This is a genomic window from Streptomyces sp. NPDC005181 (genome assembly GCF_040608395.1).
GTDB lineage: Bacteria > Actinomycetota > Actinomycetes > Streptomycetales > Streptomycetaceae > Streptomyces.
The window spans coordinates 170,709-283,337 of the sequence record NZ_JBEXID010000001.1 but is presented as its reverse complement, the minus strand read 5'-3'; the positions used below and the strand labels follow the sequence as shown (position 1 = coordinate 283,337).

Sequence of the window (112,629 nt, the reverse complement as noted above, 5' to 3'; positions counted from 1 at the left end):
GGTGCCGACCAGTCCGCCCAGGGTGCCCAGTGCACCCGACTCGGCGAGGAACTGGGCCGTGACATGACGCCCGCGCGCACCGAGCGCCCGGCGCAGCCCGATCTCACCGGTCCGCTCCAGCACCGCGACGAGCGTGGTGTTGGCGATTCCCACCGCGCCGATGACCAGACAGATCGCTGCGAGCAGCAGAAAGAGCTGGTCCAGGTCGGAGGTGACCGAGGACCGCAGGGCTCTGGGGTCCGGCGGCGGTACGGCCTTGAGGTACTCCGGATGGTCGGGGCGCAGCGCGGTGGGCACCTCCGACGCGATCTGCCGTGCGGCCCCCACATCGGTGGCGATCAGCATCTGCGCCCCCTCGGTGGGTGGACCCCACAGTCTGCGGGCCGCCGTGTCCGGGACGACCACGGACATCAGTACCTCGGGCTTGCGCCGCACATCATCGATGATGCCGATCACGGTGAACGGCTGGTCGTCGATGAACACGGCGGGCGCCGTCTCGAGGGTGCTGATGCCGAGCCGGGCGGCGATTCCCCTGCTGACGACGGCAACCTGCAGGCCGTCGGCCGCGTGGTACGTGTCGTACAGCCGTCCCTGGGCGAGCCGCGGTTCGGCCGCCTGTACGGCGCCGGGTGACGCGGCGACCACATCGATCTTCTGACCGGTGGAGTCCCCGACCGGTGAGGACCGGACGTCCGGGCTACCGCTGGTGGGACGTACCGGCCAGAACACGCCCGCGTGGCGTACGCCGCCGAGCTTCTCCACGCGGGGTCCCGCGTCGTCGGGGAAGGCCGGCCCGGCGAACTCGTCCTGCTCGCGGGCCACGTCCCCGACGGTCACCTCGGTCGCGGTGAGCAGGCTGAACCGGGAGTCGATCTGCGAGGAGGCGGTCGCCGTCAGCCCGAGTACGGCGACGAAGGTGCCCACCCCCAGAACGGTTCCGAGGGCGGTGAGCACCGAGCGGGCGGGCCGCTGGAGCACTCCGGCGAGAGCTTCGGAGAGCAGGTCGCGGGGAGAGAAGGAGGAAGGGGTGATGCGGGGAGTGCGGGTGCCTTTCCTGCGAAGGGCACTTCTGCGAGGGGTGCCCACGCGGCGGGCACCCGTGCGACGGTCACTCACGCGACGGTCACCTGCTCGCGGAGCACTCCGTCGCGGATGGAGACCGTGCGCAGACCGCGGGCGGCGACCTCCGCGTCATGGGTGATCAGCACGATCGTCATGCCTTCGGTGTGCAGCTCCTCCAGCAGCCGGAGCACGGTGCCGGCGTTGACCGAGTCGAGATTGCCGGTCGGCTCGTCGCACAGCAGCAGGGAGGGCCGGGCCACCAGGGCGCGAGCGATGGCGACGCGCTGGCACTCACCGCCGGACATCCGGCTGGGCAGCGCGTGCACCCGGTGGCCGAGGCCGACCCGCTGGAGTGCGGCGCGGGCCCGGTCGGGGCGTTCGGTGCGCGGGACGCCGCAGTAGACCATCGCCAGGATCACGTTCTCCAGGGCGCTTCGGTGCGGCAGCAGATGGAATGCCTGGAAGACGAAGCCGATGCGCCGGCCGCGCAACGCGGTCGGGTCGGCATCGCCGAGCGCCCCGGTCTCGATTCCGTCCAGCAGATAGGTGCCGGCGGTCGGGGCATCGAGCAGTCCCACGATGTTGAGGAACGTGGACTTGCCGGACCCGGACGGGCCGACGACCGTCATGAAGTCGCCCCGGTGGACGGTGAGGTCGCAGGGCCGGAACGCGTGCACCGGGGGCGGGCCGGGGTAAGTGAGCGCGACCTGGCGGAAATCGATCACCGGGGTGCCGGGGGTGCCGGCCTCCCCCTCGACACCGGTCATGAAGTGGCCCCCTCGCCGCCGCTGCCATCCGGCTCTTTGAGCCCGGTCAGGACGCGGTCGCCCTCGCGGAGGGTGCCGGGGGAGAGCGGGGCGACCTCGACGAAGCCGTCGCCGTTGGTTCCCGGGCGTACGGACACCCGGCGGCGTTCGCTCTCCTGGCCCTTGCCGGTGACCACCGTGACGACCGTCCTGCCGTCGGCCCCGGCGGACACCGCGCTCACCGGGACGACAAGGACTTCGCCCTCGGTCGCGCTGGACTCCACGGTCAGCCGTACATCCTGCCCGGGCAGCTCCGCGGGGAGTTTCCGGCCGGGCCTGACCATCATGAGGTACCCGGACCCGCCTCCTGTGGCAGGTGCCTGCGCGTCGGGCGAGATGCCAGTCCCCGCACATCAGCAGTGCGGTACGGAACATATGCGGGCCGGTGACGCGGGCGAACTCCTGGAACCCGTCCGTCCCACCGGTCACCTGCGTCACCCCTCAGCCGTCGGCCCCGCGAACTCCCTGCATAGGGAAGACGCCCGAGCCCGCGGCGCGCGTTACACAGACTTCCGGAAATTCTTCGGGGCCACGGCCGAACCGGCCCGGCCGACGCGGAACGGGCAGGCCCCGACGGAAGGGGCCGGCCCGGAAACGGACCGGCCCGGAAACGGACCGGCCCGGAAACGGACCGGCCCGGAAACGGACCGGCCCGGAAACCGGCCTGCTCAGCCCGCCAGGAAGGCGGCCAGCGCGTTCGCCAGCAGATACGGGTCGTCCGCGCCGCACAGCTCACGCGCACTGTGCATCGACAGGATCGCGACGCCGATGTCCACGGTCTGGATGCCGTGCCGGGCCGCGGTGATCGGGCCGATCGTCGTGCCGCACGGCATCGAGTTGTTGGAGACGAACGTCTGCCACGGCACGCCCGCCTTCTCGCACGCCGCCGCGAACACGGCCCGTCCGCTGCCGTCCGTCGCGTACCGCATGTTGACGTTGACCTTGAGGATCGGCCCGCCGTTCGCCACCGGGTGGTGCGTCGGGTCGTGGCGCTCCCCGTAGTTGGGGTGGATCGCGTGACCGGTGTCGGAGGAGAGACAGACGGTCCCCGCGAAGGCCCGGGCGCGGTCCTCGTACGTGCCGCCGCGGGCGAAGACCGAGCGCTCCAGCACCGTGCCGAGCAGCGGTCCGTCCGCGCCGGTGTCCGACTGCGAGCCGTTCTCCTCGTGGTCGAACGCGGCCAGCACCGGGATGTACGGAATCTCGTCGTCCGGCTGTCCGGCGACGGCGGCGAGCGCGGCCGTCGCCGCATGCACGGAGAGCAGGTTGTCCATCCGCGGCCCGGCCAGCAGCTCGCGGTCCCGGCCCAGATAGGCCGGCGGTTCCACGGCGTGCGGCATCAGGTCCCAGCCGGTCACGTCCTCGGCGTCGACGCCCGCTTCCTCGGCGACGAACCGGATCAGGCCGCCCTCCTCGACGTCCCCGAGCCCCCAGACCGGCTGCATGTGCTTCTGCCGGTCGAGCTTGAGACCGTCGGTGTTGGCCGACCGGTCCAGATGCACGGCCAGCTGAGGCACGCGCAGCAGCGGCCGGTCGATGTTGACCAGCCGCTGCGTGCCGTCGCGCAGGCTGATCCGGCCCGCGAGACCGAGGTCCCGGTCCAGCCAGGTGTTGAGCAGCGTGCCGCCGTACACCTCGACGGCGATCTGCCGCCAGCCGTACGAGCCCGTGTCGGGCAGCGGCTTCACCCGGAGGTTCGGCGAGTCGGTGTGCGCCCCGGTGATCCGGAACGGGGTGTGTGCCCCGGCGCCCTCCGGCACGTACCAGGCGACGATCGCCCCGCCGCGCAGCACGTACTTCCCACCGGTGGACGCGTCCCAGGCCGCGGTCTCCTCGACCTGCCGGAAGCCGGCCTTCTCCAGCCGCGCCGCGGCGGTGGCCACGGCGTGGTACGGGGAGGGGCCGGCCATGAGGAAGGCCATCAGGTCGTCGGTGTGACCGCGGTCGAAGCGGAGGGGAGAACTCATGTTCTTCACTGTAACGACGATGAGCCGGGAAGAATCCGCGTACCGCCACCCCGCTCTGTGGGCCGGGGGCTACAGCCCATGGGCGGGATTCTCGGCCGTGCACTCGGCGTACCCAGCTGATACGACGGCGCCGCCGCCCGAAAGTATTCGGGTGGCGGCGCCTCGTCGACCGACGCTGCGGGCCGAAAGCTAGAACGCGGCCTCGTCCAGCTCCATCAGCGAACCGTCGACCGCCTCGGCGAGCGCGCGCTCGGCCGAGACGCCCGGCAGGACGTTCGCGGCGAAGAACTTCGCTGCGGCGATCTTGCCCTGATAGAAGGCGACGTCCTTCGCGGAGGCGGTCGGCAGCTTCTCGGCCGCCACGGCCGCGCCCTTCAGCAGCAGGTAGCCGACGACGACATCGCCGGAGGCCAGCAGCAGGCGGGTGGTGTTCAGGCCGACCTTGTAGATGTTCTTGACGTCCTCGCCGGTCGCGGTGAGGTCGGTGATCATCGTGCCGACGATCGCCTCCAGGTCCACGGCCGCCTTGGCGAGCGAGTCCAGCGCACCGGACAGCTCCTCGTTGCCCTGGGCGCCGGCGAGGAACTTCTTGATCTCCTCGGACAGCGCGTTCAGCGAGGCACCCTGGTCACGGACGATCTTCCGGAAGAAGAAGTCCTGGCCCTGGATCGCCGTGGTGCCCTCGTAGAGGGTGTCGATCTTGGCGTCCCGGATGTACTGCTCGATCGGGTACTCCTGGAGGTACCCGGAGCCACCGAACGTCTGGAGCGACTGCGCCAGCTGCTCGTACGACTTCTCGGAGCCGTAGCCCTTCACGATCGGGAGCAGCAGGTCGTTGAGGCCGTGCAGCGCCTTCGCGTCCTCGCCCGCGGCCTCCTTCTCCTGGATCGCGTCCTGGACGGAGGCGGTGTACAGCACGAGGGAGCGCATGCCCTCCGCGTACGCCTTCTGCGTCATCAGCGAGCGGCGCACGTCGGGGTGGTGCGTGATGGTGACCTTGGGCGCGGCCTTGTCCATGAAGTTCGCCAGGTCGGTGCCCTGGACCCGCTCCTTGGCGTACTCCAGCGCGCTCAGGTACCCCGTCGAGAGGGTGGCGATGGCCTTCGTGCCGACCATCATGCGGGCGAACTCGATGATGCGGAACATCTGGCGGATGCCGTCGTGCTTGTCACCGATCAGCCAGCCCTTGGCGGGGTGCTGGTCGCCGAAGGTCATCTCGCACGTGTTGGACGCCTTGAGGCCCATCTTGTGCTCGACGTTCGTCGCGTACACGCCGTTGCGCTCGCCCAGCTCACCGGTGGTCCAGTCGAAGTGGAACTTCGGGACCATGAAGAGCGACAGACCCTTCGTGCCCGGACCTGCGCCCTCGGGGCGGGCCAGCACGTAGTGAATGATGTTCTCGGACATGTCGTGCTCGCCCGAGGTGATGAAGCGCTTCACGCCCTCGATGTGCCAGGAGCCGTCCTCCTGCTCGACGGCCTTCGTGCGGCCTGCGCCGACGTCCGAACCGGCGTCCGGCTCGGTCAGCACCATCGTCGAGCCCCACTGCTTCTCGACGGCGATCTCGGCGATCTTCTTCTGCGCCTCGTTGCCCTCGTCGAAGAGGATGCCGGCGAACGCCGGGCCCGAGGAGTACATCCAGACGGCCGGGTTCGAGCCGAGCACCAGCTCCGCGTAGGACCAGATCAGGGAGCGCGGGGAGGTCGTGCCGCCGATCTCCTCGGGCAGGCCCAGGCGCCAGTACTCGGAGTCCATGAACGCCTGGTACGACTTCTTGAACGTCTCCGGGACCGGTGCGGTGTTGGTCTCCGGGTCGAAGACCGGCGGGTTGCGGTCGGCGTCGGCGAAGGAGTCGGCCAGCTCGTTCTCCGCGAGGCGGGCGACCTCGTCGAGGATGCTCTTCGCCGTCTCGACGTCCATCTCGGCGAACGGGCCGGTGCCGTACAGCTTGTCGCGCCCGAGGACCTCGAAGAGGTTGAACTCGATGTCGCGGAGATTCGACTTGTAGTGCCCCATGGGAAGGCTCCGTAATCAATAGCAGTGACGCGCAGCGCCCCGGTCAAGGGGTGAGGGCCGGGCGGGCGACGGGCTGGCGGTAGGCATATCAGCTGACCTCACCGATGATGCTACCCGTCAGTAATAAGACGCAACCCCTCGAGGGGTTGATGTGTCCGATTACTCTTTGGGGCATGTACGGCTACGACCAGAACCAGGGCGCACAGCAGCAGATGGGTGGCGGCTACGGCGAGCAGCCGCTGTATCCCGAGCCTTCGCCGCCCTCCCTCGGTGACGCGGTACGGGCCTTCACCACCGGATCCCTGTCCGCCGAGGACTTCCAGCAGATCTTCGCGACCTCGAAGGTCTACTGTCCGCGCGGCGACAACCCCGGCTTCCTCGCCCTGCACAACACCCAGCAGCCGGTGATCCCCATGTTCACCACGCTCAAGGAGCTGCGGCTGTACGCGGGCAAGGAGTCCAAGTACTTCGTGATCACCGGCGCCGAGGTGATCGACCTGCTGCCGACCGGCTACGGCTTCGTCCTCGACATGGAGGGCGAGCACCGCATGGTCTTCGACGCCAAGGCCGTGGAGCAGATGGTCGACTTCGCGATGCGCCGCATGTACGGCTGACGCCGTTGCTTCGCAGGCGGCCAGGCGCCGTTGCGTCGCAGGCGGCTGATCGCCGAACTCCTCGGAAGGGGCCCGTACCGCTCAGGTCCGGGCCCCTTCCGCTGTGCGGGAATGCGGCCCCCCTTGCCAGATGTTCATCGTTCAACTAAATTGAATCCAGGACAATCCCGGAGGTGGCTCCCATGCCTGCAGTGACCGTCGAAAACCCACTGACCCTGCCCAAGGTCGCCGTCTCGGGCGACGCCACGGCCCGTCCCGTGCTCGCCGTCACCACGGCTCCGAGCGGATTCGAGGGCGAAGGCTTCCCGGTTCGCCGCGCGTTCGCCGGGATCAACTACAAGCACCTCGACCCGTTCATCATGATGGACCAGATGGGCGAGGTGGAGTACGCGCCGGGCGAGCCCAAGGGCACTCCCTGGCACCCCCACCGCGGCTTCGAGACCGTCACGTACATCATCGACGGCATCTTCATCCACCAGGACAGCAATGGTGGCGGCGGCACCATCCGCGACGGTGACACCCAGTGGATGACGGCCGGATCCGGCCTCCTCCACATCGAGGCCCCGCCGGAGTCCCTCGTCATGTCGGGCGGCCTCTTCCACGGCCTCCAGCTCTGGGTGAACCTGCCCAAGGCCGACAAGATGATGGCCCCCCGCTACCAGGACATCCGCGGCGGCCAGGTCCAGCTCCTCGCCTCCCCGGACGGCGGCGCGCTGCTCCGCGTCATCGCCGGTGAGCTCGACGGTCACGAGGGCCCGGGCGTCACCCACACCCCGATCACGATGGTCCACGCCACCGTGCGCCCCGGGGCCGAGGTGACCCTGCCGTGGCGCGAGGACTTCAACGGACTCGCGTACGTGCTGGCCGGCCGTGGCACGGTCGGCGAGGAGCGCCGCCCGGTCCACATGGGGCAGACCGCGGTCTTCGGCGCCGGGTCGTCGCTGACCGTCCGCGCGGACGAGAAGCAGGACGGCAACACTCCGGACCTGGAGGTCGTGCTGCTCGGCGGCCGTCCGATCCGGGAGCCGATGGCGCACTACGGGCCGTTCGTCATGAACAGCCAGGCCGAACTCAAGAAGGCGTTCGAGGACTTCCAGGCCGGCCGTCTCGGCACCGTGCCCGCGGTCCACGGCATGGGTGAGTGATCCTGCGGCAAGGGCCGCGCTGACGGTCCGTCACCCGTACGGCCGTTCAGGCGGGACATGACTGCCGCACCGTGATCGGGTGGGAGGGTGCATACCCGGAAGCCCCTCCTGCCCGACGCCGCGCGGCGGACAGCCGCCTGGTGCGCCGTACTTCTGCTGGTCACCGGTGTCGCCGCGGTGGCGATCTGGCTGTGCATCGCCCTCAAGACCGCGGTCACACCCGTCCTGCTCGCCCTGCTCGGCACCGCGCTGCTCGGCCCCGTCCACCGGTGGCTGGCCGACCACCGGGTGAACCGGTCGGTGGCCGCCGGGCTCACCTGCGCGCTGCTCGTCGCGGTGGGCGGCGGCGCCGGGTACATCGTCGTCACCGCGCTCATCGACACCGGCGGCCAGATCGTCCAGTCGCTGAAGGACGCCGGTCAGTGGGTCATCGACCACTTCGGGTTCGCGCGCGACATCAATGTGGACGACCTCGCCGCCAATGCGCAGAAGCTCGTCGAGAAGTTCGGCGCCAGCGCCGCGGGCGGACTGCTCACCGGGATCAGCCTGGTCGGCTCACTGATCGCGACCGGCGTCCTCGCCCTGCTGCTGACCTTCTTCTTCCTCCGCGACTCCGACCGGGCCGTGGACCTCGCCCACGCCATCGCCCCGCGCGGCACCGGTGAGCTGGTCGAGGCGATGGGGCGGCGGGCCTTCGAGGCCGTCGAGGGCTTCATGCGCGGCACCACGTTCATCGCGCTGATCGATGCCCTCTGCATCACGGTCGGCCTGCTGATCCTGCAGGTGCCGGGCGCGGTGGGACTCGGGGCGCTGGTTTTCGTCGGTGCGTACATCCCGTACCTCGGCGCGTTCCTCTCGGGCGCCGTCGCCGTCCTGGTCGCGCTCGCGGACCGGGGCCTCGTGATTGCGCTCTGGGCGCTCGGCGTGGTGCTCGCGGTCCAGGTGCTGGAGGGGCACGTGCTGCAGCCGGTGATCCAGAGCCGTACGGTCCAGATGCACCCGGCCATGATCATGATCGCGTTGACCGCGGGGGCGAGCGTGGCGGGCCTGCTGGGCATGCTGCTGGCGGTACCGGCGTGCGCGGCGGCCTTCGGTGTCCTCGGCGAGCTCCGCAAGAGCTACGGCCCCGACGCGAACCCACCGCCCCCCTCCACCCCACCCGACCCACCGACGCCGCCGGACACACCGCCCCCGCCCGGCACATCGAGCCCGTCCGGCGGTTGAGGACAAAGCGGCCACCGGGCGCACCCGGGCGCCCCCCCGTCCCTACGTCTCGTACAGCTCGAGCCAGATCGACTTCCCCGCCCCCCGCGGATCCACCCCCCACGCATCGGCCTGCGCGATGGTCATCGCGGCGCGGTCCGCGGCAGGGTGCCGGCCTCGCGACGCAGTACGAGCACCGCGATGTCGTCCTCGCGGCGGTCGGCCAGCGGGCCGGTCGTGTAGTGCGACGTCGGCCCGTGCACGGCCTGCACCAGCTCGTCGGCGAGCTTCTCCAGGTCATTGGTGGGCTGCTCCAGGACCGGCCGGAGCCGGTCCCAGCCGGTGGCCATGTCGTGGCCGCCGGTCTCGATCAGCCCGTCCGTGCACAGCATGATCGTGTCGCCGGTCTGCAGGACGACCCGGGTCGTCGGGTAGTCGGTGTCCGTCTCTACGCCGAGCGGCAGCCCGCCGCCGGTCTGGCGGATGACCGCCGTCCCGTCGCCGCTGATCACCACCGGGTCGGGGTGGCCGGCCCGCGCGATGTCCAGCGTCCCGGTCTCCGGGTCGGCCTCCGCGTACAGACATGTCGCGAACCGCGGACCGGTCTCCTCCCCGTCGTCGTACGCGTCGGTGAGCCCGGAGAGGAACCGGGAGGCGCGGGAGAGCACCGCGTCCGGGCTGTGCCCTTCGGAGGCGTACGCGCGCAGGGCGATCCGCAGCTGGCCCATCAGCCCGGCCGCCCGCACGTCATGGCCCTGGACGTCACCGATGACGAGGGCGATACGGCCGTTGGGGAGCGGGATCATGTCGTACCAGTCGCCGCCCACCTGGAGCCCGCCACCGGTCGGCACGTACCGGGCGGCGACCGTCATGCCGGGGATCTCGGGGCCCAGGGTCGGCATCATGGACCGCTGGAGCCCCTGGGACAGCTCCCGCTCGGTCTCGGCCTCCCCGGCCCGCGCCAGGGCCTGGGCGAGCATCCGGGCCACCGTCGTCAGCACGGAACGCTCGTCCGGCGAGAACGACACCGGGTGCCGGAACCCGGCCATCCAGGCGCCCATCGTGCGGCCCGACACGATCAGCGGAAGGAAGGCCCAGGAACGGCGCCCGAAGCGGCTGGCCAGCGGCCAGGTGGCCGGGAAGCGGCGGTGGTACTCCTCGGGCGACGGGAGGTAGATCGCCCGCCCGGTCCGTACGACCTGGGCGGCCGGGTAGTCGGTCTCCAGCGGCATGTCGTTGAAGGGGTCCTCGTCGCCCGTGTTGTGCCCGTGGTGGCCGATGATCGTCAGCCGTTCGCCCGCGACGCCGAAGACGGCGAGCCCGTCCGGTGAGAACCCGGGCATGGAGAGCGAGGCGGCGACCCGCAGCACCTCCGCCGTGGAACGGGCCTCGGCGAGCGCCCGCCCCGCGTCCAGCAGGAACGCCTCGCGCGACCGGCGCCAGTCCCCGGTGATGGGGCTGTGCGCCCCGGTGGTGCCCGGCTGCGGCTCGGCGACCTCCTGCAGGGTGCCGACCAGCGTGTAGCTCTCGCTGTCGGCCACCGCGTCCGGAAGCGGTTTGGAACGGCTGCGTACGGTACGCAGCACCCGGCCGCGCCTGTCCACGATCCGCAGCCGGGCCTCGGCCAGGGTGTCCTCGGCGAGTGCGAGGTTCACCACCCCGTAGATCTCGTTCCAGTCGACCGGGTGGAATCGCGCGCGCACCGCGGCTTCGCGAAAGACACCGGCCTCGGCGGGGAGCTCGAGCAGCCGGGCCGCCTCCGCATCGAGTGTGACCGAACCGGCTCCGTGGTCCCAGCGCCACAGGCCGGTCGCCGTCGCGGCCAGGACTTCCTCGGTGCGCATTGCCCCACTTTAAGAAGATGTGCTCGGCCCACGCCACCTAGGACGGCCGTCGGCGGGCGGTCCTGGACCCGTTGGATGATCTTGAAGTGGTTATGTCAATGAAGTGGTGGTGGCGCGGGCGGTAGCCTGGGGAGGCTGAATCCACCCCAACCGCGAAGACTGGATGAACGACGATGCATCGGTACAGGTCCCACACCTGCGGCGAGCTCCGCGCCTCTGACGTCGGCACCGACGTCCGGCTGAGCGGCTGGCTGCACAATCGTCGAGACCTGGGCGGCATCCTCTTCATCGATCTGCGCGACCACTACGGTCTCGTGCAGCTCGTCGCCCGCCCCGGCACTCCCGGCAACGAAGCCCTGTCGAAGCTCACCAAGGAGACCGTCGTCCGGATCGACGGCAAGGTCTCCGCACGTGGCGCCGACAACGTGAACCCGGAGCTCCCGACCGGCGAGATCGAGATCGAGGTCACCGAGGTCGAGGTACTGGGCGAGGCCGCCCCGCTGCCCTTCACGATCAACGCCGAGGACGGGGTCAACGAGGAGCGGCGCCTGGAGTACCGCTTCCTCGACCTGCGCCGCGAGCGCATGCACCGCAACATCATGCTGCGCTCCGCCGTCATCGCCTCGATCCGCTCGAAGATGGTGGCCCTCGGCTTCAACGAGATGGCGACCCCGATCCTCACCGCGACCTCCCCCGAGGGCGCCCGTGACTTCGTTGTCCCGTCCCGGCTGAACCCCGGCAAGTTCTACGCGCTGCCGCAGGCCCCGCAGCAGTTCAAGCAGCTGCTGATGATCTCGGGGTTCGACCGCTACTTCCAGATCGCGCCGTGCTTCCGTGACGAGGACGCCCGCGCCGACCGCTCGCCCGGCGAGTTCTACCAGCTCGACGTCGAGATGTCGTTCGTCGAGCAGGAGGACGTCTTCCAGCCGATCGAGAAGCTGATGACCGAGCTCTTCGAGGAGTTCGGCAACGGCCGCCACGTCACGTCGCCGTTCCCGCGGATCCCGTTCCGCGAGTCGATGCTGAAGTACGGCAACGACAAGCCCGACCTGCGCGCCAAGCTGGAGCTCGTCGACATCTCCGACGTCTTCGCCGGCTCGGAGTTCAAGGCGTTCGCCGGCAAGCACGTCCGCGCCCTTCCGGTGCCGGACACCGCGGGCCAGTCCCGTAAGTTCTTCGACGGCCTCGGTGAGTACGCCGTCGAGCACGGCGCCAAGGGCCTCGCCTGGGTCCGCGTCGGCGAGGACGGCACCCTCGCCGGTCCGATCGCCAAGTTCCTCACCGAGACGGACATCAAGACCCTCACCGAGCGTCTGTCGCTCGTCCCGGGCCACGCCGTCTTCTTCGGCGCCGGCGAGTTCGACGAGGTCTCCAAGATCATGTCGGCCGTCCGGGTCGAGGCCGCCAAGCGCGCCGGCCACTTCGAGGAAGGCGTCTTCCGGTTCTGCTGGGTCGTCGACTTCCCGATGTACGAGAAGGACGAGGAGACGGGCAAGATCGACTTCTCGCACAACCCGTTCTCCATGCCTCAGGGCGGCCTGGAGGACCTGGAGACGAAGGACCCGCTGGACATCCTTGCCTGGCAGTACGACATCGTCTGCAACGGCATCGAGCTGTCCTCCGGCGCCATCCGTAACCACGAGCCCGAGCTGATGCTCAAGGCATTCGAGATCGCCGGTTACGACCGCGAGACCGTCGAGCACGAGTTCGCGGGCATGCTCCGCGCATTCCGTCTCGGCGCCCCGCCGCACGGTGGCATCGCCCCCGGCGTCGACCGCATCGTGATGCTGCTGGCCGACGAGCCGAACATCCGCGAGACGATCGCCTTCCCGCTCAACGGCAACGCCCAGGACCTGATGATGGGCGCCCCGACCGTGCTGGACGAGGCGCGGCTGCGCGAGCTGAACATCCAGCTCCGCAAGCCCGCCGCGACGGCGAAGGAGAAGGCCGAGGCCAAGGACTCGGTAGCGAGGGACACCGGCGCGAAGTAAGCGTCAGCGGTTCCGCTTCTGTTCCACGTGAAACAGCCCCTGGCCGTCGGCCAGGGGCTGTTCCGCGTCGTGGCCGCCCTCCACAGCAACGCACAGCTGACACACACGCCCCTGCCAGCTCCCCTGCCTAGCCTCACTTCGCATGACAGAGACTCAAGGACCCGCACACAAGAAAGACATGACGCGTCGCCGGATGGTGTTCGCCGGTGGTGCGGCGATCGTGGCCGTCGGGATCGGGGCGGGCGTGGTTGCCGGTGCCTCGGCCGACGAGGTCACGAGCAGCGGCAGTGGGAAGAAGTCCGCCGCCGGGCAGGGCGAGGAGTGCTACCGGCTGACCTCGGAGACCACCGAGGGCCCGTACTACATCGACGCCGACAAGATCCGGAAGGACATCACCGAGGACAAGGAGGGCATCCCGATGACCCTCCGCCTCAAGGTGATCGACTCGGACACCTGCAAGCCCGTGAGCCAGGCGGCCGTCGACATCTGGCACTGCGATGCGCTGGGCATCTACTCCGGTTACGAGTCGATGAGCTCGGGCGGCCCCGGCGGTGGCGGCACTCCGCCGAGCGGTGCCCCGACGGATGCCCCGACCGGCACCCCCACCGACGCCCCGACGGGTACGCCCCCGTCCGGCGGGCCCGGTGGCGGCGGTGGTGGGCACTCGGAGCCCACCGACGACAAGCGCTATCTGCGCGGCACCCAGCTCACCGACAAGCACGGCTATGTGGAGTTCAGGACGATCTTCCCGGGCTGGTACCAGGGCCGCTGCGTGCACATCCACACCAAGGTGCACGTCGGCGGGAAGATGACCGAAGCCGGGTACGAGGGCGGACGCACCTGCCACACCGGTCAGTTCTTCTTCGCGGAGTCCGCGGTGCTCGACTCGGCGAAGATCGCGCCGTACTCGACCAGCACCACCACGCGTACGACCCTCACCGAGGACACCATCTACGACCAGAGCGGTGTCACGGGCGGGTTGATGAAGCTCTCGTACCGCAAGAACCACATGGCGCGTGGCGTCGTCGGGTCGATCACGATGGGCGTGGACCCGGACGAGACGCACGACGGCACGGACCTCTGACGCTCCGTTCCCCCGGGGAGGGGATGGGCCCGGAATCGCCACGACAGGGCGCGGTTCCGGGCCCTGTCCTTGCCTGGGCAGCCACAATCTCGCTGCAGGACACGCCGGAAATGACAGATCGCACCGGATCGGATGCGTCTGTATGGCCGCTTTGTCTGATTAATCGTCGGCCGGCTCGGCAAAGACTGGCTCGGGGACTTTGGCGCGGGGGCCTCTGCCCCGCCGCCCTCGACGCCGACTGCTAGGAGCCCCCGTGTCCGTTCCCGAACCCGTGCCTCGTCCCTGCGCGTCCAGACGTCCCCCGTACGCCGTCTGCGCCGCACTCTTCCTGCTCCTGACCGGGTGCGGTGCGGGCGGCACGGCGGCCGGCCCCACCGCCACACGCGCCGGCTCCCATGCGCCCGTCGCCACCGCCGGTGCAGCGGGCCCCGGGGTCGCTGCCGCACGCGGGCCGGCCGCCCCGACCGGCCCCCGCCAGATCCGGTTGCTGGGGCAGAAGGTGAGGGCCGCGATCCCGGCCGAGTCCCGGCAGGCGCTTGTCGTCACCGGAATCTCCCCCGACTCCAGCGAGGCCACGGCCGTCCTCTACACCCGCGACGACCCCACCGTGGGCTGGCAGCCGGCCACCGGCCCGTGGCCCGCCCACAACGCCCTGTACGGCTGGACCGACGAGCACTGGATGGATGACCTCCGGTCCCCGGTCGGCGTGTACGGGCTGACGGCTGCGGGCGGTCTGCTCGAGGCGCCGGACACCCAGTTGCCTTACGTGCAGAGTCCGGATTTCGCGGTGAGCGGCGAAGGGTTCGAAGGGGAGCCCCTGGAGGGGGCGTTCGACTACGTCATCGCCATCGATTACAACCGCGTCCCCGGCGCCTCCCCGCTGGACCCGACCCGTCCGCTCGGCGAGGAGCGGGGCGGCGGCATCTGGCTCCATGTCGACCACGGCGGGCCGACCCAGGGCTGTATCTCGCTTCCCGAGGACCGGATGGAGGAGCTGCTGCGCATCCTCGACCCGGCAAAGGTTCCGGTGATCGTGATGGGCGACGAGGCGGCACTGGCCCGCTGACCGGATGTCACGTATAGAGAGAGGTGCCCGTACGCACGCATACGAGAGAGGTGCCCGTACGCACGCATACGAGAGGGGCCCGGACCGTCACCGGTCCGGGCCCCTCATCTGCGTACCGAGCCCTGCGCGGGCCTCCGCGTACCGAGCCGTGGCCCTACGCGGGCTTCTCCTCCAGGCGCGGGAACAGCACCGCACCCTTCGTCACCGTCGCGCCCGCCGGCAGCTGTCCCCAGTTGCCCGCGTCCTGCACGCGCTGGTCGGGCAGCGCGCCCAGGGATTCCTCGGCGCCCAGCGACTCCCACAGCTTCTGCGAGGTCTCCGGCATCACTGCGTTCAGCAGGACCGCGACACCACGCAGCGCCTCGGCGGCCGTGTACAGGATCGTCGCGAGACGGGCCCGGCCCTCGGGCGACTCGTCCTTGGCGACCTTCCAGGGCTCCTGCTCAGTGATGTAGCCGTTGACCTGCTTCACGAACTCGAAGATCGCCAGGATGCCGGTCTGGAAGTCCAGCTCCTCGCCGATCTTCCGGTCGGCCGTGGCGACGGCCTTCGCGAGGCCCTCCTGGACCGCCTTCTCGGCCTCGCCGGCGGCCGCGGCCTCCGGGAGCGCCCCGCCGAAGTACTTGCCGACCATGGCGGCGACGCGTGAGGCGAGGTTGCCGTAGTCGTTGGCGAGCTCGGAGGTGTAGCGGGCGGCGAAGTCCTCCCAGGAGAACGAGCCGTCGTTGCCGTACGCGATGGCGCGCAGGAAGTACCAGCGGTACGCGTCCACGCCGAAGTGCGAGGTCAGGTCCTGCGGCTTGATACCGGTCAGGTTCGACTTCGACATCTTCTCGCCGCCGACCATCAGCCAGCCGTTGGCCACGACCTTGCCGGGCAGCGGCAGACCCTGCGCCATCAGCATCGCGGGCCAGATGACCGAGTGGAAGCGGAGGATGTCCTTGCCGATCAGGTGCACATCGGCCGGAAACGTCGCGTCGAACTTCTCCTGGTTGGCGCCGTAGCCGACCGCCGTCGCGTAGTTGAGCAGTGCGTCGACCCACACGTAGATGACGTGCTTCTCGTCCCACGGCACCGGGACGCCCCAGTCGAAGGTCGAGCGCGAGATCGACAGGTCCTGCAGGCCCTGCCGGACGAAGTTCACGACCTCGTTGCGGGCCGACTCGGGCTGGACGAAGCCGGGGTTGTTCGCGTAGAACTCCAGCAGCTTCGGGCCGTACTCGCTCAGCTTGAAGAAGTAGTTCTCCTCCTTGAGGATCTCCACCGGCTTCTTGTGGACCGCACAGAGCTTTGTGCCGTCCTCGGCCTCGATGAGATCGCCGGGGAGCTTGTACTCCTCGCAGCCCACGCAGTACGGGCCTTCGTACCCGCCCTTGTAGATCTCGCCCTTGTCGTACAGGTCCTGCACGAACTCCTGCACACGGTCCGTGTGCCGCTTCTCCGTCGTCCGGATGAAGTCGTCGTTCGCGATGTTCAGGTGCTCCCAGAGGGGCTTCCACGCCTCCTCGACGAGCTTGTCGCACCATTCCTGCGGGGTGACGTTGTTCGCCTCGGCAGTGCGCATGATCTTCTGACCGTGCTCGTCCGTGCCGGTGAGGTACCACACCTTCTCGCCGCGCTGGCGGTGCCAGCGGGTGAGCACGTCGCCTGCGACGGTCGTGTAGGCGTGGCCCAGGTGAGGAGCGTCGTTGACGTAGTAAATGGGGGTCGAGACGTAGTACGCCGTCGCCCCCTGCTTCTCGGATCCAGTGGCCGCCATGGTCGAAATCCTAACGGCCGTGGGTGATCCACTCACACCGATAAACGTGGGGCCGGGGCCGGGGCCGGGTCTTTCGATCGTATGTTCTATGGCGGTGGTGCGCGGCGGTACGGTCACGGCGGTGCCGGCCCCGAGGGCGGCCTCGCCGTGACCGTACGTCGGCCGGTCGACCTGCCTGGTCAGCCGTTGTCGGCGGCGGTCTCGCGGGCTGCGAGCCAGGCAGGGAGCGCGGCGAGGATCTCCCGGTAGAGCGTGGCGTCGGGCACCTCGCTCGGGGCGGGGCCGGCGTGGAAGAACGCGGCGTTCGGGGCGTCCAGCTTGCGCAGGAAGTCGAAGCCCTTCGCGTCCTCGTCGCCGAACGCGACGAACTGGAAGAACAGCGGCAGCCGTGCCGCCTCGGCGAGTGCCTGCTTGGCGGGCTGCTTGGCGTCCGGCGGGCCGTCCGTCTGGAAGATCACCAGGGCGGGGCCGGTGGCCTCCGACTTCTCGTAGTGAGCGACGACCTCCTCGACGGCGCGGTGGTAGCTCGTACGGCCCAGGCGGCCGAGGCCCGCGTGCAGCTCGTCGATCCGGCCCTCGTGGTCGGTGAGGCCGACGGTGCCGGTGCCGTCGATGTCGGTCGAGAAGAAGACGACGGGCACGGTGGCGTTCTCGTCGAGGTGCGCGGCGAGGGCGAGCGTGCGGTCGCCCAGGTGCTGGGCGCTGCCGTCCTTGTAGAACGGCCGCATCGAGCCGGAGCGGTCGAGCACCAGGTACACGGTGGCCCGCAGCCCGGTCAGCCCGTGCGCCTCCAGCCCTGCCTGGGCCGCCTTGTACGCGTCGACGAGCGCGGGTGCGCCGGACTCGACCCGGGCGAGGGTGAGGGCGGGTGCCTCGGTGACCTCTGCCGGTGCGGATGCCTCGGCGGCGGCTTCCGGGGCGGGTGCCTCGGTGATCTCTGCCGGTGCGGGCTCGGCATCCGGCTCGGGCAGCAGGGTGTCGGCGACCGGCGCGGCGTCGGCCGCAACAGCGACCGGCTCGGGCTCGGTGGCGGCCACGACGAGGACCGGCTCGGACTCGGCGGTGACCTCCGCCTCGGCGGCGGCCGGCTCCAGGACCTCGGCGACCTCGGCCTTGGGCTCGGCCTCGGGCTCGGCGGCCGGTGCGGCCTCGGCCTCCGGCTCGGCCACGGGGGTGACCGGTTCTGCCTCGGCTTCGGCGGCGACCGGTGCTGCCTCCACCTCGGCTTCGGCGGCGACCGGTGCTGCCTCCACCTCGGCTTCGGCGGCGACCGGTGCTGCCTCCACCTCGGCTTCGGCGGCAGCCGGTGCTGCCTCCACCTCGGCTTCGGCGGCAGCCGGTGCTGCCTCCACCTCGGCTTCGGCGGCGACCGGTGCTGCCTCCACCTCGGCTTCGGCGGCAGCCGGTGCTGCCTCCACCTCGGCTACGGCGGCAGCCGGTGCTGCCTCCACCTCGGCTACGGCGGCGACCGGTGCTGCCTCCACCTCGGCTTCGGCGGCGACCGGTGCTGCCTCCACCTCGGCTACGGCCGCAGCCGGTTCCGTCTTCGCCGCGGCCTCGGCCGCGACTCGCTTCGAGGACGAGCCCTGGGGCGGGACCGTGGGGGTGGGCTTCGGGCTGGGAGCGGATGCCTTGTCGAAGGCCTCCGCCACCAGGTCCGCCGCCAGGCCGCTGTCGTCCGAGAGGGTCCGGCGCGAGGCGGGGGCGGGTACCGAGACCTTCGCGGCCGACGCGGGTTCGACCGCCGGAGCGGATTCGGCCACCGGCTTGTCCACCGCGACCTGCTCCGACTCCGTGGGCCGGGTGCGCTCCGTCTGGGGCGGGACCGTGGCCGTCGTCGGCGCGTCCTGCTCCGTACGGTCGCGGCCGAACACCTTGCGCAGCAAGCTCCGAATGCCCATGGGCGAGGCCTTTCGCATGAGTTGAGTGCGATGAATGTCCGTACTGCGGGAATTGATCCCTGGCCAGGGCGGATACGTAAGGTTAGCGGCCGGATCCGGCCGTTCGGTGGCGCGGCCCGCCTCCGTGTCAATCGGACGGCGGTGGCCCGGACTTCACTTCGCATTCTTTCGGAGTACTGCGTACCGCGTGGCTGTGCACCTACCGTCACACGGGACACGGTGAACTCAGGCCGTTCCTGACCGTGCCGAGCGGCGCCTGGACCTGCGGTGCGCCCGGCCCAGGACCGCCGCGTGCTCGTCGCCGTCCGAGGCAGGAGCGGCCGCCGCATCGATGTCCGGATTCCACCCGCGCACAGCAGTTCACGCGGTGGCGACCTGGCGGCGCCACCGCGTGAACTGGGCCGCCGCATCCCCGGTGTACGACCACGGCACCCGCACCGCCCGGCCGTCCAGCAACCGGAACGCGTCCGCGGCCTCCGCCGGCCGCCCCGCGTAACACGCGGCGTGCGCCAGGTAGTTCAGCTCGCCGACCTCCTCCGCCTCAACCGGCCCCGCCTCACGCATCCCGAGCCACCGTTCCCAGGTGCGGCGCACCTCCGTGACGGCCAGTTCGTGGTCCCAGTGCTGCTGCCCGGTGAGCGGTGCGACGACGGGCCGTCCGTGTGTGGCGTCGGAGACGTACCGGTACTCCTCGACCCTGGCGATCTGCACCAGCACCGGCAGCGGCGAACCGGGCGGCGCCGCGCCCGCCGCGTCTCGCGCGAAGTCGTACATGGTGCCGTGGGTGCCGTGCCAGCGCGCCGAGTAGTACCGCAGCAGCTGGGTGTGCCCCTCCATGTGGTGCGGATCGCGGCGGAGCAGTTCGTCCCACCACTGCGTGACGCGTCGCCTGGCCCCGTCCTCGTACAGCCGGGCCGCCGTCAGCAGCGACGCCCAGGGCATCGGGTCGGGCGGGCAGATGTCGGCGGCCCGCAGACAGCAGTCGACGACCCGGTCCACCCGGTCCTGGTCGAGGCCGGTGCCACGTCCCGCCGCGACGGCCCGGGCGAACAGCCGGACCACTTCGGCTGCGGCGTTCAGCACCTGCGCGTCGGCGCTCTTCGGCTCGGCGGCCAGCCACGTCTCCACGGTGGTGCTGCCCGCGACGGCGTGGGCCAGGATCCGGATCCGGTGGGTGCGCAGGGCCCACCGGTTGCCGGTGGCGTGCAGCAGATCGCGTACGCCCTGCCAGCGGCCGATGACGATGTCCTGGCGGGCCGCGGTGAGCGGCCGGTCGCCGAGGTCCGGGTCGAAGCGCACGGGTGAGGGTGTACGGCGGTGTGCAGCCATCAGTAGTCGGTGACGATCGTGGTGGAGTGGGCGTAGCCGGACGGTTCCTCGGCCCGTACCGTTTGCGAGGCGTCGAGCTTCGCCGGCCGGTAGTACGAGCTGCCGCGCCGCCAGTACCAGAGCATCGGGACAGCTCCCACGGCGAGACTGCCGAGGCCGAGCGCGAGCGCCGTTCGGCTGAAACTGCCGAGCGCCTCGAAGAAGATCCAGAACATGAAGAGCGAGCCGGTCAGCGGCCAGAGTCCGCCGAGGACGAGGTCCGCGACCGAGCGGCACAGAAGTTTGCGGTACGCGACGACCGCGGCCAGGCCCGCGAGGCCGTAGTACACGGCGATCTGCAGCCCGATGGCCTCGACGGCCACGCCCAGGATGTGGTGGACCGGGCCGAGGGCGAGCGAGGCGAGGATGAGGGCGAGGGCGACGCCTCCGACGGCGGCGACCGCCACCCAGGGGGTGTTCCAGCTGCGGTGCACCCGGCCGAACGCGGCGGGCATCGTACGGTCGCGGCCCATCGCGAACAGTGAGCGTGTGACCTGGATGAGTGTGGTCTGCAGCGTGGCGACGGTCGACAGCATCACAGCCACCACCAGCAGTTTTCCGCCGACGCCGGGCCAGACCCGCTCGCCGAGCACGGTCAGTACGTTGGCGCTGTGCCGCTCGATGTCGTCGGCGGAGAGGATTACGTTCACCGCGATGGTGAACACCTCGACGAGCGCGAAGACGGTGAGCACGCCCACGATCCCGGCCAGGCCCGTGGTGCGGCGGCTGTTGCGGGTCTCCTCGCTGAGGTTGCCGGTGACGTCCCAGCCCCAGTAGTAGAAGGCGGCGATCAGCGCACCGGAGGCGAAGCCGGAGACGCCGTCGAAGTGCCCGAAGCCGAGCCAGGACCAGTCGAAGGCGTGTGCGACCCCGGATCCGGTGCCCGTGCCTTCACCCGGACCGGTCCCGCGGACGAGCGCGACGACCGCGAAGACCAGCAGGATCACCAGCTCGACCCCGGAGATCAGCAGCTGGGCGCGAGCGCTGAGCCGGGCTCCGCCGAGCACGACGAGCAGCATCACCAGGAACCAGCCGGCTCCGATGAGGGTGGCGAGCGTCGTGTCGTCGGCGAACCGGGAGTCGATGACGGTCAGCGTCATCGTCCCGGCGGGCAGCGATCCGGCGACCATGAACAGGGTCGCCGCGACGACCAGTGCCCAGCCGCTGAGGAAGCCGAGGAACGGGTGCAGGGTCCTGCCCACCCAGGAGTAGCCGGCGCCCGCGTTGACGTCGATCCGGCCGAGCTGCCGGTAGGCGAGGGCGATGCCGAGCATCGGTATCGCGCAGTACAGCAGGGCGGCGGGCCCGCCGAGACCGACCGTGCCGACGAGCACGGCACTGGTGGCGGCCAGCGAGTAGGCGGGGGCGCTGCCCGCCACGGCCATCACGATCGTGTGGAACGTGCCGAGGACATTGGGCTGGAGCCCACGGCCGGGCCGGTCGGGCATGCTGCGCATCGCTGTTCTCAACTGCTTCCGGAAGTGTGCCGTGCCCCGGCCGGAGTCCCGTACATCCTTCAGCGGCACGACATATGGCGGCATGTCAGAAACAGATCTTCGGAAATCCGAACGGTGGTGGTCAGTCCGTTCGTGAAGACCGTCCGCATCGTAGTCCCGCGGTTACAGCTGCGTGGACTTGGGAGCGACGAGCGTTACGCGACGTCCATACGGCGCCTGCGGCGTCTACAGTCGGAGACATGGTTTCGGGTGAGGCACCGCAGGCGGAGGGAAGCGTCCGCGTCGACAGTTGGATCTGGTCGGTACGGCTGACCAAGACCCGCTCGCAGGCAGCTGCCGCCTGCCGTGCCGGACACGTCAGGGTCAACGGCGACCGGGCCAAGCCCGCGCAGACCCTGCATGTGGGGGACGAGGTACGGCTCCGGCACGCCGGCCGGGACCGGATCGTCGTGGTGTCGCGCATCGTGAGGAAGCGGGTCGGCCCTCCGGTGGCGGCGGAGTGTTTCGTCGACAACAGCCCGCCCCCGCCGCCGCGCGAAGCGGTGATCCAGGTGCCGGTCCGCGACCGGGGCACGGGCCGCCCGACCAAGCGCGACCGCCGCGAGATGGAGCGCCTGCAGGGCCGTGGCCCCGGGGACCACCCGGCCTGAGCCGTTTGCTGTCCGCCTCGGCATCTGCCGGTGCGCTCCGCCTCCGGTGCCGGACGTTCAGTTCTGGTAACCCTCCACCTCGCCGGGCGGGCGCACCTTCGCCCCGGACGGATCCTCGCCGAACTCGCTGAGCGCGCGGCGCTGCCGCAACAGATCCCAGTACTGTTCGAGTTGGATCTCCACCGTACGCAGGCGTGACTTCTCGTCCGCGGAGAGTCCCATCTCCTGGGTGGAGCGGTCACGCAGTTCCCGCTCCTCGGAAACCAGACCGCCGATGTTGTCGATGATCTCCCGGTCGTCCATGACGCCTCCTTCGGCCTGGTTCGGATGTACTCGGGCGCCTTCTGCGAGCGGTTCTCCGGGGCGCGGGTCAGAGCGCGAACAGGGTCTTGCCGCGGGCGCCTCCCCTGCGGTTCCGGTCGAGGGTCTGCGGGGCTTTCTCCAGCGGGAGTTCGATGTCGATGGGCACCTTCAGCACGCCCTCCGCAGCGCCCGCCGCCAGGACGTCGAGCAGAACGGGTGTCGGTTCGAGCCGGAAGTCGATGGACCTGACGCCCTCTGGAACAGCGGCCCGGCCGGCGACACCCCGGGTGGTGACGGCGACACCGCCGTCCCGCACCAGCGCCGCCATGGCCGCGAACGCCTCCGGTGTGGTGGAGACCAGGTCGACGAGCGCGTCGACGCCGCCCGGAGCCACCTCCCGTACCGCCGCTTCGAGTGGACGAGCCGTCGTGTCGATGGTGACGGCGGCGCCGAGCGCCCCCATCCGCCACCGCTCGTCGCCACGCACCGCCGCGAGGACGCGCAGGTCCCGGGCGGACGCGAGCTGGGTCAGATAGCTGCCTACGCCGCCCGCCGCCCCGAGGACCAGCAGGCTCTCGTGGCCGCGGAGCGCCGCCGTCTCCAGAATCTGGGCGGCGGTCATTCCGGCGGACGGCAGCGCGGCGGCGGTCCGCAGGGGGAGACCGTCCGGGACGATGGCGATCGTGGAGTCCTGCGGGACGGACACGAAGTCGCAGTACGTGCCCACGCCGACCGGCGATCCGGTCACCCGTCCGAAGACCGGGTCGCCGACCCGGAAACGGTTGTCGCCGGTGCCGATCATGTCCACCCGGCCTGCGTAGTCCACGCCGATGACCAGGGGGAAGACATGCGGAGCCAGTCCTTCCAGGGCGCCGTCCGCCGTCTGCCAGTCGGACGGGTTGAGCGCGGCGTATTCGATCCGCACCCGTACGTCGCCTGCTTCGGGATTCGGCTTGGGCACCTCGACCAGGGTCGGATCGGCCCGGAACGCGCTGACGGCTACGGCTCGCATACGGATGACCTCTCAGTCGCCCCGACAGTGACGCAGTCTCGGGCTCCACTCTTCCCCGGCCCGTGCGTCGCCGCACGTCGAACCCGGCCGTCGGCCGGCGTGCTCGAAGCCGTTCGAAGGGAGGGAGCCTTCCGCGGTGACCGGCGCGGAAGGACGGAGCCTCTCCCGGATCAGGCCCGTACGGACATGCGCCGCCCCGCCCACATCCGCGCGAGCACCGCGCACAGTGCCACCGCCAGCCCGACGGCGAGAACGATCCACACCGTCGAACGGAGCGAACTCGTCAGCGCGTCGTACACCGCCGCCGCCCCGTCGCGGTCGCTGCCCGGCACCCCGGCCAGCACCCGGATACGGGCGATCGCGATCGCCCCGCGCAGCACCACCGCACCGATCGCGAAGCCCAGCCCGACGACTGCTGTGGCGGCCAGCGCGGCAAGGGCGGCGCCCCGTCGGCCGGGTCCGCCGCGCACCGCCGCCATGAGCACGGCGGCGACGGCGAACGCCGCCGTGCCGACGGCGGGCCAGATGCTGCCGGCCCGCAGCAGACGGAACGTCCGGCGCAGCTGGTCGGCGCGGTCGGCGGAGAGCAGGGTGATCTCGGTGTGCCGGACCGGGATCCCGTCGGCGAACGGCACCCCGCTGTCCAGCAGGTTCTGTTTGACCTGCGCCATCACCGGCGCCAGATCTATGCCCACGGCCTCGCCGCTCCCACCGTTCAGCGCGGCGGTGACGGTCTCGTGGGCGGTGCGGTTGGCGGCGACCCAGGCGGCACGGAAGGCATCCGTGGTGGTGAAGGACTCCACCGCCTCGTGCAGAAAGTCCCGCGAGGTGTCCTGGAGCAGCCCGGCGTCGATCTGCTTCGTCGCTTCGTCGGTGATCAGACCGGACACGACGGACTGCACGCCGGGGTCGGAGGCGAGCGGCTCCACCGCTGTGACGTACCGGTCCGTGTTGTCGATCTCCAGATCGACCCAGGCGGACAGCGCGCTCAGCGGGACGAGGACGGCGAGCAGCACCAGCACTACCGCCGACAGAGCCGATGAGATATATGTCCGCACCCCTCAAGGGAATCCCGTACGGCAACTCCGCGCCCGGGGCGGTGAGCCATTCGAGTTGCCGGGCGGTGCAACCGGGTGTGCCCTTGAGTGAACAGGGGGCCACGGAAGGAGTTCTCGGCCATGGCCACACACGCTTCGATGCCGGCGCGCGGCGCCGCACCGGCGCGCACCAAGCGCCCCAGCACACTCAGCTGGGCCATGCCCGTCACACTGGGCGTGATCCTGGGCTGGTGGGCGACGTCCATCGTGCGCGGCGGCGGTGTGCTCACCGGCACGCAGCTCGCCCTCGGTCTGATCTCCGGCGCCGTGCTGGCGGCGCTCTGCTATGCCCTCGGCCGGGCACAGAAGCGACTGCCGGTGGAGGCGAAGGCCGTCGCGTACGGCACGCTGTTCGGCGGTTCGGTCGGCTTCCTCTACAGCCTGTCCGACAAGAGCGTGCTCGCGGCCAGCGTCCTGGGCCTGGTCACCGGCGCCGCAATGCTGGTGTGCGCGTTCTATGCCTTCTACGTGACACAGGACTGAGCCCCCAGCCCTCCTCCTTCCTGGCACACGCGGGTGGCCCGGACAACGTGGCCTGCGTCGTCGTGGACGTGGTGGCGCTGTAGACGGACGGCCCCGCGCGCACATGCGCGCGGGGCCGTCCGTCTCACCGGATCGCTCAGGTCTGTCAGTCGCGGACGACCGTCACCGGGCACGGCGCGTGCTGGGTGACATGGAGGCTGACCGAGCCGAGCAGGGTCGCCTTGAACCCGCTGTACCCGCGCGCCCCGACGACCAGCAGGTTCGCGCCCTTCGCGCGGTCGAGCAGGGCCTCCGCCGGGTTGCCGATCACCACGATCTTGTTGACCGCGGCCGCACCCTCCGCGCCGAGGGCCTCCTCAAGCGCCTCGGTGAGCGACACGATCGCCACGGCCTGCGGATCGAAGTCCTCCGGCATGCCCGGCATCATGGACGCCCAGCTGGTCGAGGGGTACTCCCAACTGTTGACGGCCTCCACCGAGTCACCGGTCAGCTCGGCCTGGCGTACGGCCCAGTGCAGCGCCTTGATCGACGACTCGGAGCCGTCCACGCCCACCACGATCCTGCCCATCTCTGCCTCCAGCTCGGTTCAGCGCATATCTGCTGATACGCCTCGCAGCGCATTTTTGCGGATAACTGTAATCAAACCGGATGGAGGCTCGACTGTCGGTCCGGCTGCCGTCATTCGGGCGCCCGCGCGTCCCGGGCGTTCAGTCCAGTCGCAGGTCGGCGAACTGCTGCTCGAACGGCACCACCTCGTCGTCGAGCCCAAGGGCCCTCGACGCCCCGGAGACCGCCCGGCCGCCCGAGATCATCCCTGCGAGCTCGCCGCCCGCGCGCCGGATCCGGGACGGCAGCCCCTCGGTGTACTCGTCGCCGGACGAGCCCCAGTCCTCCGACGCCGCGTACACGGATGTCGGTACGACGGTGGCCCGCAGGTACGCGAAGAGCGGCCGCATCGCGTGCTCCAGGGCGAGCGAGTGCCGGGCGGTGCCACCGGTCGCCGCGATCAGGACGGGCTTGCCGGTCAGCGCCGTGTTGTCGATCAGGTCGAAGAACGACTTGAACAGGCCGCTGTACGAGGCGGTGAAGACCGGCGACACGGCTATCAGGCCGTCCGCCCCCGCCACCGCCTTGATCGCTTCGTCCAGCGCCTGCGGCGGGAAGCCCGTCACCAGGTGGTTCGCGATGTCGACGGCCAGATCGCGCAGCTCGATCACTTGGATCTCGACCGGCCGGTCCTGCTCGGTGGCCAGCCGCTCCCGGGCGGCGACCGCCAGCCGGTCGGCCAGCAGCCGGGTCGACGACGGCTGGCTCAGTCCGGCCGAGACGGCGACGATCTTCAGAACCCCGGTCTGCATGGTGGGTCAGATCTCCTTCGTGCGGGCGGCGACGGCCGGGTGGACGGGTGCGGAGTCCGGCACTCCGGCCGGCCGCAGGTTGGCGAACTCCTTGCGCAGCACCGGAACGACCTCCTCGCCGAGGATGTCGAGCTGCTCCAGGATCGTCTTCAGCGGGAGTCCCGCGTGGTCCATCAGGAACAGCTGGCGCTGGTAGTCGCCCACGGCGTCACGGAACGACAGGGTCCGTTCGATGACCTCCTGCGGGGAGCCGACGGTGAGCGGCGTCTGCTGCGAGAAGTCCTCCAGGGACGGGCCGTGTCCGTAGACCGGCGCGTTGTCGAAGTACGGGCGGAACTCCCGTACCGCGTCCTGCGAGTTCTTCCGCATGAACACCTGGCCGCCGAGGCCCACGATGGCCTGCTCGGCGGTGCCGTGCCCGTAGTGCGCGTACCGCTGGCGGTAGAGGTTCACCATCTTCTTGGTGTGCTCGATGGGCCAGAAGATGTTGTTGTGGAAGAAGCCGTCGCCGTAGTACGCGGCCTGCTCGGCGATCTCCGGGGAGCGGATCGAGCCGTGCCAGACGAACGGCGGGACGCCGTCCAGCGGGCGCGGGGTCGCGGTGAACGACTGCAGCGGCGTGCGGAACCTGCCCTCCCAGTCGACGACGTCCTCGCGCCACAGCTTGTGCAGCAGGGCGTAGTTCTCGATGGCGAGCGGGATGCCCTGGCGGATGTCCTTGCCGAACCACGGGTAGACCGGGCCGGTGTTGCCGCGGCCCATCATCAGGTCGACACGGCCGTCCGCGAGGTGCTGGAGCGTCGCGTAGTCCTCGGCGATCTTCACCGGGTCGTTGGTGGTGATGAGGGTGGTGGACGTGGACAGGATCAGGTTCTCGGTGCGGGCGGCGATGTAGCCGAGCGTGGTCGTCGGCGAGGACGGGACGAACGGCGGGTTGTGGTGCTCGCCGGTCGCGAAGACGTCCAGGCCCACTTCTTCGGCCTTCAGCGCGATCGCGAGTGTCGCCTTGATCCGCTCGTGCTCGGTCGGTGTTCTGCCGGTCGTGGGGTCGGTGGTGACGTCTCCGACGGTGAAGATCCCGAACTGCATGGCGTCCGCCTCCGTAAGCGTGAGTATTAATGATTGAACCTTGAACTAATTCGTTCACGGCTTATAACGGGGCACCGCCCCCTTCTATTCCGGCCCCCGAAGAGAGGCTCCGGCGGTGCGTAACCTGGACGAGAAGTTCCCGGGACACGCCGGGCATGCGGGACCGGGAGAGGCAGGGCCAGTGAGCGAGAGCGAGCGCTGGAAGGAGCGGGGCGTCGCGCTGCGCGTCTTCGTCTACGTCTTTGCCACGCATCTCTTTGCGGGCTTCGTCTACCTGCTGTTCTACGTGGGCGAGCACGCCCACAAGTGAGCCGGGAGGGCGGTGTTCGAGGGAGTCGTGGGGCGGCTCGCGAGCTGCACACCATGTCCCGACCCGATCCGGCCGGCCCGCGTTAGACTCGGGCCCATGACCTCCGTACCGTGCCGGAACTGGTGGCGCTCCCCTTAGGAGCGGCCGCCTCATCTGTACGGAACCAGGGCCGTTCGATATGGACGGCCCTTTTCACTGCCCTCGTACGGGTACGGATGCCGATCCCGGCGGGCCGTCCTCCACGCAACCAGCACCCGCGAGGAGACCCATGACCACCGTCGCCGCACCTGTCACCACCACCGCCACCCCCGCCCGGCGTCGCAGTGCCGAGCTGGAGCAGCAGATCCAGCAGGATCCCGGACGGTTCCGGGTGATGACCGGGGACCGGCCCACCGGGGCGCTGCACCTCGGGCACTACTTCGGGACGCTGCACAATCGCGTCCGGCTACAGGACCTCGGCGTGGACGTCTTCGTGATCATTGCCGACTACCAGGTGCTCACCGACCGGGACGTCGCCGAGCGGCTCGGCGAGCACATGGAGGGGATGCTGCTGGACTATCTGGCCATCGGTATCGACCCCGCCCGCACCACGATCTTCAACCACAGCGCCGTGCCCGCGCTGAACCAGCTGATGCTGCCGTTCCTCAGCCTCGTCTCCGTCGCCGAGCTGAACCGCAATCCCACGGTCAAGGACGAGATCGCGCACTCCCGGCAGTCCGCCGTCAGCGGGCTGATGTTCACGTATCCCGTGCATCAGGCCGCCGACATCCTGTTCTGCAAGGGCAACCTCGTCCCCGTCGGGCAGGACCAGCTGCCGCACCTCGAAGTGACCAGGACCGTCGCCCGCCGCTTCAACGAGCGGTACGGGACGGTCTTCCCGGAGCCGGACGCCCTGCTCTCCGCCGCACCCCTGCTGCTCGGCACCGACGGCACCAAGATGAGCAAGAGCCGTGCCAACTCCGTCGCGCTCGGTGCCTCCGCCGACGAGACGGCGCGGCTGATCCGCGGGGCGAAGACGGACGCCGACCGGCACATCACGTACGCACCGGAGACCCGGCCCGAAGTGTCGGGGCTCGTGCTGCTCGCCGCGCTCTGCCTCGACCGCGACCCGCACGTGGTCGGCGAGGAGATCGGTGACGGCGGCGGAGCCGTGCTCAAGCGGACCGTGACGGACGCCGTCAATGAGCGGCTGGCACCGGTGCGGGCACGGCGGGCCCAGTACGCGCAGGACATGGCGTACGTACGGTCGGTGCTGCGGGCCGGCAACGAGCGGGCCAACGCCGTGGCCGAGGCGACGCTGGCGGAGGTGCGGGGGGTGATGGGGGGAGTGCTGTAGCAGCCCGGGCAGCAGGGCAGGTCGGGCCGGGAGAGCCCTTCAGCGGTACGTCAACGAGCGCCTCCTGCGCAGCAGTTCCGCAAGTCCGCGCCGGGTCGCCGCGATCACCACGCGGTCCTCGGCGCGGAGTACGTACCCGGGGTGCAGGTCCCAGATCAGACCCGACGGCCGGTCCAGGGATGCGGCACCGGCCGTCGTCAGGTCCGGGTGCCGGTCCTCCGGCGGTGTGGCGTCAAGCGCCAGAACCCGCCAGGCCCCCGCCCGGAACGCCTGCTCGACCGTCCGGCCCTCCAGCTGCGGATGGCCCGCCACCTTGATCGCCGCGAACAGCATCACCTTCCGCTCGACCGGGATCGCGCCCAGGATCTGCCGCCCCATCATCGCGACGGCGAAGGACGGGGCGGCCAGGTGGGAGACGGACCGGGAGCGGGTCAGGGCCTGCGGGTGGGCGGTGCGCAGCGTGCGGTAGACGGCGGTGGCGAACTCGTCGTCGAAGAGGCGCAGCGCCACCCGCAGGTCCGGTTTGACCGAGCGGGCGTAGAGGGCGGCCTCCAGATTGGTGGTGTCGGAGCTGGTCAGGGCGAGCAGGGCACGGGAGCGCTGGATCTTCGCCGCTTCCAGGACGCCCTCCTGGGTGACGTCCCCGAGGACGACCGGTACGTGCAGCCGCCGGGCGACGGGGATGCCGCGCGCGTCCGGGTCGTCCTCCACGCACACCACGGGAATGTTGAGCTCGCGGAGCCGGACCAGCACCCTCGTACCGATCTTGCCGAGTCCGAGCAGCACCACATGACCGGAGAGTCCGCGCGGCGGGCGGCGCAGCGAAGATGCCGTGCGCAGGGAACCGAAGGCTTCGAGGACACCCGCCACCAGCAGCGGCAGCAGCATCAGCCCGGCGATGCCGGAGAGCAGCTGGATGACCTGCCGGGCGGCGGAGTCGCCGATCGCCGGGTCGCCCATTGCGAACAGGTCCAGGAGCGTCAGGTACACGGCGTGCAGCGGGTGTTCGCCCGTCGTCAACGTGGAGGCGACGGCGAGGCCCAGCACCGCCGAGGCGACGCCCAGCGCCGACCAGCGCAGCCGGCGCGAGAAGATCTGGCTCAGGGGTGCGCTTCTGCCGCCCATCCGCGGGGTCGGCCCGTCCGGTGCGGCCTCCCGGATGGCCTCGAGGACGACCGTGCCACGGCCGGTCGCGGCGGCCACCGACTGCTGGTCGGGCAGGAGTTGAGGGCCTTCGGCGCCGCTGCTCTCGGAACCTTCGGCGCCCGCCGGGTCATGGGTGGTGGAGGAGAGCAGGGCGAGCGTGCACAGGCCGGGGTCGGCGACCTCGCCCTGGCGGGGCGGGGTGCGTTCGACAGCACGCAGGAGCAGGCCCTCCGCCCGGACGACCTTGCTGGAGCCGGTCAGCGCTGTCGCGGCGAGTGCGGGCGCGGCGGTGTCGGCGTCGGAGAGGACGGTGGTGGAGGCGTCCAGCGCCGTCGGGTCGAGTCCGGGCACGGCGACGGCGGCGGCCTGGTCGAGGAGAGTCTCCAGATACTGGCCGAGCTTGCGGTTGTAGAGCCGGATGACCAGCCGGACCCGGGGGTTGATGCGGCGGGCGGTGAGCGCGGCACGGATGTTGCGCTCGTCGTCGTCGTAGACGAGCGCCAGCGCGGCGGCCGTGTCGACGCCCGCCTCCTCGAACGCCTCGTCGGACGGCTCCGCGGCCTCCAGGATGCGGACCGCCTCCACGCCGGCGTTGGTGTCGCTGTCGGAGCCCCCATTGGCTCCGGCGCCGCCGTTGCCCAGGTTGCGGTTCATCGCCGCCGACATCCGGCCGAACAGCGTGGCCGCCCGCCCGCGTTGGGTCAGCGGCAGCTCCGGGCGGCGCGGGTCGCGCCCCGGCGGGAGCAGCAGCGTGACCCGCTCCCCATAGACATAACGCAGCTCCACCGCCAGCCGCTGGGCGAGTGCGTCGTCGCCGCAGACGACCATGTGGCCGCTGACCGGGGAGCGTTGGGGCTGCTGGGGAAGTGTGGACACGGATCCCAGCATGCCTTGCCCACCTCCGGTGTTCGACTCATTCGGACCGGTCGGTGATCTTCGCGCGCTCCATCAGGCGGGCCCTGGACTTCCCTTACGGCGCGGTTTCACGGGGCATCGACGCATCGTCGTGCTGCTGTGACCGGCACCGCCACTTGATCACCAAGACTTCGAAACCCCTGGGCCCCGGGTCCAGGTCCACTGCCAGGGAAAGTGGTACGACTCCGTCATGCGGCAGTCGCCCTGCACAACGGCGGGAAGGGCGCCGCCACCGGCGCACCCGGCATCCGCACCCGGGTGCGCTCGTCGTACGTCAACGGTTCTTCAGGAGACAGCCTGAATTCCCGGACTCACGAGGCCTGGAAGCGCATCGCCGTTTCAGTTCCACTCGTGTCCGCATGAAACAGCGGCCGGCTCCGGGAACACGGAGTGCGGGCCGCTTCCATGCTGCTCAGTCGTCCATGGGCGCCGTACCCCACGTCGCGGACAGCAGGCAGAGTTGAAAGCGGGAGATGTCTCCGAACTTCGTCCGGATGTTGACGACGTGGTGCTTCACCGTCCGCTCAGTAATCCCGAGCCTCATGGCCAGGTCCCGTGTCGATGGTCCGTCGCGCAGCTGCCGGAACACCTCCGCCTCCCGTGCCGTCAGGCCGGCGGCCATACGGGAAATATCCGCAACAGTGAACCTCCCCCTACCGGAGCCCCCGTCCTGCCCCTCCAGGACGGTTCTGCGCCCGCGCCACTCCAGTTTGTCCATCGTTCCCCCTTCCGCGTCGGGCTCCTTCAGCCCCGAATGACGGTAACATGACGATAAGTAACTGAATTATGCAGAAGGGGAGTTGATGCTCACACGCCACTTTCCTCCACGCCCGGCGCCAGGGCCGCCGCAGTGCCTCGATCAGCCGCTGAGGGACGCTGCCAGCTTCAGTCGGTCGGAAAGCTGGCGCTTCGCCAGGTCCAAGACCTCGGCGTTCCGGTCGATACTCTGCTTCTGGTAGGCGGTTTCCACCCCGTACCAGACACCAACGAGGTTCACTTTCTCCTTGCAGGCGACATCGGCTTTCGCCGCGTTGATCGCCGCAGGGCTCGACAAGGCGTCATTCGCCAGCCCGATCTCCTGGGCCGGGTCCATCGGATTCGTCACCTTGTATCCGGCAGTTGCCATGCATTTCGACCATTTTTTATTGACTGCCAGGACCCGTGAGTCCTTCCGTGTCCGAGAATTCGCCTCGACCTTGAGGTTGAAGACGTAAAGAGCATCGACGCTCTGCGCGGTCGGTGCGTACAGCTCGAGGAAGGATTTACGGCCGCATCCACCGGCAGGAATCTGCTTTCCATTCACCATGGCCGTCTTCGTTTTCTTCTTCTTGGCTTCTTCCAGACTGCGGGGCAGCGTGTCGGGTTTCTGGTTCCGCGGACCACGCAGAACCATGGTCTCCGCTTCACTGAGATCGACTTGCTGCTTCTGCGGTTCACTGCCGGCCGCCACCGGCGCTTTGTATCCATACCGTGCAGCCGTCGCCATGTCCACCACCCCGTATATACGGGAATTCGGCGCCGACTTCGTGGCTTCGGGCGGCTCGGGAGCTTGGTACTTGAATCCAAATTCAGCCATGCACTGGGTTACCAGGATGTTCTGGGCACGCTTCAGGGTCACCTCCTCCTCATAGGTCGCCGCGTACCCGTCGAGCGGGTACGCGATTCCTGCCGTTTGCAGCAGGGCGGGAGTGGAAGTGACCTTGGGTTCACCGCCGGCCTCGCCGGATCCTGCCGCGGACGAACAGGCGGTGAGCCATAGAGCCACCGGCATGAGGAGGCAGGCTGCGAGATGGGGACGGAGAGCGGGAAGCACGGACTCGAATCCTCCGAAGAGATAAGGCTGTTACAGTGCGACGGCTGCCGTTCCGCCCGGTGCATGCGGGCGGAACGGCAGCCGTCAGGGCGAATCCCCGCTGTTCGTCACCTGGCCTTGTACCAGTAGGCCGAGGAGATCTCGTTCTTGAAGTTCGACGTGGCATTGCCGAAGTAGTCCGTGGGGACCGAACCCTCGACACCGCCCGCATTGGCGTCGGTGTACACCCACCAGGTGTATGTGTCGATATTCCAGTAGGAAGCGGTGTTGTCGTTGACGGTCTGGCCTTTTCCGGCGCAGGCCTCTCCCAAGTAACCCTTGAATACATCGCCACTGAAGTTCGTGTCGACGTACCTCAGGTCGAAGACACAGCCGGTCTGGCCCGAATTGTAGAACAGGCCGAATTCACCGGACCAAAGACCCCCGTCCTTCTCGCCCGTGTCAGCTGCGGCCTGGCCGGCCGTGCCGAGCGCGATCCCAGCAGCCGTTGCGACGGCCAGTGCGGCCCCGGCGAAACGCTTTCCAGCTCTGATTCCCACGGTTTGAACACCTTTCACTACGCAGGACATGGGAGCAACATTTCATCCGGGTGCATCGCACGCCGTCTACTGTCCTCCAGGACAGTAGACTTGATCGATCCACGCGCCTAAACTGCCCGGAGTCTAGCGGCTTGCGCCGTCGCAGCGTGCTCCCCGCGGCCGCATGTCCGTTTAGGGACATGCGTCGGCTTTATCGCTCGAAATCCCATGCCATTCGGTTTCACCGTTTCCATAAACCGATGCGGCAGTTTGCTGTCCCGGGATCCCGACCACCGGACGCACCGGGGGCAGGACACCGCTTCCGCCGGGCGCCTGCGCAACCCTCACTGCCGACACAACCGCACCCATGAGCAGCGCCAACCGCGCCCAGTACGGCCGACCGCCGTTTCCGTGGCCGGCCGACAGCCGGAACGGGGCCGGCCGTGCGGAAGCATTTCCGCGAGACGGCTGCCGTTCCGCCCGGTGCATGCGGGCGGAACGACAACCTTCAGGGCGAATCCCCGCTGTTCGTCACCTGGCCTTGTACCAGTAGGCCGAGGAGATCTCGTTCTTGAAGTTCGACGTGGCATTGCCGAAGTAGTCCGCGGGGACCGAACCCTCGATACCGCCCGCGTTGGCGTCGGTGTAGACCCACCAGGTGTACACGTCCTGGTTCCAGTAGGAAGCGGTGTTGTCGTTGACCGACTGACCCGATCCGGAACAGGACCCGCCCTTGAAGACGTCGCCGCTGAAGTTCGTGTCGACGTATGCCAAGTCGAAGACACAGCCCGACTGGCCCGAATTGTAGTAGAGGCCTATTTCACCGCTGTCGAGTACTCCGTTCTTCTCTGCGGCAAGGGCCTGGCCGGCCGTGCCGAGTGTGATTCCAGCAGCCGCCGCGATGGCCAGCGTGGCCCCGGCGAAACGCTTTCCAGCTCTGATTCCCACGGTCTGAACACCTTTCACCATCTGAAATACGGCAGAGGCATCTCATCCCTCACATCGCACGCCGTCTACTGTCCCTGGGGACAGTAGACTTGATCGATCCGCGCCCCTAAACTGCGCGGAGTCGGGCGGCTTGTACCCGTCGCAGCGTTGAATTTCACGCAGAGCCCATGTCCGTTTGCAGTCATGCGCCGTATTTATCGCCTGGAGTCCCGATGCCACCCCTTTCCACCGTGTCCAGAACTGCTGCGGCCATTGTCGTGTCGGTGTTCCTGGCCACTGGATGCTCCGGGCAGGACACCACCTCCGCCAAAGCTCCGGCGCAGCCCTCGGCCACCGGCACGATCGCACCGGTGAGCAGTGCCGACCGTGCCTACTACGGCTGCCTCGAGGATCAGGGCGTGGTCATGGAGAGTCGCGACGACGGACAGCTGCGCGTCGACAAGGACCGCAACAAGGACGAGGCCCTGGTCACCGCCGAGAAGCAGTGCGCATCGCTGGCGCCCGATCCGGAGCCCGTGGCCGCGGAAGACCTGGCCTCAGCCAAGAAGTTCAGCGCATGCATGCGGGAGAAGGGCATCAAGGACTACCCCGATCCGGATCCTGAGACCGGAGAATCCCGTTACGGGGCGGAAGCCGGTCACAAGGGCGACCCGGACTTCGTCGCGGCCGCACAGGCGTGCAACACCGGTTCCGGTCCGGTGGGTTCGGCAGTCGAGAACTGATCCCGTACGGCAGCAGGCACCCCGCGCGGCGCCCGGCCGACACAGACATGGATAGAGGGCACGAGCTACCAGTGACTGACGAGTTCCCGTCACTCCCCGTCATGGCATCACCCCCGCAGGACGGTCACACCGCCGAGCCGCCCGCACCCGCACCGCGCCGTGGACGGAAGCGTGCCGACGTGTCCGCGGAAGCGGAATCCCCGCGCGGCACACTCACACGGTCACGGCGCTGGGTGGCGATGGTCGCAGTCGCGGCCGTGGTCCTCGCCGGAGCGGGAGTGGCCGCGGCCGGCCTGATCAAGTCTCCGGCGCAGGCGGCCGCCGATGCCGGCGCCCCGGCGCAGGGCGCACTGACCGCCCCCGTCGACTACCGCGTGCTGACCTCCTCCGTGATTACTCGGGGCAAGGTGGTTGCGGACCAGTCCGTCGCGGTGACCCCCCGGGTGGCGGGCGGCGACGGCGCCGCCGCCGCGATGCTCACCAAGTTGTCGGTGGCGCCCGGGGATCGCCTCAAAGCCGGACAGGTCCTCATGGAGGTGTCGGGGCGTCCGGTCTTCGTCTGGAAAGGTCAGGTCGCGGGCTATCGCGATCTGCGACCGGGGGCGGTCGGGGACGATGTGCGCCAGCTGCAGCGCTCCCTGCGGGAACTCGGGCACGGAACGGGCGCCGACCGCGATGGCACTTTCGGCGCCGGCACCAAGACCGCACTCACCGCCTTTTACGGCTCCATCGGCTACGACCCCTTGCCCGCCCAGAGCGACAACGGGGACGCCGTGACGGCTGCCCGCGAGGGGGTCACCGGCGCCGAGCGCGCCCTGGAGGATGCGCGTGACGCGCTCGCCGCGGCCGGCTCCGACACCTCCGGCGACTCCGCCGCCGACACCTCCGGCGGCGGATCGGACACGGCGCAGCTCCAGAAGGCCGTCGACCGGGCCAACGAAGACCTCGGCGCGGCTCGGACCACTCTGGCCGAGGCGGAAGTCGCCGCCGGCCCCATGCTCCCCGTCTCCGAGGTGATCTATCTGCGCGACTTCCCCGCGCGGGTGGACTCGGTGCCGGCCAAGGTGGGCACCGAGATATCCGGCACTGCCATGACGCTGTCCGCCGGTCGTCTGGTCGTCCACGCGTATCTCCAGGAGAACCAGAAGGGCATGGTTCGTCAGGGGCAGAAAGTGGAGATCTACTCCGAGGTCCGGGGCATCACGGCGCATGCCAAGGTCACCTCGGTGGCCGCCGACCCGACAGTGCCTGTCCAGCAGGACCCCGACGGGGGTGGAAACACCACTGACGGCAGTAGCGACACCTCCGGCTATCTTCTGGAAGTCACCCCGGACAAGGCACTGGATCCACAGCTCACCGGCCAGGACGTGCGGCTGACCGTCCAGGCCGCCTCCACCGACGGGAAGGCCCTGGTCGTGCCCGTTACCGCGGTCAGCGCCGCCACCGACGGCCGCACGGTCGTCACCGTCGCCCCGAAGGGCGGCAGCACCCGGACCCGCGTCGAGGTACGTCTCGGAACGGCCGGTGACGGTTTTGTGGCGGTCACCCCGGTCAAGGCGGGGGCGCTGAGAACCGGTGATCTGGTCGTCACCGGCGTACGCCGGGGGAACGGCCAGTGACCCCTCCTGTCATCGAGTTCCGCGGGGTGGGCCTGACCTACCCCGGACCACCGCCCGTCGAGGCCTTCCGGCCGTGCGATCTGGCGGTGAATCGCGGCGAGTTCGTCACCGTCGTGGGCCCTTCCGGCTCGGGCAAGTCGACCTTCCTGAACATTGCCGGACTGCTCGACTCCCCCACCTCGGGCACGTACCTGCTGGATGGAATCGACACCGGATCCCTGCGGGACGCGGAGCGGACCGCGCTGCGCGGACGCCGGATCGGCTTCGTCTTCCAGTCCTTCCACCTGCTGCCGCACCGCAGCGCCCTGGAGAACGTGTCTCTCGCCATGGTGTACAACGGGGTTCCACGTCGTGAACGCCCCACCCGTGCCCGAGAGGCGCTGGACCGCGTCGGCCTCGGCCACCGCATGGAAGCCATACCGACCCGGCTCTCCGGCGGCGAGCGGCAGCGCGTCGCCATCGCTCGCGCCCTGGTCACCCGGCCGGCTCTGCTGCTGTGTGACGAGCCGACCGGCAATCTGGACACCGCGAACGCCGACGCCGTGCTGAACATGCTCGAGGAGCTGCATGCCGACGGCATGACGATTCTCGTCATCACCCACGATCCGGCGGTCGCGGCACGAGGCAGCCGCTCGGTGACCATCCGTGACGGGCTGCTGAGCGCGGCGGAAGGCGCCGTCGCATGAGCAGACGCGGAGTATTCCGCCGCGGCGCGCGCGATGGACGGCCCGAACGCTCCGTACCGGCCTCCGTGTTCGGCCTGCGCGACCTCGTCACCGAGTCCCTTGCGGGCATGCTGCAGCGCCCTGTCCGGTCGGCACTGACGTCCCTCGGCACGGTCCTGGGCGTCGGCACCTTCGTCGCCGTCCTCGGACTGACCGCAACGGCGTCCTCCCAGATCGACGCCCGCTTCAATGCCCTCACCGCCACCGAGGTGACCATCGAGGACATCGCCCGGGAACAGGACGAGTTCGCGGGCCCCGGTTTCCCCGACGATGCCGACCGGCGGATGCGCGCGCTCGCCGGCGTCCGGCACGCGGGCGTGTACTGGTCGGTTCGGTTCGACGGCAACGAGAGCGTACGCGCCGCACCGATCGGCGCGGCGGGGTCCGGTGACGGAGAGCGGATCGCCGTCCTCGCCGCCTCCCCCGGCGTCCTGGAGGCGGCCGCACCCACCCTCACGGAAGGCCGGATCTACGACGACTACGCCTCCCGGGCCGAGCAGCCGGTCGCCGTCATCGGTTCCGGCATCGCGGAGAGGCTCGGTATCACCACGCTGGAGACCAGCCCCGCCCTCTTCATCGGCGACCAGCCTTTCACCGTTGTCGGAATCATCGACGACGTCGAACGCAAGCCCGATCTGCTGCTCTCCGTAGTGGTGCCCACCACCGTCGCCGAAAGCTACTGGGGACCGCCCGACGAGGGAGCCAAGATGCTGGTCGCCACACAGCTCGGTGCTGCCCGACAGGTCGCCCGGCTGGCCCCGACGGCTCTGCGCCCCGACCATCCCGAATATCTGAGGGCTGTCCCCCCGCCGGACCCGCGGGCGCTGCGCGGCAATGTCTCCGCCGACCTCAACCAGCTGTTCCTGCTGCTCGCTGCCATCTGCCTGGTCATCGGTGCCGTCGGCATCGCCAACACCACCCTGGTCGCCGTCCTGGAACGCACCGGGGAGATCGGCCTGCGGCGCGCCCTCGGCGCCCGCGGCCGGCACGTGACCTTCCAATTCCTCACCGAATCCGGCGCCTTGGGCGCACTCGGCGGCCTGGTCGGCACCAGCATCGGCACCATCGCGGTGGTGACGGTCGCGGTGATCCGCGACTGGACCCCCGTGGTCCATCCCGGAACGGTGGCGTCGGCCCCGGCGCTCGGCCTGGTCACAGGTGTGCTCGCGGGCGTCTACCCGGCCTGGCGAGCAGCCCGTATCCAGCCCGTGGAGGCGCTCCGCCGCTGATGGCCTGATCACCGCGATGGTCGGTCCCGGCCACCGATTTCGGGTACCTCCGGCCCTGGGGCCGACGCCCGCGCGGTCGCCGCCTCGACCGCCGCGATCCGGTCGGAGAGCAGGTCCAACGCCGCCATCACGCGGGAGACGGTGTCTCCGTTGCTCGAAGGGAGCGGAGAATTCGGGGAAGAGGCGCTGTCCGGGCCGCCCATTGCCCGGGTGTGTACGTACGAGGCGGTGATCGCTGCCCACCGGTCGGCCTGTTCGGCGGTGAGAGTTCCGCGCAGGGCCGCCAGTTTCAGCAGGTTGGACTCGGCGCCGGTGGTGAGCGTCTGGGCCTCGCCCGCGTAGTGGTCGTCGACGACGGCGGCGAGCTCGGCGTCGTTCATCACGGGCACGATCCGTTCGGCGATCTTGTTCATGTTGCGGTACGAGCCCTGCAGCCGGAACGGCGGTTCGGTGCGCGTCGCGTCGGTCTGCGCGGCTGCGCGGCGCGCCGTCCCGTACGCCCTCGACACGGCGGGTGGCGTCACAGAGGGGGATGAACGTCTGGAGCAGTTCGAGTGATGTGTGCTGGATGTCGTCCAGGTAGAGGAGCGTGTTGGTGCCCGCCTCCAGTGCGAAGTTGATTTTCTCGATCTCCCGGCGGGCGGTCGCGCTGCGTGCCTGGGCGGGATCGAGGGAGGTCACCTCGCGGCCGAGCGAGGGACCGCTGATCTACCAGCAACCAGAAGCAGACGACGACGACCAGGGCCGCGCCGAAGCGGGCGGCGGGAAAGGAGAGCGCCGCGCTCAGGAACTCCTGCATCGGTCCACTCCCCCCTGCGTGTGAGCGGGGGTGCGGCGGACCGACGTCCGGCGGTGACCCCGGTGCCGCGACGCCGCCGACAGCGGCGCCGCAGCAGCCGGGCCTTCCCCCGTCCCCGTATCCCCCGTGTTTCCCCCGGGTGGTGCTGGGACCGATCGTGACAGCCGATGCCGCTGTGCCGCATTGCCGGAATCCGGCAATCTTTGTACGTCCTTGATGCCGGGCACCAGCACCTGCTCGGGTGCGTTGAGTGAATGTCAGTGACACATCAAGACTGGAGGCATGGGCGTGCCGGAGCCGGAGACTCCCGACGAGTATCTGGGGGACTACGTCCGCATCCTGGGCGAGGTCGCCGCGATCGACCTGGCGGACCGGATGGCCCTGGACGATCCGGTGCTGTACGCCGCCGATCTGCTGGTCTACCCGGTGCTGACCCGGGACCGGCAGGCGATGGCCGATCTGGTGCGCAGCGAGCTGGGCCCGCTCCAGCAGGCCCGCGGCGGCGCCGAACCGCTGCTCAAGACGCTCTCCGCGTACTTCGACGCGGGCTGTGTCGCCGCCGAGACGGCCCGGCGGCTGACGCTGAGCGTGCGGGCGCTCACGTACCGGCTGGAGCGGGTCCATCAGCTGACCGGTTCGGACCCGTCGGACCCGATGCACCGGTACACGCTGCAGACGGCGGTGATCGGCGCCCGACTGCTGGACTGGCCCGCCAAGGAGCTCTGATCCGGCGGACCCGCCCTGCTGCAGGATGCCGGTGCGCCCGCCCCGCTGCCGGATCCCGGCAGGCCCGGACCCGGGAGCTGCTTACCGCATGCGGGGATCCTGACCCGCGCTTAGCGTGAAGTGCGGGGGATGTCGGGGTGCGCACCGAGGGAGACCCAGGACCATGGCCCGTCACGCACGTCATGCGCGAGAGCCGTTCGAGGGGGAAGGCTCCGTGGGCGGCGTGAGAAGGACCGCGACCTCCTCACCGGCCCGCCCCGCGTCCGGGCGCGAGCATGGACCGGCGCACCGGTGGTGGGTGCTCGGGGTGATCGGTCTGGCCCAGCTGATGGTGGTCCTGGACGCCACCATCGTGAACATCGCCCTGCCCTCCGCCCAGCAGGATCTCGGTTTCTCCGACGGCAACCGCCAGTGGATCGTGACGGCGTACGCCCTGGCCTTCGGCTCGCTGCTGCTGCTCGGCGGCCGGATAGCGGACCTGGTGGGGCGCAAGATCGTCTTCCTGACGGGCCTGGTCGGCTTCGCGGGGGCGTCGGCGATCGGCGGCGCCGCCCCGGGCTTCGAAGTCCTGGTCGTCGCCCGTGCCCTCCAGGGCATGTTCGCCGCGCTGCTCGCGCCGGCCGCGCTCTCTCTTCTCACCACGACGTTCAACGTCCCGAACGAGCGGGCGAAGGCCTTCGGGATCTACGGTGCCATCGCGGGCACCGGCGGCGCGGTGGGGCTGCTGCTCGGCGGGGTCCTCACCGAGTACCTGAACTGGCGCTGGTGCCTGTACGTGAACCTGCTGTTCGCCCTGGTCGCCTTTGCCGGCGGCGCCCGGCTGCTGACCGCCGGGGCCCCCGCCCACCGCCCGAAGCTCGATGTTCCGGGCACGCTCCTGGTCTCGTCGGGCCTCTTCTGCATCGTGTTCGGCTTCTCCAATGCCGAGTCCCACCAGTGGAGTTCACCGCACACCTGGGGCTTCCTCGCGGCGGGCGGTGTGTTCGTGGCGGCGTTCGCCTGGTGGCTGACGAGGGCCGCGCATCCGTTGCTGCCGTTGCGCGTGGTGCTGAACCGGAACCGCGGTGCGTCGTACCTCGCGATGTTCATCGCCGGCGGCGGCATGTTCGGCGTGTTCCTGTTCCTCACGTACTACCTGCAGAAGACCCTGCTCTACTCGCCGGTCGCCACCGGTCTCGCGTTCATCCCGATGGTCGCCCTGATGATCGCGACGTCGATGACGACGACCAATGTGCTGGTGCCGCGGTTCGGCGCGAAGCCGATCGTGCCGCTCGGCATGGGCATCGCCGCGGCCGCCATGGTGTGGATGACCGGCCTGGACCTGACCAGCGGCTACTTCACCCATGTGCTGCCCAACCTGCTCTGCCTCGGCCTGGGCCTCGGCATGGTCTTCGCGACGGTGATGAACCTGGCCACGTACGGGGTGGCCGTCCGCGACGCGGGTGTGGCCTCGGCGATGGTCAGCACCAGCCAGCAGGTGGGCGGTTCCATCGGCACGGCGCTGCTGAACACACTCGCCACCGGCGCCGCCACGAGCTACCTCGTCGGACGCCCGCCGACCCCCGCCAACATCGCCCAGGCCCAGCTGCACAGCTACTCCACCGCGTACTGGTGGTCGGCAGGCTATTTCGCCCTCGGGCTGCTGGTCACCGTGGTCCTGTACCGCAGGGGCGCGCCCCGCCCCCAGATGGTGGAGGAGGCGGCACCGGTCCGCGCCTGACGACCGGGCCGGCTCCCCCTGGCCCCGCCCTACACCCCGACGTCCCGCCGCCGCATGTCGTCCAGCGACTCACGCCGTACGAGTGTCCGCGCGGTCCCGTCCGTCACGGCGACGACCGGCGGCCTGCCGACCAGGTTGTAGCCGGACGCCATCGACAGGTGGTACGCCCCCGCCGCGGGCACCGCCAGCAGATCGCCGGGCCGGACGTCACCCGGCAGCTCGGCGCCGTCCGCGAGGATGTCGCCCGCCTCGCAGTGCCGCCCGACGACGGTCACCTGCTGCGGGGCGGCGGTGGAGGCGCGGCCGACGAGGCGGGGCGCGTACCGCACTCCGTACAGCGCGGGTCGCGGGTTGTCGCTCATCCCGCCGTCGACGGCGACGAAGGTGCGCGTCCCGGTCCGCTTGACCGCGAGCACCCGGTACACGGCGACCGCGGCGGGCCCGATGACGGCGCGCCCCGGTTCCACGGTGAGCCGGGGGACAGGGAGCCCGGCCCGTGCGCACCCGTCGGCCAGCTCGGCCCGTACCCGGGTGGCGAGGGCCCGTATGTCTAGGGACTGCTCGCCGGACCGGTAGGCGATGGCGTGTCCGCCGCCGATGTCGAGCTGTGGCAGGGCCACCCCGTGCTGGTCGCGGACGCGGGCGAGCAGACCCACCATCCGCCGCACGGCTGCGAGATACGGCTTCACTGTGGTGATCTGCGAGCCGATGTGGCAGTGCAGGCCCACGAGTTGGAGCCGCGGCTGGCCGAGCACCTTGGCGATGGCGTGCTGCGCGGACCCGTCGGTGAGGGAGAGCCCGAACTTCTGGTCGTCGGTGCCGGTACGGATCGCCGCGTGCCCGCCGGCCGAGATCCCGGGCACCACGCGCACCAGGATCTGCTGTCGGGTGGTCCGCGGCACGATCGTCGCCAGCCGGGCGATCTCGGAGGCGCTGTCGATGACGATCCGGCCGACCCCGAGGCGTACGGCCGTGCGCAGGTCCTCCGGGCTCTTCGCATTGCCGTGCATGACGATGCGCTCGGCAGGGAAGCCCGAAGCGACGGCCAGTCCCAGCTCCCCGGCCGAACAGACATCGAGCCCGAGCCCCTCCTCGCGGACCCAGCGGGCGACGGCCCGGCACAGGAACGCCTTGGCGGCGTAGACGACGTCGGCTTCGGCAGCGGGAAAAGCGGAGCGGTAGGTACGGCAGCGCTGCCGTACCTCGTCCTCGTCCAGCACGTACACGGGCGTACCGAACCGGTCGGCGGCCTCGGTGAGCGACACTCCGCCGACGGTGACATCGCCGCCGGGCGCGGTGCGGGCGGAGGCGGGCCAGACGTGGCTGTCGCGCGGAGAGGTCTCCTCGACGGCTGCTCCGGCTCGGGCTCCGGCTTCGATCGTGCCCTCGACCACGGCCTCGGATGAAACGGTCACAGCGTCTCTCCTTCCCTTTCTCGCCAGCACGGGCGCGCGAACACGGCAGTGGGGCCGTGCTGTGGATACGGACCGGACCAGTGCCTCTCGCGGGAACCGGACATGGGGGGCTGGGCGGTCAGCCGTGGATCGACGGTGAGGTCGGTGATGCCGAGCGGGGCCGCCAGGGCGCGCAGGGCCGGTTCGGAGAGCCTGATCCAGGACTGACCGGCGCCGAGAGTGGCGGTGAGCTGTCGCACGGAGGTGAAGCCGACGGCGGTGCGGCCGCCGAGGGGCGTACGGAAGAAGCGTGCTGTGCATCGGGCGGCAACGCCGCTGGGACCCGGCCGGACGGGGACGAAGAGAAGTCCGGCCGGGACGGGTTCAAGGGGTTCGGGGTCGTCCGTTTCGGTGCAGTCGGACATGGTTGTTCCTCCTCGATGTGCCTGCGGGTTGTGGCACTGATGACGTTATGCCCGCAGTTGAGGGGAACGGGTAGGTCCCTGACGCCGACTTGACGCAAGACCCCGCCTCCGTGACGCGATGCATACGCGGCACGGAGGCGGGGTCCTGGGGGCGGGCGGCCGGGGACTTGCTCGGGGGAGTCGCGAGTCCCCGGCCTGGCCGGGCGCGGTCGGATGGTCAGTCGTCACGCGGTGTGTTCCCGGCGGTTCGAGGGGGCCGTTCGGCCGGCCCGGCGAGGGTGTCCGAAAAAGCGGTGCCTAGAGGTCGAACTCGTGCGGCGGAAGGTCGAGCGCGAAGCACGCCTCCCGCACGACGGCCTGCTCCGACTTGTCGAAGTCGCCGTCGGCGCCGCCGATGACGATGCCGATCTGGATGACAGCACGCGCCTCGGCCGGCTTCTTCTTCGCCTTGCCGATCTCCTGGAGCACGCTGACCTTGCCGAAAGCGAAGTCGGCGGTGAGTTTGTCGACGTACTCGTTGAAACGCCGCTGCAGGTCGTCCGCCGGGAAGTTCTTCAGCACCTCGTTGGAGGCGATCAGCGAGGCGACGCGCTGGCGTTCGGACGGGTCGATGGAACCGTCGGCGGCGGCGACCAGGGCGCACATGGCCATACTCGCGTCGCGGAACGCACCGCTCTTCAGGTCGTTCTTCTTGGCCTCGAGCTGTGACTGCATCGTCGTCGCGGATTCCTTGATCCGATCCCACAGTGCCATGACGTCTCCATACGTTGCGTTGCGTTGCGTTGCCGGAACGAGATCAAACTCTACAGACGTGTAGAAGTTAGCAGGATGATCGCCCGCTGTGTCCGGGAACCGGCCTTCAGTACGATGCTGCGACGCCGTGGACGACGCGGTATCGCACGAAGGGCGGTCACCACGATGGACACGGCCGGGGCCAGCCACCACCCGCACAACGAACTGCCCGACGACAACGTGCCCCCGGCGGGTCCGGCCTCCGACGGCCGGCGCCTCCGCAAGCGCGGGCAGGGTGAGCTGGAGGCCCATGTCCTTGCCGTTCTGCGCTCGGCGAACGGCCCCGCGACGGCGGGCTGGGTGCAGGAACACCTCGACGGCGGCCTCGCGTACACCACCGTCATCACGATCCTGTCCCGTCTGTACGAGAAGCAGTGCGTGACCCGCTCCCGCCAGGGCCGCTCGTACACCTGGACGTCCGCCTCCGACGAGGCCGGTCTCGCCGCGCTGCGGATGCGCCGGGTCCTGGACGGCGAACGGGACCGCGAGGCCGTACTCGCCCGGTTCGTCTCGGCGCTGTCCCCGGGCGACGAGGAACGCCTGCGCGCGCTGCTGGCGCAGACGGCGGAGAGGGACGAGGACTGACCGATGGGCATCTTCGTCTACCTGCCCCTCGTACTGCCGCTGACCGCGCTGCCGATCGTGCGCCTGGCCGAACAGCATCTGCACCCACGCAGCGCCACCCGTCTGCTGGCGGCCGTCGGCACGACGCTCGCCCTGTGCAGCACGGTGTGTCTGGCGTTGCTGATGGTGGTGGGCACGGCCCAGCTCCCCGGCAATCCGCTGCCGGACGGCTGGTCGGACCCCGAGGTGCGCGCGGCGGTGCCGTACGAGGAGAAGGCGGGCATCGTCGCGATCGGGGTGCTGACGGCGGTGGTCGTGGCATGCGGGGCGGCGGTCCACCACCACGTACGCCAACGCATCCGCGCCACCCGGGCCCTGCAGTCGCTTCCGGAACACCCGTCCGGGGTCGCCGTGCTGCCGGACCCGGAGCCGTACGCGTACGCACTCCCCGGCACCCCTGGCCGGGTGGTCGTGTCGACGGCGATGACGGAGTGCCTGACCACGCGCGAACGCCGGGCGCTCGTCGCCCACGAGCGGGCCCACCTGACCGCCCGCCACCATCGTCACCTCCTCGCCACCCAGCTCGCCGCGCGGGCCAACCCGTTCCTGCTGCCGTTGCGTACGGCGGTGGCGTACAGCACGGAACGGTGGGCGGACGAGGCGGCGGCGCAGGAGACCGGCGACCGGCGGGCGGTGGCGGGCGCGGTCGGCAAGGCGGCGCTCTTCGCGCACCGGTCACCGGACGCCCTGCCCGCGCTCGCGGCGGTCGGCCCGATCCCGCGCCGGGTCGCCGCACTCCTGGACCCCGTCCCCCCGGCCCGGCTCTGGCCGCCGTCGTCCGCCCATGTCGCCTTCGCGGGACTGGCGGCCACGGTCGGAACCACGGTGTCGGCACTGTCGTCGCTGAACGCGACGGTGACGCTGGTACGGATCCTGCACGCGGCGACCCCGCTCTGACGACGGTTCAGTCGGCGGCCGAGGCGCGCTCCACGACCGGAAGCTCCTCGTGAGCGACAGGCATGCCGCCCCCGGGCGGACTGTCCCCACGGCGCCGCCGCTTCTGGATGCGGGCCACGAGGGGCTGGGTCCAACGGGCGGTGAGCGGACCGACGATGACGAGGATCAGGACGTACGCGGTGGCGATGGGCCCGATCCGGGGCTCGGTCGCCACGGCCAGACCGGCGATGACGATGGAGAACTCACCGCGCGCCACAAGCGTGCCACCGGCCCGCCACCGCCCGCGCGACCCGATCCCGGCGCGCCGGGCCGCGTACCACCCGGTGCCGATCTTGGTGAAGACGGTGACGACGGCCAGCAGCAGGGCGGGCAGCAGCACAGGCGGAATCGCGGCCGGATCGGTGGAGAGCCCGAAGAACACGAAGAAGACGGCGGCGAACAGATCGCGCAGCGGCATCAGCAGCTTGCGGGCGCCCTCCGCCACCTCCCCCGAGAGCGCAATCCCCACAAGGAAGGCCCCGACCGCCGCAGAGACCTGCAACTGCTGGGCCACACCGGCCACCAGGACGGTCAGCCCGAGGACGACGAGGAGCAGCATCTCCGGATTGTCCGAGGACACGGCCCGGCTGATCAGCCGACCGTGCCGCAGCGCCAGATACAGCACGAAGCCGACGGTGCCGAGCGCGACCAGCAGGGCGATGCTGCCGCCGGCCAGGCCGACACCGGCGAGCATCGCGGTGAGCAGCGGCAGATAGACGGCCATCGACAGATCCTCGATGACGAGAACCCCGAGAATGACGGGCGTCTCCCGGTTCCCCAGCCGCCCCAGATCGGTGAGCACCTTCGCGATGACGCCGGACGAGGAGATCCAGGTGACCCCGGCCAGCGCGACGGCCCCGACGGGCCCCCACCCGAGCAGCAGCGCAGCCACGGCGCCGGGCGTCGCATTGAGCACGAAGTCGACGACCCCGGACGGATATTGCGTCTTCAGGCTGGTCACCAGCTCGGACGCGCTGTACTCCAGCCCCAGCAGGAGCAGCAGCAGAATGACACCGATCTCGGCGCCGACGGCGGTGAACTCCTCACTGGCCCCGAGGGGCAGCAGCCCCCCGTCCCCGAACGCCAGCCCGGCCAGCAGATAGAGCGGAATCGGCGAGAGCCCTATCCGCCCGGCGAACCGCCCGATGATCCCGAGCCCCAGAATGACGGAGCCGAGCTCCACCAGCAGTGCGGTCGTGTCGTGCACGGTCAGCCCTCCGCAATGATCTCGGAGAGCGCGTCGACGCCCTCACGCGTACCGACGACGACGAGCGTGTCCCCGATGGCCAGCCGGAAATCCGGCCCGGGCGACGGGTGCGCACTGTGCGTCCGCAACACGGCCACGATCGACGCCCCGGTCCGCGTCCGCGCCCGGGTGTCCCCGAGCAGCCGCCCCCCGTACGGGGAGCGTGACCCGAGCGGTATGTGCTCGGTGACGAGATCGATGCCCTCGGTCCGTACGGCATCGATGGGCGCGGCGTCGATGAGATGCGCGAGTGCGGTGGCCTCCTGCGGAGTCAGGGGCACGGAGAGCTGGCACGAGTCGGGGTCGTCGTGCTCGTAGAACCCGATGAACCGCCGCCCGTCGTGGTGCACGACGACCGAGATGTGCTGTCCCGACTCGGTGGTGTAGTCGTACTGCACGCCGACTCCGGGCAGCGTGGTCCGGTGGGTTCCCATGGCTTCCTCCCGAGGTGCGCGACGGCACGGCGATGCACTTGGCGATCTCTTTAATGTCCCATTACCTTAACCGGAGACTTCCGCCGCTTGCGGGGTCTGTGATTCCGGACCGGGCCCGCAGCGGCCTTCCGCGCCGCGTGGACCGGGGCGCAGCGGCAGGAAAGCGGGCGAGGCCCGGGCGCAGCGGTGCCCGGCGGTCCGTTGCTCACCGCCGGGCACCTGGGACCGGGAACGCCGTCAGCCGGTGGTCTCGTCCTTGCCGTCGGCGGGCTGCTCGGAGGCGGGTGAAGCGGCCTCGCCCGTCTGGTTCTTGATGCCGGCGATGTGCTCGGCGAGCGTGTCCAGCGACTGGAAGGTGGCCCCGAGGACCGCGACGTGCTTCCACCGCAGCACGCCGTCCGGACCGATCAGGAACACGGCTCGGCGCACCCCGATGCCGGGCGCCGTGATCCCGTACGCCCGAGCGATCTCCCGCCCGCTGTCCGCGAGCAGCGGCATCCGCAGACCGTATGTGCGGGCGAACGACTCATGACTGTCCACACCCTGTGGACTGATTCCCCAGACCTCCGCGTCGAGACCGGTGAGGGTCTCCATGCCGGAGGAGTACGAGCAGAGCTGCTTGGTGCAGACGGTCGTGTTGTCGCCGGGGTAGAAGGCGAGCACGACGGTACGGCCGCGGGCGTCCGAGAGCGTGTAGTCGCTGCGTTCGAATGTGTCTCCGGCGAGCGTTCCGCCCGGCAGTGTGAAGTCCTGGACGGGCTGGCCGACGTGTGGTGACGATCCCATGGCGGGTCCCCTTGTGTGCGACGGGTGTGCGGCGTTCGGCGGTGTTCCGGTACAGCATGCTCGGTACGGTGGTGGCTTCCGCGACCAGGAGGTACGTATGGCGGATCGGCGACCACCTTCGGCGGCGGTGCTCCTCCTGCACGGCGGGCGCGAGGCGGGTCTGGGGCCGCCCCCGCCCGGGCCGTTGAACCTTCCGGCCCTGCGCATGCGGCCGTTCGCGCGGGCCGTGGTCCGTGTGACACGGGACGAGCCGCTGGATGTGGCGGTTCGGGAGGTCCGGTACGGACACCGCGGGTGGAACGGGTCCCGGGAGGATGCCCTGCACGATGCCGTACGGGCGCTGGACGGAGTGCGGCGCGAGTTCGGCGAGGTGCCGGTCGTGCTCGTGGGGCACTCGATGGGCGCCCGAGCCGCCCTTCGCGCGGCCGGGCATCCTCTGGTGCGGGGCGTGGTCGGCCTTGCGCCGTGGTGTCCGCCCGGTGACCCGGTCACCCAACTCGCGGACCGGGACGTCGTTCTGCTGCACAGCGGCCGTGACCGTGTGACGAGCCCCCAGGCCTCCCAGTCCCTCGCCACCCGGGCCCGCCGGGCCGGTGCCCGCTCCTGTCTGGTGACGATCCGCGCCAGCGACCATGCGATGCTCCGCCGGGCCCGGGCGTGGCACACGATGACGACCGGCCCGGTGAGGGGGCTGCTGGGGCTGTCCGCGCTCCCGGCCGCGGTCGACGCCGCCCTCCGGCTGCCGCTGGACGCACCGGCGTCGGACGGCACGCTGGACTACGACCGGCTGCGTGCCAGGGGCGACGCCGCGGCCGGGCGCCGGACGGAACCCGCCCCCGGCGGTGCCGGAGGCGGGGTGACCTGACCTACGGCGGCGGCGATGGCTCTGACGCAGAACTGACCCACCGGGCCGCACGCGCACTGATCCGTGGATGCGTGCGGATGCGGGGCGGGGCGTGGCGGCCGACCATGAAGGGCCGGGCCGGCGGGCGGTCCGCGCCCCGTTCCAGGAGGTGCTCGTGCAGGCCGATGCGTACGCGGACAGCCGGCCACCGTTCGATTCCGCGGCCCTGGCGGCGCTGATCGACGGGACCACGGCCGGGGTGGGCGTCCTCGACACCGAGCTGCGCTACCTGTACATCAACCCGGCCCTCGAACGGCTCAACGGCATCCCGGCAGCCGAACACCTCGGGCGCACCGTCTCCGAAGTCCTGCCCTACCTCGACGCCCGGGAGGACACGATGCGGGCGGTCCTCGCCGACGGAAAACCTCGCGAGATCACCTCCAGCGGATTCACGCCCGCGGCGTCCGGTACGGCCCGGCGGTACTGGCACGGCGCGTACCACCGGCTGGAGGTGGGCGGGCAGGTGGTGGGTGTCGCCGGGATCGTGCTGGAGGTGAAGGCCTCGGACGAGGAGCAGCGCGAGCTGGAACAGGCGCGGCGGAATCTGACCCTCCTCGATACCGCGGTCGCCCGCATCGGCACCACGCTCGACGTGGACACCACCTGTGCGGAACTCGTCGACCTCGTCGTCCCGGCGCTGGCGGACCTCGCAACGGTCGAGGTCTTCCCACCGGACGTGGCACCTCCGGTACGCCCGGCACCCCCGGGGACGCTGAGGCTGCGGCGGGCGGCGATCTCGGCGGTCGCCGGACTGCGGGACGGGGTGGAGGAATTCGGGCTGACCGGCGAGTACATCGACTACCAGGAGGACTCCGCCGTACAGCGGTGCCTGGCGACCGACCAGCCCGTCGTCGAGAACCTCAACGACGACCTACGGCTCAGCTGCTCCGCCGCCAACCCGCAACGGGTCGCCGCCTACCGCGCCCTCGGCATGCATTCGACCGTCGTCGTGCCGCTCTCGGTACGCGGCGGCCCGCTCGGCGTCCTCGGCCTGATCCGGGCGGGGGACTCGCCCGTGTTCTCGGACGAGGACGTGGTGGTCGCCCGGGAACTCGCCGGGCGGGCCGCCGTCGATCTCGACCACGCCCGGCGTTACGCCCACGAGCACACCATCGCCCTGGAGCTGCAGCGTTCGCTGCTGTCCGAGCCGCGTCTGCCGCACCCGCACATCGAGGTGGCCACCCGCTATCTGCCGGCCGAGCGCGGCGTGATGGTCGGCGGCGACTGGTTCGACGTCATCCCGCTGCCGGACGGGCGCCACCTCAAGGCGATGGGCGATGTGATGGGGCACGGGGTGGAGGCGGCGGTCGCGATGAGTCACTACCGGTCGCTGCTGCGGCTGCTCGCCGACGAGCTGCTGCCGCCGCACCGCATTCTGGAACAGCTCGACAGGATGGTGGAGAGGTCGGGTCCGGACCGGGCGGCGACGTGTCTGCTGGCGGTCGTCGACCGGTACGGCAGCATGTGCGAGGTGGCGAGCGCGGGGCATCTGCCGCCGGTGTTCATCGACCCTGGGGCCGCGGGGACCCGACTGGGCGACATACCCGCGGGACCGCCGCTCGGCACCGGGGTCGGCGGGTATGTGACGACGCTGGTGGAGTGCGCTCCGGGGACGGTGCTGTTCATGTACACCGACGGTCTGGTGGAGCGGCGGGGCGAGGACATCGACGTATCGGTGCGCCGGCTCGCGGATCTGACCCTGCCGGCCGACGGGACCCTCGACGATCTGCTGGACGAGGTGCTGGAGAAGTTCGGTCCGGGAGCGGAGGACGACATCGCGGTGCTGGCTTCACGGTCCTGGCTCCCGGCCCCGGAGCGGGACATTTTCTAGCGGTGTTGTCAGTGGTCGCTGCGAGGATCGATGGCATGGATTCCTCGAAGCCACTGCTTCTCGCCGACATCGAAGCCGCCGTCCGCGCCAGTTGGGGCGCCGACACGGCCACACCCGGCCACCGGCCGCACTGGACGGCCGACAATCCGGCCCGCGACCAGTGCGGGGTCACCGCCATGGTGCTCAACGACCTGCTGGGCGGCGAGCTGATCCGCGGCGAGGTCCGGGTCGACGGCGAACGCACGGACTTCCACTGGTGGAACCGGCTGGGCATGGGTGTGGAGATCGACCTCACGCGGGAGCAGTTCGGGCCGGAGGAGATCGTCTCGGGCGGCACGGTGATACCCCGGCCGGCGGAGATCGTACGGCTGCGCGAGGAGTACGAACTGCTTCGCGACCGGGTGCTGGAGAAGCTCCGGCGGTAGCGGGCCCCGCGGTCAGCCGAGCTCCAGGCTGGTGATGCCGAACAGTCCGGTGTGGTCGATGTCCGGCATCGGGCCCGTGTACATGCGGGCCGTCTCGAACGACGGTGTGAGTCCCAGCTGTTCGGCGAGGGTGACCGCCGCCGGATTGATGTCGGGTACGTCGACGGCGATCTCGGTGTCCGGCGCGGTGGCCGACAGTGCGCTCACCAGGGCGGCCGCCACTTCGGGCGACGAAGCGTGGAGGGGGCCGATGCGTGACGACGTACGGCAGGGGCGCATCACGGCGAACCCCCGCAACTCCCCGTCGTCACCGACGACGGCGAGGGAGGTGCGTCCGGGTGCGGCGATCCACGGGGCGAGGAAGCTGTCGCGCTCGGCGGGGAAGAAGCGGCGGTCGTAGCCGGCCAGCCGGTCGAAGGAGAGCGAGCGGGCGTCGACGAGCACGAGGCCGGGCGGTACGGCGATGCCCGCGGGCGGCCGGCCGACCCACCGCATGTTCGTCCAGGCGGAACGGAAGCCGGATTTACGGTAGTTGGCCTGCTGGGTGACGACGCCGTCGAGCCCGACGTTGCGCCCGGCGAGCCGGTCCATCCCGGCGCGCCAGACCTGGAGGCCGTAACCCCGGCCGCGAAGTTCCGGGCGGGTGAGATAGAAGCCCAGGAACCCGAAGCCGGAGCCGTACCGGACGACGGAGACGGAGCAGACCGGATCACCGTCGAGCCGGCCGATGAGGAAGCCGCGCGGGTCGGTGGCGAAGAAGGCGTGGCCGTCGGTCCGGCCCGGGTTCCAGCCTTCGGCGTGGGCCCACTCTCCCAGCATCTCGATGTCGTCGGCGCTTGCTGTGGTGATCTCGAATGTCGGCACGGGGCACCTGTACCCGGGACGTGATCGCTTCAAGGGCGGCTGTTCGGCCATTCGCCACTCCGTTACCACCCCGTCCAGAGCAGGTGGTTGACCAGCAGGGCCACGACGGCCTGCGCGGCCAGCCAGCCGCGGCGGGTGTCCGGGGGAAGCAGCGCGGCGGCGGGCAGGAGCCAGAGGACGAACGGCTGCCAGATGCGTTCCGTCTCCGCCTTGCTCATCCCGGACAGATCCGCGACGAGGAGAGCGAGGAGCGCGGCCAGGGTGAGGAGGATCAGCCGGTGCCGTGCGGAGGTGGTGCCGGCACGCAGGGCGCGTACGGATCCAGGGGCGCCGGCCGCGGTCCGGCGAAGACCGGCGACCGTGGCGAGACCGGCGGCGACCGTGGTGGCCGCGAGGTTGGCCCAGACCCAGTAGGAGTAAGGACGGATCCCGCCCGCCCCCTGGTAGTAGCGCTCGACCAGCAGCCGGTACCCCTCCCACCAGTTGAAGCCCGCCAGGGTGATCGCGACGGGGACGACGAGCGCCCCGAGAAGGAAGAGGGGGAGGGGGCGGGTCGTGCGGGTCAGGAGGAGGACGGTCAGGAGCAGGAGCGCGATGAGCGTCAGACCGTACGAGAGGTAGCAGGTCAGGCCGTAGAGCAGCCCGGAACCGAGAGCGGCGGCCGCGGTGGCCGGGCGGGGGGTGTGGGGCCGTCGCGTCGCGGCCAGGGCGAGGAGCGCGACCGACCAGGCGGCGACTGCGGCGAAGTAGCCGTCCGCCGAGGCCCCCGTCCAGACGGCCATCGGCGCGAGGACGAGGAAGGGCGCGGCGCCCCGCGCCAGCCGTTCGTCGGCGAGGGCGCGCACCGTGATCAGCGCGGCGACCACCGCGGAGCCGCCGAGCACGATGCACCAGACACCGGCCCATCCGCCGCCGCCGAGCCCGATCCGGTCCAGCAGGACGAAGGTGAGCGTGGCGCCCGGCGGATGACCGGCGACATGGGCGGGCCAATTGTCCGGACGGCCCAACAGGATGTGACCGGTGAAGCCGTGCAGGGCCGCGCCGATGTCGTCGAATCGGCCGATGACCTGGAGATATTCGTGCTTCGTGGTGAGCCGGTCGGCGATGCCCCGGCCCCAGCCGTCGATCAACGCCAGCGAGAGGATCCAGGCGAGGGAGGCGGCCCACGCGCCGGCGAGCAGGCGCCGCCAGGGCAGCCGGCCGGCGAGGCCCGGCCCGTACGCGACGACCGCCGCGGCGACGACGACGGCGGCCGGGGTGCCGGGGCCGGTGTGCGGGTACCAGGACGCCAGCAGGGGTGGCCAGTGGGCGAACAGCGTTCCGTGGGCGTCCTGGATCGCGCGGCCGATCAGCACGGCTGCGGTGACGAGCAGGACGGCCGCGGCGGCGGCGATCAGATCGCCGCGGCGGCCGCTGGTGCGCTGCTGCGGGGGGCGGTGGCCAGTGGTGCGCTCCTCGGTCTTCACGCGGGCACGCTATGCAGGGCGGGGCGTCTGCGAGCGGTGCCACCGGGCCGCGTCACCGAACTGTCAGATCCGGCCCGGAGATCTTGGCCCGGTTGGCCGTCGCAGGGAGTGACGTCAGCGTTTCGTCAGGAGTCGCGCGGGCCCGGGTCCGATACCCCGGGCTTAGCTTCGGGGGATGGGCGACACGCGTCACAGCAGAGCATCCCGCTTCCCGTTCCCGTCGTTCCCGTCGTTTCCGGACCGGTCCCGGGGGGTCCGGGACCGGCTGCCTTCCGCGCCCGGGTTCTGGCGCAGTCCGGTGCGCGGCGTCCGGTTCACGGCGGTGCTCGGTCTGGTCCTCCTCGTCGGGCTGACCCTGGTGTTCGTGACGGGTCTGCTGTCGTACGCCGCGTACAACCCGGATCTTGCGGCGGTCAACGACAAGACGCCGGGGAAGGGGCTGCTGGGGTTCTATCTCTTCGCCTGGCCGACGGGACCGCACTGGCTGTACCGGCTGGACCAGGGGCTGCATGTCACGGGCGGCATCGTGCTCGTACCGGTGCTGCTGGCGAAGCTGTGGTCGGTGATCCCGAAGCTCTTCGCACTGCCGCCGGCCCGGTCGGTGGGGCATGCGCTGGAACGGGTCTCGTTGCTGCTGCTCGTCGGCGGGGCGCTGTTCGAGTTCATCACGGGACTGCTCAACATCCAGGTGGAGTACGTGTTCCCGGGGTCGTTCTATCGACTGCACTTCTACGGGGCGTGGGTGTTCTTCGCCGGGTTCGTCGCCCATGTCGGGCTGAAGCTCCCGCGCGCTGTACGGGTGCTGCGCAGCGGAGAACTGCGTGGTGAGGCGGATGAGCTGACTGCCCCTGCCCCCGACGCGCCGACCATCTCCCGGCGCGGTGCGTTCGCCATGGTGGGCGCCGGATCGCTGCTCCTGCTGGTCACCTCGGTGGGACGGAGTTTCGACGCGCTGCGGAGCACCGCTCTCCTCACCCCGCGGGGGGTCGCCGACCCCGGATCGGGGCCCAACGGGTTCCAGATCAACAAGACGGCCGCGTCCGTCCGGGTCACCGCGGCCGACACGGGGGAACGGTGGCGGCTGACGGTCCAGGGCCCCGCCGGGGAGCGTACGTTCACCCGGGAACAGCTGCTGTCCATGGACCAGTACAGCGCGGCGCTGCCGATCGCGTGCGTGGAGGGCTGGTCGACCTCGGACCAGTGGTGGCGCGGGGTGCGGCTGCGGGACCTGGCGGCGCTCGCGGGGTATCCGGACCGGCCGCCGGGGGTGCTGGTGGAGTCGGTGCAGCGCAGCGGCCCGTTCCGCACAGTGGCACTGCGGGACAACCAGGTGCGCGACCCGCGCTCGCTGCTGGCGCTGGAGGTCAACGGCGAGACGCTGTCGCCGGATCACGGGTACCCGGCACGGATCATCGTGCCGGCCGCGCCCGGTGTGCTGAACACCAAATGGGTGGGCCGGCTGACGTTCGGAGAGCTGTGATGGGACGGAGCGGCGAGCAGGCCGGCGAACGGGCGAAGCCGACCGGGCCGGGAGCGGTCTTCAGGCGTTGGTACGGGGAAGGGCCGCTGCAATTCGTCCTGCTGGCCGCCACGTTCGCGGTCGCGGGCTATGCGGGGGTGCGGCTGCTGGAGGGGGACACGTTCGCCGTGGTGGTGTGGTTCGTCGGATCGGCGCTGCTGCACGACCTGGTGCTGCTGCCGGTGTACGCGACGGCGGACCGGGCCGTACGCGCGGTGCTCGGACCGCGCTCCGGCCTGGTCAACTTCGTCCGCGTACCCGCCTTCCTGTCCGGGCTGCTCCTGCTGATGTGGTTTCCCCTGATCACCCGGCAGGCGAAGCACTACGAGCCGGCGAGCGGACTGTCCCTCGACGTCTTCCTCGGGAACTGGCTACGAATCACGGCTGCGCTGTTCGCGGTGTCGGCGCTCTGGCTGACGGTCCGGACCCTCCGGTCGCGGCGCAGGGCGACGAACGGGCGGCCGTCCGCCACCCACTGACCGACCGGGTGCCAGCCGTTCGGCTGCGCGTACCGGAGCAGGGCAGGGGCGCCGATCCGGGCCCAGGGGAAGTGCCCGTCCCCGGCATCGGTACGGCCCGGCCCGCCGGCCCCGTTCACGGTGGGGCGGCCGTCGTACAGCCGGACCTGGACCCGCTCGTCGATGTCCGGCGACGCGGTCTCCGCGATGAGCAGACCGCCGGGGGCGAGCAGTTCCGCGGTGCGCAGCAGAAGGCCGTGCGGGTCGCCGCCGATGCCGATGTTGCCGTCGATGAGCAGGACGGTGCCCCAACGGCCCTCGCCGGGCAGCGCGTCGAAGACGGAACGGCGCAGCGCCGATCCGCCGATCCGCAGAGTGTGGGCGACGGCCGTCTCGCTGACGTCGATGCCGAGCGCGCGGTGGCCGCGGGCGGCCAGTTCCGCGACGAGGCGGCCGGGCCCGCAGCCGATGTCGAGGACCGGCCCCTCGCAGCGGCGCAGCGCGGACAGGTCGGCGGCGTCGGCGCCCCCGCACCAGCGCTCGACGTCCAGAGGGAGCAGCCAGCCGTCCGTGCGGCGGAGGAAGAGCGGACCGTGGCCGTTGCGCAGCGCGTTGGCGTACGGGTCGGTGCCCCACGGGGCGGTGTCCGGGTGCGCGGTGATGGGACGCCCGGTTGCCGGGGGCGCGGGAGCCAGCACCGAGCGGTTCGGCACGGTCCCGCTCATCGGGCCGCCGCCCCGGTCAGCCGGGCGAGGGTCGCGGCGAACTGCCCGTGCGGTGCGGCAGCTGCGACGTGCACGGCGTCCGCTGCCGTGTCCACGTCCCGCAGCGGCGGCAGATCGCGCACGGTCAGCCCTGCGTCGACGAGCCGGCGCCGCTGGAGGGCGCCGGTCTCCGGGACGGACATGGGCACGCCGCGCACCAGATCCGGGTCGGGTGCGGCCAGGCCCAGCGCCCAGAAGCCGCCGTCGTCGGCGGGCCCGAACCAGGCGTCGCACCCGTCCCAGGCGTCCGGGGAGAGCGCGGGCGTCAGATGGGCGGCGGTGATCTGAGGGGTGTCCATGCCGATGAGCAGCGCCGGCCCGGCACAGCCGCCGAACGCCGCCGCGAGCCGCTCGTCGAGCCGGCCGGTGGACTGCGCGACGACTTCGATGCCGGGCGGCAGCCAGGGCCCGGGCCGTCCGTCGAGCACAAGGACGCGCCGCCGGGCCGGCAGGGAGAGCATCGTGCGCAGCGTGTCACTGAGCGCGGCCTCGGCGAGCTGCGCGGCTTCGACGGGGGTGAAGGGCGGGGTCAGTCGCGTCTTGACGAGGCCGGGCAGCGGTTCTTTGGCGATCACGAGGAGCGTGGTGGGGCAGGGCGCGCCGCCACGGCGGGCGCGTGCCGCGCTCATCGGGACGCCCCCGGGCCCACCGCCCGCGCCGAGGTCCGTTCCGGCGGCTCGCGCAGTACGGCGCGCATGTCGCGTACCGCCTGCCATGTTCCCCGCCAGGTGCCGGTCACCTTGGACCTGCCGGTGCGCGGGAGATAAGGGACATCTGTCTCGGCGACCCGCAGCCCGGCGTCCGACGCGCGCACCACCATCTGCAGCGGGTAGCCACTGCGCCGGTCGGTGAGGTCCAGGGCCAGCAGGTCCGCCCGGCGCCCGGCCCGCAGCGGACCGAGGTCGTGCAGGCGCAGGCCCGTCCGGCGGTGCAGCATGCGGGCGAGCGCCAGGTTCCCCGCGCGGGCGTGCAGAGGCCAGGCGCCGCGGCCCTCGGGACGCCGGCGGCCCAGGAGCAGATCCGCCTCCCCGTCCGCGATCCGGCGTACGAAGCCGGGCAGCAGCCCCGGGTCGAGGGAGCCGTCACAGTCGCAGAAGCAGACGAACTCCGCCTCGGCGGCGAGCAGTCCGGCATGGCACGCGGCGCCGAAACCGCGCCGCCGCTCGTGCACGACGGTCGCCCCGAGGGTGCGGGCGAGGTCCGCCGATCCGTCGGTGGAGCCGTTGTCGACGACGATGGCGCGCCAGCCGTACGGGATGCGGTCCAGCACCCGGGGCAGCGCCGCGGCCTCGTTGAGGCAGGGCAGGACCACATCGGCGCGCGGGGATCGGGTGCGGAAGGAGTCGGTCACCTCGTTCACCCTACGGAGCGGAAACCGACATTTCGGTCTTGAGGTTCTTACGAAAGCCGGACGTCGGCCCTTCGGCGGACCGCCGACCGGCTCTCCCGGCAACCGGGATGCCAAGGTGGCTGCATGGAGAACATCCAGGACGCCCCGGGTTCCGGCACCGCCCCCGGCGTCCCGCGCGGCCAGGTCCTCGTCGTGGACGACGATCCGACGGTCGCCGAGGTGGTGGTGGGCTATCTGGACCGGGCGGGTTACGACGTCCAGCGGGCCGGCGACGGCCCGGCGGCGCTGGAGTGCTTCGCCGCGCGCCGGCCGGACCTGGTCGTCCTCGATCTGATGCTGCCCGGCATGGACGGCTTCGAGGTCTGCCGCAGGATGCGGGCGCACGGCCGTGTGCCGGTCATCATGCTGACGGCGCGCGGGGACGAGGACGACCGCATCCTGGGCCTGGAGACGGGCGCGGACGACTACGTCACCAAGCCGTTCAGCCCGCGCGAGCTCGTGCTGCGTGTCGATGCGGTGCTGCGCCGGGGACGGGGAGCGCCACCCGGCGCGGACGCCGCCCGGGCCCCGTCGGAGTGCGCCGGACTCCATGTCGATCCCGCGGCCCGCCGCGCGGTGCGGAACGGTCGTGAGCTGGCCCTCACCCTCCGGGAGTTCGATCTGCTGACCTTCTTCCTGCGGCACCCCGGCCGGGTGTTCACCCGGGAGGAACTGATGCGGGAGGTCTGGGGATGGGACTTCGGGGACCTGTCGACGGTGACGGTCCATGTGCGGCGGCTGCGCGGCAAGGTCGAGACGGATCCGGCCCGTCCGCGGCTGATCCAGACGGTGTGGGGTGTGGGCTACCGCCTGGACCCTGTCCCGGTTCCTGCCCCGGCTCCGGCCCCGGACCTGCCGGACGGCACGAGGGCCGCGCCACCGGCCGCTCCGGCCACCGAGGGGGACCCTTCATGACCGACCTCCTCCTCATCGCACTCTTCGCGTTCCTGGGCGCCGCCGCAGCCGGGCTTCTCGGCGCACTGGCCCTGCGCCTCTTCCGGCACCGTTCGCTCGTCGTGTCGCTGAGCGTCGTCGCGGCCGTCGCCGTGACCGCGATGCTCGCCGGGACCCTCGTGGTCGCCTGGGCGATGTTCCTGTCTCCGCACGATCTGACCGTCGTCACGACCGTTGTCGCCATGGCTGCGGTGGTGTCCCTCGCCACCGCGATGCTGCTGGGCCGCTGGGTCGCGGCCAGGAGCCGGGACCTGGCGCTCGCGGCCCGTTCGTTCGGCGACGGCGGTACGTTCGCCGCCCCCGAGGAGCAGGCGACCGCCGAACTCGCCTCCCTGGCGAGGGAACTGGCGGCCACGAGCGCCAAGCTCGACAGCTCCCGGGAGCGCGAACGCGCACTGGAGACGTCGCGGCGCGAGCTCGTCGCATGGATCTCGCACGATCTGCGGACCCCGCTCGCCGGGCTGCGGGCCATGTCGGAGGCGCTGGAGGACGGCATGGCCGCCGACTCCGGCCGCTACCTGCGGCAGATACGGACCGAGGTGGAACGCATGAACGACATGGTCGGCGACCTCTTCGAACTCTCCCGGATCCACGCCGGATCGCTCACCCTGACCCCCACCCGCATCTCCGTGTACGACCTGGTCGGCGACGCCCTCGCGGGCGCGGACCCGCTGGCGCGCGAGCACGGGGTGCGGCTGGTCGGAGACCGTATAGACGCCGTGCCGGTGGAGGTCGACAGCAAGGAGATGAGCCGGGTCCTGGGCAATCTCCTGATCAACGCGATCCGCCGTACGCCGGCCGACGGCACGGTCGCGGTGGCCGCGCGCCGTGCCGACGGCGGGGTGGTGCTGTCGGTGACGGACGGCTGCGGGGGCATCCCCGAGGAGGACCTGCCGCGAGTCTTCGACACGGGCTGGCGCGGCAGCCACGCCCGTACGCCACCCGCCGGTGCGGGACTCGGGCTGGCGATCGTCCGCGGCATCGTGGAGGCGCACGAGGGCCGGGCACAGGTCCGTAACGTCACGGGCGGCTGCTGCTTCGAGGTCACCCTCCCGGCGGCCGCTCAGGCATGAGCGGGCCGTCCTCGACCGCCCGCGGGGGCCGGCCTCAGTTCCGCCCCCGCGAACTCCTTCATCCCCTCCGCGAACCCCACTTCCGGCCGCCAGCCCAGCTCCTCCCGCAGCCGACGCGAGTCCGCTGTCACATGGCGTACGTCCCCGAGCCGGTACCCACCGGTGATCTCCGGTGCCGGGCCGCCGTGCGCCGAAGCCAGTGCCGTGGCCATCTCGCCGATCGTGTGCGGGTCGCCGCTGCCCGTGTTGTACGCGGTGAAGCTCCCGGCCGCCCGGTCCCGCACGGCCTCCAGCGCCACCGCGTTGGCGGCCGCCACGTCGCGTACGTGGACGAAGTCCCGCCGCTGGCAGCCGTCCTCGAAGACCTGCGGTGCCTGGCCCCGGGCCAGCGACGAGCGGAAGAAGGACGCGACACCCGCGTAGGGGGTGTCGCGCGGCATCCCCGGTCCGTACACGTTGTGGTACCGCAGGGCCGTCGCCCGGCCGCCCGTCGCCCGCGCCCACGCGGCGGCGAGATGTTCCTGGGCGAGTTTCGTCGCCGCGTACACATTGCGCGGGTCGGCCGGCGTGTCCTCGGCGACCAGGCCCGGGGTCAACTCCGCCCCGCAGTCCGGGCAGCGCGGTTCGAACCGGCCCGCCGCCAGATCGTCCACGACGCGCGGCCCGGGCCGGACCCGCCCGTGCCGGGGACAGTCGTACCGCCCCTCGCCGTACACGACCATCGACCCGGCGAGCACCAGATCGCCCACCCCGGCCCCGGCCATCTCCGCCAGCAGGACGGCCGTCCCCAGATCGTTGCAGCCGACGTACTGAGGGGCGTCCGCAAAGTCCTTGCCCAGGCCGACCATCGCGGCCTGGTGGCACACCGCGTCGACGCCCCGCAGCGCATCGGCCACGGCGCCCCGGTCCCGTACGTCGGCGACGATCAATCCTTCCCGGCCGGAGCGGGCACTCCCGCCGTGCGCCGACTCCAGCAGCGCGTCGAACACCACCACGTCATGGCCGCGCGCCACCAGCGCTTCGGCGATGTGTCCCCCGATGAACCCGGCTCCGCCGGTGAGCAGTACGCGCATGACGCCACGTTAGGTCCCCGGGCACGCTCCGCCCCGGCGCCGTACGGCACGTCACCGGAGCGTAAGGACTGCAAGCACCGGCCGGCGCGCGGTCAGGGCGTCACGACGGGGAAGTCCGGGTCCGTGGTGTCCAGGACCGACACCAGGGTCCGGAACGCGCCGATGTCCCCGGTGTGCTCGATGGTGTCCAGCCCCTTCCCGGCCAGCAGGTGAAGCAGCTGCGGCCGGGTCAGGGTGAACGTCACGTCGGCGGGGGTGCCTTCGAAGCCGGGGGCGCCCTCGAAGCCGACGCCGGCGTCCGCCGGTTCCTTCCTCGTCGGTACGAGGACGCCGTTGCGCAGGCTGGTGCGGTACTGCTCGTCCAGATCGGTGAAGTGCCAGTCCAGCGTGGCCCGGTGATCCCATGCCTCGGGGCCGTTGATGCGGATGGCGAGCGAGTCGAAGATCTGCTCGACACTCAGGGCGTCGGCCATGCCTGCGGCGGTGAGGGCGGTCTTGGTGACGCCCTCGCGCAGTTCGAGGGCGCCCATGAGGTAGCAGTTGCGCCAGGTCGCGTTCTCGGCCCCGTGCGCGAGCTGCTCGAAGGTCCGGGCGAGCAGCTCCTTGGCCCCGGTGTGGTCGGGCTGCGCGAAGACCGCGTGTTTGAGCAGTTGGGCCGCGAACCGCAGATCGCCGTCGGAGACGTATTCCTCGGCGCGGGCGACCACCGCGTCGACACCGCCCATGCAGTCGGCGTACCGGCGGGCGGACTCGGCCGGCGGGTGCTCCCACAGCGAGGAGGGGTGGCCGTCGTACCAGCCCAGGTAGCGCTGGTAGATCGCTTTCACGTTGTGGCTGACGGAGCCGTAGTAGCCGCGGGCGTGCCAGGAGCGGGCGAGGCCGGGCGGCAGTTCGATCGCCTCGGCGATCTCGGTGGCGGTGCGGCCCTGGTTGGCCAGCCGCAGGGTCTGGTCGTGCAGATAGGCGTACAGGTCGCACTGTTCGGTCAGGAACGTGGTGAGCTGCTCCGTGCCCCAGATGGGCCAGTGGTGGGAGGCGAACAGGACGTCGCTCTCGGAGCCGAAGAGCTGGATGGCCTCGTCGAGGGAGCGGGACCAGGTCCGGGCGTCGCGGACCACGGCACCACGCAGGGTCAGGATGTTGTGCAGGTTGTGGGTGGCGTTCTCGGCCATGCACAGGGCCCGGTGCTCGGGCAGATGGAAGTTCATCTCCGAGGGCGCCTCGGTGCCGGGCGTCAGCTGGAAGTGGAACACCACGCCGTCGACCGTCTCGACCTCTCCGGTGCCGGTGATCTCGATGGTGGGCGGGAGGAGGCCGGGATTTCCGGTGGAGGTGGTGAAGCCGAGGCCCATCCCGACCAGGCCGGTGGGGCCGCGGTCGAGGTTCATGCCCGAGTAGTAGGCACCGCGCCGCAGCATGGCCGTACCGGCGTAGACGTTCTCCGTGACCGAGTGCTCCAGGAAGCCCTGCGGGGCGAGGAGCGGTACGCCGTCGGCCTGCTCCGCCCGGCCGATGACGCCGTGGATGCCGCCGAAGTGGTCGAGGTGCGAATGGGTGAAGAGCACGCCGGTGACCGGGCGGTCGCCGCGCTGTTCGCGGTAGAGCGCGAGGCCGGCCGCGGCGGTCTCGGCGGAGACGAGCGGGTCGACGACGATCACACCGGCGTCGCCCTCGATGAGGGTCATGTTCGACATGTCGAAGCCGCGGATCTGGTAAATGCCGTCGGTCACCCGGTACAGGCCGGCGCGGGCGCACAGCTGGGACTGCCGCCACAGGCTCGGATTGACGGTGTCCGGGCAGTCCCCGTCCAGGAAAGCGGTGCTCGCGAAGTCCCACACCACGCGTCCGTCGGTGGTGGTGACGGCCGTGGACGACGGGCCGGCCACGAAGCCCCGGTCGGCGTTCTCGAAGTCCGTACGGTCCGCGAAGTCCGGCGTGATCGGAGCGGCAGGTGTGCCGGATGCTGCGCTTGTGGTCATGCTGATCTCCTGGGGCCGGTGATGCGCTGGCAGCGAGGACGTCGCCGCGCAGCCACCCCGCCACCGGCCAGGTGGCGGTCCCGGTCCTCGACCGCTCGGTCATGGCCGGCCCGGGTCAGCCCGTCGGCCCACGCATCCCTCCCGGGGCACGTGAAGCGCCGTCCCGGACCCGTACTGCAGGACGCCTCAGCCAGTAAAAGTCCGTCGGTACACGACTATTTGGGCATGCGTGACGTTACGCAACCGGGGAGGCGCGGGGAGAAGCACCGGTGGCCGAACGGCCGTCAGACGAGCAGGAACGCACCCGCCGTCGCCGCGCCCAGCGACGCTCCTGCCACCACCTGGGCGACGGTGTGGTACCCGAGCGCCACCCGTGACCAGCACACGGCGGCCGTCATCGCGTACGCCAGGAGCCACCACGGGGAGTGGACGGCGGCGAGCAGCGCGACGACCGCCGAGGCGACCGACGCGTCCACCGAGATCTTCCAGACGGTGTTGACGGCCAGCAGAACGACCGTCATCGCCCACAGTGCCAGCATCGCCACCAGAATCCCGGTCGGCGCGTGCCCGAGGACCATGACGACCGAGCCCGCACCGATCGAGCCCAGGATGACGAAGAAGATCGGCGCACGCTTCGTACGGTCGACGACATGCCGGTCGCCCCAGGTGCCGCGCCCCCGTTCCCACTCGATGTAGCCGGCCGGGACGAGCCCCGCGCACAGGGCGCCGAGCAGGCCCCACAGCAGGCCGGCCCAGTGGCCCGCGGCGGCCAGGCCGATGGCGAGCATGCCGACCAGCAGGACGTTGCGGGGCTGGAAGACGTCCGTGACCCTGCGGGCCGACGACGCCCGGGTGACGACGGTGGGGTCGATGGTGGACGTCACGCCGTCTTCTCCATGTCGGTCATGGACGCCAGGACGTGCCGGGTCCGGTCGTCGGTGATCGTTCGGTACGCGGCCGCCACCTGCACCAGCCACGCCACTTCGCCGTCCTGGTCGGTGGCGTACTGGGTGCCGACCGCCCCGGCCGGCCCCGCGGGTGCGCCACTGCTCCTGGCCGCCAGTGCGGCCTTGATCCAGTACGCGTCGGCGAGCGGTCCGGCCTTCGCGGAGTCCGGGGTGTCGGCGGCGGCCGCGGTCTCGGCGGCCGGCAGCAGGCTGTCCGGTACGTAGTGGCGCAGCTTCTCGACCGCGTCCGCGATGTCGGCGGCCCACCGGTCGATCCGTAGATCGGCGGGGGTGTCGAACCGGGTCAGTTCGCGGCGCAGCGACTGCGGCGGCTCGAACGGCTGGTCGGGGAACGCGGTCATCAGCTCGTACCACAGGACGTGCAGCCGGCCCTGGGCCCGCCACAGCTTCGCCCGGCGCCGGCCCTTGCTGAGGGCGGGGATGGACGCGCCGACCGCGAAGAACGCGAACAGCACGAGCTGCGCGGCCTCGGTGACCTCGTCGAACTGCAGGGCGAAGGACGGGCTCGGCCGGTCGATGACGCTGATCCACAGGAACAGCGTGCGGCTGACGGTGTAGCCGACCCCGATGAACATCGCGAACGTCATCATGCCGAGTCCCACCCGCAGATGGCGGAGCCGGGCGCCGGCGGTGGCCAGCGCCCACTGGTACGCGCAGACCGCGGACGCGGCACCGAGGTAGAGGTAGAACACGCTCATGTACAGCGTGGCGCCCCACTGGCCGGCATGGTCGGAGACAAAACGGTCCGACGGTACGGAACGGTCGACGACGGTGAAGAAGAGCACCGTCAGCAGGACCAGCGTGGCAACGGACGCCTTCGCTGCCACCTGCTGGATCGTCCGGGCGAACCGTACGTGCCGCGGGATGTCACCGGCGTCGGGGTACTGGCCGTAAATGGCGACGATGTAGCTGAGGATCGCCAGGATCGCGGCAGTCGCGGTGTAGTGCTTGAGCAGGACCGAGAGATCGGTGACCGGGCTGTCGTTGAGGCCGATCCGGACGACCCGGGTCTTGGTCCACAGGGCGACGGCGAATCCGGCGTAGCAGCCCCACAGGGCCCGGCGACGCTTGTCCTCCTCGTCGCCCCACAGGGCGGCCGGCATGCGCCAGATGGCGACGGCCGTCATCAGTCCGGCTATGAGGTAGCCGGCGAGGTCGAGCGGGGTCACGGCGAAATTCCTCTGGGTGGGGGACAGCTGGAGGGTGGTGGCGCGGGCAGGTGGCTGGTCAGGTCCGGCCGAACAGGCCGCGGCGACGGCGGTGCGCGACGGGACGGGAGAGCGAATTGGCGAGGCGGCCCACCATGTCGTCGCTGGTCACGTCCCTGGCCATCCGGGGGATGAGCGAGGCGCCGAACTCGGCGACCCGCTCGTCATGGGTGTCGTACTGGGCGCGCGCCTGCACCGTGCCGTCGCCCGCCCCCAGTGCGTCGGCGACACCGGAGTCGAGGACCCGGGAGATCAGAGACGTGTCGAAGACGGGCAGCAGCCGCTGGAGCTGCTCCGCGTCGAGCGAGGTGCCGTGGTCGAACCACTCGTGGCACAGCTCGTGCAGGATGACGTGTTGCGTCTGGTACGCGGTCGGGCGCCTCCGGTAGAGCACGAAGCTGGTCCGGCCGGAGGCCAGGCGCAGCCCGCAGGCGGCGTTGACCCGCGCCAGCCGGTCGGGCATTTCGTGCAGCACGATGGTGCGACCGCGGGCCGCCTCCATGTTCGCCACCAGAGCGGCGACGGAGAACGGGGCGGGGATGGGAAGGTCGGCCAGCCCGGACTCGCACTCTTTCCGCAGCGCACGCAGGGACATGAGGTCTACTGCTCCGACCCGCCGTCGGCTGCGTCGCCCCGGCAGTCCTTCGCGTCCGCCAGGAGCGAGAGCGCGAAATGCAGCAGCTCCGGCGGAAGGCCGTCGTCGTCGAGGCCACGGCCGGCCAGCCCGCTGATCTCCCCGGTACGCCGCTTCGCGAGGAACCGCAGACCCGCGACGACATCGTCGACGACCTCGGACTCCTCCTTGAAGAAGCGCCAGTCGACGCCGAAGCCCAGCCCGAGGGCCTTGAGGATCTCCTCGGACGGCTGGGTGACCTTCCCGGCGAGGATGTTCGAGAAGTAGCTGTGCGACAGCGACCCGCCGCGCTCCTTGACCAGGTCCGCGAAGACCCGCCCGGAGATCTTCTGGCCGGGGAAGGTCTCCTCCACCATGTACTCGACCTTCTGCTGCAGTGTCCGCAGCTCCGGCGCGTGTTCTTCGCCGTTGTCCATCGGGGCCCCCACGTTCACGTCCGCCGCACGCGCGTCCGAGCGGAACATCCTGCTCCGGTGCCAGGAGCGGGCTTGCGCAAACACTCTACGTCACTGTTAACTCGAAAAAACATGGGCAAGGGACCACGAGGGGAGTCCCTTGCCCATGACGTCGTCGTGCGTCCGCGCAGGCCTGCAACGAGTCGTAGCCCTTCACGACGGGGGATGCGTGAAGGGCTACGCGTACATTATGGCCGCCGGCCAGGCCGTCATCAACTGACCGTCCGGTCAGTGTGTCCGGCCGGGCGTGCGGGCAGGTGCGCGGGGGCGCGGGTGGAGAGGCGTACGACGGTCCGTCGGGCTCCGGGTGGCCGACCTCTCCGGCAGGCAGATAATTTCACCTGACGGGTCCGGGAAATCTGTCGTGGCTATGATAGAGATGATGGCTCGCACCATGAGAGTTTCTTTTTCGGTCAACGAAATCAGAGACACTTCCGATGTCTCTCGCCGCGGGCCCGGAAGAGGTGCAAATGCCCGCAGAACCCCCTCCGCACGCCGCGGACCGACTCGATGACGACGACTACCCCGCCTACACCATGGGGCGTGCCGCGGAGATGATCGGCGCCACGCCCGGATTCCTCCGGGCGATCGGTGAAGCCCGCCTGATCACGCCCCTGCGGTCCGAAGGCGGCCACCGCCGTTACTCCCGCTACCAGTTGCGCATCGCGGCCCGCGCCCGTGAGCTCGTCGACGGTGGCGCGCCGATCGAGGCCGCCTGTCGCATCGTCATCCTGGAGGACCAGCTGGAGGAGGCGCTGCGCCTCAACGCGGAGCTGCGCCGGTCCACGGCGGGTTCGGCCGGCGGAGCGGGCGAGGGGTCCTGAGGTCGGGCCACGGGACAGAATATCTGCTGCCGCAAGCACAGAATTTTACGCAATGCACGATGAGGGTTTATGGCACACCGGACGGAGTGTAATTACTTGCCGCGCCCGGACGGCTCCATCGTGCTAGTGTGGATCCCAGTTGCAGTTGTGGTTCCCAAAACTCCAAGTGCTCTCGCCGACGTAATGTGCCGGTGAGCGCGCTTTTGTATTTCCGGCATTCTTGTTCCGGACGGGGTAATCATCGCGGCGACGCGGGTTCCGCACAGTGCGGGTCCCCGGGCACTGCCCCAGAAGGAGATAAAACATGGCTACTGGCACCGTCAAGTGGTTCAACGCGGAAAAGGGCTTCGGCTTCATCGAGCAGGATGGCGGCGGCGCTGACGTCTTCGCCCACTACTCGAACATTGCCGCGAGCGGCTTCCGTGAGCTGCAGGAAGGCCAGAAGGTGAACTTCGACGTCACGCAGGGCCAGAAGGGCCCGCAGGCGGAGAACATCACCCCCGCGTGATCCTGCGAATGCTCCGGCGCTGACGCGCTGAGACGCACTTGCGCACAGCTGGGGCCCGCACCTTGGGGTGCGGGCCCCAGCTCGTTGCTTTTTCCGGGGCAGCCACCGCGCGCCGCCCCCCCAGTCCCTGTGACGGACACGGTTCATCCGTGTCGGACACGGCTCATTCTTCGCAGCCGGGCTTCGTCCACGCATTTCATCGGCCCGTTCTTGCGATTCCTGCGCCGCTCTGCCGCCGCAACGAATTCCTCGATACGCGCCATATCGAGGAAGGGTTCTGCATGAACCGCACAGCTCGCACGAACGATCGTTACTCCGGCACCCGCAGCGGCGGCTTCCGCTCCCAGGCCGGCGGTGGTCAGGGCGGCCAGAGCCGTTACAGCGCCCCGGGCCGCTCCGGTTCCGGTAGCTACGGCCGTCGGCCCGCCGCCAAGCAGGGCGAGTTCGCCCTGCCGAAGACCATCACCCCCGCGCTGCCCGCCGCCGAGGCGTTCGCCGATCTGGATCTGCCCGCGCCCCTGCTGGCGGCGCTCGCCGCCGAGGGCGTGATCACGCCGTTCCCGATCCAGGCGGCCACGCTGCCCAACTCGCTCGCCGGGCGCGACGTCCTCGGCCGCGGCCGCACCGGCTCGGGCAAGACGCTCGCCTTCGGCCTCGCCCTGCTGGCCCGTACCGCAGGCCGGCGCGCCGAGCCCCGCTGCCCGCTGGCCCTGGTCCTCGTCCCCACCCGGGAGCTGGCTCAGCAGGTCACCGACGCGCTCACTCCGTACGCCAAGTCGCTGAAGCTGCGCCTGGCAACCGTCGTCGGCGGGATGTCGATCGGGCGGCAGGCCAGTGCGCTGCGCGGCGGCGCCGAGGTGGTCGTCGCCACGCCCGGCCGGCTCAAGGACCTCATCGAGCGCGGTGACGCCCGCCTCGACCGGGTCACCATCACCGTCCTCGACGAGGCCGACCAGATGGCCGACATGGGCTTCATGCCGCAGGTCACCGAGCTGCTCGACCAGGTGGCGCCCGAGGGCCAGCGGATGCTGTTCTCGGCCACCCTGGACCGTAACGTCGACCTGCTGGTCCGCCGCTATCTGCACGACCCGGTGGTCCACTCCGTCGACCCGGCGGCCGGTGCGGTCACGACGATGGAGCACCACGTGCTGTACGTCCACGGCGCCGACAAGTACGCCACCACGACGGAGATCGCGGCGCGCGACGGCCGGGTGATCATGTTCCTGGACACCAAGCACGCCGTGGACAAGCTCACCGACCACCTCCTCAACAGCGGCGTACGGGCTGCCGCGCTGCACGGCGGCAAGTCGCAGCCACAGCGCACCCGCACCCTGACCCGGTTCAAGACCGGGCACGTCACGGTGCTGGTCGCCACGAACGTCGCGGCCCGCGGCATCCACGTCGACAACCTCGACCTGGTCGTCAACGTCGACCCGCCGAGCGACCACAAGGACTACCTGCACCGCGGCGGCCGCACCGCCCGCGCCGGTGAGTCCGGCAGCGTCGTCACGCTGGTGCTCCCCAATCAGCGTCGCGAGATGACACGCCTGATGGCCGACGCGGGGATCACCCCGAAGATCGCCCAGGTCCGCTCCGGCGAGGCCGAACTGAACCGGATCACCGGAGCGCAGGCCCCGTCGGGTGTGCCGGTCACCATCACGGCGCCGGTGACGGAGCGCGCCAGGAGCGGCGCGTCGTCCCGTGGCCGCCGCAGCCGCCCGGCACAGGCGCGCCGCGCGTCCTCCGGTGCGTCGTCGCAGTCGTCCACCTCGTCGTCCTCGGCCCGCGTGGGGAACGGCGGTTCGCCGCGCAGGTCCTCGGGCTACCGCGCGGCCTGATCGCGACTCGGCCCACTGATCCGGTTCCTTCTCTTCAACCCCGTTGAGGCACTATGCGTTGCGTCATCGCCCGCTTCCCCTTCGACCTGTTCAAGAGCGAGGTCGTGGATTCCATGAAGGGCATCAAGCCCGAACCCGTCACAGGTGATTCGGTGGTCATCGGCCGTCGGGTCTATCCGGTCAAGCAGGTCGGCGAGGTGATCACCCGGCAGGACCGCCGTGATTTCACATCCGGCGAGGTGACTCGCGCGCTGACCCGCCTCGGCTTCACCTGCCGTACCGCGGACGTGCCCGTTCCGGCCGTCGCGCCGACGCCGCTGGAGGCGGCGTCGGCGATGCTCGGATCGCCGACCACCGTCTGACGCCTGGACGGATAAGAGGTACGAGGGCCGGGGGCCGGGACGCGCGTCCCGGCCCCCGGCCCTGTCGCGCGCGTACCGGACGGCCCTACGCCCACAGCGCATCGGCGACCGTGACCCCCGCGAACACCGCGCCCAGCCCCGCCACCACGCTCGCCACGACGTTGGCCGCCGCGTAGAACTTCGCCCCGTCCTCCGCCAGTCGCAGCGTCTCGTAGCTGAACGTCGAGTACGTCGTCAGTGCCCCGCACAGCCCCGTACCCAGGAACAGCTGCACCTGCGACGACGCCGCGCCGGCCGCCACCGCTCCGGTGAGCAGCCCCAGCACCAGGGACCCGGCCACATTCACCGTGAACGTCCCCCACGGGAAGACCGTGTCGTGCCGGGACTGGACCGCCCGGTCGGTCAGATAGCGCAGCGGTGCACCGATCGCCGCGCCGACGATCACCAGCAGCCAGCTCACCGGCCCTCCCTCCGGCCGGGGTAGTGGATGACCTCGCAGGCGTCCAGGACGGCCACGCCTTCTCCGATCACCTCGTCGACGAGCGGAAGGAACGCGCGGATCCGCTCCTCCGTGTCCACGATCACGACGGCCACCGGCAGGTCCTCGCTCAGCGACAGCAGCCGCTGGGTGTGGATCATCGACGAGGCGCCGAACCCCTCGATGCCCCGGAACACACTCGCGCCCGCCAGCCCCGCCCGGTGAGCCCGGTGCACGATCTCCGAGTAGAGGGGCCGGTGGTGCCAGCCGTCGGACTCCCCGATGAGGACGGTCAGGCGCAGACCCCGTTCGGTCACCCCGATCCCTTCGGTCACCCTGCTCTCCTCGGTCTCCTCGGTCCGGTGCGTCTCCTCGGGCCTCCTCGTCATGGCTGCCTCCACGCCAGCACGCGGCGCGTCAGCCGCACCGCACTCCACACCGCGGCCAGCGCCGCCAGCGGGGTCAGCCCGAGATACGCGATACCGGTACGGGCCCGGCCGGTGTCCACGAGCCGCTCGATGTCCACCGCGTACGTGGAGAACGTGGTGAACCCGCCCAGCACCCCTGTACCGAAGAAGGGCCGCACCAGCCGGTGCGCCGACCGGACCTCGCTGATGACCACCATGAACACGCCGATCACCGCACACCCGACGACATTCACCACCAGCGTCGTCCAGGGGAAGCCGCCCGGCGGAGTCGCCCAGATCAGTGAAGCCCCGTAACGGCCGCACGCCCCGATCGCACCGCCGAGGGCGACGACGGCGACGACGGACCACTGCCTGCCGGACCACTGCCTGCCGGACCGCTTGTCCCGCTGCTCGGGTACGGACATGGCGGCCTCGGCGTCGTCGGGATCATCCGCGGCGGAGGATCCCGGGGACCCCGCGGGCACGGGGGACACTCCGGGCTGCTGGGTTCCCATGGGCACACGTCTCCTACCTGCCGGGTGCCCGTACGCGGGCACGCTCCATCGCAAGTAGGGACCGTTGGCGGCACTGCTGCCGCGGTTCGGGTACGGCGGGCCCCACCGCCGCGCAGCAACCGTCAGTCACCATCACAGTCCCTGCTCGCACCAGAGTATCGCCCGGGTGTGCGCCCCGCCCGGCGCCGCAGCGACAGGTGATCGGTGCCCGGCCGGCGCGCGGCCGGGTCAGCACCTGCCCGGCCGCGCGTACAGCGTGACCTGGCCACCCTTCACCTGCACCCGGCGGCAGACGACGAATTCCTTCCGCAGGACGTCCCGCTTGACCGCCTCATCGGGGAACGGGTCCTCCGGCTGTCCCGGCGGATCGGTGAGCGCCACGATCCGGTCGAACGCACGCAGCCGGACCCGGATCCGGTCGGCCGAATCCTCGGTGCCTTCAAGGGTGTTGTCGGCCCTCGGGCTCCGCTGCAGGGCCAGATCGGTCAGGCCCCGGAAGTCGTCCGGATAGGAGAGGGCCCATTCCCTGCGCCGCGCCGGCATGAAGAGCACACCGGCGTCGTCCGATGCCATCGTCCGCACCTGGGCGGCGATGGCGGTGACGTTGTCCTTGCGGCTGTCGGGGGTGCGCATCTGGAGCGTCACCGGAAGGAGCGCCACGGCGACGCCGGCCGCCGCGATGCCGAACACCACGGCCCGCGACCGGGGCGCCGTCGGCCGGGCGGCCCGTCCCACGGCGTCCCACAGCCGGTCCACGGCCACACCGATGAGCAGGGCCAGGGCGAGCTGGGAGTAGAGGACGTAGCGGTCCACGTACATCGGGGCGTAGAGGGAGGCGACGAGGAGCGCGGCCGTGGGCACGATGAGCAGCGGGAGGGCCAGCCGGACCAGACGGAGCGCGCCCTCCCGAGTCTCCGTACCCGGTACCACCGGCTTCGTCGCGTACCCGGCGCAGAGCACGCCGACGAGGGTGACGGCCGCGATGACGAGCCATTCGCCCGCATGCGGCCAGCCGATCCAGGAGACCTGCCCCGACTGTCCCGCGGACCGGAGGGCGAGCGGGACGACCGGAGCCACGGACAGCCCTGCGGCCGTCGCCCAGGACCGCAGCAGCGTGCGGGGCAGCCGCGAGAGGTACAGCGTCAGGCCGTGGGCGGGCAGGGCGAGGACCGCGAATTCGTGGAGCCATCCGGCGGCGGCGACGGTGAGCGCGTACGCGGTCCAGCGACGGCGGGAGGAATGGTCGAGGGCGCCGACGAACAGATAGGTGGAGAGGGCGATGAACGCGCACACCATTGCGTACGAGCGGCCCTCCTGCGCGTACATCTGGACCACGGGGAGGAGAGCGAAGGCGATACCGCCGATGAGTCCGGTACGGGGGCCCACGAGGCGGCGTCCGGTCGATGCCACCAGAAAGGCGGACACGCACGTCGCGAGCACCGACGGGAGCCGCAGTGTCACGAGGCTGTCGCCCCCCACGGCGAAAAGTGCGTGCATGAAGAAGTAGTAGAGGCCGTGCACCGCATCGGCATGGCCGAGCAGCTGCCAGATCTCGGAGAGGCTCCGGTGGGCGACCTGGTAGGTCACCGACTCGTCGCGCCACATGGTGTTTTGGCGACGGACCCCCCAGAGGCCCATCAGCAGTGCCAGCAGCGCGGGCAATAAACCGACCCGGTATCGGGACAGTGGCGCGGAGCCCCGTTCCGGTCCTGGTGCGTGGTGCCCCTCGGGGCGGGTCCTCGCGCTCAAAGCGGCCGGATTCAGCGGAAGGTTGATGGCACACTCCGATTCGGCGGCGCAAGGGTGCAACGGATCCGGGTCTGCGCTCGTCAGCGTACCCAACACCCCGGAAGGCCGGGAAGGGTCAGCGCTGTTCCCGTACGGCGCGCGCGGAATCGAGACAGAGTTTTTCTCATCGATTCCAGGACCTTGAAATAGGCGACGTGCTCCCGTATCGCCTGCTGCTGGATGGTCTTCTCCGCCATGAGTCACATCTTCACCGGATCGGGTCACCGCATTCAGGTCACATCCGCCGTCGTGGTCCATTACCGGAGTTCGGTCGAACCCGGACGAATCCTGGAAACCTGCGACGCCGGACGCCGAACCGGTGCGGCGTCGGCGCTGGTGCCGGAGCGGACGGCCGGTGCGATGCGCGCAGCCTCCCGCATGAACGCGCGGAGGCGCCGTTCCCGACTGCTAGGCTCGCGCGGATCAAGAGCGTGAATCACCAGCAAACGCCTGAGAACGCAAGGGAATGGTCGTGGAGAAGACTTCCCCGAAGATCGTGGTGGTCGTCCCCACCTACAACGAGCGGACGAACCTGCCCATCCTCGTAGATCTGCTCACGGAACTGCACGTGCCGAACCTGCACATTCTCGTGGTGGACGACAATTCGCCCGACGGTACGGGTGATGTCGCGGACCGGCTCGCGACCGAGACCTCGGGCCTGGTCGGCGTTCTGCACCGAATGGAGAAGAACGGGTTGGGCCGCGCGTATGTCGCCGGTATGACGCGCGCGCTCGCAGAAGAAGCAGACGTCGTCATTCAGATGGACGCCGACCTCTCCCACCCGGCCTCGGTGGTCCCGCTCATGGTCGAGAAACTCTTCGCCGACGATGCCGCCGTCGTGATCGGCTCCCGCTATGTGGAGGGCGGTTCGCTCGCCACCGAGTGGCCGTGGCACCGCAAGGCGCTCTCCGACTGGGCGAATTTCTACGTCAACGCGATTCTGCGGCTGCACGTGAACGATGCCACGGCCGGTTTCAAGGCATGGCGTGCGGACACCCTCAAGGCAATCGATCTGCCGTCCGTCCGAAGCAACGGGTATTCCTTCCAGGTGGAGATGAACTACCGGACGGTCAGGCGCGGACTGAGAATCGTCGAGGTGCCGATCAGATTCGAGGAGCGGGTCAATGGCGAGTCGAAGCTCGGTCTGCGCGTACAGATCGAGTCGGCGATCGCGCCGTGGAAGCTGCTGTTCGGCAGGAAGAACGGCTGACTTCCGGGCGCTGGAGCAGGAGTTGGCACCGGAGTGGCGGGGGCTACCCCCAGCGGAAGCCGTGACGCCTGCCGGATAGGAATGGGGATACCGCTCAACAACCCTTGTCCCATGACCACTTACAGCAATCGGGCCCTGCTTCTCGTGCTCTCCGCGACGGCCGTCGCCACGTCCTTGACAGCCGTCACCACCCCGACGGCCCAGGCCGCACCGGCGAACTCCACCACCGCTGCCCCCGCTCTCTCCTGGCGCCCCTGCGCCCAGCCCGGCGGCCCTGCCGGGCAGGAGTGCGCCGACCTGCCCGTGCCGCTCGACTACGCCGACCCGGACGGCCCGCAGCTCATCCTTGCCGTCTCCCGTCTGCGCAGTGACCGCCCCGAGGCGCGGCGCGGCACGTTGATCGTGATCCCCGGCGGGCCGGGCAGCGCCGGGGTGCAGCGGCTGACCCAGAAGGGGGCGGCACTGCAGAAGGAGATGGCGGGGGCGTACGACCTGGTCGGCCTCGATCCGCGCGGCATCGGCGGCAGCACGCGGGCGAACTGCGGGCTCGACGAGGACGACCGGTACATGACGAGCCTGCGCTCCTGGCCGGAGCCGGGCGGTGACATCACGGAGAACGTCGCCCGGTCGCGGCGTACCGCCGAGGCCTGTGCGCGCAACGGGGGCGCTGTGCTGCGCAGCTTCACCACGGCGAACGAGGTGCGTGACATCGACCGCTTCCGGCAGGCGCTCGGCCAGGAGAAACTGTCGGCGTGGGGCGTCTCGTACGGTACGTACGTGGGTGCCGTGTACGCGCAGAAGTACCCGCAGCACACGGACCGCTGGGTGCTGGACAGCAGCGGTGACCCCGACCCGGCCCGGGTCGAGCGCGGCTGGCCGGCCAACATGTCGCAGGCCGCGGACGACCGCTTCCCGGACTTCGCGGCCTGGGCATCGGATCCGGCGCGGGACGCCAAGGGGCTGCGCCTGGCCCGACGGGCCGAGGACGTACGGCCGTTGTTCCTCTCCCTGGCGGCGAAGCTGGACCGTGAGCCGAAGGAGACGACCACGGCGGGCATCGCGCTGACCGGCAACCGGCTCCGGCAGGCGCTGCAGAGCGCCCTCTACAGCGACGCCTCGTTCGAGCAGCTGGCCCGGCTCGTCGCGGCGGCCCAGGACCCGGCCGCCGCACCCGTCCTCCCGGCAGATCTCGCGAACCCGCTGCCGGACCAGGACGCCGCGGTCATGGTGGCCGTCATCTGCAACGACGTGCGCTGGCCGGCGGCTGTCTCCTCGTACCGGAGGGCGGTGGCCGTCGACCGGGTGCGTCACCCGCTGACGGCCGGGATGCCGGCCAACATCACGCCCTGTGCGTTCTGGAAGAACACACCTGCCGGGAAGCCGACCACGATCACCTCCGAGGGCCCGTCCAACATCCTGATGATCCAGAACCTTCGGGACCCCGCGACCCCGTACTTCGGCGCGTCGAAGATGCGCGATGCCCTGGGCGACCGTGCGCGACTCGTCACGGTCGGCCACGGGGGGCACGGCGTCTACCTGGGCAACGGCAATGCGTGCGACACGAGCAGGGTCACCGAGTTCCTCACGACGGGGGTGCGCCCGGAGGAGGACGTGTATTGCGCGGACTGAAGGGGCCGAGGAGGGTCCCGCCCGCGCGGCCGACGGGACCCTACTTCGCCACGAACTGCGTGAGGATCGCCTGCACCTCGTAGATGTCGACGCCCTTGGTGAAGGTCTTCTGGATCGGCAACGAAGTGCCCGAGACCCAGATCTTGAGCTCCGCGTCGAGGTCGAACGTGCCGGCGGTCTCCACGGCGAAATGCGTGATGCTCCGGTACGGCACGGAGTGGTACTCCACCTTCTTGCCGGTGATCCCCTGCTTGTCGACGAGGAGGAGACGCCGGTCGGTGAAGAGGATGGTGTCGCGTATCAGCAGGTACGCGGCGTGCACCTGCTCGCCCTGCCCCAGCAGCCGCGCGTAGTCCTGCTGCGCCGTCGCCGTGTCGATGGTGTGCGCGTTTCCGAACAACGCCATGTCGGCCCCCCGTGTACGTGAAGTTGCACGTTTTTTCACACTGTATACGGGTCTGTACGGCGGCGGGCATGAACCGATGGAGCGGTTCCGGGCGGCTCCGGGTGGCTCTATGCCTTCAGCAGGGAGATGACCTCCTCGTCGGAGGTCTGCGAGAAGTCCTGATACCACTCGCCGACGGCAGAGAACAGAACCGGCGTGGAGAGGCAGACCACCTCGTCCACCTGCGTACGCAGCCAGGCCACCGTGTCCGCGGGAGCGACCGGAACGGCCAGCACCACGCGGGCCGCGCCCTGTGCCCGTACGACCTGGCAGGCCGCCGAGGCCGTGGCACCGGTCGCGATCCCGTCGTCGATCACGATCGCGGTACGGCCGTCGAGCGCCAGCCGGGGCCGGTCGTCACGGAACTGCTGCGCCTGCCGTGCGAGTGCCGCCTGCTCATTGCGCTCGACGGTGGCGATGTCCGTGGGACGCAGCCCCCCGCGGCGGACGACGTCGTCGTTGATCACCCGCACGCCGCCCTCCCCGATGGCGCCGAAGGCCAGCTCACGGTGGTACGGGACACCGAGCTTGCGGACCACGATCACGTCGAGAGGGGCCCCGAGCGCCGTGGCAACCGCCGCGGCCACGGGAACCCCGCCGCGCGGCAGACCCAGCACCACGGGTTTCTCCCCCGCCAGATGCCTGAGCGCTTCGGCGAGGCGATGCCCCGCATCCGTGCGATCGGTGAACAACACAGTGGTTCACCCCCGACCCAGGGGAGACAGTGACCACGTACTACTTCGAAGCAACCCCATGTGCGGCGGTCCCGCAAGTCGGCGACAGTCGACCGTATGGAAGGAATCGGAGTGTCCGGAGCGGTCGGCGCGGCCCTGATCGACATCGACGGTGTGCTCACCGTGGACTGGCAGCCGCTGCCCGGCGCGGTGGCGGCCATGGAGCGGCTGCGTGCCGCCGGACTCCCGCTCGCTCTGGTCACCAACACCACGTCCCGCACCCGCGCCCGGATCGCCGCGAAGCTGACCGGGGCGGGCTTCCCCATCGGTGAGGACGACATCCTCACCGCACCGGCGGTCACCGCCGCGTATCTGCGCGAGCACTACCCCGGCGCCCGGTGCGCGCTGCTCAACAGCGGCGATGTCCGCGAAGACCTGGCGGGCGTGACACTCGTCGACGCGGGGGAGGGCGCCCCGGCGGACACGGACGTGGACGTGGTCGTCGTGGGAGGCGCGGGTGAAGCGTTCAGCTACGCGGCCCTCAACGCGGCCTTCCGGCACCTCCAGCGCGGCGCCCGGCTGATCGCGATGCACCGGAACCTGTACTGGCGCACGTCGGAGGGGTTCGACCTCGACACCGGGGCCTTCCTCCCGGGGCTGGAGCGGGCCGCCCGGGTCGAGGCGGAAGTCACCGGCAAGCCCGCCGAGGCGTTCTACGCCACCGCGCTGGCCCACCTCGGCGCCGTCGCGTCCGAGACGCTGATGGTGGGCGACGACATCGAGACCGACGTTCTGGCGGCGCAGCGTTTCGGTATCACCGGCGTACTGGTCAGGACCGGAAAATATCTGCCCGAGACACACAGATCCGCCACCGGCACCCCGGACCACGTCCTCGACTCCTTCGCGGACCTGCCCACGCTGCTGGGGCGGTGAGCTGCCTGCGCACGCTGCTGAAGGGGTGAGCCGGCGCCCCTCGCGACCCGTCCGTACGGGCGCCTCCGCCCGGCTCTTCGTCGGGTGCCCGACCGTCCGTACGGGCGCATCCACCTGCCCCGTCCCGCGACCGTCCGGGGGACCCGCCCGCCGCGCCGAGACGGTCCGCCCCTCGTGGCCCCTAGCCTCAAAGCACCCTTTTCGGTCCCAGTGAGCACCGCGAACCACACACCACGGTGGAGTCCGCATGTCATCAGCCATCACGTCAGGCCGGAGCCGAAGCCGGAGCCGGAACGCTCAGCGCGTCCTCACTGTCCTCGGCCTCCTGCTGGCCGCCAGTGTGGCCGCGCTCGGCCTGGCCTGGGTGACGCCGTCGAAGGAACTGAGCGGCCTCGACCCGCGCATCGCGTCGATCATGCACAAGCCGGACTACCCGCACGCCCAGTGGGGGCTGTTCCAGCAGAACCCGGAGACCGGCGAGGTGGTGCAGTCGCGCGCCGCCGACCAGTTCTTCATCCCCGGGTCGGTGGCCAAACTGTTCAGCGTCAGCGGCACCTGGCACACCCTCGGCAGCGATCACCGCTTCGTCACCCCGGTGCACGCCGTCGGAGAGCGCCTGGGCTCGACCCTCACCGGGGACCTGGACCTCGTTGCCCAGGGCGACCTGACCCTCGGCGGCCGTACACGTGCGGACGGCACCGTCGCCTTCACCGCCATCGACCACACCTACGCCGACGACATCCCCGGCGCGACCCTCACCCCGCAGAACCCGCTGGCCGGCATCGACCAACTGGCCCAGCAGGTACGTGCCTCGGGGATCACCAAGGTCGACGGCGATGTGGTCGTGGACGCCAGGCTGTTCCGTCCCGATCCGGAGCTCGATCCGACCCCGGCGCCGCTGATCATCAATGACAACCTGATCGATCTGCTCACCACCCCCGGCGAGGGTCCGGGCGCGCCGGCCCGGCTGGACTGGCGCCCGCACGTCGCGTCGTACACCGTCTCGTCCACCGTCCGTACCGTCGCGGCCGGCAAGCCCACCGCCATCAAGGTGACCCCCTCCGCCGACGGCACCCGCATCCGGCTCACCGGCACCATCGCCGCCGATTCCGACCCGGTCCTGCGCGTGTCGGACATCCACGATCCGAACGCCTTCGGCCGTACCGCCCTGATCGAGGCACTGAAGCGGGCCGGGGTCGAGGTCACCGCCAACCCCGTGGGACCCAACCCGGCCGGACGGCTGCCCCGGTCGTACGGGGGCGCGCCGGAGGTGGCCCGGTTCACTTCTCCGACTTACGACAAGTACGCCCGGCTCATCCTGAAAGTGAGCCACAACCTCGGGGCGAACCTCGGTATCTGCCTCATGGCTGTGAGCACGGGCAGCTCCCGGTGCGCGGACGGTTTCCCGGTACTCGCGAAGTTCCTGGACAACGCCAAGGTGGACCGCAAGGCGGTTCAGCTCGCCGACGGCCGCGGCGGCGACCCGAACGACCGCACCACACCCCGCGCCGTCGCCCAGATCCTGACGTACTGGCAGGGCACCCCCGACGCAACCCGGTTCCGGGAGGCACTGCCCACGCTGGGCGTCGACGGATCCCTCGCGTTCTCCTGCCGGGACTGCCCCGCCCGTGGCAAGGTCTCCGCCAAGACGGGCACCGCCGCGGGCGGTGACCTCCTCAACGACCGGCTGAGCGTGGGTGCGGAGACCATCGCCGGGTACCTGGAGACCGGCAAGGGGCATTACGACGTGTTCTTCGCCGGGGTGAACGGCGCGTCGGCGTCCGACATCAAGGGCGTGCTGGCGATCGGGAACGACATGGCCGACATTGCCGCGTATCTCCAGGAGGGCGTGAGAGGCAGCTCCTGACGCCGGCCCGGAGAGCCCCGCTGTTGGGCCACTGGGGCGGCCCGCGTCCTTCTGCGTCATGACACGTGCCGGCAGGCGCCCACCCACATGAATATGGGTCATATTGTCCGACTTATGTCGTGCATTCGTCTTTCGTGGGCGCCCCTCCGCCGATCCCCGGCCGCCGCGGTCGTCCTGGTGGGCACCATCCTCGGCTCGGCGCTCCTGCCCGGGGTGGTGTCCGCCGCAGGACGGCAGGTGCAGGCGGAGCAGTCGGTGCTGGTGAACGAATCGTTCACCGGCGCCAACGCGCAGTCCGGCTTCACCGCGGTCGGACCGGCCTGCCTGACCGGCGCGCCCCAGGCCGAGCCACCCACCGGCGCCGCCGGGCATCCACTGGGTGGATGCTCCGCGACGCCCGTGGGGCCGGCGCCGCCCCGGAGCGCGGCACCGTACGGCTATCTCCAGCTCACGAGCGGGGGCGACGAACGGTCGGCGGCGGTGATCCACAACGGGGCGCTGCCCGCGAACGAGGGCCTGGAGGTCTCCTTCGATCAGTGGCAGTACGGCGGCCGGGCCGCCCGGAAAGCGGCGGACGGCATCTCCTTCTTCCTGGTGGACGGGGCCGCGCAGCTGACCCGCCCCGGGGCGTCCGGCGTCAGCCTCGGGTACGCGCAGAAACGGCCCGACGACGACCCGGGCCGGGAGTTCGTGCCCGGCGTCGACCACGGATACCTGGGCGTCGGCCTGGAGGTCCTCGGCGACTACTTCGGTGACGGGGAGCACCGGGGCGACGGATGCGAGCAGCGCTCCCCGGCCGGAACGCAGTCCCGGGCCCCGGCCCCGGGACGCAACATGGTGACCGTGCGGGGCCCGGGCCAGGACACCACCGGGTACTGCTTCCTCACCGCCACCACCGACAACCTCACGACGACCGGTCCGTGGCCGTCCACGCTGCCCGGCGAGCTCCACGGCCCGACCACCGCCGCGGACCTCCCGGCCGGTACGCCACCGGTCGAGGCCCAGCAGGTGCTGGAGGCGTCCCGGCGGACGGTGACCGTACGGGTCGGTCCCGCCCCCGATCCGACGCTGACCGTGCTGGTCGACTTCCACGACGGAAACGGATCCCGCCAGGTCCTGGAGACCGGGGCGCCCCAGCCGGTCCCGGCCACCTACAAGTTCGGCTTCGCCGCCTCCACCGGCCTGTTCGCCGATGTCCACCTCATCCGTACCCTGTCTGCCCGCTCGCTGAGGCCGCTGCCGCAGCTCAACCTGGTGAAGCAGATCAGCAGGGCCGAGATCCTCCCCGACGAGCTGGTGCCGGGAGCGAAGGTGCCGTACGAGTTCGTCGTCACCAATGCGGGCGACACCGAGATCACGGATGCGTCGGTGAGCGATCCGGCGGCCGGCCCGGTGACCTGCCCCGAAAGCACCCTCGCGGTCGGCCGGACCATGACCTGCACCGCCGAGTACACGATCACCGAAGCCGATGCCGTGCGCGGTTACCTCGACAGCACGGCACAGGCATCCGGCAACAGTGACGGCCAAAAGGCCGCCTCCCCGCCTTCGGAGGTGAAACTTCCGCTGGGCGGTCCGATCGGGCTGTCCCTCGACAAGCAGGTGAACGACTCCCGCGCGCACGAAGCCGGCGACCAGGTGGCGCACACCTTCGTCGTCAGCAACGTCACCGACGGACCGCTGGCGGGACTCGGCATCGTCGACGACCGGCTGAAAGACATCAGCTGCGAGTCGAAGGATCTGACAGCCCGCGGCACTCCGGCCGACAGCACCACCTGCACGGGCACCTATGTGGTGACGGAGGAGGACGCGACCGGCGGAAGCGTGGTCGCCACCGCAGTCGCGACGGCCGCCGGCGGCACCGTGAAATCACCACCCGACCAGGCAACGATCCGGATCCACAGCCCGACCCCGCCTCCGCCCCCCACTCCGCCCCCCACTCCGACGCCAACACCGACCCCGACACACCCGTGGCCGACGCACTCCCCGAAGCCGACGCACCACGCCTGGCCGGGCGGACCGCACGCCGGACCCCCGCCGGGCGGCGGACACCTCGCAGTCTCCGGAACCGGAACCGACCCGATGCTTCTCGCAACGGCCGGTGCGGCGCTCGCCGCCGGACTGCTGGTGACGTTCGGGCTGCGCTCCGGACGCCTCCGGCGCCTGCGTCGTACGTCTGCCAACCGGCGCCCATGAGCAGCGACCGACCGAGAAGCGGCCGGGCGGCGCGCTCATGGCGAAGGCCCCGGCCGGCGAACCGGTCGGGGCCTTCATCCGGTGGAGGATGCGGACCATCCCCCGCAGTGCCCCTAGCGGGCCGTGCCGAAGTCCTGAGTCCAGTAGCTGTTGGGCTGCGCGAGGCCGATGCCGATCTCCTTGAACGAACAGTCGAGGATGTTGCGCTTGTGGCCCGGACTGGACATCCAGCCCGCCATGACGCTCTCGGGCGTGGAGTAGCCGTAGGCGACGTTCTCGCCGTAGGAGCTCCAGCTGTAACCGGCACGCGTGATCCGGTCGCCGGGCGACGACCCGTCGGAGCCCGTGTGGGACATGTTCCGGTGGGATGCCATGTCCTCGCTGTGGTCCTGAGCGGCCTTGGTCAGCTTCGCGTTGATGGTCAGCGGAGAGCATCCGGCCTTGCTGCGCTCGTTGTTGACGAGCGTCAGCACGCGGGCCGTGGGCCCGGATGCCGGTGCCGTCGTAGCCGGTGCGCTGGGGGACGCGGTGGTCTGCGGTGCGCTGGGAGTCGTAGTGGGGCTCTTCGACGGTTCAGCAGTCGGCTTGTGACCCCACGGGGAGCCCGTCCACCGCTGGTGGGAGCTCACCTGCTCCCAGTGACCGGAGGGGCGACCGCCCGCATCACCCTGAGAACCCAGGCAGGCCATGGCGGCGGAGGGCACACCCACGGCTCCCACGGCGACGACAGCGATGGCTATCGGCCGGTAGTACGTCTTCCTGCGGTGCTTCCTCATGCGTGACCTCGCTCGGTGATCGCGGAGCGCCCCCAGGGGGTCCGGCTGTGCCCAGTTCCTGCACCTGGGCCGCGGAGACGCCTTGCGGCCGACATTCTTAGAACTGCTGTCGGGGTGCGGCAACAGGCGGAAGTACTACCTCGGTCCGTAGCGACGGACAGCTCTTGAAACGGGCGCACAGGCGTGCTCGTCCGGCTCCTGGGGGTGCGAAGAAGTCCGTCGGTCCGTCAGAAGCCGTTGGTCACTTCGCGAACGGGCGAAAGTGTCGAGCGGGTCGAATGCCGCCCAATCTCGCGTGGAGTATTTCTGCACCAAGACGGATATAACGCACTATGCCGTCAAGCCTCGATCTACTATTCGGCAACCTGAGTGCCGAAAGTCTGTGTGTCTGATGTCACGGAACGAGGGGTGCGCCGACGTCGTCGCCGCAGCCACTCCTGCCCGGGCACGAGGTCAGGACGTGGACCGTGCCGGCGGGGCCGGAGGCGTACGGCTCACCGTCCGGCCCAGAGCAGCGGCTGCCCGCGCGAACTTCGCGGCGTCCACGACGGCCGCACCACCCAGGTCGTTGTTGAAGTAGACGTACACATCGTCCTCATCGGGCCAGGTGTCGACGATGCGACGGGCCCAGGACTTCAGTGCCTGGCGGCCGTAGCGTGGCGGCGGCTCTGCGATGCCGCCGTGAAACCGTACGTACCCCCATGACGCCGTACGCCACAGTGGCGTCACCGGGCGGGACCCCCGATCTGCCCAGCACAGCGCGCTGCCGTGCCGTTCCAGCACCGCCCGGAGCTCCCGCTCCGCCTCCCACCACGAGGTGTGCCGAAGCTCGACGGCCACCCGGACCGTGTCGGGAAAACAGGTCAGGCAGGCGTCGAGAGCCCCGATGTCCTCCCGGAAGTGCGACGGCAGTTGCAGCAGCACGGGCCCGAGGCGGTCGCCGAGCCCCTGGGCATGATCCATCAGCCGGCACACCGGCTCCTCGGGGTCGTGCAGCCGCTTCAGATGCGTCAGGTAACGGCTGGCCTTGACCGCCATGACGAATCCTTCCGGCGTCCGCTCCCGCCAGGAGGCGAAGATCTCCGCAGTGGGAAGCCGGTAGAAGGCGTTGTTGTTCTCCACCGTGGCGAATTGCCCGGCGTACTCCTCCAGCCACAGCCGCTGCGGTTGCCCGGGCGGATAGAGAATGCCGCGCCAGTCCTTGTACTGCCACCCTGACGTTCCGACGAGCATGGGCATGGTCCGATCCCTGCCCGTGAGGCCGGAGGACGTAACGCCGGCCGTAACTCCTCACCCGGCGAGAACACCGCACGGCTCATGGGGCACAGGCGGCGAGAAGGCCGCATGGCGCACGCTGTCGGTCAGTGGTGCGTGCGCCACGCGGCGAGCAGTTCTTCGGGGCCGTAGACCGCCTGCAGCCCCGAACAGCCGACTCCGTTGCGCGAGACCGCGACGAGCGGGACAGGGGCACCGGTTACGGCTGCCCGGTGCCTGCGCAGTGCGGCGAGGTCGTGGCCGTCGAACGGCGAGGTCTCCAGCCACTTGACCGAGCCGAGGAACAGCAACTGTTGGGCGACGGGCTGCCGGTCGGCACCCACCAGGTCGATCTCGACGTCGTTGCTGCGGGTCCAGTAGCCGCCGATGGCCGGAGCGGCGGGCAATCGGCCGTCGGGCAGGGCGCGTGCGAGCGACTCGCGGATCAGCGGCTCGATCGCGCGCCCGCGCCAGGTGGTCCACCGGTCCCTGATCCGGGCGAGCGTGAGGTCCCCGCGCATGCGCTCGATCTCCGCCATGTGGGGTTCGATGAAGGCCAGCCAGAACCGCAGATAGGGGTCCGCCACCCGGTAGCGGCGTTCCTTGGAGGGGCGCAGGGAGACCGGCAGTTCGGCAGCGACCACACGTTTGTCGATGAGCAGCTCCGCCGCCCGGCTGAGGGTGCTGTGCGCGATGTTTCCGGCGGACCGCGCGATGTTGCTGAAGGTCCGCTCTCCTGTGCCGATGGCGCGCAGGACTTCCCGGCCCATCGCCTGGGGCGGGAATTCCGCGGCCAGTGAGCGTTCCGCAGAGACCAGGAGGGCAGAGATCGGGTTGTCCAGCGCGGTGTCCAGGAATTCCCACATGGGGGCCCCTGGGCGCCACTCCCGGCAGAGCAGCGGGAGCCCGCCGGTGATCAGCGCGGCGTCGAAGGCGGTGGCGGGGTCCAGGTCGAGCATCTCGGCGATGTCGGCCGGGTTGAGCGGACCCAGCACCATGTCGCGACCACGCTGATGGAAGGGACGGTCGTAGCTGCCGAGCGCCTCCATCATCGACAGATCGGAACCGATCAGGAGCAGCAGCACCGGCTTGCGGCTGAGCAGGCGGTCCCAGGTTCGCTGCAGCATCCCCTCGAAGGCGTCGACGCGGTCCATGAGGTACGGAACCTCGTCGATGACGATCACGCTCGGAGTGTCCTCGGGCACGATCTCCGCCAGCAGTCTGAAGGCCGCGTTCCACTGGCTCGGCAATTCTTCGGAGTACAGGCCGCGCTCCGGCAGGGTGGAGGTCGCCACTGCATCGGCCAGCTCGGCGAGCTCGTCCGCGGCCGACCCGCCGGCCGCGGTGAAGAACAGATACGGCACCCCGGCACGCTGCAGGAACTCTTCGACCAGGCTGGACTTCCCGACCCGTCGCCGGCCGCGCAGCAGTGTGCACTGACCGGGCTTCGCGGACCCTGCCGCTGCCCGGACCTCGTCGAGGGTCCGCCCCAGGATGCCCAGCTCCCGGGCCCGTCCGATGAAGCGGTGCAAGGCGCCACCTCCTGGCTGTCCAGCCGGACAGATGGTTGCGCAAAAGATACTATCTCGTCCGCTAGTGAAGTCGGCGTTCGGCGACGTGCGTTTTCCGAGGTTCGCGGTCGACGCCCGCAGCGCCACAATGGAGGTGTGGGACGCGCCTGCCGTTGCGCAGAAGCGGGAGCCTTGGATGCCGTACGTAGCTGTCACAGCATTGAGTCACACCGGGCTGATTCGTGATCACAATGAGGACAGCCTCGTGGTCGGACCGTGGACGTTGTGCGGCACCGTGACCGAGAATCCGCAGACGCTGCTGTTCCCTCTCGGCTCACCACTCGTCGTCGCGGTCGCCGACGGGATCGGCGGGCAGCCGGCCGGTGAGGTGGCCAGTGCACTGGTCGTCAGTCGACTCGCTTCGATCGGCCCTTCACTGGACAGCGAGGAAACCGTTCGTGACGCTCTGAACGCCTGCAATCATGCGGTGTACGCGGCCGCGGACGGCCATCCGGAGCTGGCCGCCATGGGGACCACGGTCGCGGGTGCCGTCGTGCTGGCCCAGTCGCTGCTTACCTTCAACGTCGGCGACAGCAGAGTGCTCGACGCGACTCAGGACGGACTTCGCCAGGTGAGTGTGGACGACAGCCCGCCGCTGCCGCCGGGCCGGCGCACCACGTCACTCATTACGCAGGCGCTCGGTGGCGCCCCCGCGTTCAGCGCCATCACGCCTCACGTGACGACGTCGCCGCTGTCCGCAGGCGATCGCTACCTGGTCTGCACCGACGGGCTGACCGACCCGGTGACGGAGGACGCACTCGACAGCCTGCTGCGGGTGCACAACGACGGCAGGGCCGCTTTCGAGCTGTGGAAGGCCGCCATCGAGGCGGGCGGCCCCGACAACATCACGCTCGCGGTGGTGCGCATCGGCGAGTAGCGGCCGGTGTGTGTGGACCCTCGCAAAGGGCTCGGCCATGAGCTCCTGATCCTCGACGCCACAGGTCAGTCCTTGTGCGACCTGCCCGGGGACGGGGCGCTGCCTACAGCGCGTCCGGGCCTCGCTCGCCGGTGCGGACCCGTACCACCGTGTCCACGGGCACCGCCCACACCTTGCCGTCGCCGATCTTGCCGGTCCGGGCGGCGCGGACCACCGCGTCGATGACCGGCTCCGCTTCCGCGTCCTCGACGACGACCTCGATGCGGACCTTGGGCACCAGGTCGACCCGGTACTCGGCGCCCCGGTACACCTCGGTGTGGCCGCGCTGGCGTCCGTATCCGCTGGCCTCCGTGACGGTCAGTCCGTGCACGCCGAGCTCCTGCAGCGCGGTCTTCACCTCGTCAAGGCGGTACGGCTTGACGATCGCGGTGATGAGCTTCATGTGGCAGGGTTCCTGTCCTTGGAAAGAGGTGCCTAGCGGGCCGGGGTCTGCGGAGCGGCATGACCCAGGACGCCGTGATCGTAGGCGCTCTCCGCGTGCACCGTCTGGTCCAGGCCCGTGAGTTCCTCCTCTGTGGCGGCCCGCACCCCCATCAGCTTGTCGATCGCCTTACCGATCCCGTAGGTCGCCAGGAACGTGTACGCAGCCACGGCAAGCACGGCGACGGCTTGCCGGGCGAGCTGACCCGGTCCGCCGCCGTAGAGGAGACCCTCCTTGCCGCCGGTCATCGTGGCCGTCGCGAACAGGCCGATGAGCAGCGTGCCGACGACGCCTCCGACGAAGTGCACGCCGACCACGTCCAGCGAGTCGTCGTAGTCGAACCGGAACTTCCACGCGACCGCGTACGAGCAGACGACGCCTGCCGCGAGTCCGACCACGGCGCCGCCCAGGATGCTGACCGTGCCGCATGCGGGCGTGATCGCCACCAGGCCGGCGACCGCGCCCGACGCCGCGCCGAAGGTGGTCGGGTGGCCGTCGCGCTTCTGCTCGACGAAGAGCCAGCCGAGCAGGCCGGTGGATCCGGCGACGAGGGTGTTGAGGAGCGAGGCCGCTGCCAGACCGTTGGCGCCGAGGGCCGAGCCGCCGTTGAAGCCGAGCCAGCCGAACCAGAGCAGGCCGGCGCCGAGCATCACCATCGGCAGGTTGTGCGGGCGCATCGCGTCCTTCTTGAAGCCGATGCGCGGGCCCACCACCAGGGCGAGTGCCAGGCCCGACGCTCCGCACGTGATCTCCACCACGAGGCCCCCGGCGAAGTCCAGGGCGCCGAGTGAGTGCGCGATCCAGCCGCCGGGGCCCCACACCCAGTGGGCGACGGGAACGTATACGAGCAGGGTCCACACCGGCACGAAGACCAGCCAGGCCGCGAACTTCATGCGGTCCGCGATCGCGCCGCTGATCAGTGCCGCCGTGATGATCGCGAAGGTGAGCTGGAACGTGGTGAACAGCAGGGTGGGGACGCTGCCGGTGAGGGTTCCGGGGCCGATGTCCGCCATGCCCACGTGGTGGAGGTTGCCGATGAGGCCGGCGAAGACGTCGTCGCCGAAGGCCAGCGAATATCCCGCGACCAGCCAGACGACGGTGACCAGCGCGATGGACACGAAGCTCATCATCAGCATGTTGAGGACGCTCTTCGTGCGGACCATGCCGCCGTAGAACAGGGCCAGCCCGGGGGTCATCAGCAGGACAAGCGCGGTGGCGGCGAGCAGCCAGGCGGTGTCGCCTGTGTCGAGGCCTGCCGCGGCCAGGGTGACGGGGGTCAAGAGGGAGTCCCTCCTCGGGGCGGCGTGGGGGTCCGGCGACAGAGAGGGTGACCGGCGCGCGTTTCGTAATGAACACCCATGCGTTTCCAGCACATTTCATTGCGCGGAGGTGACAGAACACTCACCCTTCCTCGCGGCGCAGCCCGGGTGTGCGGCGCAGGCGAAGCGGCCCGGCGACGCACTGCCGTTCTGCTGCGCGCTCGTCATGCCCTCCAGTGTGGGTGGCCGTGACCTGCCGGCCCGGAACCCGGGCGGGCCGTGGCGCGCTGATCACCACCCGGTCCGGCTTTCGGCACGGCAGGCGACGCCCGCTGCGTCGGGACAACACAGAAGCCCCGGGCTGGTGGCCCGGGGCTTCCCTGTACGACCGCGCAGCGTCAGGCCTCGTTGCGCAACCGCTCTGCTTCCTCGGTGAGCCAGGCCGGACGGACCATCTCGACATTGCGTCCGACGCCGGCGGCGGCCCGGTCCAGCGCGTCGGCGGCCGTCTGCGGGTCGGACACGGTCCGGGCGTGGGCAGCCTCGGCGAGCGCCTGCGCCGCCGCGGCTTCCGACGCCCCGGCGAGCTGCAGCGAGGCGGCCGCCCGCTCGGCTGCCTCGGCTGCCTGTCCGTATCGGCCGTCGGTCCAGTACGTCCACGCCATGTTGTAGAGGCAGACTCCCCCGGCGCGCGGGTTCTCGATCTGCGACGCCTCGTCGAGTGCCCCGTCCAGCGCGGCCAGCGCCTCTTCGGTCCGCCCCAACGCGATCAGAGCGATGCCCTGGGCGTTGAGGGCGTAGGTGACCGCTTCCCTGCTGCCCGCGGCCTGGTACGCACGCATGGCTCCGTCGCCGGCCGTGATCGCTTCCTCCCAACGGCCCAGTACCAGCAGGGCAATGGAGCGCGCGTTGCACGAACGTGCCTCGGTGAGAAGGTCGTGGGAGAGTTCGCGCAGTCGGTCGGCACCGGCAAGGGCCGCGGCCCCGTCGCCCAGGTAGCTGTGGGCGAGACTGAGGCTCAGGAGCGCGTGTACCTCGCGCTCGGAATCGCCGGTCTCATGGGCCAGTTCCCCGGCCCGGGCCAGCGGGGCTACCGCGGCGTCGAGGCGGCCCAGCTGACGGTAGGCGTCGCCCAGACCGAACATGACGTTCTGCAGCGCCTGGCGGTCACCGATGCGCTCGGCCAGTTCGGCCGCCTCGGTGAACAGGTCCGCCGCGTGGGTCATCGGACCGCCGCTCAGCCGGGCATGCCCGAAGCCGATGAGATGGGCAAGGCGCGCCCGGTCGTCGGTCAACTGTCCCTCCATGGTCAGATGCATCGAAATCACCGCAAGCACCGAGCCGTGCCAGACCATCCATTCGCTGATCTCGCCGAGGACCAGTGCGGCCTCGTCCATGTCCCCGGCGCGCACACGGTGCTCGAATGCGCGGCGGTACGGCTGTACGTCGTCCAGACTGCGCCAGTCCGCGCGCGGCGGGGCGATGCTCGCGTACCAGTCGGCCGCCCGCCGCTCCACGGACCGCTGTCCCAGGTCGCCGTCCCGCGGCATGGCGCCGTACGCCAGGTCGGCGTCCATCGGGTGCAGCGCGAAGGTACGGCTGGCCCGGTCCACCGACAGCATGCGTATCCGCAGCAGGCGGGACAGGACCGGTGCGGTATCGAGTCCGGGAACGAGGCCGGCCACGATCCACTCGATCGCCTCCCGCGGCACGGGCGTGCGCAGCACCGCGAGGACGTGCAGCACGGTGCGGGCGTCGGGGCCCAGCTGCTGGTACCGGTCCTGGGCGAGACCGGCGACCACGTCGCCCCGCAGGGTGAAGTCCTCCAGTACGTCCTGCAGCGTCGGCAGGGTCAGCAGGTCGTCGGCCATGGCACCCACCAACAGCTCGAGTGCGCGCGGAACCCCGTGGACGCGGACCGACGCCTGCAGCAGCTGCTCGTCGGACAGTTGCGCCACACCAAGGCCGCCGTCCTGGTCGAGTTCGCGCAGCAGCGCGACCGACTCGGCGGGCGGCAGCCCGTCGGACAGCTCGACCTCCGCGGCGAAACGGCGCACCTCGGGTGCGAGCCGCAACGGTATCTGCGATGTGACCAGCAGCCGTGGCGTGGATCGTGCCCGGAAGAGGTGGTCGAGGAAAACCGCGAGTTCGTCCTCGTCGGCGAGCCTGCCGTCGTCCTGGAGCCGGTCCTCGAGGTTGTCCATCAGGATGATGAAGAGCTGGTCGCCCATCGCGGCAAACAGCTCAACGATCTTGTCCTGTACAGGGCGGCTCGTGGCCCAGACCTCCCCCAGATGCGTCTCGAGATCGGAGCCGAGCGCGCGGGCGCAGTCGAAGTAGAGGCGCTCCAGGGAGATGCCCGACGTACGGGTGCTCAGATTGACCAGCCCCGACGGCACCGGTGCCCGGGCGTGGCCCGGCCACTCGCCCTGCTCCAGCATCTCCATGACCTTGGCCGCGACCGCGCTCTTGCCCATGCCCCGTCGTCCGGTGATGGTCACCATGCGAATCGCCGGATCGGCGAGGTGACGGCCGATCATCTCGCGTACTTCGGTGCGGTCCTTGAACAGCTCCAGCCCATGCGTGACCGGCAGCCCGATGACCTTGGAACCGGCCGGCGAAGGTCCGGAAACTGCAAGGGCCGGCCCGGGGCCCACGTCGGGCAGCGCCTGGGGGTCGGCGATCGCCAACAGCCCGGCCAGCTCTTCCCGGCGCTCCTCGCCGGCCTGCCGCAGCGTGTGGTCGATGCGGGCCGCTGCCAGCCGGCCCAGCCCTTCCCATCGGTGGTGCTCGGCGACCACCCCGACTATGTGGCGTCCGGCCCAGACGGCGGCGCCAGACATCCCCGACCATGGCGACACCTTGGGGTCGGGGTCGGCAGCCGCTACCGGAACGGTGATCTCCAGGGTGCCGGTCCTCAGGTTGGACAGCGCCGCCACGGTCCCGTCCGCCTGGTGCAGTTCCCGGAACTGCCTCCCATCGCCCTTGCGTCGCCGCTTCCACAGCGGGAACCCCGCTGCATGCACATCGATGACTGCATGACGGTCGTCGCCGATACGCCCGAACCGTACGGGCGCGACGGGGAGGGCACCCGGCTGGGGCGTGAACGTCAGCACAGCCACATCGGTGTCGGTGTCCGACCAGGCCACCACCGCCGCCGCGCCCCATTGACCCGGCCGGTCGGCATCGAAACGCACCTGCACATCCGCGGCCTCGGCCACCACATGGAACGCGGTCAGCACCGCCGTGTCGCTGACCCGGTACCCCGACCCGCGCCGCCCGCCACCGGCGGCGGTGGTGACGATGACCTCCGCGATGCGGTGCGGGTCCAGTCCGTCACTCACGGCCGCCCCGTCATCCCTCACCGAGCAGCTCGTCCCCGGAGATCAACGCCATCTCGTCCGGAGCGTCCGTCCGCACCGGCTGCAACGTCAGCGTGAGCTTCTGAGTGACCGTGGCCGACCGCTTCGCCGTCGCACCGGCGTCGAACACCCAGAACCGCACCTTCACTCCCGGCTCATGGGTCCGCTCCACCCCCACAGTCAGCTCCAGCTCCACCCGCTCCGCCTTGAACCGCAGGTCGGTGTCCGCACCGGCTGACATCGCCCGGCTCAGCTCCTGGCGCAGCTGCGCGATCATGTCCGCCAACTCGACCGCATCATTCACAAGCAGGGCCCCCCACCGGATTTTTTGATCAACTACCCATTGGGCTAAGCCATATCATCTCGCATCAGCCCCCCGACCCGTCCACTCCGCCGGGCCGCCCGGGGGCGGTTCGGCCCGTCGGCATGCCGGACGGTTTCCTGTCATCGATGTACAACCGTCTGGCATCCGTGCGGGTCTTAGATCGCGGTCCACACCGCTCACAGCCGCTCTCAGACAACGGAGTTCCATGCGCGCCACGGGTATCGTCCTCGCCTCCGCCGCAGTACTCGCAGCAGCAGTCCCGGCCCCGCTCCTCGCCGCCCCCTCGGCGGCCGCGGCCACCGCCAAGCCGGCCGACGACTTCAACGGTGACGGTCACCGTGACTTCGTCATGCTCGGCGGCTCGTACGGCAAGGACGGCAGGGTCACCATCGTCTACGGCACCTCGACCGGCCCCGGCACGCGTGTCCAGACCATCCATCAGGACTCGCCCGGCATACCTGGCGCGGTCGAGGAGGGCGACTCGTGGGGATTCGCCGCCACCACCGCTGATCTCGACCGCGACGGCTATGCCGACCTGGTCGTCGCCTCACCGGGCGAGAAGGTCGGCGACATCGCCATGCGCGGCGGGCTGACCGTCATCTGGGGCGGTGCCAAGGGCCTTGCCGCCGGGACCGTCTTCCATTCCCCCGTCGCGCCGGAGTACCCGGGCTCGGGCGACCAGTTCGGGCTCGACGTCACGGCCGGCGACTTCGACGGCGACGGTGACCAGGACCTCGCCGCGATCAGCCAGAGCCAGGCCGGCGTCGTCCTGCTCAAGGGCCCCTTCACCCGCACCGGCGGAGACGGCGGCCGGCAGTCGCTCGGCGGCGGTCACGGCTATCTGAACGCCTCGCAGCTGGCGGCCGGCCGGGTCACCGCCGACACCGCCACCGACCTCTACGTCATCGGCGACGATCTCGCCGACGGCGACCAGGACCTGCGGGCCTTCTTCCACCGGGGCGGCGGCGACTTCACCCGCCTCGCCGGCGAGGTCCGTGTGCCTGACGACGCCGGCCACCAGATGGGCGGCGGCCCCATCACCGCCATCGGAGACTTCGACAAGGACGGCTACGGCGACCTGGCCATCGGTCGCGGCTACGAGCGGCCGGACGGGGAGCGGGGCTACGTCATGGTCCAGTACGGCGGCGCCACCGGGCCGAACACCGCGCGCAAGCCGGTGAAGTTCACTCAGAACACGGCGGGTGTGCCCGGGGCTTCGGAGAACGAGGACTACTTCGGCGCCGCCATCGCCGCGGGCGATGTCAACGGCGACGGATACGCGGACCTCGCCATCGGGGCCCCCGGCGAGGACTTGGCGGGCAAGCGCCAGGCCGGCATGGTCACGGTGCTGCTCGGCCGCGCCGGCGGCCTGTCCGGCACCGGAGCCAAGGCCTACGACCAGAACACCTCCGGCATCGCGGGCGCTGTCGAGAACGACGACTACTTCGGACGGAACCTCAAGCTCACCGACTACACCCGGGACGGCCGCGCCGACCTCATGGTGGACACGAACGACTGGCTGGACAACACCCGGTCGGGCCTTGTCCACATGCTGAAGGGCTCGACGTCCGGGACCACCGGCACCGGCTCGAAGTCGTACACCGTGAATTCGCTCAAGCTGTCGTACACCTCGCTCGGTGGCCCCTTCGCCCACTGACCAGGTGAGTTACCTCATGCGGTCGACGGCCGGTCCTGCCTCGTGGTGGGACCGGCTGCTTGTGTGACACCGACGGAGGTGGCGGCAGGCCCGCGCTCAAGTGGGCATGCCCGACGGTCGGAGCCGCGCGCAAGAAGGCTTCTGACCAGCCCGGAGAGGGCGCAAGTGGTGCGGAAGCGGTGCGCGAGGCCCAGAGGCGCGGGTCCGGGATCCTGTCGGTCCCGTCAGAGGCGCGTTACGGGTGAGGGTCTTCCCGTCAAGCATCCGTCAGCAAGGCGGCCGGTCCCCTGACAGGCGGGCATAGCGTCAGTGGAGCACGTCCGGCCGACCCGGCCGGGTGGCGCATTCGCCTCCTGAGGAGCGGAATCATGTCTCCAGTCGATCATTCTGAGGACCCCGAGCCTGCTGAACGCATCCCGGCCGGACCTCTCTTCGTGCCCGTCCGGCCGGGGCCCGCCGGCTTCCCAGCCCGGTTCTTCCGCACCCCCCTGGGCCGCCGCACGGCCGTCGGCTTCACCTCGACGGAGAGACTCTCCGCCACACTGGGTGAGGACCACCCCCGGATCAGGCTCTCCGAGCCCGCGCTGCGCGCACTCGCCGCGCCCCTGAGCGTCACCGCCCTCACCATCGACCCGCCGTTCTCCGCCCCAGCGCCCGCGGCCATTCCGGCCCCCGCGCCCGTGGTCGCCACGGACCCTGCTCGTGAGGGCTCTCGGCGCCACTGGGATCCGCAACACATCGGGGTCCTGCGGGTGACCGGCGCAGCTGCCGTCGTCTCGTGTCTGAATCTGCTGCTGGGCTGAGGAGGCGCCATGTCCATTTCCCTGCCTTCCGAGGCTTACCTGCCTGCGCTGTCGGCGGATCCGCAGAGGCTCCGTGCGCCCAGCAGTCGATCGGCGGGCGGATGCGCGGTGACCTCGTCCACTCCCACCGGCGTGAGCACGTACTCACGGACCAATTCCTCGTACGGCCGCCCGGCCGCGGACACCAGGGCCGCACCGAGTACGGCGTAACCGAGGTTGGAGTACTCCGCCTCCTGCCCCGGTCGCCTTACGGTGATCTCCTCGAGCCGGTCCAGGACGGCCCGCAGCGCGTCCTCGTCGAAGGCCGCGTAGGGATCGTGGCCGGCCAGGCCCGGTGGCAGCCGCGGCAGGCCCGAGGTGTGGTCCGCCAGGTTCCGTAGCGTGATACCCGATCCGGGCGGCGTCGGGAGCCATTGCTCCACCGCGTCGTCGAGGCCGAGCAGGCCGGCCCGGACCATGCGTATCAGTACGGTGCCGGTGAGAACCTTGGTCAGGGACCGCTCGGGTCCTCCCGGCCTGCCCCGTCAGTCCGCGAATGCCATACCGAAGTTGTGCCAGGCGTCCGTGCCCGTGGGCTCGGTGCGCGGGGCGTAGATGATCGAGGAGCCTTCGCCGGTCAGCTGGGCACCAGTGCTGCGGAGGTACCAGACGGCGCCGTCATAGGCGTGCACTCCGGGGTCGCTGACCGCGGCGTCTGCGCGGCCGTCGCCGTCCGTGTCGGTGACATGGACCGCGAGCCCGAAGTCCTGGGTGTACTCGTTCGGTACGCCGCTGGTGTTGGCGTCCAGCCAGCGGGAGTTCGCACCGGTCAGTCCGGACGACGAGCCCTTGAGCAGGGTGACACCGCCGCCGCCGAGGCCGCTGCCGTGCTCACCGGGGACGCCCACGAGCAGGTCGGCGCGACCGTCGCCGGTGACGTCACCGGCCGACACCGAGCAGCCGAAGTGGTCCTGCTTCTCGGGGGTGCCGGGGACTCCGGAGGTCGCCTGCGTGAAGGTCTTGGTGGCGCGGGTGGTGCTGAGGCCGGTGGAGCTTCCGTACGCGACGGTCAGACTGCCCGCATAAGCCACCCCGTTCCCGGTTGCCCAGCCCTTCGCCACGACGACGTCGCCGTATCCGTCCTTGTCGAAGTCGCCGATGGTGGCGGCGGCGCTGCACCCGTATGCAGAGAACTCGCCCGCGACCGTACTCTTGCTGGTCATCGTCAGCCCGGTAGAGGTGCCTTTCAGAACACGGGTGTTCCGCTCGTTGACGACGACGAGATCGACGTACGCGTTCTTGTTGATCTTCCCCGCCACGAGTCGCAGCGCTCCATACGCGCCGAGGCTGATGTACGAGGTGGAGCGGGGGGTGCCGGTGCGGGTGAAGGGCCCCCGGAACAGGCGCAGCCCCGCGCCCTCCGTGGCCACCAGGTCGGGGTTGCCGTCTCCGGTGAAGTCGCCCGCCGCCAGGGCGCTGCCGTAGTGGCCCTCGGTGGTGGGCTTCTTGTTGGAGATGGACGCGCCCTGGTTGAGCCCGGCTGAACCGCCCCAGACCACGGTCACGGCACCCTGGCCGGTCCGTGTGCCGACCTTCTCGTTCGGGGACCCGGCGATGAGGTCGGCGTACCCGTCGCGGTCGAGGTCGGCGCTGGTGATGACGCGGCCGAACTCGTCCCCGGCCTCCGGGCTGCCGGGGACTCCGACCCGGCCCTGGTGGACGGCGAACGGGAGGCTGGTGGAGGTACCGGAGGCGGAGCCGTAGAGGACGCTGACGTGGCCGGCCTCCTTCTTGCTGCCGATCTGGGCCCACGGGGAGGCGACGGCGATGTCCCGGTAGCCGTCACCGTTGAAGTCGTCGGGGTACTTGGCCGGAGCGGCGGCCCGCGCGGGGGCGGCGGTGGCGAGCGGGGTGAGGCCGGTGGCCAGGATGGCGACGGCCAGGGCGGTGCGGAGGTGCTGGGGAAAGTGCATACAGAGTTCTCCGGCGGCATGCGGGGCCCGTCGAGAGCAGGCCCGAGTCATCTGGGGTGCTGTCAGCCCGTGTTCGCCGGGGGTGTCCTCGGTGACCCACGAGAGAGCACGAGCGGTTGGCGAACTGGAGACCCCTGACGACCTTGAAGAGTTGTATGAGAACCGGCAGGAATTCTGAGGAACCGGAAGGTCTGGGGAGGGGAAGAGGCCGGGGACCGGCGAGGGTGAGGGCGGCTGTAGGGCAACAGGGCAGCCCAAGACGGCTGACGACACGAGACCGTTTGGCGCGGTTTAGACAACAACAAAGCCCCGGGCCACTGGCCTGGGGCTTTCGCATGGAGCGGGTGACGAGAATCGAATTCGCGCTCTGAGCTTGGGAATCACGGGCTGGCCGGCGCTGAAATGTCTTCTGACCTGCGACAGTCGCGGAAGCCACGTTGCGTGGGGCGTGGCGTGGCGTTGCGGCCGTGGCTGACCCCTGATGCCTGCCCTGTCTGGCGTGCTTCTGGCACGGTCCAGACGGCCCTACCGGTCGCGCCACCGCTCGGTGAGCTCCTCCATGCCGTGGCGGACGAGGAGACCTGAGACGTCGGCGCCCTGCTCGGTGACAACCTGGTCCATGTACTCGCACAGTTCCTCGCGCTCGATGGTGCAGAAGGCGCCGTACTCGTTGTCGATGGTGTTGAGCTGCTCCACCACTCGCTCGACGGCCGCGAGTATGCGCTCGTCCGACGCTCCGCCGAGCGAGCACGCCTCATCTTCGAAGGTGTCCAGGGCGGCGTCGGCCGCTTCCAGCATTGCCGGCGTGTAGAGCTCTGCAATGAGCCACCGATTGCCAATTGGCCCGTGACCTCGGCACAGCGCCCTGAGAAACTGCAACCCCAGTGCCGTAGTTTGAGGAGATGCCATGCAGGTAGCCGTGGTCACCTTCGACGGATTCAACGAGCTCGACAGCTTCATCGCCTCCGCGCTGATCAACCGGTGCCGAAAGGACGGCTTGGAGGCCTTCATCACGACACCGACGCCGGTGGTCACGTCCATGAACGGCGTCGAGGTAACCGGGCAGCGCCCGATGGAGTTCGTGACCGAAGCCGGCGTCGTGCTGATCGGTAGCGGGGTGAAGGCACGAGACGTAGTCGCCGACGACCGGCTGATCTCCAGGCTGCCGCTCGACCCTTCGCGACAGCTGATCGGTGCGCAGTGCTCCGGCGCGCTGGTGCTCGCCCGGCTCGGGTTGCTGGATGGCATGCCTGCCTGCACGGACATAAAGAGCCGGCCCTTTGTCGAAGCCCGCAACGTCATCGTGCTGGACGCGCCGTTCCACGCCGAGGGGAACATCGCTACGGCGGGCGGCTGCCTGGCGTCACAGTATCTCGCCACCTGGGTGATCACCCGAATGCTCGGGGAGGACGCCGCGCGCGACGTCATCGGCTACGTGGCTCCGGTCGGCGAAAACCAGGAGACTGTCGAGCGCGCCATGCACGCCGTCCACGCGGGCGAGGGTGTACTGCGCTGAATCGAACCCGCGCTCTGAGCTTGGGATCACTGCGCTTCTTCACTCGGATTCCGGTCTGACCTGTGACAACGGGTGCCACGGCGAACCCTCACCGACCTGTTGGGCACGCATCGGGCACGGCCGGTGGGCACTGCTTGAGGAGTTCGATCAGTCTGCCCGGACGTCCGGTCGGGCACGTGCTCGATTCCAGGCAGGTCCGGACCACTCAGGGAGCCCACTGGCGGGGGACGGCATAGCATGGCAAACGCGGGCGAAAGGGGCGCTGTCATGTCCCGAGCGATCTGGCGCGGAGCCATCAGCTTCGGCCTGGTCACCATCCCCGTTCCAGGTCGTCGCAGCCGCCGAATCCCGCGACATCACCCTGCACCGCGTCCACGAGAAGGACGGGGCTGAGCGATGACAGGAAGACCGAGATGACCGCCTCGTACGAAACCATCAAGACCAGGCTGGACGGCAACGTCCTGTCCGCCACGTTCAACGCGCCGCCGATGAACCTCATCGGTCCCGAGGTCGTGCGGGACCTGGTCGCACTGCTCGAGGACCTGTCACACCCGACCGCCCCACGCGTGGTGATCTTCGACAGTGCGGACGCCGACTTCTTCTTCCCGCACGTCGACATGACGAAAGTCCCCGAGTACACCGCTGAGGCCGCGAAGGCCGGAGGCCCCGGCGATGCCTCCCTGGGAATGCTGTTTCGCAAGCTGAGCCAGCTCCCGGCTGTCACCATCGCCAAGCTGCGCGGCCGTGCCCGGGGAGCGGGCAGTGAGTTCCTCCTTGCGTGCGACATGCGCTTCGCCTCCCGGGAGAACGCCATCCTGGGCCAGCCCGAAGTGGGAATCGGAACACCCCCCGGCGCGGGCGCGATCCAGCACCTCACCCGTCTGCTGGGCCGGGGTCGTGCACTCGAAGCCGTGCTGACGTCGTCGGACTTCGATGCCGACCTCGCCGAACGCTATGGATGGGTCAATCGTGCGGTCCCTGACGCCGAACTGGACGAGTTCGTAGCAGGCATCGCCGCGCGCATGAGCGGCTTCCCCCGCGATGCGCTGATCGCAGCCAAGTCGGCAATCAACGCGATCAGCCTGCCGACTCCTGCCGAAGTACGCGCAGACGCCGCGCTGTTCCAGCAACTCGTCCGAGGCGAGGGAGTACAGCAGCGCACGGCTGAGCTGTTCAAGCAGGGCTTCCAGACCCGTGGTGCCACCGAACTCGGCCTCGGAGACGCCCTGGACGACTTGAAGGCCGTCGACTGATGAAGAACTGCCGTGAGGTCGGTGGAGTGGGTTTGGTCGGTGGCCTGCCCGGTCCGGGGAGGTGACTAAAGCCGTGGAGCCGACCGGCACCCCCGCCGGCCTCTTCTCCTCAGCACCTGGATCGCTCGAGCCGCACGACCGGCGGTGGGGGCCGATGCGCAGTCGGAGATCGTTGTGAGACCCCGTGTTGAGACACGGTCGAAGTGCAGCGCAACGTTCGCTGACATGAGCGTCCTCTTTCAGCCAGTACTTGTGATGAGGTGCTTGCCGTCGTGGCTCCGCACGTGGGGGTCGGCCCGTCCAGGGCATCGAGCAGGCGGATCGCGTAGACCTCGGACATGCGCTCGGTGAGCTCTGAGCTCGGGAAGCTGGGGTGATCCAGCATCGGCTGCTTGGCAGACCTGCGGCGCAGCAGGAGAAGGCGGCCGATGTGCCCCGTCTTGCTGCCCGCTGTTCCCCGTGGTTCTCCCGCACGATCTGGCACGCGTCCGGCACGACCCCTTCGTCGACGCCGGGGATCTTGGGAGCACTGCAGTAGCACCCCTGCTGACCTGCCACGCCCGCTGCCCGGTGGCAACCGGAGCCGGCTCGCACCAGCTCGTCGGGGAGCCTAGCGGTGGTCGTGCGGGCGTCCGGGTTTCCCCCCATGCTGGAAATGAGGGAGTGAGGCGACGGAGGAAGTGGTGAGGATGCGGACCGTTGTGGACCTCACGCGCTGCCAGGGCTATGCGCAGTGCGTGTTCCTCGCGCCGGAGGTGTTCCAGCTGCACGGTGAGGAGGGATTGCTGTACGTCCCGGCCGTCCCCGACGACCAGGTCGAGCGCGTGCGCCAGGCCGCGGCGGCCTGCCCGGTCCAGGCGATCCTCCTCGGTGAGGAGGTGAGCACCGGTGCCCGGTGACCTCAGAGACGGCCGTATCGTCGTCGTCGGCGCGTCGCTGGCCGGGCTCAGGGCCGCGGAGACGCTGCGCGAGGAGGGCTTCACCGGCTCACTGACCGTGGTGGGGGATGAGCGCTATCCGCCCTACGACCGGCCACCACTGTCCAAGCAGGTGCTGCTCGGCAAGGTGCCGGCGGACACCACGGGGCTGCCGATGCGCCGGGACCCGGACGCCGACTGGCGGCTGGGAGTAGCCGCCACCGGCCTGGACCCTCTCGGGAAACGGGTCATGCTGGCCGACGGCGAGTCGCTGCCGTTCGACCGGCTGCTGATCGCCACCGGGACCCGGGCGCGGCCCTGGCCCAACCCGGAGGAGGGGTACCTGGACGGGGTGTTCACCCTGCGCACCCGCGACGAGGGCGGGGAGCTGGCCGAGCGGCTGGCCGCCGGGCTGGGGAGGGTGCTCGTGATCGGCGCCGGCTTCACCGGCTCGGAGATCGCCTCGGCCTGCCGGGAGCGAGGATTGGACGTCACGGTCGCCGAACGTGGCCCCGCGCCCCTGGTGGGTGCGCTCGGCGGGACGCTGTCGAAGCTTGCGGCCGTCATGCAGCGCAACCACGGCGTGGACCTGCGCTGCGGGGTGACGGTCACCGCCCTGTGCGGGGACGGGAACGGCGGGTTCACCGGTGCGGACCTGTCCGACGGCAGTCATGTCGACGCGGATGTGTGCGTCGTGGCGTTGGGGGCGGTCCGCAACGTCGAGTGGCTGGCGGAGTCCGGGCTGGCAGCAGGCCCGCGCGGGGTCGCCTGCGACGCCGGGTGCCGGGCCTTCAACATGTACGGGATCGTCACCGACGACATCTTCGTGGCCGGTGACGTCTCCCGGTTCCCGCACCCGCTGTTCGGGTACCAGATGCTCTCCCTGGAGCACTGGGGCAACGCGGTCGCGCAGGCCGAGGTGGCGGCCCACAACATGGTCAATCCGGGACCCTTGCGGCGCCCGCACCTCGCCCTCCCGACATTCTGGTCGATCCAGTTCGGGCTCAACATCAAGTCGGTGGGCGTACCCACCTTCTCCGACCAAGTGGTCATCGCCCAGGGCTCGCTGGAGGCGCGCCGTCTGGCGATGGTCTACGGCTACCAGGGGAGGGTCACCGCCGCGGTCACCGTCGACATGGCCAAGTCGCTCGACTACTACAAGCACCTGATCGAGACGGCTGCTCCGTTCCCGCCCCCGCCCGGCGCGGCGGACCGTGCGATCGCGGCCGACATCCCGATTCCGTCCGACGTGCCGGATCCGAAGGGGCTGTCCCACGGCCCCACCGTGGCGCTCACCGGTTACCTGCCCGATCGCCGGCTGACCGTGGTGCAGCCCACCGGCTGACCCGCGTCCCGCCCAACCACGAGGAGCCACCATGGACTCCGAGACCTTGCTGGCACGGATCACCGACTACGTGAACCGCCCCAACCCCTACCCGCTGTACGCGGAACTCCGCGAGGCCGGTCCCGTGGTGCGCCAGGCAGACGGCAGCTATCTGATCGGCACCCACCACGACATCGCCGCTCTGCTCCACGACCCTCGAATGAGTGCCGATCCGCGCTCCCGCACCGCCCCGTCTGCGTCCAAGGAGACGGCGACGCCGCCGTTCCTGCGGCTCGACGACCCCGAGCACCACAGACTGCGCACCCTGGCCATGCGCCCGTTCGGCCCGCCGCACAGCCCGGGCCGGGTCGATGCCATGCGCGGCGAGATCGCCCACATCACCGAGAAACTGATCGAGGCGCTCCGGGGCCGCAAGCAGATCGACATCATCGACGACTTCGCCTACCCCTTGCCCATCACCGTCATCTGCCGATTGCTCGGCGTCCCGCGCGAGGACGAGTCACTGTTCCAGGCATGGACCGACGTAATCGTCGCGTCCGCCGACATCGGGTCCGAAGAAGACACCACCGAACGGGACCAGGCGGGCATCCAGGCCCGGCAGGAGATGGGCCGGTACCTGGTCAACCTTGCCGAACAGCGCCGCGACCTGCCCACCGGCGACATGCTCTCCGCCTTCATCAATGAACCGGACCCAGCCCTGCGGCTCACCGGCGGGGAACTCGCGGAAACCACCATCCTGTTGTTCATCGCCGGACACGAGACCACGGTCAATCTGATCGCCAACGGCGTCCTCACCCTGCTGCGCCAGCCCGACCAGCTGGACCGGCTGCGCCGCGAGCCCGGCCTGCTGCCGCAAGCGGTGGAGGAACTGCTGCGCTACGAACCTCCGGTCCACATGCGCGAGAGGGTCCCTCTCGCCGACATCGACGTCGCCGGCACCACGATCCCCGAGGGCACGTCCGTCGTACTGGCGCTGGCCTCAGGCAACCGCGACCCCAAGCGGTTCCACGAGCCCGACCGGTTCGACCCCACCCGCCCGGACAACGAGCACTTCGGCTTCGGCAGCGGCATCCACCTGTGCTACGGCGCACCCCTCGCCCGCATCGAAGCCGAGGCCGCGCTCGGTGCGCTGATCCCCCATCTCGGCACGGCCTGCCTGGTCCAGGACCCGCCCCCCTACCGGCAGAACGCCATGCTCCGCGGACCCCGCCACCTGCCCATCCAACTATGAGGCCGCGTGGCGACACGCCCACGATCGGTTGGGGGCCACTCCAAGCCCCGATGCGGCGGAAACGAAGACGGTCCGGCACGAGGCCGGACCGACTCCACCTGGCCGTCGAGGTGCACCTTCGTGACGGACGCCGACCAGTCAGAGGGAGATGATCCGGACGTGATTACCGCAGAGTTTTGTCATGTCGTCGCTGTCGGACGTCAGCAGCGCGACCGGCCTTGGCTGGCGAAGTGCCACTTCGGCCACGGTGGCGTCGATGGCGTACTTGTGGCCGTGTAGTCCGGCTTCCTTGAGGAGCTCTGCAGCGGCCTTTGCCGCCTGCTCCGTGACCGGTTCCACCTTGATCCGCGACAGCGTCCAGTTGAGGCGCGGAATGTTGGTGCGAGAGTGGCTGACCTCCACGATGGTGTTCGCCCCGATGACAAGGTCGGCACCCATCTCGTGGAACACCTGCAGCATCGCGAGGAATTTGCGGTCCTGTGCGATCCAGGCCGAAAACCCTTCCGAGTCCAGGACAACGGTTTCGATGCGCTCACTCATGCGGCGTCCGCGTCCTTCGAGGTGCCGGCGGCATCGAAGATCTTCGACCGGGCCTCCGCCAGTTCCTCGTTGCCGAAGCTTCCGTGCTCTTCTTCATGGCGTCGTAGGTCGTCGCCCAGCAGTTGGTGCCGAATCTGGCGGGCCACCGCTTCCGCCACATAGCCGGAAACGTTGTCCGTGAGCTTGCGGAGCTCCGCCACCTGGTCGCTGGGCAGGGTGACGGTGATACGAGTCGTTGAGGACATGCGACAAGCATACTGGAGTATGCGTGAAGGTGGTCGTGATTGCTGCCTTGGGTGCTGACAAAGGTGAGCGGCGCCGCGTCAAACCGGCCGGCCCTCCGGGAATGTGGCGCTGATCCGCCAGTACACGGAGCTCGGGCGACAGCAGGAGGCTGCCAGCGGATGGGCCCGTGCGGGCCGTCCGCCGGCAAGGCGGGCGAGCGGCAACGTGAGGGGGCGGGTAGTACAGAGGTGGTGTCCGACGCGTGAACAAGCCCAGACGACAAGAAAGGCCCGGGCCGCCGGCCTGGGGCTTTTGCGTGGAGCGGGTGACGAGAATCGAACTCGCGCTCTGAAGGGAGGCGCCTCAGGCGCCCGCGACTCACGAGGGGTGGCTTCGCCACCGGGCTGCAACATCCGAGGGTGTTGCAGCTGTCTGCAACCGGACACCCCGGACAGCTCCAGTATCGATTGTCCGGCCCGTTCTTGCTGGTCACGGCCTTAATCGGACGGCTGGGACACGCGTAGTCGTCCTGTTCATAGCCGCGCGACGGGTCAGCGCACCGGGGCATGCCGGAGACGCGCCAGCCCTCGCATCGAATGAGAAGGGCGGGGTCGAGCACCGAGGGCACCGCTTCCGTCACAAGCGCCTCGTCCCGGCGCCGGAAGTGGACGCTCTCGCGGATCTCCACGAGCGCCTGGTGGCGATCGACGCAGCGGAGGACGCCCGGCAAGGTCGTCGTGCAGACGCTGCCCGAGCAGTTCGAGAAGGCGCTCGCCCATCTCCTCGCCGCCCGCGCGGCCGCCGACGTGGCCCCGCAGGACCTCACCCGTGTCACCGTCTACGCCACGCATATCGCCGACCAACGCCCCACGCGGTCGAACTGAGGTGCATCTGACGGCGGTTGGCGGCCGCGACTACCCCGCGATGGGCGTGATCGGCGTGGCCCGCCTCTGGGACGATCAGTGCCTGGTCGAGCTGGACGGCTTCGCCGTGGTGCCCCGAGAGTCGTCGGCGGGAATCGAGCCGTCGGCCGGGATCTGCTGGCTCCGGTCCGTGTGCGGCTTGAGACTCTTCGCCTTTTCGTTGACCTGCGGGTCTACGAAGTACTGCCAGCGTGAACTCGTCACGATCGAGCGCAACTCGTCCAGACTCAGTGGCGGGTGGAGATCGACCACGGGCCCGTCCTCGATGTCCGCGCCGTTGGACGTGCCCACGACGATCCGCGTCCCGTCCGTACGGAGCAGATCCGCGTGCCGCCTCAGCAGCAGCCCGGACCGGTCCTCGTACACCATCAGTACCGAGCCGTCGCGCAGGTTGGAGACCCCGCAGGCGGACATCTTCCCACCCTCCGGCACGCGGTGCTCGCAGGAGTAGAACCCCTTCAAGGTGTGTGCCAGCTCCGCCCCGTGCTGCTGGACGAACATGTCGCGCCCGAAGCTCGGCTGCAGATTGACCTGCACCTCCGCCCCGGCCGGCCAGCCCTCGGTGTTGAGCCGGCCGAAGACCTCATACCCCATCGGGGGATTCTGCTGGCTCTCATACCCCGAGGTCCGTTCCTGGGGCATCAGCTCCTTCAGCGCCTGCACGGTCGCCCGCCCCGTGATCCGCTCTGCCCCGGCCGGCGGCTGCGGATTCTTCGGCAGCTTCGAGAAGTCGGGGATTGTCACCTTGCCCGGCTTGGCGCCTGGCCCCGCCGAAAGCGTCTCCACACCGTCCGTGTACGTCGGGAAGTACGCGCCGAACAGCGACGTTCCCGCCACCACCCCGACGACCGCGAGCACGCCCGCGCCGACCGCGATCCGGCGTCGGCTGCGCATCCGCCTGCCCTGCCGCGTCGCCCCGTCGACCAGGGCGCGCGTCGGCGGCCGCACATCGCCGACGGCTTCCCCCATGACCTTGTTCAGCTCGTGCTCGTCCAGCTTCATGTCCGTCCCTGCCCCTCTCTCAGATCGTGGTGAGCGATTCGCGCTCGCTGCCGAGCAGTTCGCGGAGCCTGGCCAGCGCGGCCATGCTGCGATTGCGCACCGTGCCCGGCCGCAGGCCGAGTTCCGAGGCGGTCTGCTCGACGCTGCGGTCCTCCCAGTAGCGCAGCACCAGCACCGTCCGGTCCTTGGGCGATAGCTGGGCCAGGGCCGCGAGCAGCGCCACGCGCAGGGCCGGGTCGCCATGAACGCCCAACGCACTGTCGGGCACCGCCTCGACGGGCCGCTCCGTGCTGCGCCGCAGCCGCCGCTGCGAGAGATGGACGCGGACCAGGACGGTGCGGACGTAGGCGTCCCGGTTGTCCGCGCGCCGCACTCGCCCCCAGGAGGCGAAGGCCCTGGCCAGCGCCGTCTGCACCAGATCCTCCGCCTGGTGCCAGTCCCCGCCGGTCAGCAGCAGCGCCGTACGGAAGAGCCAGGGGCCGGCCGTGCTCGCGAACTCCTGGAACTCCGCCAGCCGGTCCTCGTGTCTGCCGCCGAACGCGCCCATGCGATCCGTGTCCTCCCCTTCCGGCCGCGCTCTCGCGAACCACTCACCCCTAAGACGCCACGGACGGCTCACCTTGTCACTGGCGGCGGGGGCCAGCCAGAAACATCGTTATGCGCACGTCGGCCGAGACCAGTCCAGGGGAGCAGCGATTTGCTCGAATGCAATTGCGTTCGCGGCCTGTTCGGGGGTGAGAACGAAGCACAGGGGACGGAACTTGCCGTCGCCTGCGATGTCGATCTCGGCCGTCAGTTCTCCGCGGGGCCCTGACGGAGCGGGGTAAGCCGTTCCGCCGGTCCACCTTCGGGCGAAAGCGGCGAAGGGCTCGGGCGCGGGTTGGCCTGCCCGACAATTTCCGCTTCTTCGATCTTCGGTACGCCGGTCACACGCTCTCGACACGATCTGGGGCGACCCTCAAGGACACGATGGTCCGAGCCGGCCAGTCCTCGGAGAAGGCGGCCATGAAGTATCAGCACTCCGACCGCGAGCGACAGAAGGAAGTCGCCGGCGGCATCGACGCTCACGTACGGGCCGCACGACTGAGGGCACAGGCTGAGCGGGCCGAATCGCAATCGGGCACGCATCGGGCACGGGACACTTAGTGTGGTCCAGACAACAAAGAAGCCCCGGGCCGCTGGCCTGGGGCTTTTTCATGGAGCGGGTGACGAGAATCGAACTCGCGCTCTGAGCTTGGGCAACGGATTAGGTGATCAGGCCCTCGGTGTCCGCTTGGGCCTGGAGCTGAGTGGCGATCCTGGCCCAGGTGCCATCACGCTGCCAGCGCCGGTCTCGGAATGACGTGCTCTCGTTCTTTCAGTCCCTCCGCGAAGGAAGACTCCTGTGAATGCTCCGCCATCCTCGCCACGACCCGGAACGCGGTACCTGTGGCTACTCGTGGCAGCGCTGTTCTCGCTCGTGGTGGCTCTGATCGCCGGGATCCTGGAAACCAGCACTGGAGCTGGGTCCGCCGAGGCAGTTCTTTACGGCGGTACGGCCTTCGCCACATCGATGGGTCTCTGCCTGCTCGTCCTGTCTGCGGCCGGCCAATTTTGAATGAACTGCCGCGCCTTGTGGTACACCCTGCTGTGGGCCGGGTGCGCGCCCTATGCCTCCGTAGCGCCAGGTAAGCGGGTCGCCCATCAACCGCCGGATGTGGTGCACGAATGGTGCGAGCTCTCTGATTGGTCCAGACAACAAAGAAGCCCCCGGCCACTGGCCTGGGGCTTTTTCATGGAGCGGGTGACGAGAATCGAACTCGCGCTCTGAGCTTGGGAATCAACGGCGATTGGGAGCAGTTCAGGGCTCTGACCAGGCGATACCTGGGCCTGTGAGCCATCTCGGAGCCAGTTGGATTGACCGTTTCTGCCCCTCGTATACCGCACTGAAGGGCTGGGACGGGGCTGGCCTGCGCCCGGGCGGATACGAAGAGGGCTCTGGTGGCAAAGGGCTGGTACGAAGAGGGCCGTCCGGCCTTGGGCCACAGGGCGGTGTGCTCACGCGAAGGAATCGGATCTTCCTCGACCGCTCATCAGAGAGGCGCAAGGGCGGCAGAGACCGCGCTCCGGCCCGCCAGATGGGCTTTATGCCGCTCAGGCGCAACAGGTACTGTCCCCGGTGGTCGTTGGCGAGCAGTACGTCACCGGGTATGGCAGGTAACGGAATCGCCAGCGTCAAGGATCTTGAGCAGAGTGACGGCTCCATCCGGAACGATGAGGGCGTGGCCTGGGGCAGCGGGGTCGAGCAAGACGGTCTTGCCGTCCGCACTGCCCAGTTGCAGCAGTGGACCACTCGGCAGGTTCCGTACCCAGTCGTCCTGCGCAACCACGCAGACGGCTTCGGGCTCGACGGCACCCCACCCTTTCCCTTCAGCGGCAGCACCTGCGGAGGCTCGGGCGAGTGCGCGGCCGGCAGCCTCGGCCTCGGCAGCGTCCTCCTGGAACAGCACTCCGAAGGATGCGCAGACCCCGACGAGACACGCTGCGATCAAGACCCGGGAGGGCTCGGCATTGGCCATGCGGGACACGGCGTAGAGGAAGAGCAAGCTGGTGAGGAGGAACCCGGAGGCGAACCAGGTCGGAGCCGCGACTTGGAGCTGGTCGGTCAGTTCCATGCCAAGGTCGCTGGGGGCCAGTCCCCAAGGGGCGAGGAAGCGGCGGTGGAGTTGTTCGCCGTGGAACTGCATCAGCGGCACGCAAGCGGCGAGCGCCAGGGGGACGATCAGCTGAAGTGCCCAGGGAGCCTGGGCTCGGTACAGGAACGGGACGGTGACCGTGACCGTGATGATCAGGGCGAGCAGCCGGTACGTAGGTGGGGCATCCAGAATGTTGCGCAGCAGCGCGGACGCGCACACCGCGAGCAGGACCCCGCCCACGGCGAGCACGGTGTTGGTGCTCCTCGTACCGACGAACGGGCGCCCGATCAGGCCGACGAGGACGGCGGTGACACTGGTGAACAGGCCCGCTGGGGTCAGGAGGAAGGGCAGGAGGTCGCCCAGCGACACGTCTCTGGCGGCCGGCCGGTGGCCGAGGAAGGCCGCCGCCGTCGCCAGCAGGCACAATCCGAGCAGGACGAGAGGCAGGACCGCACGCGGAACCGGCGGCCACGTCCGCTCGTCTGGGTGCCGCAGTGAGTACTCGCGGACGAGCCGCAGTTCCTTCGGCGATCGGCCGAGGCGGTCGGCCACATTATGCAGTTCTTGTCGTGCCTCAGCGCCGCCGCCGAAGACGTGGATGCCCAGCGGTTGGCTGAGGGCGCGGACCAGCCACCAGCGGAGCGCCCTTCTCCGGGTCGCTGTGGGCAGCACGGCGAGCAGGAAGCGCCAGGGCCTCCGGTAGGTGAGCCCGTTCGGAAAACGTTGTCGATCGGCGTCCGCCCGCTGCGGACCGCCCGGTCCGCAGCGGGCGAGCACGGCGCAGAACGACACGGTGGGACGCCCGAGGTGCCCGGGAACGCGGGGACTGAAGGGCGGCAGAGGCGACCCGGAAGCGGACGACCCCGCCGGCCTGGAGGGTGCGGCACAACTCGCGGTAGGCGATGACGGCCATCTGCTGCCGCATCGAACTGTGCGGCAGCAGCACATCCAGGAACACAGTGCCGCCACCTGGCGTTTCGCGTAGCTCGCCTACACCGGGATGAAGCGTGGAGTTGACCGCACCGGTCGGTGCGTGGCCCGTTCGAGGTGCGGGCACCGGCGCACTGTCAAGGTCCGCCTCGACCACCTGAAAGCCGCTGTCGGTCAGGAGCAACCGGGCGAGTGCAGCCTCGGACGCGTACACCTCCACGCGCAGCCGCGCGAAGCGTCGTCCGAGGGGCTGAAGCTGGGGCGGTGCGCTGATGTCCGACATCCAGGAGTCCTTCAAGGCCGGGAAGATCGTCAGAGAAGGACAAGAGTATGCCCGTCACTGTCGCGGCTCCCGGCTTTATGGGAACTCCCAACAGTCCTGTCGTCAGCAGCCGGCGCGCCCTGCCCTGACACCCCGCCCAGCCCGAGAACCCTCAGCGAGGGCCGCCGGTGGACAACCGGTGGACACGCGTGCAGCGGGCGTGCAGCGCAAGACAGCCGGACGCGACGGCGAAACCGGTGGCCTGGCCGGAGCATGTAGCCTCGCCTCGGAAGGCAGAGGCAGGTTAGGCAGGCGCAGTTCTCGGCGTTGGGGTGGAGTCGTCAGCCTGTTCGTGACCGCCGGAAACTGTTGCGGACTCTGTGGCGTCGACTGTGCTCGTCATTATCCGCGAGGATCCGCAAGTCCGGTCTGAGCCGCTACGAGACCGACATCGGCGTGCACCTCAAGCCTCACATCGGGCAGCGCCGCCTCGACCGGCTGCACGTCAGCCACCTCAGCGCGAGGGAGGCGCGGATCTTGGCGGTGAGGGTGTCGCCAATGCCTTCCTCCCGGCCCCGGATGGCAACTGCTTGGCCAGCAGGGTCGGCGAAGCGCAGGTGTTGGTCAGGTCCCTGATTCCGGCGACTGCCCGTGTTCCAGGTAGGCAGTCAGGCCGTTCGTTCGGGCCTGGATGCCTGCGGCGATTCGGCGTGCGAGGCGGGGGATGGTGAGGTCTGGCACCTGTTCGGCGCCGTGGAAGTCGTAGCCACGGAGCTCGTCCGCTTGCAGTGAGATCTGTTGGCGGTGGTCTGCGCTTAGGCGGCCCCCGTCGAAGAGGTAAAGGACCTTGTCTCCCTCTCCCGGGTTCGGCGCCCAGTCGATGACGAGGAGGCGGCCGATGTGGGGTTTGATGCCCAGTTCCTCATGGACTTCGCGAACACAGGCTTGTCGGGGCGACTCGCCCTGTTCGACGTATCCTCCGGGAATGTCTCGATAGTCCTTGTACGACGGCTCGACGAGGAGGATTCGACCAGCTTCGTCGAAGAAGAGAGCGCCGGCCGCCATGCGGGGGTGGGCCATCTTCGCTTCGTGCTCGTTCTCGCTCACGGCTTGGACTCTAGCCGCCCGCCACGATGCGGAGCCTGCGGGCCAGGTCGGCCACGGGATGGGACGGCCGGCCTCTGGTACCGCGGATCCAGCCGATGACCAGCTCTCGGCTCATGTAGTGGTGGCGGACCTGTTCCGGGGCGACCTGTTCGGCTTCCAGCAGGACGGCCAGGGCTTCGTCGGTTCGGTTCCAGGCACTCAGCGCCCTGGCGACTTCGAGGCTGTGCCGCGCACGCCGTTCCACGGGCATGCCGCTGGTGTCGATTCGCGGGCCGAGGTCCGCGGCGATCTGAATATCGCCGAGTTCGCCGGCGGCGGCTACGCAGTGAATGGCCACGTTGGTCGGACCGAAGGCCGTCCACAGGTGGTTGGCATCGGCGCTGAGTCGCTGCGCGGTCTCGTCGGCCTCTCGGAGGAAGGTCTGCGTAGTCGCCCGGTCCTCTGCTCGGGCCGCGGCCATCGCCCCGGTGAGGAACAGCGTGCCGTACACCGAGAGGTACTCGTCGCTCGCGTTGCCCAGTCCCGGCTGCATGACGGCTGCCGCGTCGTTCACCAACTGGATCGCTGCCGTGAAGCGTCCAGTGGCCAGAAGGCAGTGCGTGACCGCTCGGAAGAGCGAACCTGTGACCTCGCTTCGGCCGCTGTGCTGCGCGGCTGCCAGACCGCGGTCAGCGGCGATCCATGCCAGCTCGGGCTCTCCGACCTTGCCCAGCACCATGGCTGCGCAATGGTAGGCCAGAGCGAGTAGCGCATGGGCCTCCTCCCCCTCGCGCCCCGAGTAAGCACGGGATGCGGCGAGGGCATCGGCCAAGAGGAGGGGGAGACGTCGAGTGGCGAAGCCGTAGCGGGACACCTGATAGGCGTCGAGGACATCGCCCACGTTGGCGCGAAGGTCCTGCAGGGCAGGTGGTTCGTCATCGGGTACAGATCCCAGCAGGGGCGTGAGCTGCTTGTAGTCCATGAGCGCTTCGCGCAACGCGGGGACTGTGCGGCGGCCGCTGTCGGCCGACCATTCCATGAGAGTCGGCTCGGCAAGCAGGTCTCCGAGGGAGACGTCGAGGGCTTCGGCGAGGGAGGTGATGACCGAGAGACGGTCCAGCTCGATCCGGTTGTTCTCCGCCTTGCTCAGCCAGTCCGTAGTGCGTCCGACGAGGCCGGCCAGGACCTCTTGGGAGAGGCCGCGTCGGCGCCGGTACCAGGCGACGCGCTCGCCGATGGTCAGGTTCTCTGTCATCCCTCGCATGTCCTGAGCATCACCTCGTGGCCGAAGTGGACCCCGGAAGGTTTTTCCGGGGTGTCGCCGGGCGCCCTGGCTACTGTCGCAGCAGACCGAGAACGCCGCTGGGAGATGCGAGCAACTGGTCCTGCATCAACTGGCTTTGGCTAATGACGCTCGTCCGTCCCACCCGTCTTCTTCAGGCAGAGAGATCGGAGTTTGTCATGCGCAAAACCATCACGACTGAGGGGCGTTGCCTGTCCATCGAGACGGGCATCGCCGAGCCCGACGCGACGACGATCGTCGAGCGCAAGGGGCTCGGCCACCCGGACACCCTGGCCGATCACCTTGCCGAGCGGCTGTCTCGCGCCTACAGCCACCACACCGTCCAGCAATTCGGCGCCGTGCTGCACCACAACTTCGACAAGCTCGCCCTCCTCGGCGGGGCCAGCGAGGTCCGCTACGGCGCCGGCCGGATGACGGCCCCGGTGCGCGTCCTGGTCAACGGGCGGGCAGCGCCCATGTGTGGGGGCGAGAAGATCCCCGTCGAGGAGATCGTCGAGGCCGAGGTCAGGGCGTTCTTCGCCGAGCGGCTCCCGGAGGTGTCGGACCACCTCGACATCACCTTCAACGTCACCAGCAACTCCAGCCCGGGCGCCGTCCTTACCGGCGACGCGGTGCCCGACCGTACCCGCTGGTTCAATCCGCGCTCCGTCGACGACCTCCGCGAGAGGCGGGTGCGGCTCTCGAACGACACCTCCCTCGGAACCGGCTGGGCTCCGGAGAACGCCTTCGAGTCGTTCGTCCGCGAACTGGTGAACCACTTCTCCGGCGAGAGCGACTTCACCCTCTCCCACGCCTGGTGCGGCTCCGACGTCAAGCTCATGGGCTACTGGGACGGAGACCAGGCCGACGTCGTCCTGTGCGTCCCGCAGAAGTCGCGCCACGTCGACAGCCGTGCCGAGTACGTCCGCAACGCCGAGACCGTCCTGGCGGAGTGCCACCGCATGGCCGGCCTCCGGTTCCCCGGCGCACCGGCCCGCTTCCGGCTCAACGCCCGCGACGTCCCGGAGAAGGACGAGCTGTACCTGACCCA

Annotated in this window: 102 protein-coding genes and 8 pseudogenes (2 of these 110 running past the window's edge); 46 read left to right on the top strand and 64 right to left on the bottom strand. The window is 70.2% G+C overall.

Going from position 1 to position 112,629, the window contains the following annotated elements; all coding sequences use genetic code 11:
* The 5 genes from ABZV38_RS01355 to ABZV38_RS01335 form a co-directional block, all read right to left on the bottom strand.
* Positions 1-1,032, bottom strand: the 5' portion of a protein-coding gene (locus tag ABZV38_RS01355) for an ABC transporter permease (protein WP_356323470.1). The gene continues 177 nt to the left of window position 1, outside the view; 1,032 of the gene's 1,209 nt are visible here — the first part of the coding sequence; it begins with the start codon at positions 1,030-1,032; its stop codon lies beyond the left edge, outside the window.
* Between the two features lie 80 nt (positions 1,033-1,112).
* The gene (locus ABZV38_RS01350) at positions 1,113-1,829 is read right to left on the bottom strand and encodes an ABC transporter ATP-binding protein (protein WP_356323277.1); all 717 of its coding nucleotides are present in this window, start codon (positions 1,827-1,829) and stop codon (positions 1,113-1,115) included.
* Complete coding sequence (locus ABZV38_RS01345) at positions 1,826-2,155, bottom strand: hypothetical protein (protein ID WP_356323275.1); 330 nt, start codon at positions 2,153-2,155, stop codon at positions 1,826-1,828. Before ABZV38_RS01345 ends, ABZV38_RS01350 begins: the two co-directional genes overlap by 4 nt.
* A 381-nt stretch (positions 2,156-2,536) precedes the next feature.
* Positions 2,537-3,835 (bottom strand): M18 family aminopeptidase, encoded by a 1,299-nt coding sequence (locus ABZV38_RS01340; protein WP_356323273.1) that lies wholly within the window; start codon positions 3,833-3,835, stop codon positions 2,537-2,539.
* A gap of 189 nt (positions 3,836-4,024) precedes the next feature.
* Positions 4,025-5,851 carry an acyl-CoA dehydrogenase gene (locus ABZV38_RS01335; RefSeq protein WP_356323271.1) on the bottom strand — a complete coding sequence of 609 codons (1,827 nt, stop codon included), beginning with the start codon at positions 5,849-5,851 and terminating at the stop codon, positions 4,025-4,027.
* A gap of 173 nt (positions 5,852-6,024) precedes the next feature.
* Here ABZV38_RS01335 and ABZV38_RS01330 point away from each other — a divergent pair, with 173 nt between their 5' ends.
* From ABZV38_RS01330 to ABZV38_RS01320, 3 genes are all read left to right on the top strand, one after another.
* Entirely contained in the window at positions 6,025-6,465 is a 441-nt protein-coding gene (locus ABZV38_RS01330) for an SseB family protein (RefSeq protein ID WP_030930244.1), read from the top strand.
* A gap of 182 nt (positions 6,466-6,647) precedes the next feature.
* A complete protein-coding gene (locus ABZV38_RS01325) occupies positions 6,648-7,610 on the top strand; it encodes a pirin family protein (protein WP_356323269.1) in 963 nt (320 codons plus the stop codon).
* An 87-nt stretch (positions 7,611-7,697) separates the two neighbouring features.
* A complete protein-coding gene (locus ABZV38_RS01320) occupies positions 7,698-8,834 on the top strand; it encodes an AI-2E family transporter (protein ID WP_356323267.1) in 1,137 nt (378 codons plus the stop codon).
* Between the two features lie 42 nt (positions 8,835-8,876).
* Here ABZV38_RS01320 and ABZV38_RS01315 read toward each other — a convergent pair.
* Positions 8,877-10,657 (bottom strand): annotated as a pseudogene (locus tag ABZV38_RS01315) (GAF domain-containing SpoIIE family protein phosphatase).
* Between the two features lie 173 nt (positions 10,658-10,830).
* Here ABZV38_RS01315 and aspS point away from each other — a divergent pair.
* From aspS to ABZV38_RS01300, 3 genes are all read left to right on the top strand, one after another.
* Entirely contained in the window at positions 10,831-12,648 is a 1,818-nt protein-coding gene (aspS, locus tag ABZV38_RS01310; protein ID WP_356323266.1) for an aspartate--tRNA ligase, read from the top strand.
* Positions 12,649-12,790: 142 nt separating this feature from the next.
* The gene (locus ABZV38_RS01305) at positions 12,791-13,732 is read left to right on the top strand and encodes an intradiol ring-cleavage dioxygenase (RefSeq protein WP_356323264.1); all 942 of its coding nucleotides are present in this window, start codon (positions 12,791-12,793) and stop codon (positions 13,730-13,732) included.
* A 253-nt stretch (positions 13,733-13,985) separates the two neighbouring features.
* The gene (locus tag ABZV38_RS01300) at positions 13,986-14,798 is read left to right on the top strand and encodes a hypothetical protein (RefSeq protein WP_356323262.1); all 813 of its coding nucleotides are present in this window, start codon (positions 13,986-13,988) and stop codon (positions 14,796-14,798) included.
* A 154-nt stretch (positions 14,799-14,952) separates the two neighbouring features.
* Here the strand turns inward: ABZV38_RS01300 and metG are convergent, their stop codons facing one another.
* The gene (gene metG / locus ABZV38_RS01295) at positions 14,953-16,557 is read right to left on the bottom strand and encodes a methionine--tRNA ligase (RefSeq protein ID WP_356323260.1); all 1,605 of its coding nucleotides are present in this window, start codon (positions 16,555-16,557) and stop codon (positions 14,953-14,955) included.
* A 46-nt stretch (positions 16,558-16,603) separates the two neighbouring features.
* Here metG and ABZV38_RS01290 point away from each other — a divergent pair.
* Positions 16,604-16,806 (top strand): annotated as a pseudogene (locus ABZV38_RS01290) (two-component sensor histidine kinase); the annotation flags it as partial.
* Here ABZV38_RS01290 and ABZV38_RS01285 read toward each other — a convergent pair.
* The 3 genes from ABZV38_RS01285 to ABZV38_RS01275 form a co-directional block, all read right to left on the bottom strand.
* A complete protein-coding gene (locus ABZV38_RS01285; RefSeq protein WP_356323258.1) occupies positions 16,737-18,458 on the bottom strand; it encodes a VWA domain-containing protein in 1,722 nt (573 codons plus the stop codon). The pseudogene ABZV38_RS01290 and the gene ABZV38_RS01285 sit on opposite strands and share 70 nt — an antisense overlap.
* 360 nt (positions 18,459-18,818) lie before the next feature.
* Positions 18,819-19,787: a hypothetical protein gene (locus ABZV38_RS01280; RefSeq protein WP_356323256.1), complete on the bottom strand. Its 969-nt coding sequence runs from the start codon at positions 19,785-19,787 to the stop codon at positions 18,819-18,821.
* Positions 19,787-21,274, bottom strand: coding sequence for an APC family permease (locus ABZV38_RS01275; RefSeq protein ID WP_356323468.1), 1,488 nt, complete (start codon positions 21,272-21,274; stop codon positions 19,787-19,789). The genes ABZV38_RS01280 and ABZV38_RS01275 overlap by 1 nt, the downstream gene beginning before the upstream one ends.
* A 248-nt stretch (positions 21,275-21,522) precedes the next feature.
* Here ABZV38_RS01275 and ABZV38_RS01270 point away from each other — a divergent pair, with 248 nt between their 5' ends.
* Complete coding sequence (locus ABZV38_RS01270) at positions 21,523-21,933, top strand: RNA-binding S4 domain-containing protein (RefSeq protein ID WP_356323254.1); 411 nt, start codon at positions 21,523-21,525, stop codon at positions 21,931-21,933.
* 57 nt (positions 21,934-21,990) lie between these two features.
* On the opposite strand, the gene ABZV38_RS01265 is transcribed toward ABZV38_RS01270, so the two are convergent.
* The 3 genes from ABZV38_RS01265 to ABZV38_RS01255 form a co-directional block, all read right to left on the bottom strand.
* Entirely contained in the window at positions 21,991-22,236 is a 246-nt protein-coding gene (locus ABZV38_RS01265) for a DUF2630 family protein (RefSeq protein ID WP_356323252.1), read from the bottom strand.
* Between the two features lie 67 nt (positions 22,237-22,303).
* Positions 22,304-23,248: an NADP-dependent oxidoreductase gene (locus ABZV38_RS01260; protein ID WP_356323250.1), complete on the bottom strand. Its 945-nt coding sequence runs from the start codon at positions 23,246-23,248 to the stop codon at positions 22,304-22,306.
* A gap of 170 nt (positions 23,249-23,418) precedes the next feature.
* Positions 23,419-24,306, bottom strand: a complete 888-nt coding sequence (locus ABZV38_RS01255; protein WP_356323248.1) for a hypothetical protein — start codon at positions 24,304-24,306, stop codon at positions 23,419-23,421.
* Between the two features lie 120 nt (positions 24,307-24,426).
* Between ABZV38_RS01255 and ABZV38_RS01250 the strand changes: the two genes are divergently transcribed.
* Complete coding sequence (locus ABZV38_RS01250) at positions 24,427-24,828, top strand: hypothetical protein (RefSeq protein WP_356323246.1); 402 nt, start codon at positions 24,427-24,429, stop codon at positions 24,826-24,828.
* Positions 24,829-24,973: 145 nt separating this feature from the next.
* On the opposite strand, the gene ABZV38_RS01245 is transcribed toward ABZV38_RS01250, so the two are convergent.
* The 3 genes from ABZV38_RS01245 to ABZV38_RS01235 all read right to left on the bottom strand — a co-directional run bounded on the left by ABZV38_RS01245 (position 24,974) and on the right by ABZV38_RS01235 (position 27,275).
* Entirely contained in the window at positions 24,974-25,396 is a 423-nt protein-coding gene (locus ABZV38_RS01245; RefSeq protein WP_356323244.1) for a universal stress protein, read from the bottom strand.
* A 139-nt stretch (positions 25,397-25,535) separates the two neighbouring features.
* Complete coding sequence (locus tag ABZV38_RS01240; protein WP_356323241.1) at positions 25,536-26,186, bottom strand: FMN reductase; 651 nt, start codon at positions 26,184-26,186, stop codon at positions 25,536-25,538.
* A 6-nt stretch (positions 26,187-26,192) separates the two neighbouring features.
* The gene (locus tag ABZV38_RS01235) at positions 26,193-27,275 is read right to left on the bottom strand and encodes an LLM class flavin-dependent oxidoreductase (protein ID WP_356323239.1); all 1,083 of its coding nucleotides are present in this window, start codon (positions 27,273-27,275) and stop codon (positions 26,193-26,195) included.
* A gap of 181 nt (positions 27,276-27,456) precedes the next feature.
* Between ABZV38_RS01235 and ABZV38_RS01230 the strand changes: the two genes are divergently transcribed.
* Positions 27,457-27,585: a DUF6126 family protein gene (locus ABZV38_RS01230; RefSeq protein WP_234322255.1), complete on the top strand. Its 129-nt coding sequence runs from the start codon at positions 27,457-27,459 to the stop codon at positions 27,583-27,585.
* Between the two features lie 268 nt (positions 27,586-27,853).
* Positions 27,854-28,921 (top strand): tryptophan--tRNA ligase, encoded by a 1,068-nt coding sequence (trpS, locus tag ABZV38_RS01225; RefSeq protein WP_356323237.1) that lies wholly within the window; start codon positions 27,854-27,856, stop codon positions 28,919-28,921.
* Between the two features lie 39 nt (positions 28,922-28,960).
* On the opposite strand, the gene ABZV38_RS01220 is transcribed toward trpS, so the two are convergent.
* From ABZV38_RS01220 to ABZV38_RS01200, 5 genes are all read right to left on the bottom strand, one after another.
* Positions 28,961-30,955, bottom strand: coding sequence for an NAD-binding protein (locus ABZV38_RS01220; RefSeq protein ID WP_356323235.1), 1,995 nt, complete (start codon positions 30,953-30,955; stop codon positions 28,961-28,963).
* A gap of 439 nt (positions 30,956-31,394) precedes the next feature.
* Positions 31,395-31,604, bottom strand: coding sequence for a helix-turn-helix transcriptional regulator (locus ABZV38_RS01215; RefSeq protein ID WP_356323233.1), 210 nt, complete (start codon positions 31,602-31,604; stop codon positions 31,395-31,397).
* Between the two features lie 237 nt (positions 31,605-31,841).
* On the bottom strand, positions 31,842-32,795 hold the full coding sequence (locus tag ABZV38_RS01210) for a hypothetical protein (protein ID WP_356323231.1): 954 nt from the start codon (positions 32,793-32,795) through the stop codon (positions 31,842-31,844).
* 107 nt (positions 32,796-32,902) lie between these two features.
* Complete coding sequence (locus tag ABZV38_RS01205; RefSeq protein WP_356323229.1) at positions 32,903-33,334, bottom strand: peptidase inhibitor family I36 protein; 432 nt, start codon at positions 33,332-33,334, stop codon at positions 32,903-32,905.
* Between the two features lie 510 nt (positions 33,335-33,844).
* Positions 33,845-34,261: a peptidase inhibitor family I36 protein gene (locus ABZV38_RS01200; protein WP_356323227.1), complete on the bottom strand. Its 417-nt coding sequence runs from the start codon at positions 34,259-34,261 to the stop codon at positions 33,845-33,847.
* Positions 34,262-34,491: 230 nt separating this feature from the next.
* Here ABZV38_RS01200 and ABZV38_RS01195 point away from each other — a divergent pair, with 230 nt between their 5' ends.
* The 4 genes from ABZV38_RS01195 (at position 34,492) to ABZV38_RS01180 (ending at position 38,556) form a co-directional block, all read left to right on the top strand.
* Positions 34,492-34,983: a hypothetical protein gene (locus ABZV38_RS01195; protein ID WP_356323225.1), complete on the top strand. Its 492-nt coding sequence runs from the start codon at positions 34,492-34,494 to the stop codon at positions 34,981-34,983.
* A gap of 101 nt (positions 34,984-35,084) precedes the next feature.
* Positions 35,085-36,602, top strand: a complete 1,518-nt coding sequence (locus ABZV38_RS01190; protein WP_356323223.1) for a peptidoglycan-binding protein — start codon at positions 35,085-35,087, stop codon at positions 36,600-36,602.
* Positions 36,599-37,288: an ABC transporter ATP-binding protein gene (locus ABZV38_RS01185; RefSeq protein ID WP_356323220.1), complete on the top strand. Its 690-nt coding sequence runs from the start codon at positions 36,599-36,601 to the stop codon at positions 37,286-37,288. Before ABZV38_RS01190 ends, ABZV38_RS01185 begins: the two co-directional genes overlap by 4 nt.
* Entirely contained in the window at positions 37,285-38,556 is a 1,272-nt protein-coding gene (locus ABZV38_RS01180) for an ABC transporter permease (protein WP_356323218.1), read from the top strand. Before ABZV38_RS01185 ends, ABZV38_RS01180 begins: the two co-directional genes overlap by 4 nt.
* An 8-nt stretch (positions 38,557-38,564) precedes the next feature.
* On the opposite strand, the pseudogene ABZV38_RS01175 reads toward ABZV38_RS01180, so the two are convergent.
* Positions 38,565-39,264: pseudogene (locus ABZV38_RS01175) on the bottom strand (hypothetical protein); the annotation flags it as partial.
* On the opposite strand from ABZV38_RS01175, the gene ABZV38_RS01170 reads away from it, so the two are divergent.
* The 3 genes and pseudogenes from ABZV38_RS01170 to ABZV38_RS01160 all read left to right on the top strand — a co-directional run bounded on the left by ABZV38_RS01170 (position 39,152) and on the right by ABZV38_RS01160 (position 41,801).
* Positions 39,152-39,379, top strand: coding sequence for a hypothetical protein (locus ABZV38_RS01170; protein WP_356323490.1), 228 nt, complete (start codon positions 39,152-39,154; stop codon positions 39,377-39,379). The pseudogene ABZV38_RS01175 and the gene ABZV38_RS01170 sit on opposite strands and share 113 nt — an antisense overlap.
* 330 nt (positions 39,380-39,709) lie before the next feature.
* Positions 39,710-40,081 (top strand): annotated as a pseudogene (locus ABZV38_RS01165) (helix-turn-helix domain-containing protein); the annotation flags it as partial.
* Between the two features lie 223 nt (positions 40,082-40,304).
* On the top strand, positions 40,305-41,801 hold the full coding sequence (locus ABZV38_RS01160; protein ID WP_356323216.1) for an MFS transporter: 1,497 nt from the start codon (positions 40,305-40,307) through the stop codon (positions 41,799-41,801).
* A 29-nt stretch (positions 41,802-41,830) separates the two neighbouring features.
* Here the strand turns inward: ABZV38_RS01160 and lysA are convergent, their stop codons facing one another.
* From lysA to ABZV38_RS01145, 3 genes are all read right to left on the bottom strand, one after another.
* Positions 41,831-43,180, bottom strand: coding sequence for a diaminopimelate decarboxylase (lysA, locus tag ABZV38_RS01155; RefSeq protein ID WP_356323466.1), 1,350 nt, complete (start codon positions 43,178-43,180; stop codon positions 41,831-41,833).
* Positions 43,181-43,212: 32 nt separating this feature from the next.
* Positions 43,213-43,620 (bottom strand): SAV_915 family protein, encoded by a 408-nt coding sequence (locus ABZV38_RS01150; protein ID WP_356323214.1) that lies wholly within the window; start codon positions 43,618-43,620, stop codon positions 43,213-43,215.
* Positions 43,621-43,917: 297 nt separating this feature from the next.
* The gene (locus tag ABZV38_RS01145) at positions 43,918-44,373 is read right to left on the bottom strand and encodes a TerB family tellurite resistance protein (protein WP_356323212.1); all 456 of its coding nucleotides are present in this window, start codon (positions 44,371-44,373) and stop codon (positions 43,918-43,920) included.
* A gap of 165 nt (positions 44,374-44,538) precedes the next feature.
* On the opposite strand from ABZV38_RS01145, the gene ABZV38_RS01140 reads away from it, so the two are divergent.
* Together ABZV38_RS01140 and ABZV38_RS01135 are read left to right on the top strand one after the other, a co-directional pair.
* Complete coding sequence (locus ABZV38_RS01140) at positions 44,539-44,997, top strand: BlaI/MecI/CopY family transcriptional regulator (RefSeq protein ID WP_356323210.1); 459 nt, start codon at positions 44,539-44,541, stop codon at positions 44,995-44,997.
* Positions 44,998-45,000: 3 nt separating this feature from the next.
* Entirely contained in the window at positions 45,001-45,933 is a 933-nt protein-coding gene (locus ABZV38_RS01135) for a M56 family metallopeptidase (RefSeq protein WP_356323208.1), read from the top strand.
* Between the two features lie 7 nt (positions 45,934-45,940).
* On the opposite strand, the gene ABZV38_RS01130 is transcribed toward ABZV38_RS01135, so the two are convergent.
* The 3 genes from ABZV38_RS01130 to ABZV38_RS01120 all read right to left on the bottom strand — a co-directional run bounded on the left by ABZV38_RS01130 (position 45,941) and on the right by ABZV38_RS01120 (position 48,438).
* Positions 45,941-47,179, bottom strand: a complete 1,239-nt coding sequence (locus ABZV38_RS01130; protein WP_356323206.1) for a cation:proton antiporter — start codon at positions 47,177-47,179, stop codon at positions 45,941-45,943.
* A 2-nt stretch (positions 47,180-47,181) separates the two neighbouring features.
* Positions 47,182-47,652 (bottom strand): TrkA C-terminal domain-containing protein, encoded by a 471-nt coding sequence (locus ABZV38_RS01125; protein WP_030972612.1) that lies wholly within the window; start codon positions 47,650-47,652, stop codon positions 47,182-47,184.
* 237 nt (positions 47,653-47,889) lie between these two features.
* The gene (locus ABZV38_RS01120; protein ID WP_356323204.1) at positions 47,890-48,438 is read right to left on the bottom strand and encodes a peroxiredoxin; all 549 of its coding nucleotides are present in this window, start codon (positions 48,436-48,438) and stop codon (positions 47,890-47,892) included.
* A gap of 97 nt (positions 48,439-48,535) precedes the next feature.
* Between ABZV38_RS01120 and ABZV38_RS01115 the strand changes: the two genes are divergently transcribed.
* The 3 genes from ABZV38_RS01115 to ABZV38_RS01105 all read left to right on the top strand — a co-directional run bounded on the left by ABZV38_RS01115 (position 48,536) and on the right by ABZV38_RS01105 (position 51,598).
* Positions 48,536-49,303: an alpha/beta hydrolase gene (locus ABZV38_RS01115; RefSeq protein WP_356323202.1), complete on the top strand. Its 768-nt coding sequence runs from the start codon at positions 48,536-48,538 to the stop codon at positions 49,301-49,303.
* A 154-nt stretch (positions 49,304-49,457) separates the two neighbouring features.
* Complete coding sequence (locus ABZV38_RS01110; RefSeq protein WP_356323464.1) at positions 49,458-51,173, top strand: SpoIIE family protein phosphatase; 1,716 nt, start codon at positions 49,458-49,460, stop codon at positions 51,171-51,173.
* 35 nt (positions 51,174-51,208) lie between these two features.
* The gene (locus ABZV38_RS01105) at positions 51,209-51,598 is read left to right on the top strand and encodes a hypothetical protein (protein ID WP_356323200.1); all 390 of its coding nucleotides are present in this window, start codon (positions 51,209-51,211) and stop codon (positions 51,596-51,598) included.
* A 12-nt stretch (positions 51,599-51,610) separates the two neighbouring features.
* Here ABZV38_RS01105 and ABZV38_RS01100 read toward each other — a convergent pair whose 3' ends face one another.
* Both ABZV38_RS01100 and ABZV38_RS01095 read right to left on the bottom strand, forming a co-directional pair.
* Positions 51,611-52,462 (bottom strand): GNAT family N-acetyltransferase, encoded by an 852-nt coding sequence (locus ABZV38_RS01100; RefSeq protein ID WP_356323198.1) that lies wholly within the window; start codon positions 52,460-52,462, stop codon positions 51,611-51,613.
* Positions 52,463-52,524: 62 nt separating this feature from the next.
* Entirely contained in the window at positions 52,525-53,928 is a 1,404-nt protein-coding gene (locus ABZV38_RS01095) for a hypothetical protein (protein WP_356323196.1), read from the bottom strand.
* A gap of 175 nt (positions 53,929-54,103) precedes the next feature.
* Between ABZV38_RS01095 and ABZV38_RS01090 the strand changes: the two genes are divergently transcribed.
* The gene (locus ABZV38_RS01090; protein ID WP_356323194.1) at positions 54,104-55,408 is read left to right on the top strand and encodes a molybdopterin-dependent oxidoreductase; all 1,305 of its coding nucleotides are present in this window, start codon (positions 54,104-54,106) and stop codon (positions 55,406-55,408) included.
* A 361-nt stretch (positions 55,409-55,769) separates the two neighbouring features.
* On the opposite strand, the gene ABZV38_RS01085 is transcribed toward ABZV38_RS01090, so the two are convergent.
* The 3 genes from ABZV38_RS01085 to ABZV38_RS01075 are packed head-to-tail and all read right to left on the bottom strand — an operon-like array spanning position 55,770 to position 58,029.
* Positions 55,770-56,630 (bottom strand): methyltransferase domain-containing protein, encoded by an 861-nt coding sequence (locus tag ABZV38_RS01085; protein WP_356323192.1) that lies wholly within the window; start codon positions 56,628-56,630, stop codon positions 55,770-55,772.
* Positions 56,627-57,298 carry a DUF2064 domain-containing protein gene (locus tag ABZV38_RS01080; protein ID WP_356323191.1) on the bottom strand — a complete coding sequence of 224 codons (672 nt, stop codon included), beginning with the start codon at positions 57,296-57,298 and terminating at the stop codon, positions 56,627-56,629. The genes ABZV38_RS01085 and ABZV38_RS01080 overlap by 4 nt, the downstream gene beginning before the upstream one ends.
* Positions 57,295-58,029 (bottom strand): glycosyltransferase family 2 protein, encoded by a 735-nt coding sequence (locus tag ABZV38_RS01075; RefSeq protein WP_356323189.1) that lies wholly within the window; start codon positions 58,027-58,029, stop codon positions 57,295-57,297. The genes ABZV38_RS01080 and ABZV38_RS01075 overlap by 4 nt, the downstream gene beginning before the upstream one ends.
* Positions 58,030-58,143: 114 nt before the next feature.
* Here ABZV38_RS01075 and ABZV38_RS01070 point away from each other — a divergent pair, with 114 nt between their 5' ends.
* Both ABZV38_RS01070 and ABZV38_RS01065 read left to right on the top strand, forming a co-directional pair.
* Complete coding sequence (locus tag ABZV38_RS01070) at positions 58,144-58,974, top strand: response regulator transcription factor (protein ID WP_356323187.1); 831 nt, start codon at positions 58,144-58,146, stop codon at positions 58,972-58,974.
* Positions 58,971-60,086, top strand: a complete 1,116-nt coding sequence (locus ABZV38_RS01065) for a HAMP domain-containing sensor histidine kinase (protein ID WP_356323185.1) — start codon at positions 58,971-58,973, stop codon at positions 60,084-60,086. Before ABZV38_RS01070 ends, ABZV38_RS01065 begins: the two co-directional genes overlap by 4 nt.
* On the opposite strand, the gene ABZV38_RS01060 is transcribed toward ABZV38_RS01065, so the two are convergent.
* From ABZV38_RS01060 to ABZV38_RS01035, 6 genes are all read right to left on the bottom strand, one after another.
* Positions 60,077-61,159: an NAD-dependent epimerase/dehydratase family protein gene (locus ABZV38_RS01060; RefSeq protein WP_356323183.1), complete on the bottom strand. Its 1,083-nt coding sequence runs from the start codon at positions 61,157-61,159 to the stop codon at positions 60,077-60,079. The genes ABZV38_RS01065 and ABZV38_RS01060 overlap by 10 nt on opposite strands.
* A gap of 92 nt (positions 61,160-61,251) precedes the next feature.
* The gene (locus ABZV38_RS01055; protein ID WP_356323180.1) at positions 61,252-63,138 is read right to left on the bottom strand and encodes an alkyl sulfatase dimerization domain-containing protein; all 1,887 of its coding nucleotides are present in this window, start codon (positions 63,136-63,138) and stop codon (positions 61,252-61,254) included.
* A gap of 284 nt (positions 63,139-63,422) precedes the next feature.
* Positions 63,423-64,022 (bottom strand): hypothetical protein, encoded by a 600-nt coding sequence (locus ABZV38_RS01050; protein WP_356323178.1) that lies wholly within the window; start codon positions 64,020-64,022, stop codon positions 63,423-63,425.
* Positions 64,019-65,275, bottom strand: a complete 1,257-nt coding sequence (locus ABZV38_RS01045; protein ID WP_356323176.1) for an MAB_1171c family putative transporter — start codon at positions 65,273-65,275, stop codon at positions 64,019-64,021. The genes ABZV38_RS01050 and ABZV38_RS01045 overlap by 4 nt, the downstream gene beginning before the upstream one ends.
* Before the next feature lie 58 nt (positions 65,276-65,333).
* Positions 65,334-65,909, bottom strand: coding sequence for a toxin (locus ABZV38_RS01040; protein WP_356323174.1), 576 nt, complete (start codon positions 65,907-65,909; stop codon positions 65,334-65,336).
* A 5-nt stretch (positions 65,910-65,914) separates the two neighbouring features.
* Positions 65,915-66,364, bottom strand: a complete 450-nt coding sequence (locus tag ABZV38_RS01035; RefSeq protein ID WP_356323463.1) for a hypothetical protein — start codon at positions 66,362-66,364, stop codon at positions 65,915-65,917.
* Positions 66,365-66,873: 509 nt separating this feature from the next.
* Here ABZV38_RS01035 and ABZV38_RS01030 point away from each other — a divergent pair.
* The 4 genes from ABZV38_RS01030 to ABZV38_RS01015 all read left to right on the top strand — a co-directional run bounded on the left by ABZV38_RS01030 (position 66,874) and on the right by ABZV38_RS01015 (position 69,935).
* A complete protein-coding gene (locus ABZV38_RS01030) occupies positions 66,874-67,227 on the top strand; it encodes a MerR family transcriptional regulator (protein WP_356323172.1) in 354 nt (117 codons plus the stop codon).
* Positions 67,228-67,531: 304 nt separating this feature from the next.
* Positions 67,532-67,735 carry a cold-shock protein gene (locus ABZV38_RS01025; RefSeq protein ID WP_015609674.1) on the top strand — a complete coding sequence of 68 codons (204 nt, stop codon included), beginning with the start codon at positions 67,532-67,534 and terminating at the stop codon, positions 67,733-67,735.
* A 281-nt stretch (positions 67,736-68,016) separates the two neighbouring features.
* A complete protein-coding gene (locus ABZV38_RS01020) occupies positions 68,017-69,573 on the top strand; it encodes a DEAD/DEAH box helicase (protein WP_356323170.1) in 1,557 nt (518 codons plus the stop codon).
* Positions 69,574-69,626: 53 nt separating this feature from the next.
* The gene (locus ABZV38_RS01015; protein WP_356323168.1) at positions 69,627-69,935 is read left to right on the top strand and encodes an SCO5918 family protein; all 309 of its coding nucleotides are present in this window, start codon (positions 69,627-69,629) and stop codon (positions 69,933-69,935) included.
* A gap of 85 nt (positions 69,936-70,020) precedes the next feature.
* Here ABZV38_RS01015 and crcB (ABZV38_RS01010) read toward each other — a convergent pair whose 3' ends face one another.
* The 5 genes from crcB (ABZV38_RS01010) to ABZV38_RS00990 form a co-directional block, all read right to left on the bottom strand.
* Positions 70,021-70,395, bottom strand: coding sequence for a fluoride efflux transporter CrcB (crcB, locus tag ABZV38_RS01010; RefSeq protein WP_356323166.1), 375 nt, complete (start codon positions 70,393-70,395; stop codon positions 70,021-70,023).
* Complete coding sequence (locus ABZV38_RS01005; protein WP_356323164.1) at positions 70,392-70,802, bottom strand: DUF190 domain-containing protein; 411 nt, start codon at positions 70,800-70,802, stop codon at positions 70,392-70,394. The genes crcB (ABZV38_RS01010) and ABZV38_RS01005 overlap by 4 nt, the downstream gene beginning before the upstream one ends.
* Complete coding sequence (gene crcB, locus ABZV38_RS01000) at positions 70,799-71,245, bottom strand: fluoride efflux transporter CrcB (protein ID WP_356323461.1); 447 nt, start codon at positions 71,243-71,245, stop codon at positions 70,799-70,801. Before crcB (ABZV38_RS01000) ends, ABZV38_RS01005 begins: the two co-directional genes overlap by 4 nt.
* A 318-nt stretch (positions 71,246-71,563) precedes the next feature.
* Positions 71,564-72,997 (bottom strand): glycosyltransferase family 39 protein, encoded by a 1,434-nt coding sequence (locus tag ABZV38_RS00995; protein WP_356323162.1) that lies wholly within the window; start codon positions 72,995-72,997, stop codon positions 71,564-71,566.
* A gap of 167 nt (positions 72,998-73,164) precedes the next feature.
* Complete coding sequence (locus ABZV38_RS00990; protein WP_356323160.1) at positions 73,165-73,320, bottom strand: hypothetical protein; 156 nt, start codon at positions 73,318-73,320, stop codon at positions 73,165-73,167.
* A gap of 275 nt (positions 73,321-73,595) precedes the next feature.
* Between ABZV38_RS00990 and ABZV38_RS00985 the strand changes: the two genes are divergently transcribed.
* Positions 73,596-74,333, top strand: coding sequence for a polyprenol monophosphomannose synthase (locus tag ABZV38_RS00985; protein WP_356323158.1), 738 nt, complete (start codon positions 73,596-73,598; stop codon positions 74,331-74,333).
* Between the two features lie 111 nt (positions 74,334-74,444).
* Entirely contained in the window at positions 74,445-75,962 is a 1,518-nt protein-coding gene (locus ABZV38_RS00980) for an alpha/beta hydrolase (protein WP_356323156.1), read from the top strand.
* Positions 75,963-76,002: 40 nt separating this feature from the next.
* Here the strand turns inward: ABZV38_RS00980 and ABZV38_RS00975 are convergent, their stop codons facing one another.
* Positions 76,003-76,368: a PH domain-containing protein gene (locus tag ABZV38_RS00975; RefSeq protein ID WP_356323154.1), complete on the bottom strand. Its 366-nt coding sequence runs from the start codon at positions 76,366-76,368 to the stop codon at positions 76,003-76,005.
* A gap of 116 nt (positions 76,369-76,484) precedes the next feature.
* Positions 76,485-77,102, bottom strand: a pseudogene (locus ABZV38_RS00970) (phosphoribosyltransferase family protein); the annotation flags it as partial.
* Positions 77,103-77,198: 96 nt separating this feature from the next.
* Between ABZV38_RS00970 and ABZV38_RS00965 the strand changes: the two are divergent.
* The 3 genes from ABZV38_RS00965 to ABZV38_RS00955 all read left to right on the top strand — a co-directional run bounded on the left by ABZV38_RS00965 (position 77,199) and on the right by ABZV38_RS00955 (position 82,074).
* On the top strand, positions 77,199-78,014 hold the full coding sequence (locus ABZV38_RS00965; RefSeq protein WP_356323152.1) for an HAD-IIA family hydrolase: 816 nt from the start codon (positions 77,199-77,201) through the stop codon (positions 78,012-78,014).
* A 247-nt stretch (positions 78,015-78,261) separates the two neighbouring features.
* The gene (gene dacB / locus ABZV38_RS00960) at positions 78,262-79,881 is read left to right on the top strand and encodes a D-alanyl-D-alanine carboxypeptidase/D-alanyl-D-alanine-endopeptidase (protein WP_356323150.1); all 1,620 of its coding nucleotides are present in this window, start codon (positions 78,262-78,264) and stop codon (positions 79,879-79,881) included.
* 114 nt (positions 79,882-79,995) lie between these two features.
* On the top strand, positions 79,996-82,074 hold the full coding sequence (locus tag ABZV38_RS00955; protein ID WP_356323148.1) for a hypothetical protein: 2,079 nt from the start codon (positions 79,996-79,998) through the stop codon (positions 82,072-82,074).
* A 113-nt stretch (positions 82,075-82,187) separates the two neighbouring features.
* Here the strand turns inward: ABZV38_RS00955 and ABZV38_RS00950 are convergent, their stop codons facing one another.
* The 3 genes from ABZV38_RS00950 to ABZV38_RS00940 all read right to left on the bottom strand — a co-directional run bounded on the left by ABZV38_RS00950 (position 82,188) and on the right by ABZV38_RS00940 (position 85,636).
* Positions 82,188-82,850 (bottom strand): CAP domain-containing protein, encoded by a 663-nt coding sequence (locus ABZV38_RS00950; protein WP_356323146.1) that lies wholly within the window; start codon positions 82,848-82,850, stop codon positions 82,188-82,190.
* A gap of 453 nt (positions 82,851-83,303) precedes the next feature.
* Positions 83,304-84,089, bottom strand: a complete 786-nt coding sequence (locus tag ABZV38_RS00945) for a DUF72 domain-containing protein (RefSeq protein ID WP_356323143.1) — start codon at positions 84,087-84,089, stop codon at positions 83,304-83,306.
* Positions 84,090-84,211: 122 nt separating this feature from the next.
* Positions 84,212-85,636, bottom strand: a complete 1,425-nt coding sequence (locus ABZV38_RS00940; protein WP_356323142.1) for an ATP-binding protein — start codon at positions 85,634-85,636, stop codon at positions 84,212-84,214.
* A 175-nt stretch (positions 85,637-85,811) separates the two neighbouring features.
* On the opposite strand from ABZV38_RS00940, the gene ABZV38_RS00935 reads away from it, so the two are divergent.
* On the top strand, positions 85,812-86,552 hold the full coding sequence (locus tag ABZV38_RS00935; RefSeq protein WP_356323459.1) for a protein phosphatase 2C domain-containing protein: 741 nt from the start codon (positions 85,812-85,814) through the stop codon (positions 86,550-86,552).
* 103 nt (positions 86,553-86,655) lie between these two features.
* Here ABZV38_RS00935 and ABZV38_RS00930 read toward each other — a convergent pair whose 3' ends face one another.
* The 4 genes from ABZV38_RS00930 to ABZV38_RS00915 form a co-directional block, all read right to left on the bottom strand.
* On the bottom strand, positions 86,656-86,994 hold the full coding sequence (locus ABZV38_RS00930; RefSeq protein WP_356323140.1) for a P-II family nitrogen regulator: 339 nt from the start codon (positions 86,992-86,994) through the stop codon (positions 86,656-86,658).
* Positions 86,995-87,026: 32 nt separating this feature from the next.
* Positions 87,027-88,313, bottom strand: a complete 1,287-nt coding sequence (locus ABZV38_RS00925) for an ammonium transporter (protein ID WP_356323138.1) — start codon at positions 88,311-88,313, stop codon at positions 87,027-87,029.
* A 377-nt stretch (positions 88,314-88,690) separates the two neighbouring features.
* A complete protein-coding gene (locus ABZV38_RS00920; RefSeq protein WP_356323136.1) occupies positions 88,691-91,636 on the bottom strand; it encodes a tetratricopeptide repeat protein in 2,946 nt (981 codons plus the stop codon).
* A 10-nt stretch (positions 91,637-91,646) separates the two neighbouring features.
* A complete protein-coding gene (locus tag ABZV38_RS00915; protein WP_356323133.1) occupies positions 91,647-91,958 on the bottom strand; it encodes a trypco2 family protein in 312 nt (103 codons plus the stop codon).
* A 226-nt stretch (positions 91,959-92,184) separates the two neighbouring features.
* Between ABZV38_RS00915 and ABZV38_RS00910 the strand changes: the two genes are divergently transcribed.
* Complete coding sequence (locus tag ABZV38_RS00910; protein ID WP_356323131.1) at positions 92,185-93,636, top strand: FG-GAP and VCBS repeat-containing protein; 1,452 nt, start codon at positions 92,185-92,187, stop codon at positions 93,634-93,636.
* Positions 93,637-94,004: 368 nt separating this feature from the next.
* Complete coding sequence (locus ABZV38_RS00905; RefSeq protein WP_356323129.1) at positions 94,005-94,439, top strand: SAV_915 family protein; 435 nt, start codon at positions 94,005-94,007, stop codon at positions 94,437-94,439.
* Between the two features lie 35 nt (positions 94,440-94,474).
* Here ABZV38_RS00905 and ABZV38_RS00900 read toward each other — a convergent pair whose 3' ends face one another.
* The 3 genes from ABZV38_RS00900 to ABZV38_RS00890 form a co-directional block, all read right to left on the bottom strand.
* The gene (locus ABZV38_RS00900) at positions 94,475-94,933 is read right to left on the bottom strand and encodes a serine hydrolase domain-containing protein (protein ID WP_356323457.1); all 459 of its coding nucleotides are present in this window, start codon (positions 94,931-94,933) and stop codon (positions 94,475-94,477) included.
* A gap of 30 nt (positions 94,934-94,963) precedes the next feature.
* Positions 94,964-96,391, bottom strand: a complete 1,428-nt coding sequence (locus tag ABZV38_RS00895; protein WP_356323127.1) for an FG-GAP and VCBS repeat-containing protein — start codon at positions 96,389-96,391, stop codon at positions 94,964-94,966.
* Between the two features lie 525 nt (positions 96,392-96,916).
* Positions 96,917-97,189, bottom strand: coding sequence for a hypothetical protein (locus ABZV38_RS00890; RefSeq protein WP_356323125.1), 273 nt, complete (start codon positions 97,187-97,189; stop codon positions 96,917-96,919).
* A 109-nt stretch (positions 97,190-97,298) separates the two neighbouring features.
* On the opposite strand from ABZV38_RS00890, the gene ABZV38_RS00885 reads away from it, so the two are divergent.
* The 5 genes from ABZV38_RS00885 to ABZV38_RS00865 all read left to right on the top strand — a co-directional run bounded on the left by ABZV38_RS00885 (position 97,299) and on the right by ABZV38_RS00865 (position 102,653).
* Positions 97,299-97,907: a DJ-1/PfpI family protein gene (locus ABZV38_RS00885; protein WP_356323123.1), complete on the top strand. Its 609-nt coding sequence runs from the start codon at positions 97,299-97,301 to the stop codon at positions 97,905-97,907.
* Positions 97,908-98,320: 413 nt separating this feature from the next.
* On the top strand, positions 98,321-99,160 hold the full coding sequence (locus ABZV38_RS00880; RefSeq protein ID WP_356323121.1) for an enoyl-CoA hydratase/isomerase family protein: 840 nt from the start codon (positions 98,321-98,323) through the stop codon (positions 99,158-99,160).
* Between the two features lie 689 nt (positions 99,161-99,849).
* Entirely contained in the window at positions 99,850-100,059 is a 210-nt protein-coding gene (locus ABZV38_RS00875) for a ferredoxin (RefSeq protein WP_356323119.1), read from the top strand.
* Positions 100,049-101,422 (top strand): FAD-dependent oxidoreductase, encoded by a 1,374-nt coding sequence (locus ABZV38_RS00870; protein ID WP_356323117.1) that lies wholly within the window; start codon positions 100,049-100,051, stop codon positions 101,420-101,422. Before ABZV38_RS00875 ends, ABZV38_RS00870 begins: the two co-directional genes overlap by 11 nt.
* Before the next feature lie 31 nt (positions 101,423-101,453).
* Positions 101,454-102,653 (top strand): cytochrome P450, encoded by a 1,200-nt coding sequence (locus ABZV38_RS00865; RefSeq protein ID WP_356323115.1) that lies wholly within the window; start codon positions 101,454-101,456, stop codon positions 102,651-102,653.
* A gap of 138 nt (positions 102,654-102,791) precedes the next feature.
* Here the strand turns inward: ABZV38_RS00865 and ABZV38_RS00860 are convergent, their stop codons facing one another.
* Both ABZV38_RS00860 and ABZV38_RS00855 read right to left on the bottom strand, forming a co-directional pair.
* A complete protein-coding gene (locus ABZV38_RS00860; protein WP_356323113.1) occupies positions 102,792-103,193 on the bottom strand; it encodes a PIN domain-containing protein in 402 nt (133 codons plus the stop codon).
* The gene (locus ABZV38_RS00855) at positions 103,190-103,438 is read right to left on the bottom strand and encodes a type II toxin-antitoxin system CcdA family antitoxin (RefSeq protein ID WP_356323111.1); all 249 of its coding nucleotides are present in this window, start codon (positions 103,436-103,438) and stop codon (positions 103,190-103,192) included. The genes ABZV38_RS00860 and ABZV38_RS00855 overlap by 4 nt, the downstream gene beginning before the upstream one ends.
* A 705-nt stretch (positions 103,439-104,143) precedes the next feature.
* Between ABZV38_RS00855 and ABZV38_RS00850 the strand changes: the two are divergent.
* Positions 104,144-104,417, top strand: a pseudogene (locus tag ABZV38_RS00850) (RidA family protein); the annotation flags it as partial.
* Here ABZV38_RS00850 and ABZV38_RS00845 read toward each other — a convergent pair.
* Complete coding sequence (locus tag ABZV38_RS00845; RefSeq protein WP_356323488.1) at positions 104,378-105,343, bottom strand: hypothetical protein; 966 nt, start codon at positions 105,341-105,343, stop codon at positions 104,378-104,380. The pseudogene ABZV38_RS00850 and the gene ABZV38_RS00845 overlap by 40 nt on opposite strands.
* 19 nt (positions 105,344-105,362) lie before the next feature.
* A complete protein-coding gene (locus ABZV38_RS00840; protein WP_356323108.1) occupies positions 105,363-105,890 on the bottom strand; it encodes a SigE family RNA polymerase sigma factor in 528 nt (175 codons plus the stop codon).
* 269 nt (positions 105,891-106,159) lie between these two features.
* On the opposite strand from ABZV38_RS00840, the pseudogene ABZV38_RS00835 reads away from it, so the two are divergent.
* A pseudogene (locus tag ABZV38_RS00835) lies at positions 106,160-106,489 on the top strand (site-specific integrase); the annotation flags it as partial.
* 1,034 nt (positions 106,490-107,523) lie between these two features.
* On the opposite strand, the gene ABZV38_RS00830 reads toward ABZV38_RS00835, so the two are convergent.
* The 4 genes and pseudogenes from ABZV38_RS00830 to ABZV38_RS00815 form a co-directional block, all read right to left on the bottom strand.
* Positions 107,524-108,810 carry a hypothetical protein gene (locus ABZV38_RS00830; RefSeq protein ID WP_356323106.1) on the bottom strand — a complete coding sequence of 429 codons (1,287 nt, stop codon included), beginning with the start codon at positions 108,808-108,810 and terminating at the stop codon, positions 107,524-107,526.
* Positions 108,811-109,731: 921 nt separating this feature from the next.
* Positions 109,732-109,827, bottom strand: a pseudogene (locus tag ABZV38_RS00825) (XRE family transcriptional regulator); the annotation flags it as partial.
* 7 nt (positions 109,828-109,834) lie between these two features.
* Positions 109,835-110,317 (bottom strand): NUDIX hydrolase, encoded by a 483-nt coding sequence (locus ABZV38_RS00820; RefSeq protein WP_356323104.1) that lies wholly within the window; start codon positions 110,315-110,317, stop codon positions 109,835-109,837.
* Between the two features lie 10 nt (positions 110,318-110,327).
* Positions 110,328-111,551, bottom strand: coding sequence for a helix-turn-helix transcriptional regulator (locus ABZV38_RS00815; RefSeq protein WP_356323102.1), 1,224 nt, complete (start codon positions 111,549-111,551; stop codon positions 110,328-110,330).
* A gap of 206 nt (positions 111,552-111,757) precedes the next feature.
* Here ABZV38_RS00815 and ABZV38_RS00810 point away from each other — a divergent pair, with 206 nt between their 5' ends.
* A protein-coding gene (locus ABZV38_RS00810; protein WP_356323100.1) for a methionine adenosyltransferase crosses the window boundary here: on the top strand, positions 111,758-112,629 show its 5' portion. It continues 376 nt past the right edge of the window; only the first 872 of its 1,248 coding nucleotides appear in the window; it begins with the start codon at positions 111,758-111,760; the stop codon falls past the right edge of the window.

Coding starts and splice junctions, on each gene's coding strand:
- ABZV38_RS01350 (WP_356323277.1), bottom strand. CDS start 1,829: ATGACCGGTGTCGAGGGGGAGGCCGGCACCCCCGGCACCCCGGTGATC.
- ABZV38_RS01345 (WP_356323275.1), bottom strand. CDS start 2,155: ATGATGGTCAGGCCCGGCCGGAAACTCCCCGCGGAGCTGCCCGGGCAG.
- ABZV38_RS01340 (WP_356323273.1), bottom strand. CDS start 3,835: ATGAGTTCTCCCCTCCGCTTCGACCGCGGTCACACCGACGACCTGATG.
- ABZV38_RS01335 (WP_356323271.1), bottom strand. CDS start 5,851: ATGGGGCACTACAAGTCGAATCTCCGCGACATCGAGTTCAACCTCTTC.
- ABZV38_RS01330 (WP_030930244.1), top strand. CDS start 6,025: ATGTACGGCTACGACCAGAACCAGGGCGCACAGCAGCAGATGGGTGGC.
- ABZV38_RS01325 (WP_356323269.1), top strand. CDS start 6,648: ATGCCTGCAGTGACCGTCGAAAACCCACTGACCCTGCCCAAGGTCGCC.
- aspS (WP_356323266.1), top strand. CDS start 10,831: ATGCATCGGTACAGGTCCCACACCTGCGGCGAGCTCCGCGCCTCTGAC.
- ABZV38_RS01305 (WP_356323264.1), top strand. CDS start 12,791: ATGACAGAGACTCAAGGACCCGCACACAAGAAAGACATGACGCGTCGC.
- metG (WP_356323260.1), bottom strand. CDS start 16,557: ATGGCGGCCACTGGATCCGAGAAGCAGGGGGCGACGGCGTACTACGTC.
- ABZV38_RS01285 (WP_356323258.1), bottom strand. CDS start 18,458: ATGGGCATTCGGAGCTTGCTGCGCAAGGTGTTCGGCCGCGACCGTACG.
- ABZV38_RS01280 (WP_356323256.1), bottom strand. CDS start 19,787: ATGGCTGCACACCGCCGTACACCCTCACCCGTGCGCTTCGACCCGGAC.
- ABZV38_RS01275 (WP_356323468.1), bottom strand. CDS start 21,274: ATGCCCGACCGGCCCGGCCGTGGGCTCCAGCCCAATGTCCTCGGCACG.
- ABZV38_RS01270 (WP_356323254.1), top strand. CDS start 21,523: ATGGTTTCGGGTGAGGCACCGCAGGCGGAGGGAAGCGTCCGCGTCGAC.
- ABZV38_RS01265 (WP_356323252.1), bottom strand. CDS start 22,236: ATGGACGACCGGGAGATCATCGACAACATCGGCGGTCTGGTTTCCGAG.
- ABZV38_RS01260 (WP_356323250.1), bottom strand. CDS start 23,248: ATGCGAGCCGTAGCCGTCAGCGCGTTCCGGGCCGATCCGACCCTGGTC.
- ABZV38_RS01250 (WP_356323246.1), top strand. CDS start 24,427: ATGGCCACACACGCTTCGATGCCGGCGCGCGGCGCCGCACCGGCGCGC.
- ABZV38_RS01245 (WP_356323244.1), bottom strand. CDS start 25,396: ATGGGCAGGATCGTGGTGGGCGTGGACGGCTCCGAGTCGTCGATCAAG.
- ABZV38_RS01240 (WP_356323241.1), bottom strand. CDS start 26,186: ATGCAGACCGGGGTTCTGAAGATCGTCGCCGTCTCGGCCGGACTGAGC.
- ABZV38_RS01235 (WP_356323239.1), bottom strand. CDS start 27,275: ATGCAGTTCGGGATCTTCACCGTCGGAGACGTCACCACCGACCCCACG.
- trpS (WP_356323237.1), top strand. CDS start 27,854: ATGACCACCGTCGCCGCACCTGTCACCACCACCGCCACCCCCGCCCGG.
- ABZV38_RS01220 (WP_356323235.1), bottom strand. CDS start 30,955: ATGCTGGGATCCGTGTCCACACTTCCCCAGCAGCCCCAACGCTCCCCG.
- ABZV38_RS01215 (WP_356323233.1), bottom strand. CDS start 31,604: ATGGCCGCCGGCCTGACGGCACGGGAGGCGGAGGTGTTCCGGCAGCTG.
- ABZV38_RS01190 (WP_356323223.1), top strand. CDS start 35,085: ATGGCATCACCCCCGCAGGACGGTCACACCGCCGAGCCGCCCGCACCC.
- ABZV38_RS01180 (WP_356323218.1), top strand. CDS start 37,285: ATGAGCAGACGCGGAGTATTCCGCCGCGGCGCGCGCGATGGACGGCCC.
- ABZV38_RS01150 (WP_356323214.1), bottom strand. CDS start 43,620: ATGTCCGACTGCACCGAAACGGACGACCCCGAACCCCTTGAACCCGTC.
- ABZV38_RS01145 (WP_356323212.1), bottom strand. CDS start 44,373: ATGGCACTGTGGGATCGGATCAAGGAATCCGCGACGACGATGCAGTCA.
- ABZV38_RS01140 (WP_356323210.1), top strand. CDS start 44,539: ATGGACACGGCCGGGGCCAGCCACCACCCGCACAACGAACTGCCCGAC.
- ABZV38_RS01135 (WP_356323208.1), top strand. CDS start 45,001: ATGGGCATCTTCGTCTACCTGCCCCTCGTACTGCCGCTGACCGCGCTG.
- ABZV38_RS01125 (WP_030972612.1), bottom strand. CDS start 47,652: ATGGGAACCCACCGGACCACGCTGCCCGGAGTCGGCGTGCAGTACGAC.
- ABZV38_RS01120 (WP_356323204.1), bottom strand. CDS start 48,438: ATGGGATCGTCACCACACGTCGGCCAGCCCGTCCAGGACTTCACACTG.
- ABZV38_RS01115 (WP_356323202.1), top strand. CDS start 48,536: ATGGCGGATCGGCGACCACCTTCGGCGGCGGTGCTCCTCCTGCACGGC.
- ABZV38_RS01105 (WP_356323200.1), top strand. CDS start 51,209: ATGGATTCCTCGAAGCCACTGCTTCTCGCCGACATCGAAGCCGCCGTC.
- ABZV38_RS01090 (WP_356323194.1), top strand. CDS start 54,104: ATGGGCGACACGCGTCACAGCAGAGCATCCCGCTTCCCGTTCCCGTCG.
- ABZV38_RS01085 (WP_356323192.1), bottom strand. CDS start 56,630: ATGAGCGGGACCGTGCCGAACCGCTCGGTGCTGGCTCCCGCGCCCCCG.
- ABZV38_RS01080 (WP_356323191.1), bottom strand. CDS start 57,298: ATGAGCGCGGCACGCGCCCGCCGTGGCGGCGCGCCCTGCCCCACCACG.
- ABZV38_RS01070 (WP_356323187.1), top strand. CDS start 58,144: ATGGAGAACATCCAGGACGCCCCGGGTTCCGGCACCGCCCCCGGCGTC.
- ABZV38_RS01065 (WP_356323185.1), top strand. CDS start 58,971: ATGACCGACCTCCTCCTCATCGCACTCTTCGCGTTCCTGGGCGCCGCC.
- ABZV38_RS01060 (WP_356323183.1), bottom strand. CDS start 61,159: ATGCGCGTACTGCTCACCGGCGGAGCCGGGTTCATCGGGGGACACATC.
- ABZV38_RS01055 (WP_356323180.1), bottom strand. CDS start 63,138: ATGACCACAAGCGCAGCATCCGGCACACCTGCCGCTCCGATCACGCCG.
- ABZV38_RS01040 (WP_356323174.1), bottom strand. CDS start 65,909: ATGTCCCTGCGTGCGCTGCGGAAAGAGTGCGAGTCCGGGCTGGCCGAC.
- ABZV38_RS01035 (WP_356323463.1), bottom strand. CDS start 66,364: ATGGACAACGGCGAAGAACACGCGCCGGAGCTGCGGACACTGCAGCAG.
- ABZV38_RS01030 (WP_356323172.1), top strand. CDS start 66,874: ATGCCCGCAGAACCCCCTCCGCACGCCGCGGACCGACTCGATGACGAC.
- ABZV38_RS01025 (WP_015609674.1), top strand. CDS start 67,532: ATGGCTACTGGCACCGTCAAGTGGTTCAACGCGGAAAAGGGCTTCGGC.
- ABZV38_RS01020 (WP_356323170.1), top strand. CDS start 68,017: ATGAACCGCACAGCTCGCACGAACGATCGTTACTCCGGCACCCGCAGC.
- ABZV38_RS01015 (WP_356323168.1), top strand. CDS start 69,627: ATGCGTTGCGTCATCGCCCGCTTCCCCTTCGACCTGTTCAAGAGCGAG.
- ABZV38_RS01005 (WP_356323164.1), bottom strand. CDS start 70,802: ATGACGAGGAGGCCCGAGGAGACGCACCGGACCGAGGAGACCGAGGAG.
- crcB (WP_356323461.1), bottom strand. CDS start 71,245: ATGTCCGTACCCGAGCAGCGGGACAAGCGGTCCGGCAGGCAGTGGTCC.
- ABZV38_RS00990 (WP_356323160.1), bottom strand. CDS start 73,320: ATGGCGGAGAAGACCATCCAGCAGCAGGCGATACGGGAGCACGTCGCC.
- ABZV38_RS00980 (WP_356323156.1), top strand. CDS start 74,445: ATGACCACTTACAGCAATCGGGCCCTGCTTCTCGTGCTCTCCGCGACG.
- ABZV38_RS00975 (WP_356323154.1), bottom strand. CDS start 76,368: ATGGCGTTGTTCGGAAACGCGCACACCATCGACACGGCGACGGCGCAG.
- ABZV38_RS00965 (WP_356323152.1), top strand. CDS start 77,199: ATGGAAGGAATCGGAGTGTCCGGAGCGGTCGGCGCGGCCCTGATCGAC.
- dacB (WP_356323150.1), top strand. CDS start 78,262: ATGTCATCAGCCATCACGTCAGGCCGGAGCCGAAGCCGGAGCCGGAAC.
- ABZV38_RS00955 (WP_356323148.1), top strand. CDS start 79,996: ATGTCGTGCATTCGTCTTTCGTGGGCGCCCCTCCGCCGATCCCCGGCC.
- ABZV38_RS00950 (WP_356323146.1), bottom strand. CDS start 82,850: ATGAGGAAGCACCGCAGGAAGACGTACTACCGGCCGATAGCCATCGCT.
- ABZV38_RS00945 (WP_356323143.1), bottom strand. CDS start 84,089: ATGCCCATGCTCGTCGGAACGTCAGGGTGGCAGTACAAGGACTGGCGC.
- ABZV38_RS00935 (WP_356323459.1), top strand. CDS start 85,812: ATGCCGTACGTAGCTGTCACAGCATTGAGTCACACCGGGCTGATTCGT.
- ABZV38_RS00930 (WP_356323140.1), bottom strand. CDS start 86,994: ATGAAGCTCATCACCGCGATCGTCAAGCCGTACCGCCTTGACGAGGTG.
- ABZV38_RS00910 (WP_356323131.1), top strand. CDS start 92,185: ATGCGCGCCACGGGTATCGTCCTCGCCTCCGCCGCAGTACTCGCAGCA.
- ABZV38_RS00905 (WP_356323129.1), top strand. CDS start 94,005: ATGTCTCCAGTCGATCATTCTGAGGACCCCGAGCCTGCTGAACGCATC.
- ABZV38_RS00895 (WP_356323127.1), bottom strand. CDS start 96,391: ATGCACTTTCCCCAGCACCTCCGCACCGCCCTGGCCGTCGCCATCCTG.
- ABZV38_RS00890 (WP_356323125.1), bottom strand. CDS start 97,189: ATGCTGGAAGCGGCCGACGCCGCCCTGGACACCTTCGAAGATGAGGCG.
- ABZV38_RS00885 (WP_356323123.1), top strand. CDS start 97,299: ATGCAGGTAGCCGTGGTCACCTTCGACGGATTCAACGAGCTCGACAGC.
- ABZV38_RS00880 (WP_356323121.1), top strand. CDS start 98,321: ATGACCGCCTCGTACGAAACCATCAAGACCAGGCTGGACGGCAACGTC.
- ABZV38_RS00875 (WP_356323119.1), top strand. CDS start 99,850: ATGCGGACCGTTGTGGACCTCACGCGCTGCCAGGGCTATGCGCAGTGC.
- ABZV38_RS00865 (WP_356323115.1), top strand. CDS start 101,454: ATGGACTCCGAGACCTTGCTGGCACGGATCACCGACTACGTGAACCGC.
- ABZV38_RS00860 (WP_356323113.1), bottom strand. CDS start 103,193: ATGAGTGAGCGCATCGAAACCGTTGTCCTGGACTCGGAAGGGTTTTCG.
- ABZV38_RS00855 (WP_356323111.1), bottom strand. CDS start 103,438: ATGTCCTCAACGACTCGTATCACCGTCACCCTGCCCAGCGACCAGGTG.
- ABZV38_RS00845 (WP_356323488.1), bottom strand. CDS start 105,343: ATGAAGCTGGACGAGCACGAGCTGAACAAGGTCATGGGGGAAGCCGTC.
- ABZV38_RS00840 (WP_356323108.1), bottom strand. CDS start 105,890: ATGGGCGCGTTCGGCGGCAGACACGAGGACCGGCTGGCGGAGTTCCAG.
- ABZV38_RS00815 (WP_356323102.1), bottom strand. CDS start 111,551: ATGACAGAGAACCTGACCATCGGCGAGCGCGTCGCCTGGTACCGGCGC.